This window comes from Bifidobacterium vansinderenii (assembly GCF_002234915.1).
Taxonomy (GTDB): Bacteria; Actinomycetota; Actinomycetes; order Actinomycetales; family Bifidobacteriaceae; genus Galliscardovia; species Galliscardovia vansinderenii.
Window position 1 is genome coordinate 1 of the sequence record NZ_NEWD01000028.1, and the last position, 115,343, is coordinate 115,343.

Consider the following 115,343-nt stretch of genomic DNA (forward strand, 5'->3'; position numbering starts at 1 on the left):
ACAGCGTAAGTTGGGGGACCTGTATGAGAATAGGGACGAGCGAGGCAGCGATGATCTGCAAATCTTGTCAGTCTCGATCTACGGTGGCGTTTCCGACGGTTCACTGAACTCCGATGAACTCGGCAAGAATGTCAGAAGAAGTGAGGATAAATCTCTCTATAAGAGAGTAGAAATTGGCGATGCAGTACTCAATATGATGCGAGCATGGCAGGGAGCCGTTGGGACTTCGTCGGCACAAGGTATGGTCAGTCCTGCTTATATTGTTGCTAAGCCTCTTGTTGAGCAGGATCGAAGCTTCTTTAACGTGCTGTTGAGACGTTTTGCCACAGTAAATCAGATGAATGATTTGTCTTATGGCGTTACTGATTTTCGCAAACGTCTCTATTGGGATTCATTTATTCGCGTGACCGTTGATTGTCCATCGTTGCCTGAGCAACAGGATATCGGCCGGTTCTTCTCTCGCTTGGATTCCCTCATCACCCTTCATCAGCGTAAGCAATCACGATTGGTATTGTGTTAGATGAGCGTCGAAAGGGCGCGCATCACGATATCAACGTCCTTGTTCTCTAGTTCGCGGATGACATGTAGATAGGTATCCTGCGTTGTGTTCATGCTGGCATGCCCGAGTCTTTTTGAGACGCTGGCAATGGATACGCCGGCGAAGAGCAATAATGACGCATGCGTGTGTCTCAGCCCATGGATCGAGATCACTGGTACCTCAGCGTGCTCGCAATGGCGCGCCAGAACATTGTTAGCAGTTGAGTTGTAAACTTTCCCGTTTACAAAAATGGGTTCGTTCTCGGGAAGATCCTTTAATAAGGCCGACAGCTGCATGATGAGTTGCCAATCAAGCTGTACCTTACGTACAGAAGACGCATTCTTCGTCGGGACAAATCCGCCACCATTCTTGTAATCCCAGGTTTTGCTGACGGACAAGGTTTGATGAACGAAGTCAAAGTCGGCAGGTGTGAGTCCCAGAGCCTCTGAGAAGCGTAGGCCTGTCTTAGCTACAAGCAGTATCAGCCAATCCCAGCTTGGCTTTGTCCCCAAATCCAGATCAGCAAGCACGGCATGTAACTCAAATTGGTTAAGGTACTTTGTTTTCTTCTCTCGAGGAGGCCTACCTTTGATAATCGCTTTACGCGTGGGGTCGCGTTGAATCAGCCCTTCATCAACAGCGTCAAGAATGGCTCCTTTCAGCTGATGGTGAAAATCCATTGTCGTTTGCCGTTCGTGATATTCCGCATATCCGTTAATCAGCTTCTGGTAGTTCACGCGATCCATGTCGGCAAGCCGGAGATCGGGAATGAGTTTACTGAGCCACGCCTCAGTGAGCTTATACTTTTTCATCGTCACATCACGGATTGCTCCTTCCTTATAGACGTCAACCCATTGCGTGTAATAATCACAGAACAAGGTCTCTTTGTCTGTAGTGTTTCCAGTCATTTTCAGGTTCTCTTTTCTGCATAGAGGTGCTTACGCTGATGCTGGATGCACAGAACAGACAACCAAGTAGAGCAGACCCACGCTGAAACTATCGTGATTGCTTACGCTGATGAAGGGTGATGAGGGAATCCAAGCGAGAGAAGAACCGGCCGATATCCTGTTGCTCAGGCAACGATGGACAATCAACGGTCACGCGAATAAATGAATCCCAATAGAGACGTTTGCGAAAATCAGTAACGCCATAAGACAAATCATTCATCTGATTTACTGTGGCAAAACGTCTCAACAGCACGTTAAAGAAGCTTCGATCCTGCTCAACAAGAGGCTTAGCAACAATATAAGCAGGACTGACCATACCTTGTGCCGACGAAGTCCCAACGGCTCCCTGCCATGCTCGCATCATATTGAGTACTGCATCGCCAATTTCTACTCTCTTATAGAGAGATTTATCCTCACTTCTTCTGACATTCTTGCCGAGTTCATCGGAGTTCAGTGAACCGTCGGAAACGCCACCGTAGATCGAGACTGACAAGATTTGCAGATCATCGCTGCCTCGCTCGTCCCTATTCTCATACAGGTCCCCCAACTTACGCTGTTCCCAAGCAGACGTGGTCGGCCTGATCGTTCTTGCCTACCACCGTGTGCGCGAGCATGCCGACATACGGGAAGAGCCCCGCGCGCGATCCAAAATGATCACGCGCGGGGCTCTACACGAAGACGGCTAATCGCCGAAATTACTCCACGGCGTTCTCGGGCACTTCGATGCCGTTGCCGAACTTGACGTCGCGGGCGGCGGCCACGCGGCTCGGCAGGCCGTAGATGTCGATGAAGCCGTTGGAGGACTTCGAGTCGAAGCTGTCGCCGGAGTCGTAGGTGGCCAGGTTGTAGTCGTACAGCGAGGTGTCGGAGCGACGACCGGTCACCACAGCACGGCCGCCGTGCAGGGTCATGCGGATCTCGCCGGAGACGTACTTCTGGGTGTCCTCGATGAACGCGTTGAGCGACTGGGTGGCGGGGCTGAACCACTGTGCATCGTAGACCAGCTCGGCCCAGCGCTTGTCGATGTCGCGCTTGATGCGGTGCTGCTCACGCTCGAGGCAGCAGTTCTCCAGCTCCTGGTGGGCGGTGATCAGGGCCACGGCGCCCGGGGCCTCGTACAGCTCGCGGGACTTGATGCCGACCAGACGGTCCTCGATGAGGTCGATGCGGCCGATGCCCTGGGCGCCGGCGCGACGGTTCATCTCCTCGATGGCCTGCAGCGGGGTGACGTCGCGGCCGTCGATCTTGACCGGGATGCCCTGCTTGAACTCGATGATCACCTCGTCCTCGACCGGCGGGAAGGCCGGATCGTCGGTGTAGGAGTAGCAGTCCTTGGTCGGACCGTTCCACGGATCCTCGAGGAAGCCGGTCTCGATGGCGCGGCCCCACACGTTCTGGTCGATGGAGTACGGGCTCTTCTCGGTCTGGGTGATCGGCAGCTTGTGCTCCTTGGCGAACGCGATCTCCACGTCGCGGGTCAGGGCCAGATCGCGGATCGGGCTGATAGCCTTGAGCGTCGGGTCGATGGAGGCGATGGACACCTCGAAGCGCACCTGGTCGTTGCCCTTGCCGGTGCAGCCGTGGGAGATGGTGTCGGCGCCGAACTGGTGGGCGGCACGCACCAGATGCTTGGAGATCAGCGGGCGGGAGATGGCGGAGACCAGCGGGTACACGCCTTCGTACATGGCGTTGGCCTTGAGGGCCTTCATGCAGTATTCCTCGGCGAACTCGTTGCGCGCGTCCACCACGTAGGCTTCGACGGCGCCGCAGGCGAGGGCGCGCTGCTTGATGGTCTCGAGGCTTTCGCCGCCCTGACCGACGTCGAGGGACATGGCCACGACATCCTTGCCGGTGCGCTCCTTGAGGTACGAGATAGCCACGGAGGTATCAAGACCTCCGGAATACGCCAGGACAAGACGCTTGTTGTCTGCCATTGGTTGCCTTTCTTATGGTTTACATCCTGATGCATCGATTATATGCAATGGTCTGTATATTTATGCATTCCGGTGAGTCGCACAATGAAATCATGCGGTCAACGCGTGCCGTCACCCGGCTCCCGATCGTTCTTGTCGCGATTCTGGGAGGCCAGCGACAACAGCCATTCGGAACGCCGTACGGCCATGTCATCGTCGGTGCAGATCATTAATACCGTATCATCACCGGCGATGGTGCCGAGTATGCCCTCGAGGGGGTGCCTGTCGATCACGCTCGCCACATACTGCGCGGCGCCGGACGGGGTGTGCACCACCACGAGGTTGCGGGCGGCGGCCACCGAGGTGACCAGTCCCGAAAGCACCCGGGACATCTGCTGCTCGTTCTTCGCCCCGAGTTCGACATGGGCCCGGTCCTCGCCATGATGGCCGGACGAGCCACCGATGGCGTATGCCATGGCCCCGCCGGCCACGCGCACCTTGACGGCGTTCATCTCGTCGAGGTCTCGGCTCAGCGTGGCCTGGGTGACCGCGATGCCCTGAGCCGCGAGGATCTCGGACAGCTGCGACTGCGAGGTGACGGTGTGCGAGCGCAGCGCCTGTTCGATGGCGCTCAGGCGTGCGGCTCGCGTGGCCGGCCGCTGCAGCGACGGCGTATCGTCGTCGATCGTCTTGGTCATGTCAGGCGAGCTCGCCGAGCAGGGAGGGGTCCTCGCGCTGCCATGCGATGAGCCAGGTGAGCAGCGCCTTCTGCGCGTGCAGGCGGTTCTCGGCCTCGTCCCAGACCACCGACTGCGGTCCGTCGATCACCGAGGAGGTGACCTCCTTGCCGCGGTAGGCGGGCAGGCAGTGCTGGAACAGTGCGTCGGGCTTGGCGTACGACATGAGCTCGTCGTTGACCTGGTAGTTCCAGAACGGCTTGGAGCGGATGGCGTATTCGGCCTCCTCGCCCATGGAGACCCACGTGTCGGTGAACACGCAGTCGGCGTCGGCCACGGCCTCCTTGGGATCGGTGGTGACGAGCACGGAGCCGCCGTTGGCCTCGGCGATGCGCGTGGCGTCGGCCACGATCTGCGGATCCGGCAGGTAGCCCTGCGGGCCGGAGACGCGCACGTTCATGCCGGCGGTGGCGCCGCCGAGCAGGTAGGAGTTGGCCATATTGTTGGCCGCGTCGCCCACGTAGGCGATGGTCTGGCCGGCGAGGGCGTCCACGCCGCCGCGGTGCATGGCGATGGTCTGCAGGTCGGCGAGCACCTGGCAGGGGTGGAACTGGTCGGTCAGTGCGTTGACGACCGGGCAGGTGGCGTACTTGGCCATCTCCTCCACGCGGTCCTGACCGAAGGTGCGCCAGACGATGCCGTAGGCCATGCGGGTGAGCACGCGGGCGGTGTCGGCCACCGGCTCGCCACGGCCGAGCTGCGAGGAGGACTTGTCGATCACGAGCGGGTAGCCGCCGAGTTCGGCCACGCCGATCGAGAAGCTGGAGCGGGTGCGCGTGCTGGGCTTGTCGAAGAGCACCGCAACGGCCTGCGGACCTTCGAACGGACGGGCGTAGAAGCGGTTGAGGCGGAACTTCTCCGCCAGCTTGAGGATCTGCTTCTGCTCCTCATGGTTCACATCGTCGTCGCGCAGCATGTGCCGCAGTTCGTGGGCCATTGCGTTCTCCTTCGTCTGGTTGTTGGACAGTGATGAGTAGTTGTGTGGTGATGATCGGGATGATCATGCGCCGACCGGTTCGATCCGGCCGGCAACGGACGGGTGATGAAAACAGATGTCTGCCGGATCCGTCCGAGGTTCCGGCAGACATGACGAATGAAAGTCCGATCCGACCGTCGACCGAACGGTCATGCGGTCGGCGGCGATCAGTCGTTGGGCAGGTCGGTGGGCACCTTGGCCAGTACTGCCAGGCATTCGTCCACGTCCTGTTCGCTGACGATCAGCGGCGGGGCGAAGCGCAGGGCGTTCGGGGCCACGGCGTTGACGATCAGGCCGTGCTCGAGGGCCCAGCCGGCGACCGCGTGGGCGCACGGATGGCTCAGTTCCACGGCGTCGAGCAGACCGCGGCCACGCACCTCGCCGTACAGCGGGTTGTCGAGCGCGGCGAGTCCGTCACGCAGCTGCTTGCCGCGGGCCTCGGCGTTGGCGAGCAGGTCGTCGTCCTCGATGGTCTTGAGTGTGGCCAGCGCGGCGGCGGCACCCAGCGGGTTGCCGGCGAAGGTGGAGCCGTGCGAGCCCGGGGTGAACAGAGAGGAGAGCTTCTCGCCGAAGGCGATCAGACCGCCCATCGGGAAGCCGCCGGCGACGCCCTTGGCGAAGGTGATCGCATCCGGGATCACACCACCGCTCAGGTCCTCGCGCTGGAAGGCAAACCATTCGCCGGTGCGGCCGATGCCGGTCTGCACCTCGTCGATGATCAGCAGCGCGTTGTTGCGGTCGCACAGCTCGCGGGCGGCCTTGACGTAGTCGGCGCCCAGCGGCACGACTCCGGCCTCGCCCTGGATGAGCTCCATGATCACGGCGGCGACCGGGCCCTTGCCGTAGCGGCCCAGACCGGTCTCGTTGAAGGCGCGCTGCAGCGATTCGACGTTGCCGGCCTCCACGAACTCGATGGCCGGGACAAGCGGCTCGAACGGCTTGCGGATCACAGGCTTCCAGGTGGCGCTCAGCGCGCCGAGCGTACGACCGTGGAAGCCGTGGGTCATGGACAGGATGCGGGCCGGCTTGCCGCCGATGTCGGGCAGCGCGCCGTCCAGCGTACGACCGTAAAGCTTGGCCAGCTTGAGCGCCGCCTCATTGCCCTCGGCGCCGGAGTTGCCGAAGTACACGTGCGAACCTTCAGGAGCGCCGGCAAGCTCGATCAGCTTGGACGCCAGCTCGATCTGCGGCTCGGTGGCGAAGTAGTTGCTGGTGTGGCCCACCTTGGCCGCCTGGTCGGCGATGGCCTTCACCCAGGCGGGGTGCGCATAACCGAGGGCGTTCACGGCGATGCCGCCGAGGAAGTCCAGATACTCGTTGCCGTCGACGTCCCAGATGCGGGTGCCCTGACCGTGGTCCATCACGCGCAGCGGCGTGCCGAACACGTTCATATGCACGTTCTTGTAGGAGTCCAGCCACTTGGCGTCGTTGGTGCCCAGGATTTCCTTGTCAGACATAGTTGTAAGAGCTCCTCATCTCGATGCCATCCGCGGGGATCACCATGGTGCCGATACCCTGGGTGGTGAAAATCTCGTTCAGAATGGAATGCGGCTTGCGACCGTCAATGATGTGGGCCTCCTCCACACCGCTGTCGAGCGCTCGCACGCACGCCTCCATTTTCGGACGCATGCCGGACTCGAGCTCGGGAAGCATGTCACGCAGGTTCTCCACGCCGATGCGGCCGATCAGGGAGTCCTTGTCGGGCCAGTCGGCGTACAGGCCGTCGACGTCGGTGAGGATGACGAGCTTGCGGGCGCCGAGCGCGCCGGCCAGTGCGGCCGCGGCGGAATCGGCGTTCACGTTGAGCACCTCGGTCGGATCGTCCTCGTTCGGCGCCACGGACGACACCACAGGGATGCGGCCGGCGGAGATCAGATCCTCCACGGCGGAGGCGTCCACACTCACCACGTCGCCCACCAGGCCGATGTCGGTGGGCTTGCCGTCGATGATCGGCTTGCGCTGCATGGCGGAGAACAGACCGCCATCCTCGCCGGACAGACCCACGGCCATCGGACCGTGTGAGTTGATCAGGCCCACCAGCTCCCTGGAGACCTTGCCGGTGAGCACCATGCGCACCACGTCCATGGCCTCGGGCGTGGTGACGCGCAGACCGCCCTTGAACTCGGACTTGATACCCAGGGCCTTGAGCATGTTCGAGATCTGGGGACCGCCGCCGTGCACCACCACCGGGTGAAGTCCCACCTGACGGAGGAACACCATGTCCTCGGCGAAGTTCTGCTTGAGCTTCTCGTCCACCATGGCGTTGCCGCCGTACTTGATGACGATGCGCTGGCCGTAGAATTCCTCGAGCCACGGCAACGCCTCGATCAGCACCTCGGCCTTCTGGTCGGCGCGCAGATCGGTGTGTACATCGAAGTGGAATCCGGGTCCAACCACCGTTTTCGTCTCTGCCTTAACCACAGTTCAGTCCTTGTTCGATCGTGTTGTGATTGTGTTGTATGCCGACCGTCACGATTCGTAGTCGGCGTTGATATGCACGTATTCGTGCGTCAGATCATCGGTCCACACGGTGGCCTGGCTGTCGCCTTCGCCCAGATCGATGTCGAAGTGCACCTCGCGCGGGGTCATGTCGACCTCGGAACGCGGACGTCCGGGCTTGCCGCCGTCGCACACGCGCACGCCGTTGACGTCGACGGTCACGTTGTTCGGATCGTACGGCGCCACGTCGGCGGGCACGGTGCCGAGCGAGGAGACCACACGACCCCAGTTCGGATCGTTGCCGCACACGGCGCACTTGAGCAGGTTGGAGGCGGCCACGGCGCGGGCACAGGCCAGTGCGGCGTCCTCGCTGGTGGCGCCGGTCACGGTCACGCGGATGTCGTGGGACGCGCCCTCGCCGTCGCCGATGATCTGGCGGGACAGGGAGGCGCAGGCCTTGGCGACCATGGCGTCGAACTCGTCCTCGTCGGGCTCCACGCCCGAGGCGCCGGACGCGAGCAGCAGCACGGTGTCGTTGGTGGACATGCATCCGTCCACGTCGATGCGGTTGAACGAGGTCTCCACGCCGGCCGACAGCGCCTTGCGCGCCTGCGCGGCGCTCACCTTGGCGTCGGTGGTGATCACGCACAGCATGGTGGCCAGCTGCGGGGCGATCATGCCGGAGCCCTTGACCATGCCGCCGATGCGATAGCCGGCGCCTTCGAGGGCGACGGTCTTCTTCTTGGTGTCGGTGGTCAGGATGGCCTCGGCGGCCAGTTCGCCGGCCTCGGCGGAAGAAGACAACGCGTTGTTCGCCAGTTCAACACCGGACAACACGTTGTCGAGCGGCAGCAGGTCGCCGATCATACCGGTGGAGCACACCGCGATGTCGCTGTCGACCACGTTCAGCAGTCCGGCGAGCTTGGCGGCGGTGTCCGCCGACTGGCGGTATCCGGCCTCGCCGGTGCAGGCGTTGGCACAGCCGGAGTTGAGCACCACGGCCTTGATATGACCGTCGGCCACGGCCTTGCAGGACCACTGCACGGGGGCCGCGCAGAAGCGGTTCGCGGTAAACACGCCGGCCGCCACGTCGAGCGGGCCGTCGTTGACCACGACGGCCATGTCCTTCTTGCCTTCCACGGCCGAGATGCCGGCCACAACTCCGCTTGCGGAGAATCCCTTCGCGAACGTCACACTCACGGTGCCACTCCAATCGTCGTCAGTCCAGTGCTTTCATCAAGTCCAAGTGCAATGTTCAGCGACTGCACGGCCTGTCCCGCGGTACCGCGGTTGAGGTTGTCGATGGCGCTGAACGCCAGAAGACGGCCGGCCTTGCGGTCCACCGCCACCTGAATGTGAGCGGCGTTCGAGCCGATGATGTTGCCGGTCGCAGGCAGCACGCCCTCCGGCAGCAGGTTCATGAAGTGCTCGCCCTCGTAGGCCTTCTGCCATACCGAACGAATCTCGGCGTCGCTCATGGCGGCGGCCTTGTCGGTCAGCGGGGCGGAGACGGTGGACAGAATGCCACGGGCCATGGGTGCCAGAATCGGCGTGAAGCCGAGCTTGAAGCGTCCGGCCTGATCGGCCGTCAGACCGGCGGCATGGGCGAAGTTCTGCAGGATCTCGGGGATGTGGCGATGCGTGCCGCCCACACCGTACGGGACCGCGGAGCCGAACGCCTCGGCGGCCAGCAGGTTGATGCGCTTGAGGTTCTTGCCGGCACCGGAGTAGCCGACCACCAGATCGGCCACCAGGCCGCTGGGATCCACCAGCCCCTCGGCGATGCCGGGCTGCATGGCCAGCGTGGTGCCGGTCACATTGCAGCCGGGGCCGGCGATACGCTTGACGCCCTTGAGGTTGTCGCGCTGACGCAGGTAGGAGCCGTCGGCCGCCTTGCCGAGGATCAGCTCGGGCATGCCGTAGGCCCAGTGTTCGTAGAAGTCGCCGCCGTAGTAGTCGTCCCACGCGGACCTCTCTTCAAGACGATGGTCGGCACCGAGGTCGACCACCACGCTGTTGGGATCGAGCTGCGCGGCCAGCGCGCCCGACGCGCCGTGCGGCAGCGCCAGGATGATCACGTCGTGACCGTTAAGCACCTCGGGCGTGGTGTCCTCGACGGTCAGATCGGCCAGCTGCGGAATATGCGGCATGTGCTTGCCGAGCTTGTCCCCCACAGACGAGTGGCCGGCCACGCAGGTGACCCGCATATTCGGGTGCGCCGCGAGGATGCGCAACGCCTCCCCTCCCGCATATCCGGTGGCGCCTGCCACCGCGACCGTGTATTGAGTCATGGTTGATACCCTCTTTGACTTGCGTTGTTCTGCAATAGCGCCGATTATACACACTATGCAGACCAATGCATAATTATGCATTATCGTGCGAAAGCGCGTCCATCATTACACCGAAGTGCCGGTGTCCGTGCCACCCGTTCCACCATACGAATCCAAACCATACAGCTGCAGTATGAACTGCTGGGCATCCATGCCGGTCACCATCAGATAGATGTCCAGTGCGGTGACGAGCACGCCGATCACCACGGCGGCGATGGCCAACCCCCGGCCTTTCATATGGAACAGGCCTGTGCGCCAGATGGCGAACGCACCGAGAATCACCGGCAGCACCGGAATGCTGAGCAACGCGCTGCCGAACGCGATGATGGCCGCCGGATCCCACCTGCCGTACAGGGGGTTCTGGTACGGATCGTCGAGATTGATGCCGTTGCGGTAGCGCGGCTGCCGGTTCGGCTGATTGTAGGGTTGCGGTCCGCCGTTGTATCCGGACCAATTGGGATCCGGCGTCTGCGGCGTCGGGTTCTGCGGCGGACGCCCATCCTGCCCGATATAGCCGCCGCCCATCCCGGCGTTGCTCACGCCGGCATTCTGCGATCCGTCCGGCTTGTCCGGTTCGGGAGTGCCGTATACGTAAGGGTTCCAGCCCGGGTACTGATTGGCCATCTGACCGTACTCGGGCTGGGCATACTGGCCGTACTCGGGCTGATCGACACGCCCGGAGCCGTTCTCCTGATTCCCGTTGGAATCGGCGTTCTGGGGGTTCTGGGTATTCATGACTTCCTTACTAACAACGGATACGAGACGTTCCCTGACCGTTTCGTAAAAACCAAACAAAAGAAAAAGACCCCCGGACGCAAGCCGGGGGTCCTGAAGGCGACTAGGCGCGCAGCTGTGCACCCAGCGCCGCAGCCTTGTCCACGATCGCCTGACGGATCGCCTCACTGTCGGAGGAATCCAGCGTCTTGGACGGCGAGCGGAACGTGACGGCGAAGGCGAGGGACTTCGCGTCCTTGCCCACCTGTTCGCCCGTGAACACGTCGAACAGCTCGATGGACTCGAGGTTCTCGCCGGCGGCCTCGCGGATCGCATCCTCAAGCTCGCGTGCGGTCACCGAAGTCGGCACGGTAAACGCCAGATCCTGATGGACCGGCGGGAACGTGGCGATCGGCTTGGCCTGCACGGGCTTGTCGTCGAGTGCGGGCAGCAGCGCGGTGAGGTTGAGCTCCATGGCTGCGGAATGCTCCGGGAAGCCCAGCGCCTCGTTGACGTGCGGGTGGAACTCGCCCACCTCGCCCACCTTGGTGCCGTCGGGCAGGGTCACCTCGGCGTAGCGGCCGGGGTGCCACGATGCCGGCACCTGATCGGCGGCGGGCTGGTTCAGACGCAGATCGGCGCCAAGACGCTCGGAGATGCGGGTGACGACCTCCACGGCGTCGGACCAGTCCACGTCACGGGAATCGCCGAGCCAGCCGGCGTCCACGGCCTTGCCGGTGAGGATCGCGGCCGTGTGCAGCGGCTGTTCGGGCAGACCGGCATCAAGCGCGGCGAGCTGCTCATCGGTCGGCTTCACACCGCCGGGCAGCGCCGGAATGGCGGGGGCGTCCGGGTTCCACAGGAACACGTGACCAGTCTCGAACAGGCTCACGTTCTGCAGGCCGCGGCGGATGTTGCGCTGCACGGTCATGGCCAGCGTGAGCAGCAGCGAACGACGCAGGAACGGACGGTCACCGGCAAGCGGGTTGGTGATCTCCACGCTGACCGGCTTGATGGCCTTGGCGTCCAGAGCGAAGGCCTTGTAGTCGACGTCGCCCACGAACGGGTAGCTCAGCGTCTCCACGAGGCCGTACTGGGCGAGCGTGTTGGAGATCCAGCGCTGACGCTGCTGTTCGAGCGTCAGACCGGTGCGGCCGGAGGCCGGAACCGGAGGCACGCGCACCGGAATCTCGTCGTAGCCGACAAGACGGGCCACTTCCTCGACCAGATCGCACGGCTCGGTGAGGTCCGGTCGCCAGGTCGGGGGCTGCACGGAGAACTCGCCGTTGCCGCCGCCACCGACGTGGCAGCCGATGTCGGTGAGGATGTCGGAGATCGTGTTGGTGTCGAGCTCCAGACCAGAGACGCGCGCCACCTCGCTCACCTTGAAGCGAATGTCGTGCGGGCGCGTGGTGACGTTGTAGTCCACCGGGGTACGGGAGCCTTCGCCGGCGCCATAGCGGGTGAGCAGCTCGACGGCCATCTCCACGGCTGCGGGCTGCAGCTGCGTGTCCACACCGCGCTCGAAACGACGGGACGCCTCGGACGGGGTCTTGTGGCGGCGGGCGGAACGGGCGATCGACACCTGATCGAAGTGTGCGGCCTCGACGAAGATGTCGGTGGTCTCGCTGGTGATCTCGCCGTACAGACCGCCCATCACACCGGCCAGTCCCAGAATGCGGGAGGCGTGCTCGCCGTTGGGCGAATCGGTGATCAGCAGGTCCTCGGGGCTCAGATCGTGCGTCTTCTCGTCGAGCGTGGTGAGCTTCTCACCCTCGTTGGCGCGACGCACCACGATCGGGCCTTCGATCTTGCTCAGATCGTAGGCGTGCAGCGGCTGACCGAGGTCAAGCATCACGTAGTTGGTGACATCCACGGCCAGCGAGATCGAACGCATGCCGGCACGGATCAGACGACGACGCATCCAGTTGGGGGTGGGGGCGCTCGGGTTGAAGCCACGCACGATACGGCCGTAGTAGCGGTCGCATCCGGCCACGCCATGGATCGGGTTGTTGTCCTCGACCAGCACCTCCATGTCCTTGACCGGGGCGGAGCCGTCGACGGACTTGGCCTCGTGCGGAGCCTTCTCGCTGAGCTCGATCACCGGATCGGTGAACACGGCCTTGGTGGAGTGGTGGTATTCGCGGGCCACGCCACGGTAGGAGAACGCATAGCCGCGGTCCGGGGTGATGTTGATCTCAAGCACCGGGTTGTTCAGGTGCAGCAGCTCCATGGCGTCGTCACCGGGCTGCAGCGCGTCGTACTCCTGCTTGGAGAAGCCGTATTCGCGCAGCAGGATGATGCCGTCGTGGCTGTCGCCCAGACCCAGCTCGCGCTCGGACGCACACATGCCGTTGGAAATGTGGCCGTAGGTCTTGCGCGGCTCGATCTTGAAATCGCCGGGCAGCACGGCGCCGGGCAGCGTAACGACCACCTTTTCGCCGGCGGCCATGTTCGGAGCACCGCAGATGATACCGCGGGGCACCTTGTTGCCGTTCTCGTCGGTCTCGTTGAACTCGTCACCGACGTCCACATGGCACCAGTTGATGATCTTGCCGTTCTTCTGCGGTTCGGGAGTGGCGTCCACCACGTAGCCGACCACGATCGGGCCGGTCACCTGGGACTGATGGATCTCCTCCTCCTCGAGACCGACGCGCACCAGATCCTTGGCGAGCTGCTCGTAGGTGAGGCCTTCGGGAATCTCGACGTGGTCCTTGAGCCAGTCGATATCGATCATCGGCATTTGAAAATCACTCCCCCATCGCGAACTGTTCGGAGAAACGCACGTCGCCTTCCACGAGGTCGTGCATGTCGTTGATGTCATGACGCAGCAGCAGCGTGCGCTCGATGCCCACGCCGAACGCGAAGCCCGAGTACACGGTCGGGTCCAGGCCGGCGGACTTGAGCACGTTCGGGTTCACCATGCCGCATCCACCCCATTCGATCCAGCCGGGGCCGCCCTTCTTATCGGGGAACCACAGATCCAGCTCTGCGCTGGGTTCGGTGAACGGGAAGTAGCTCGGACGCAGACGGCTCTTGGCCTCGGGACCGAACATGGCCACGGCCAGCTTGTCGAGCACGCCCTTGAGGTCGGCCATGGTCAGGTGCTTGTCCACGGCAAGCGCCTCGCACTGGTGGAAGACCGGCGTGTGGGTGGCGTCGAGCTCATCGGTGCGGAACACGCGGCCGGTGCATGCGATATACAGCGGCACACCGCGGGTGATGAGGGCGCGGACCTGATCGGAGGAGGTCTGGGTACGCATCACCATGTTGGATCCCACGAATCCGGCGGCATCCTTGGCCTGATTGCCCTTGATGTAGAAGGTGTCCTGCATCTGGCGGGCGGGGTGGTCGGGGCCGAAGTTCAGCGCGTCGAAGTCGTACCATTCGGTCTCCACCTCGGGGCCGTCGGCAACCTGCCATCCCATGGAGATGAAGAAGTCCTGCACATCCTCCATGAGCTTGGGCAGCGGGTGACGGGCACCAAGCGGATGACGGCGCACCGGCTGGGTCATGTCCACGGCTTCGGCGGCGAGCTTGGCGGCTTCCTCGGCTGCCTTGACCTCCTGCTCCTTGGTGCCGAAGGCGCGGCCGAAGTCGGCACGCAGCTTGCCCATCAGCTTGCCCGCGTCCTTCTTCTGGTCCTTCGGCAGGGCGCCGATGGCCTTGCTGGCCTTGGTCATCGCCGAGTCGGCACCGGCGTACTGGGTCTTGATCGCCTTGAGTTCCTCCATGGTGGAGGCGTTCTTGATCTTCTCGATGCCTTCGGCGACAGCTTCCGTCACCGCTTGGGCATCAAAGGTTGCAACATCTGCCACAGGGACACCTTTCCGTTGGCAAAATTTCGCTTACACAACAACTGTCCCATGCGCTTTTGCCCGCACGAGACACCAAATTCACATTGTTCTCATATGACTAGACATAGCCAGCGAGTACAGCAGTACGGCCGCACTGGTCGCCAGGTTCAGCGATTCCGCCTTGCCATATATAGGGATGGAGACGATGCCGTCGCAGTCCTCGAGAATGGCCTCGTCGAGTCCGCGGGCCTCGTTTCCGAACAGAATCGAACGCAGGGTGTTCGTTTTCCCGGCATCGGCGGCCAGCAGCTGCGGCAGCGGCACGGGGGTCAGCTCGTCGGTGCCTCGCACGTCGGCGGCCAGCACCTCTCCGTCGTGGTCGCCGTTCCATGCAAGCAGTTCGCTGACCGATGCGCGCAGCACCGGAATGTGGAACAGCGAACCGGCGGTGGAGCGGATCACCTTGGGGCTGAGCGGATCCACGCAGTCGTCCACGAATACCACCGCCGACGCACCGGCGGCGTCGGCGGTGCGGATCACCGTACCGGCATTGCCCGGGTCGCGAACCTGCCAGAAGGCCGCAATGGTCAGCGGCGCGTCGGACCCGGCGGCGAGCGCTCGCGGATCCGTGCCGGAAAGCCGTCCGATGAGGCCTTCGGACGAGGCCACGGCGGCGATGCCCTGAGCGTCGCCGCTGATCGCGGACATCACGCGTTCGGTCACATAGTGCACGTAGATGCGGCTGCGGTCGCCGGATTTGTCGGAGAACACGGTCGACGCGATCTCGGCCGCCCTGGCGCTGGCGGTGTTGCCGTCCTCGTCGATCTCGATGTAGAGGTCCTGTACGATCTCGGGGCGCAGATCGATCGCCTCGCGAACGGCCTGCGGTGCCTCGATCAGAAATCGGCCGGTCTTGCGGCGGGCCTTGGATTTGGCGAGTTCGGCCACGCGTCGGATGCGTTCGGCGTTCGGATTATCCAGAATTCCCTTGGTCAATGGCATAGGCATCACTTTAGCCCATCCTCGACCCCCGAGAATCCAGCGAGCATTCAGGTTTCTCCCGGAGAACACGTATGACGTTGCCGGAACCCTCCGAGACATTCGACAGCGAGCGTCACGGCTGCTCGGGCACCCTGAACCATAGGCACGGACGATCGGTTCCGCGCGCATCCATACCCATGAACCAAGGGATTCATCATGTTCATTGTCAAGAACGCCTGGCGATCGGTAGTCCGAAACAAGGGGCGCAACATTCTCATCGTGGTGATCGTGGCGATCATCGCGGCGGCCGCCACGATCAGCCTGTCCATTCGCGACGCGGCCCAGACCGCGCGCGACGAGGGTCTGGCGAACACCGAGGTGACGGCCACGATCAGCCTTGACCGCGACAAGCTCATCAGCGAGGCGAAGCAGAACAGCGATTCGTCGTCGGGCTCCGACTCCGACGGCCAGCCCGACTTCGACGCCATGCGTTCGGCGCTTGATCAGAGCTCGCTGAGCCTCGCCGACTATCAGAAGTACGCCAAGGCGTCCAGTGTGAACGTCACCACCTACTATTCCGAGGAGACCGGCGTCAGCGCCACCGACGGATTCCAGCCCGTGGAGACGTCCACGTCGTCGTCGAACTCGTCGGATTCCTCGTTGTCCGACACGTCCTCCAACTCCGGAGACTCCAACGGCGATCAGAACCAGCCCGGCGGTCAGGGAGGTCAGGGCGGACCCGGCGGATCCATGACGCAGGGCGACTTCACCCTCACCGGCTTCTCGTCCGACAAGGCCATCGCCAACGCCCGCAACGGCTCGTTCACCATGGTCGACGGAAAGGTGTTCGGCTATGACTCCAGCAGCGACGGTCAGGCCATCATCTCCAAGTCGCTCGCCGAATTCAACAATCTGAGCGTGGGCGACACCATCACCGTGGCCGACCCGTCCGACTCGTCGAAGACGTACACGCTAACCATCGTGGGCATCTACAAGAACTCGTCGAGCGAGAACACCACGGCCTCCGGACCGATGGGCGGCACCAGCCAGGACGCGGCCAACGCGATCTACACGTCGGTCTCCACGCTCAAGTCGCTCGGCCTCGACTCCGATTCCACGTCCTCGTCCGACTCATCCAACTCCACCCAGCTCAACTTCACCTACGTGCTCGGCAGCAAGGACGACTACGAGACCTTCAGCCAGGACGTGAAGAACGCCGGCCTCGACGACACGTACACCGTCTCGTCCACCGACGTGGAGCAGTACGAGTCCAGCCTCGTGCCGCTGGACAACCTGGCGAAGTTCGCGCTCACCCTGCTCGTCATCGTGCTCGCCGTGGGAGCCGTGGTGCTCATCGTGATCAACCTGTTCAATATCCGCGAACGCAAGTACGAGGTGGGCGTGCTCACCGCCATCGGCGTGAAGAAGGCCAAGGTGGCCGCCCAGTTCGCGATCGAACTGCTGATCGTCACCATGATCGGCATCGCGCTGGGCGTGACCGGCGGTGCCGTGGCCTCGGTGCCCGTGTCGAACGAACTGCTCGCCCAGCAGATCTCCTCCCAGCAGTCCGAGGCGCAGAGCCAGCAGGAACAGTTCGGACGCAGCGCCGACATGGGCGGCCCCAACGGCGGCGGGCAGGCCCCGGCTCGAACGGCTCCGGCAGCTCCGATGATTCCGATTCGTCCAACGATTCGTCGAGCAACGGGTCCTCCGCCAACGGCAGCGAGGGCAATGCCCCCGGACAGCCCGGCGGACTGACACAGGCCACGAACTACATCACCACGGTGAACGCCACGGTGAACTTCAAGGTGGTGGCGCAGATGATCCTCATCGGACTGGCGCTCACCCTGTTCTCCGCCCTGGTCGGCATCATCTCCGTGATCCGATACGAGCCGCTGCAGATTCTCGCCGACCGGTCCTGACATCGGCGCGAAGTCAACGGCATCATCAGCAACATCATCACGCGTGAAGCAAAGGAAGCAATCATGACAGACACGACAGAACATCAGGCAACCGCAACGGCCATCGCCAACAACACGAACGACGACGCGGACCGCTCCCCCATTCTGGCGCTCGACAACGTCTCCTACTCATACGTCAAGGGCGGCAAGAAGGTGATCCACGATCTGAGCTACGCGTTCGAGGCGGGCAAGGTGTACGCGATCACCGGTCCGTCCGGCGCCGGCAAGACCACCGTGCTCTCGCTGTTGTCGGGACTCACCTCCCCCACCGAGGGACGCATCCTGTACCGCGGCCAGGATCTGGCGAAGACCGACCGCTACCGGTTCCGCAGCCACGACATCGGCGTGATCTTCCAGAGCTTCAATCTGCTGCCGTCGCTGAGCGTGGAGGAGAACATCATCCTGTCCATGGACGCCAGCGGCAAGCAGTTCGACCGGCCCAAGCACGACATCGCGATCGGACTGCTCGCCAAGGTGAGGCTCGCGCAGGAATATGCGAACGAGCGCATCCTGCACCTGTCCGGCGGCGAACAGCAGCGCGTGGCCATCGCCCGTGCGCTGAGCTACGACCCGGACATCATCATCGCCGACGAGCCCACCGGCAACCTCGACATGAGCACGCAGGACGACATCATGGCCATCTTCAAGGATCTGGCCCATGCAGAGGGCAAGTGCGTGATCATCGTGACGCACAGCCCCGATGTGGCGCAGCAGTCCGACGAGGTGTTCCAGCTCGCCGCGCTGCGCAAGCGCTGACGGCGCGCGACATCCTGAACGATTCGCCGTAGCGACCATGCAGTCCAAGGCCCCGCGACCATTATTTGGCCGCGGGGCCGCACTCGTTCACCAACAGTTCACCCCACGTCCAGTTTGGCACCGTCACGCGGATAGATTGCACGGCTATGCTGTCCGCAGGTGAATCAGCGAAACACGGCCGGGCGGGCCGAGACAAGGAAGCGGAAGTGGGCGCTTTGATGGACATACGACAGCGGATCAGCAACATCTACACCACGTTGCGCCCCGCGGAGAAGTCCGTGGCGACGTTCATCCACGACCACTACGACGATGTGGGCTCTCTGACGGTGGCCCAGCTCGCCGAGGCTGCCGAGGTGAGCCAGCCCACCGTGATCCGGTTCGCCCGCAAGCTTGGATTCAACGGCTACCGCGAGATGCGATACGTGCTCAACCATCCGATGGAGGATCCCCAGGCGTTCGAACCGCTGGAAGGATACGACCTGCATCCGTGGGACAACATCGACGACGTGCCGTCACGTGCCGTATCCGGCGCCAAGGCCATGCTCGACGACATGCTGCAGTCCCTGTCCGTCAAGGAATTCCACAAGGCCGTCTCCATGCTCACGCGTGCGCGCATCATCGACATCTACAGCGTGGAGGATTCCATCACGCCTGCCGAGGACCTGCTCACCAAACTCACGTACCTCGGCCTGCAGTGCCGACTGCACACCGATGTCTATCTGCAGCAGATCTCCGCCGGCCATCTCACCGACGCCGATGTGGCCGTGGCGTTCTCCTACTCCGGCAGTTCCGAGGACACGGTCAAGGCACTGCGATTGGCGCGCAATCAGGGTGCCGGCACGATTGCCGTGACGAATTCGACGGGCACGCCGATCGTCAACTGGGCCGACGTGTGCCTGCGCGCCGGACACGGCGAACGCACCATCTACGGCAACGCCATCTTCTCGCGCGTCTCACACACCGCCATTGTCGACATGCTCTACATGGGCGTGATCCTCAGCGACTACACCCGCTACTCGTCCGCCCTGGACGACTCCGGCCGCTACATCCGAGACAAGGTCTTCCGCGGCTAGCGGTCCGTTCAACGCATTTGGTAGTCCGAACGCGACATTGGATGATGCTAGTGAGCGATCACACTGTCGCGTTCGGACTACCAAATCCGGCAATGTCGAAAGATCAGGCGATTTGATCGAGCAGCGTGGGCAGCTCGGCCATCGTGTTGATCACCGCATCGGCGCCGGCAGCCACGAATGCCTCACGCGCCTTGTCGCGGGCGGCGTCCTTGTCGGAATCGGACAGCGCCTCGAACTCGGTCTGGCTCATGGCCAGCTGCGAGCTGCCCTCGACCACGCCGACCGTGAACACGCCGGCGTTCTTGCCCTCGCGGATGTCGGACAGGGTATCGCCCACCTTCGCGGCGGCATGCACGGAGGAGACGCCCAGCTTCTCCAGATTGCGGAAGATCATGTACGGATAGGGACGACCGAAGCCGTTCGTACCGTCCGGGCTGATCCAGAAGTCGGGATCGTAACCGTTCTCCTTGGCCTTCGGCACCACAATCTCCATCATCTTGTCCGTGTAACCGGTGGTTGAACCGATCTTCAGACCACGATCGCGCAGCGCGGCCACAGCATCCAGCACGCCTGGCTTCGGATCGGCGTAGCCATCCAGAATTGACAGCAGCTTCGGCTCGAAGTGCGCATATACGTCATCCACGTCCTTGTCGGTCGGGGCGGCGCCATGCTCGTCCTCCCATGCGCGGGCGATGCGATCCATGTGCAGCATCGTGTTGATATGGTCGTGCTTGAGCATGCCCATCGGCTTGCGGGTCTCGTCCATCGTCGGATCGATGCCGAACTCGCGGAACGCCTCCTGGAAGGCACGGACGGGGGCGAAGCAGCCGTAGTCCACGGTGGTGCCGGCCCAATCGAAGATGACGGCCTCAAAACGCTTGGTCATAGTTGGTTCCTTTGGTTTGTTGGATGAATTTAGAGGGCGGTCAGGCGGCGAGCTTGACGCCGAGGGGGGCGTTGGCCTTGATCGGCTCGCCGGCCTTGTCCATCGCGGCGATGGCCGCGGGGACGGAGTCGGAACCGGTGGCGGCCTCGAGCAGGCCGCGCTCCCCCATGTACAGGGCCAGCAGCTCGGTCACCTTCTCGATGTCGTCGGCGTAGATCTCGCCGATGTTGCCCAGACGGAACGTCTCCTCATCGGTCAGCTTGCCCGGGTAGATCGCGTAGCCGCGCTCCTTGATGAACTCATACATGTCGTGGAAGTCGAAGCTCGTGCCCTTCGGGTACAGGAACGTCGTGATGATCGGGCCCTGGTGATCGGCGAGGAACGTGCTGAAGCCGAGCGCCTTCATGCGGGCGATCAGCAGATCGTTGTTCAGCTGGTAGCGGGCCGAGCGCACCGGAATGCCGCCCTCCTCGAACATCTCGTCGAGCGCCTTGGAGAACGCGAGCACCACGTGGGTGGGCGAGGTGTAGCGCCACTTGCCGTTCGCCTTCTCCAGCGTGTTCCACTGATCCCACAGGTCCAGCGACAGGCTGCGGGCCTTGCCCTTCGAGGCCTCCAGCTTGGCCTTGTTGCAAATGATGAAGCTGAAGCCGGGCACGCCCTGGATGCACTTGTTCGCCGAGGAGACCAGGAAGTCGATGCCCCAGTCGGCCACCGGGATGTCCACGCCACCGAAGGAGCTCATCGCGTCCACCATGAACGTCTTGCCGTGTTCCTTGGCCACCTTGGCCACGGCCTGGATGTCGTTGAGCAGACCGGACGTGGTCTCGGAGTGGATCATCGACACATGCGTGATGGCAGGGTCGGCGTCCAGGTACTCGGCAACCTTCGCGGCGTCCGGGATGTGGTTGTACGGCTCGGCGTACTGGGTGTACGCGATGCCGGCGTGCTCGCAGATCTTCACCTGACGGTCGCCGTACGCGCCGTTCGTGCACAGCAGCACCTTCTCGTCCTTGCCGATCACCGAGGTGAGCACGCTCTCCACGCCGAACGTGCCGGAACCCTGCATAAGCACGGCCGTGTACTCCTCCGGATCGCAGTGAGCGAGCGTAAGCAGCTGACGGCGGATCTTCTGCGTGATCTTCTGGTAGTCCTCATCCCACGTGCAGTGGTCGAAGAGCATTTCCTCCTTGACGGAGCGGGTCGTGGTCAGCGGTCCAGGGGTAAGCAGCTTGTATTCGTTCATGGTGATTGTCCTTCTCTTGGATTGGTTGGATTGTTGTCAAAAATCAGGGCCTCCCCTTGAGGGGAAGCTGTCGGCGTAGCCGACTGATGAGGTGATCGTCAAGCGGCCGATCCGGCATGTGAGGACGGCCGGTCGAAAACCGCCCTCACTCTCGCGGTCACCTCATCCGACCGGCTTCGCCGGCCACCTTCCCCTCACAGGGGAAGGCAAGGGCAGGTCGGTGTGACGCGGCTTGCGGCCGGCCACCTTCCCCTCACAGGGGAAGGCAAGGGGATTGTCAGGCGGTCAGCCCTCCTGGGCGGCGCGCTTGCAGGATTCGGAGAAGTCCTGATGTTCCTGCAGCAGATCCACGGTCAGCGGCTTGTCGAAGGTCTTGGGGTGCTTCGAACCGTTGGCCGGAGCCTTCTCGCCCTGGTAGAGCGGCGTCGGATAGGTCTTGAGCAGCTCCGCGCGACCCTTGTCGATGATCACGCCGGCCATCTGCTGGGCCATCGGGTTCGTCTTGTTGCCCTTGTCGATCACGGCCACCGATTCGGTCAGGGAGTAGTTGCCCTCCTCCGGATCCACGTAGTCGATCGGCAGGCCCTTGGCCTTGTCCGCGGCGGCCTGATGACGCAGGCCGAAGCCGACCGCCACCTCGCCCGAGCGCACGGACTTGAGCGGACCGGAACCGGACTGTTCCAGATGCGGGCCGGCGTTCTTGTAGATGTCGGTCAGGATCTGCCTGCCCTCGTCGCCGGTGCCGTAGGCGCCCACGATCGCCTGGACCATCAGCCAGCCCGTGGAGGAGCCTTCCATGTCGGGCACGGAGATAAGGCCCTTGTACTTCGGGTCGGCGAGATCCTTGAAGCTCTGGGGAACCGGTACGCCGGCCTCCTTGATCGCCTCGGTGTTGTAGAAGATCGCGCCCTCCTGGGCGGTGGTGGGGCTGCGGTAGTTCGGGGCCTTGGTGTTCTCCGAGTCGCCGAGCAGCTTGGACTTGACGTCGGTGAGCGGCTGGAACATCTGGTTGCGTTCCTGCGCGGAGTCCACGTAGTAGGAGCTCATGGTGATCATGTCGGCCTCGAGGCTCTTGCCCTCGGCCAGCATCTTGCCGCCGAGCTCGGAGGTGCCGAAGCTCTGCATGATGTACTTGTCCTTGAATCCGTTGGCGTCGAGCGCATGCTCGAACGCGGCCACGGCCTCGTCGTCGGCGTTGGTGTAGATCACCACCTGCTGGCTGGCGGCGGCGGTGCCGGAGAACGCTCCGAATCCGAAGGCCACGAGGATCGCGACCACCACGCCGGAGGCGATTCCGGTCACCACGTTGCGGTTGCGCGAACGCGGGTTGAGCGGCGGAAGCTGGAAGCTGCCGGCGGCCACCTGTTCGGCGCTCTTGCGGGCGCCCTGGCGCACGGTCGCCGCCACGGCCTCGGTGGCCTTGACCTTGACCGGCTTCTTGCGGGTGGCGAGAGCGATCAGTCCCTTGACCGCAAGGTTGGTCACCAGGATCAGCAGCGACAGCGCGAAGATGTCGTCGAACTTGGCGAGGTGCTGCAACGCGGAGATCTTGGTGGTGATCACCTGGGTCTTGGCGCCGGTGAGGAACACCACGGCGGAGATGGTGACCATCGCGTTGACGAAATAGTAGCCGAACACCTGCAGCACGGTGGGCATCGCGTTCGGCGTCACCACGCGAACGATGGTCTTGAACCAGCTGTCGCCCATGAGCTTGGCCGTGGTCTCCCACGACGCGTTCATCTTCGAGAGCGAGTCCTTCATCATCTGGTACGGGGTGGCGAAGTAGTGCACCACGTTGGCCACGATCAGGATCCAGAACGTGTTCTGCATGGGCGTGCCGGAGAACGCGAACAGGAATGCGATACCGAGCACCATGCCGGGCACGGTGTTGATGATCGAGCTGATCGAGTCCACGAAGCGCTTGGCCGGCGCGGGCAGCTTGCTGCGGGAGGTGACCAGACCGGCCGCGTAGGCGAACAGGCATCCGATGATGGCGGTCATCACGGCCACGTACACCGAGTTGGTGAACACCTGCATGAGCTCGCTGGTGGTGAACAGCGCGGCGATGTGCGCCATGGTGAAGTTGAGCTTGAACGGCCACATCTCCACGAACGGGATGAGCAGGATCACGGCGAACACGGACAGCACGCACACCAGCGCGACCACGGAGGCGATGGCGCAGAACGTGTCGCGCTTCCTGCCTTCGGGCAGGTCGATCTGGGAGACCTTGGAGTAGCGGATCGAGAAGCGTTCGAGCACGGTCATCAGGATGATCGAGATGATCGACGGGATGAGCATGAACACTGCGATCACGGCGCCGCGGTTGAAGTTCGGGATGCTGCCGAGCATCTGGTTGAACAGCGTCATGGCGAGCACGTCGTAGGTGCCGCCCACGGAGGTCGGGATACCGTAGTCGGTGAAGCTCAGGAAGAAGCTCTGGATGAACGCCACGCACATGGTGCCGATCAGCGGTCGGACGACGGTCATGAGGAACGTCTTGAGCGGCTTGTCGCCCATGATGTGCGAGACGATGATGAACTTCTTGTCCACGAACTGGAAGCTGTTGTTGATCAGCAGGAAGCAGGTGGGCATGGTGTAGATCACATAGCCGATGAGCAGGCCGTTGAATCCGTAGATGTCGAACAGCTGATGGCCGAACAGCTTGGTGATCAGGCCCTCCTTGCCGAAGGAGTAGATGATCGCGAAGCCGTACGTGATGGTCGGCAGCAGCATCGGCACCTGGGTGAGCAGGGCGAGCGCCTTCTTGAACTTCGGCGGCAGGTTGGTGCAGTTCACCGTGTAGGCCAGCAGGAAGGCGAGCAGCACGGCCACGAGCGCGGATGCGGACGCCACCTTGAGGCTGTTGAACACGGAGGTGAGGAATTCGGGGCGGGCCAGGATAGCGGAGTAGTTGGCCATGGTGGCCGCGCCGGAACCGGTCTGGAAGGACTTCATGATCACGAGGATCATGGGGATGATGAGGAAGCCGATGAAGGACAGCGCAACCACGACGAGCAGCGCAGTGAGCTCCGGCTGGCGGTTGCGGCGAGCCAGCTGCTCGTGGTACGGCAGGGGCTCGGGGAGAATGGTGTTCCTCTGCGCGCCCGCCTGGATGGATTCGACCGACATGTCAGGCCTCCCGACCGGCACCGGCCAGCGCGGGCTGCGCGGCATCGGCACCTTCGGCGTCATCCTCGAACAGCGAGTAGATGTTGTTGCGCTTCACCTCGAGCTGGTGGAGGATGAACTTGCGCACGAACTCGCTGGCCGGGTGGTGGATGATGTCGTCGGGAGAAGCGAACTGGGCGATCTTGCCCTGGTTGAGGATCAGCACCTTGTCGCTCATCGTGCACGCCTCCTCGGGGTCGTGCGTCACCATGATGGTGGTGAGGTTGTACTGTTCCACGATCTGCTTGATCTTCTGCTTGATCGATTCCTTGATCACGCCGTCGAGGGCGGAGAGCGGCTCGTCGAGCAGGAGCAGCTTCGGCTTCATCACCAGGGTGCGGGCGAGCGCCACGCGCTGCTTCTGGCCGCCGGACAGCTCGTCGATCTTCTTGCCCAGGTGCTCCTCGAGGCCGAGCAGGCTGATCATCTCCTTGATCTCCTTCTCGGTGGAGATGCCGGGGTTGTTCTTCAGACCGTAGGTGATGTTCTCGTAGGCGTTGAGGTTCGGGAAGAGCGCGTAGTCCTGGAACACGATGTTGAATCCACGCTTCTCCATCGGCACGTTCGTCAGGTCCTCGCCGTTGTAGAGAATCTGTCCGCTGGTGGGCTGGCTGATGCCGAGGATGATGTTGAGCAGCGTGGTCTTGCCACCGCCGGAAGGACCAAGAATCGACATGATCTGACCGTCCCCGATGGTCAGTGAAATGCCGTTGAGGACGTGGGTGTCCCCGAAGGACTTGGTGATGTCTTTCAGTTCCAACATGATGTTGTCGCCTTTCGCGTCGGATGGCGGCCGACGCACCGTTGTGTGTTCTATGTCTTTACTGCTACTGCTTGTTCTTCTCTTGGGGGCGGGCCGGTCTGCCCGGTCACATCTACGATTCTTCCATCGGCGACGGCGACGATGGGGTTACAGCGCTGAAGCTTTGAGGAAACCAAAGTGAACAGCAATCGAACTTACATGCGTTTCATGTAGTTTTTTGTGTTTTTCATGGTCCGCATGAGGGATCCGCGCTCGGTACGCGCACCGTAACGACGGCCGAGGGATAAATGAAAAGGACTTCTCCGGTCGTCCGTTCGACGACTGGGGAAGTCCTTTGGTCTACGTCCCGTCAGAGGGGACGTTCACACGACGACGGCCGATCAGGCCAGATCGTATGCGTCTTCGAAGAAGCGACGCTCCAGATGCACGATCCTGCGGAACACGTCGGCCTCGGAGCCGTCCACGCTCGCGTACTCGTTGACCAGCGCGATCAGGCGACCGGTCCACGCGCGGAACAGCTCGCCCTCGTGCAGATCCACCCAGCCCTTGTGCGCGGGCACCTGCTGGACGATGCCGGCGTCGACGGTGCGCTTGGCCCACGCCAGGTACAGCCACTCCATGCAGCACAGCGCGGTGATGAGCTCCTCCCACGTGCCGTTGACGATCTCGGACAGGTAGTCGCAGTACTCCTTGTTGGCCGGGGTCTGCGGTGCGTTCTCGTACTGCTCGTCGGTCACGTGGTACACCTTGAGGAAGTTGGTGAAGTAGGGGGCCTCCTCGTCGGCGAAGAACTGCGACTGCTTGCGCAGCATCTCCTTGGTCTCCTCGCGCGGGGCGAGCGCGATGGCATGCTCCATGATGCCCTGGTTGAAGAACTTGAAGTCCTGGATGAGGTACGAGACGAGCACGTGGTCGGGCAGCGTGTCGTCGAGCAGTTCGTTGACGAAGCGGGAGTTGATGGCCTTGTTCCAGTCGTCGGCGGCCGACATGTACAGCTGGTCGGCAATGCTTCCGGCTTCGGCGCCGAGGAACGCCCATTCGCCGCTGACGGAGGCGGCGGCTTCGGGCACATGCTTGGTGGATTCGCTCATGATGAGCTCCTTCTCATAGTGATGGAGATGTTCGTATTGAACGGGATTCGATCAGTTGGAGGTGAGGGGCAGGTTCCAGTAGCCGGTGACCACGGCCGTGCCCACGGCGATGGCCGGGATGATCAGTGCGATCGCATAGGAGACCCAGTCGATGGCGTGCAGTTTCGACACGCGTGCGATGGTTCGTGTATCGGAGGCGCCGAATCCACGCGCCTCCATGGCGGTGGCGAGCTTGGTGGCGCGGCGGATCGACAGCACCAGCAGCGCGAACGCCTGCGAGCAGACGCGACGGATCGGATTGCCGTCGCCAAGTCCGCGCGAGCGTCGGGACAGACCGAGCGCACGCCAGTCCTCCTGCAGTAGGGTGAACATGCGGATGCCGGCGAGCGCGCCGTACACGAATCGCGACGGCAGATGCAGGATCTGCACGAGGCCGTCGGCCAGATCGGTGGGATCGAGTCCGAGCACGAAGATCACGCTGGGCACGGCGATTGCGGCCACACGCAGGAAGGTGGCCACCGCGAGGTACAGCGACCCGTCGCTGATCACGATGGCCGCCCATGCGAAGTGCACGGTTCCGCTGGTTCGTCCGTACAGGGCGATGGTGACGAAGCTGCCGACCGCCGCGATCCAGACGGGCCATGTGCGGCGCAGCACGACGAGCGGGTTGATGCCGCCGATCCACAGCAGGATCACGGACAGCACGAACTGGATGGACGCGGACACCACGTCGAGCGTGGTGAACAGCGGCAGGCTCATGATTAGCGGGCAGATGAAGCGGCTGACCGGGTTGAGCCGGGCGATGAACCACGACTGGGAGGCGGGCCTGACGCGCTCATGCCGCTGTTCGGGCGGCGTGACGGTGACGGTCATGGATGACGATTCGCTCATCGTGCACTCCCCTCGTCCGCGTTGCCCGCGGCTGTCTCGGATACGCCGAAATGGATGGGCGTGGCGCCCAGCGACTGCACCAGCGGTTCGTCGTGGGTCACCATGATCACCGTGCAGCCCTGATCGCGGATGCCGGCGATGAGTTCGACCATCTGGCTCCATGTGCGGAAGTCCTGTCCGAAGGTGGGTTCGTCCATGACGAGCACGCGCGGCGCGGCCGCCAGCATGGACGCAACGGAAAGACGACGCTTTTCGCCGCCGGACAGCGTGTACGGATTGCCTGCGGCGAAGCGAGACAGGCGCAGCCGCTCCAACAGACGGTCGGCGATCCCGTACGCCTCGTCGTCGCTCTTGCCCATGGACTTCGGGCCGATGGCCACCTCGTCGCGCACGGTGTTGGCGGCGAACTGGTGCTCCGGCTCCTGGAAGACCATGCCGATGCGGCCGAGCAGCTCCCGGCTCTTCCAATGGAACGGCTCGCGCGAATCCGGCTTGGGCGCCAGTTCGGGCGCGATGAGCACCTTGCCGGCCACGGGCTCGAGCAGGCCGGCCAGCGTGAGCGCGAGCGTGGATTTGCCGGCTCCGTTGGGACCCATCAGCGCATAGATGCGACCGCGTTCGAAATCAAGATTCACATGCTCGCCCAATGCAATGCCGTTGCGGCCGAACGCCAGATTGCGGGTGGACAGCACGACGTCGGATTCCTCGGCGTCGCCGTTCGCGCCCTTGGCCTCGCTCTCGGACTTCGGCGGGAAGCTCGGAATCGCACGACCCGGCACCCATGAGCCGCCCTCGGCGAGCACGTCGCCCATCGTGGAGAACACCTCGTCGGGGGTGCCGTCGGCGAGCACGCCGCCCTCGTGGCTGTCGCCGGCCGCGCCGAGCACGACCACGCGATCCACCAGATCAAGCCAGACGTCGATATGATGCTCCACCACAACCATGGTCTGCCCGGTGGATTCGACGACATGCTTGACGGCGTCGTGCACCTCACGCACGCCCGGAGGATCGAGATTGGCGGTCGGCTCGTCGAGCAGCAGCAGACCCGGACGCATGGCCAGCACGCCGGCCAGCGCCAGACGCTGACGCTGGCCGCCGGACAGGTGACGCGTGGAATGGGTGAGCTCGAGCGATTCGAGCCCCACGATGTCGAGCGCCGCACGCACACGCTGCCAGGTCTCGTCCTTGGGTACGCCAAGGTTCTCGCAGGCGAAGGCCACGTCGTCGCCGGCACGCTCGAGAATGATCTGCGCATCCGGATCCTGCAGCACCAGGCCGGCCTTGCCACGCGCCTCGTTGGCGTCCACTCCCCCGATCGTCAGCGTGCCCTCGCGCACGCCTTCGTCGTCACTGCCGAGCACGCCGGCCATGGCGGCCATGAACGTGCTCTTGCCGGCGCCCGAAGCGCCCAGCAGCAGCACGCGCTCGCCGGGTCGGATCGTCAGATCCACGTGGCGCAGCGCGAAGTCCTTGCGGGTGGAATGACGCCAGCCCCAGTCGTGCGCCTCAACGCCGACCGGGGCTGACTTACGGAATTCAGCGGAATCGTTCACCGATCAGACCAGCGCCTTCGCCCTGCCGGACTCGAAGCGGTCAAGCACGCCGGTGGCGGCGATGGCACGCTGCACGTACCACATGAGCAGACCGGCGATCACGGCGCCGGAGATCAGCGTGGTGACCAGGTAGCACAGGCCGTAGGTGCTGAAGAAGCCGATGCCGACGCGGCTGCCGAACGGGGAGAACTCGAACAGGTAGTTGCCGAAGCCGGACAGCAGACCGGACAGGGTGGCGGTGAGCACGTTCCACTTGCGGTAGCGCACGACGAAGAAGATGATCTCGGCGAACACGCCCTGCACCAGGCCGATGATGATCGAGCCGCTGATACCGAACACGCCGCCGGCACCGATGATGTACTCGATGCAGGCCGCGATCAGCTCGGCGTAGATGGCCGCGCCGGGCTTGCGCACGATGATCGCCGCCAAGGGGCCGGCGAACAGCCAGAAAGCGCAGACCAGACCGTTGAAGCCGGGCAGAATGGCGTCCAGAGCGGTGGTGGGGATCTTGTAGATCAGATCCCAGCCGGCGAAGATCACGCCGGACGCGACCGCGATGATGGATGCGACGACGATATCGACCACGCGCCAGCGCAGATTCGCCTTGGAAATGGTTTCAGACATGTGATTGTGCCTTTCCTCTCTGTGCGGGCCGCTGGATGCGCCCCGTCAAAAGGCACGGGAAAAGAGAGACATCCGTGCGCCGGCATTACCCGGTATACGTTCATACGGTCGAAGCGGTGCTTCCTCTCAGCCTTCGCCTCGCTGGAGTGTGTGTCTCCCCGAAGTATGCGAAAGCCCCCGTGTCCGAAGCCGATACTACACGGGGGCTTTCCCAAGCGCAATGGTCAATGCGGCGGAACCATGCGGATTCCACCCGCCCGACTACATATTTCGCCTGTTTTCTACAGTATTTTCTACTTGGCGAGCTTGGTGAGGATCAGGGCCTCGGCGAGGATGTTCTTCTTCAGGCTCGGCAGGTCGATGGATTCGTTCGGGCTGTGCGCGTTGGCCTTGGGATCCTCGGGTCCGGTGACCAGCACCTGGGCGTCGGGGAAGATGCGCTGCAGCTCGGGGATGAACGGAATGGAGCCGCCCTCGCCCTTGTTCGCCGGCGCCACGTCGAACGCCTCGGCCAGAGCCTCCTCCGCGTCCTTGACGGCCGCGCAGTCGGGATCCATGGCCCAGCCCTTGCCGTTCTCCAGCGGCTCGACGCTCACTTCGGCACCGAACGGCGCGTTCTTCTCAAGGAATTCGGCGAGCGCCTGCTGCGCCTCCTCGGGCTTCTGGTTGGGCGAGGTGCGCATGGACAGGCGGAAGCGTGCGGAGTCGGCGATCACGTTGAAGGAGCCGTCCACGGGGTGGGCGTCGAAGCCGATCACGGTGACGCTGGGCTTGGTCCACAGGCGGGAGGCGAGCGAATCGGTGCCGGCGAGACGGTAGCCGGGCACCACGGCCGCGTCGGCGCGCAGGGAGGTCTCGTCCAGGTCGCGCTGCAGGCCGCCGATCGGCTCCTCGGCAAGCAGACCCGGCACCACCAGGTTGCCGTCCTTGTCGTACATGGAGGCGATGAGCATGGACGCCAGCGTGTTCGCGTCGAGGATGGGGCCGCCGAACTGGCCGGAGTGCACGGGGTGGCCGAGCACGCGCACGGTCACGTCCACGCAGGTGTTGCCGCGCAGCGAGGTGGTCAGGCTGGGGATCTCGGCGGACCAGTTGCCGGAGTCGGCCACGATGATCACGTCGGATTCAAATTCGGAGGCGTGCTCCTCGATGAACGGGATGAAGCTGGGAGAGCCCATCTCCTCCTCGCCCTCGATGAACACCTTCACGTTCACGCCCAGATCGTCGCCCAGGGCGTGCAGCGCGCCGGAGTGGATGGCGATGCCGCCGCCGTCGTCGGCCGCGCCGCGACCGTAGAGCCGGCCGTCGTCCTTGGCGGTGGCGACGAACGGATCGGTGTCCCATTCCTTGGGGTCCGGGACCGGCTGCACGTCGTGGTGCGCGTACAGCAGCACGGTGGGCGCCTGCGGGTCGACGATGCGCGAGCCGACGACCTCCCACGCGCCGGGCGTGCCGTCGGGGTTGCTCGACTGGACCACGCGGGCGTCCACGCCCTCCTCGCGCAGCACCTCGGCCACGAATTCGGCGGAGCGCTTCATGTGATCGGCGGTGATGCCCAGCGCCGAAACGGAACCCAGCGCGATCTTCTTCGACAGCACGTCCACGACCCGCTGCCAGTCCTGCTCCACGCGGGATCGCAGTTCGTCGGAACCGACCTGTGCCATAATCATCCTCCTTGGCGATTGGTGTACTCGGTGTATAAGGAGCGCCGAAACTTCCGAGGAAACCCCGGCATCCCGGCAAACCCTATGAGTCTAGGCGTCACCGTAACCTGCTCGTATGACATGGAACCCCTTCAAACGCTCTGAAGATAAGGAAAAGACCGAGCAGGCGCCGGCGCAGCAGCCGGAGAACAGCAACGGCAAGAAGAACCGTCCCACCCCGAAGATGAAGGACGCGCAGGCCGCCAAGATCCGTCCGCTGGTCCCCAAGGACCGCAAGGCGAGCAACAGGGCCGCACGCCAGAAGATGCGTGCGAAGCAGGACGCCGAATACGATGCCATGAAGACCGGCGATCTGAATCACATGCCCAAGTCGGAGCGCATCGACTACCGCATCTACATTCGCGACTACGTGGATGCCCGTTGGAATCTGGCCGAGTTCATGATGCCGTTCGTCATCATCATGCTGTTCGCCTCGATCTTCGTGACCTCCATGTACCCACAGCTGACGCTGTGGCTGATGATCATCATGTACGCGTACTTCATCGTCGCGATCATCGACATCGCCGTCATGTGGCGCGGACTCAAGAAGAAGCTCATCGCCAAGTACGGCGAGAAGTCCGTGGCCAAGGGCACCCGTTCGGGCAGCTACGCATGGTCTCGCGCCATGCAGATGCGCCGTTGGCGTCTGCCCCGTCCGCGCACGCAGAAGCGCGGCGAATGGCCGGAATGATCCCGGTCCATATTGATCTCCATATGATCTGAGCCACGCGCGAAACCCGCACGTCGCAGACACGCACGTCGGCCTCCGGCTTCTATGCTGGAGGCCGACGTGTTTTTGTTTGTCCCGTGGCGATCGCAGATTCCATGGCAATCGCAGATCACCGATACAAAGGAGCTGACGTGACCGTAACAACCGAATTCGATATCGTCGTCATCGGCGCCGGGCCGGGAGGCTATTCCACCGCCCTGCGTGCGGCCGAACTGGGTATGTCCGTGGCGCTGGTGGAACGCGATGACCGGCCGGGAGGCACCTGCCTGAACCGTGGGTGCATTCCCACCAAGGCGCTGATCACCGCGGCCCGCGCCGTGGATCAGGCGCGCGCGGCCGAACGGTACGGCATCACCATGTCGGTGGAGGACATAGACTTCGGACGGCTGGCCGGCTACCGGGACCAGACCGTGCGCACCATGACCGAGGGGCTTGCCGGCCTGCTGCGTTTCCGCAAGATCACCACGATTCAAGGCACCGCGGCGGTCGAGCCCGACGAGCCTTCCGGCAACGACGTACGAACCGTGTTCGTGACGCTTCCCGACGGATCGATGCGCAGCATCACCGCCCGGCACATCGTGCTGGCCACTGGTTCACGCCCGCGCCCGCTGCCGGGCGTGCCGTTCTCGCAGACCGTGCTCGACTCCGACGCGGCGCTCGCCCGCAACGCGTTCCCCAGTTCGGCGATCATCATCGGCTCGGGTGCCATCGCCCTGGAGTTCGCAAGCCTGTGGAACGCGGCCGGCACGCAGGTCACGCTGCTGGCCCGGCGTGGCGGAGTGCTGTCGCACTGGGACCGCCGCGTAAGCGCCACGCTCACCCGTGAACTCAAGCGTCACGGCATCACCGTGGTCACCAACGCCGGCGTCGATGCGATCGAGACCGGCGTGAACCTGGGCGCAACGGTACGATACACACGCACCATAGGCGGCAAGGAGCAGCATGAGGTCGCAGCGGCCGAGGTCGTGCTCGCCGCCATCGGACGCGATCCCAACACCGACGCCGACTGGTTCGCCAAGTCCGGCATCACGCTCGATGATGCCGGTTTCGTCCGTACCGACGAACTGGGCCGCACCGAAGTCGACGGCATCTGGGCGGTGGGAGACGTCACCGCCGGGCACCAGCTCGCTCACCGCGCCTTCGAACAGGGCATCGTCGTGGCGGAGGTCATCGCCGGGCTGAACCCCCACCCCGTCGACGAGAACACCATCCCGAGCGTCGTCTTCTCCTCCCCCGAGGCAGCGGCCGTGGGACTGACCAAGGCCGAAGCCCAATCCCACGATGGCTATACGGACGTAACGGAGACGATCTACCCGATGATGGGCAACTCCCGAACCATGATGATCGGCGAGAACGGTTCGATCACCGTGGTCAGCGCACTCGACACGGCGAACGACGAACGCGTGGTGGTCGGCATCCACATGGTGGGACCGGAGGTTTCCGAAATCGTGGCCGAAGCCGAGCAGATCGTCGGCGGACGGATGCCGCTGCATGCGGCGGCACGGCTGATCCACCCGCATCCCACGTTCTCCGAGGCGTTGGGAGAGGCGTTGCTCAAGGCCGACGGCCGGCCGCTGCACATGCGGTAGGCGCACGTCACGCGGCCCGGCAACACGGCGTTTTCACCAACCGTCAGGTCACTTGGCAGAAAGTCAAGTACACTGTTTTCCAGCAAACCCCAAATACGACAACCCTCCGCAGGCGTTGTCGCAAGGCCAAAACCATCCGAAGGACATCATGGCAGATAACGAGAAGACCGAGAAGAAGGCAAAGAAGCAAGGCACGATCAGCCAGATCATCCAGATCTACAAGTTCACGAGCGCGGACGACAAGCAGCTGCCGTTCCTGATCGCGGGCGGCATCATCCTGCCGATCATCGTGGCGGCGGCCGCATGCGCCATCCTCCACGTCCACTGGATCACGTGGATCTTCACCATGATCCTGGGCGTCATGGTGGGTCTGCTGTTCGGCACCATGATCCTCACCCGCCGCGCCGACAAGGTGGGGTACCGTCAGATGGAGGGCAAGCCCGGCGCCACCGGAGCCATCCTCAACAGCATCACCAAGGCCGGCTTCTCCTTCCCGCAGGAGCCGATCTGGGTGGATCCGCGCACCAAGGACGCCATCTGGCGCGGCACCGGCCGCACCGGCGTGTATCTGGTCGGCGAAGGCGACTACGGCCGCGTGATGAAGGCCATGAGCCGTGAGGAAGCCAAGATCAAGCGCGTCACGCGCGGCTCCGACATCCCGATCATCAAGCTGTCCGTGGGCGACGGCGAGAAGCAGGTGCCGCTGAGCAAACTGCAGAAGACCGTGATGCGCCAGAAGGTCAAGCTCACCAAGTACGAGCTCGACGAGCTCAACGGCCGTCTGCGCACCCTGCAGGCCAAGAACACGATGGGCGTGCCGAAGGGCGTGGACCCCACCAAGATGCACATCAGCCGCAGGGCCATGCGCGGCAAGTAAACCGCAGAACGTCATGCTCATATCCGCCCGCGGGCGCATCGGGGCATGACGGAAACATCTACAACCGAAAGGGTCGGTCGCCATCTCACATGGTGACCGACCCTTTTCCGTACCCGGCACATCGCCGTTGCCGCATAACGGCGCGCTTCATAGGCCGTTGATTTCTCCCTACGAAACATTCTCGTAACTCAACGGCCCCCTACGGGAAATATCGGAGAGTATCTTTCAACTACGTAAGTTCTCATTGATAAAGGAGCGACTGTGGCAGAGAATAAGATTTTCGCCCACACGCCTGAAGAAGTCGAAGCGCTGATCAACAAGGAAGGCATCGAGTATGTCTCCGTGCGCTTCACCGATCTCATCGGCGTCCAGCAGCATTTCACCGTGCCGGCCAGCGAATTCACCGACAATGCCTTCACCGACGGCATGCCGTTCGATGGTTCTTCGGTTCAGGGCTTCCAGGCCATCAACGAATCCGATATGAAGCTGATCCCGGACGTGACCACGGCTTACGTCGATCCGTTCCGCAAGCACAAGACCCTGAACGTCGCGTTCTCCATCGTCGACCCGCTGACCGACGAGCCGTACTCGCGCGATCCGCGTCAGGTTGCCGCCAAGGCCGAAGCCTACCTGAAGTCCACCGGCATCGCCGACACCGCCTCCTTCGCTCCTGAGGCCGAGTTCTTCATCTTCGACAAGGTGCGCTTCGAGAACACGATGCAGCGCTCCTTCTACGAGGTGGACTCCATCGAGGCTCCGTGGAACTCCGGTGTGGACACCGAAGAGGACGGCACCCCGAACATCGGTTTCAAGAACCGCGTGAAGCGCGGCTACTTCCCGGTCCCGCCGATCGATCACTACCAGGATCTGCGCGACGACATGGTCGCCGCCCTGCAGCAGGTTGGTCTGCAGCTCGAGCGCTCCCACCACGAGGTCGGCGGCGCTGGCCAGCAGGAGATCAACTACCGCTTCAACACCCTGCAGCACGCGGGTGACGACCTGATGAAGTACAAGTACGTGGTCCACGAGGTTGCCGCCCTGAACGGCAAGTCCGTGACCTTCATGCCGAAGCCGATCGCCGGCGACAACGGCACCGGCATGCACTGCCACCAGTCCCTGTGGAAGGACGGCAAGCCGCTGTTCTACGACGAGAAGGGCTACGGCGGTCTGTCCGACCTCGCCCGCTGGTACATCGGCGGTCTGATCAAGCACTCCTCCTCCGTGCTTGCCTTCACCAACCCGTCGCTGAACTCCTACCACCGTCTGGTCCCGGGCTTCGAGGCTCCTGTCAACCTGGTGTACTCCGCCCGTAACCGCTCCGCCGCCATCCGTATCCCGCTGGCCGGCACCTCCCCGGCTTCGAAGCGCATCGAGTTCCGCGCTCCGGATCCGTCCTGCAACCCGTTCCTGGCCTTCTCCGCCCAGCTCATGGCCGGTCTCGATGGCATCCTGAACCACATCGAGCCCCCGGAGCCGGTCGACAAGGACCTCTACGAGCTGCCGCCGGAAGAGCACGCCGGCATCAAGCAGGTCCCGAGCTCCCTCGCCGAAGCCATGGACGCCCTGGAAGAGGATCACGACTTCCTCTCCGCCGGCGACGTCTTCACCGAGGACCTCATCGAGACCTGGATCGACCTCAAGCGCGGCGAAATCGACCAGGCTCGCCTGGCCCCGACCCCGCTCGAGTACGAGCTCTACTACCACATCTGATCGGCGTTTCGCCCGATCCGGTAATCGGTAGATAAGGGTGGTTGGCATCATCACGATGCCAACCACCCTTTGTGTTTACCCGCAATCGCAATCGGGGTTCCGTATCGCCCAGTGGCAACGGGGCGGCGAGTTTTGTGGTTTTCTTCCATCTCACCGGTCCTGAATCATGGTGACGACGGTTAAAATTCCGGCTCAAGATCCTTCAAGCGCTCGATGGAAACCACAAAACTCAGCTGATCGAGATCTCGTAATCGCTTGCGTCGCCGGATAAGAGCCCGAAGTCCTCGGACCAGCTCCGTACGAGCAGTCTCCGAAGCCAGATCATCAATGGTGATCGGTAACACACAACAATTCGACTGCTGCAACGTCAGGCTTTTTCTGCTGTCGCGTCTTCCCTGATCCGGGGTCCAATGACCAGCTCCCTGATACTCGAGGATGATTCCCAGCTCCGGTTCGACCAAATCACCAAACCACACCTCACCATTGGGATGCGTTATCCGACAATTGACCTCGAAGCCCCTGATTCCTCCCTGTTCGATGGTCAGTCGTAATCTGGTCTCCATGGGCGAATCCGTATTCATCCGTGCGTGGGCACAGGCCCATCTGGACTTAGTTTTACCGGCGAACAGGCCAGTATCAGCCAGATACCGGTGAATCTCCCTGTACCGCATGTGCTTTTGCACATCGCATCGAGTCATCAGCGCGTCAAACAGCACAGTCAGCTCCTCGCGGGGCACCCATCTGGACATCTGCATGCAGGCGACGACGGGATCCACAATTCTGCCGACCACCTCACCGTCCACCACGATATCGTTGCATGGCATGGGTGCCGACCAATAATGGTATCGGAGTGAAGCGCAACTCGTCCGCTTTCGCTGATCTGCCACACAGACGTCGACGCGCTGCGCATCCAATCCGCAGTTTCGCGGAACAGGAAGATCGTATAGTTTCACCGCCGTAAGATACCCGAAAACCAGTGCCCGTCGTGATCTTTTCGATGCATCGATGCACTGCTTCAGCATCCGCCGGCATTCCACCGAGCCCGCGACCAATATGTCGATATCCTGCAATGTTCCATCTCGAATCTCTATCATTGCTCGATGGTATGTGGGAAATCCGCCCATGTGCCAGCTCTTCAGGCAATGTGGACAAACGTGATCTTTCCTCTGGCTGAACATGAGACCGTGAGTTTTGTGGTTTTCTCGCATCATTCGGCCCCCGAAAACCAACGATTCCATACCTGGCATTGGGAATATAGCGGGTATTGTCCTCACGTAAAACCACAAAACTCGCGTTCACGTCATAGACATCGGCATCTGGACCTTCGACGTCGGGAATTTGCCTGATCTGCGCAGGCTCGCTATGATCGTCCCCGGTACAACCGATACATCGGAATCCCGATATGCCAGGGATCCGTATCACAAGGAGAGTTCGCAAGTTGATTTCTCGATAGGCAGCGGATTGACACGGGAATGGTCATCGTCGTCGATGAACCGTACCGTCATGCCGACTGGCTATCCAGCGAATCATACGACAGCTTGAAATCACGCAAACACCTGAATCACGCAACATCGATCGTGTGTATTCTCGTTCGCGCTTTCCAATCAGACGTGTCGTCTCATAACCATGCATGACCGTTCCTCCGTGTTCGCCGCAATACATCGCCGTATTCACCACCGAGGAAAGGATCATAATCATGGCAATATCAACGCTGACGCTCGCTCATATCACGTACACGGTTCCCGGCAACGCCGAACCGCTGTTCTCGGACATCTCCGCAACGTTTCCCCAAGGATGGACGGCCATGCTGGGGGACAACGGCATCGGCAAAACCACGCTCATGCACATCGCCATGGGCCTCTTGCACGCCGACGCCGGGACGGCAGTCCCCTCCCCCGGATCGATGATCGTCGGATTCTGTCCGCAGAACACCGACGAAAAGCCGGCCGGACTTGAGGATTTCGCCGCCGACTGGTCTGCCGAAACGATGGTGATACGCCGCGCTCTCGGCATCGACGACGACTGGCCGTGGCGGTACGGGGAGCTGTCCGGCGGCGAGGCCAAATGCCTGCAGATCGCCTGCGCGCTGGCACGGCGACCCGATATGTTGATCCTCGACGAGCCGACGAATCATTTGGACGAAGGCACACGCAAAGACATCGTCGCCGTGCTGCGGAATTTCCGCGGCATCGGCATTGCGGTCTCACATGACGTGGACTTCATCGACGCGCTGGCCACACGCTGCGTGTTCTTTGAACGTGATCACGTACAGGGGCGCAATGTCACCGTGGTAAGAACCCGCCCCGGCAATTACAGTCAGGCGGCAGCCGACGCGGAGCACGATCGCCGGGCGGCGGATGACGCGCTGCGAACGGCCCGACGCGAGGCCGTACGTCTGGAGAGGACGGCCGCCCGGCGCAGACATGATGCGACGTTGGCGGCAACCCGTGCGCAATCGCAGACCGCCCACGCAACCGTCGACAGGAAGGATCACGATGCACGCAATCTGCTGAAACTACACAAGTCGCTGAGCACCGACGGCAGTGCGGGCGCGGCGAGCGCGCGCATCGCGGCACGAACCGCCGCCGCTCGTCATCGAGCGAATGATATCGTCACCGCCGCGAAACGGTATGACGGCGATATCTGGATGGATGCCGAAGCCAGCCATCGGTCGGAGTTGGTCCGTCTTGAGCCGCAGCTGATTCGATATGACGGTGAGCATAATGGCGCGGATTCGACGAGGTCCGTTGACGAGCAGGGATTGGAGGTTCCCCTGTTGAGTGTGGGACCTCATGACCGCATCGGCATAGTCGGGAGGAACGGCACCGGAAAGACGACGGTATTCCGCGCCATGCTAGGGCAAACGACGCGCATGCAACCGCCGATTCCGGTGCTGTCGATGGCACAGAACACGACGGATCATGATGCGAGCGATGCCATGAGTCGGCTTCTTGGACTGTCTGCCGTTGACCGGACCGCGACGCTGAGTGCCTATGCTCAACTCAACGCGGATCCCGACCGGCTGCTTGCCGGCGAGCAGCCATCTCCCGGAGAGCTACGCAAACTACTGCTGTGTCTTGGTGCGCGGCGGCATCCGCATCTCATCATGCTTGACGAACCGACGAATCATCTTGATCTGCATTCCAAGCAGGCTTTAGCAAAGACACTGGCCGCATTCCCCGGCACGGTGATCGTCATCTCGCACGACCGCGCGTTTCTACGCGACGCCGGCATTACCACGCTGTGGGAATGCCGGCGGAACACCGTCGAGGCCGAGCATCAGCACGGGTCGTATCTAACGATCCGGCACTTTGTCCGATCAGCGCGGCCCTAATCGAGCGTCATGGATGTGATGTGGCGAGTTTTGTGGTTTTGCCTCGTCTGATTCAGCGCATATTCCCCCTTTTCGGACCGATTCGGAGCCAATACGCGCTGAGATACTCTCAGGAAAGCCACAAAACTCGCAGGTGTATGCCCGTCAGGCGTTGCGACGACGGGAGACGAGCGTCTTGACTCCGTACACCGCGTAGCAGATCGCGATGATGATGAGCATGTAGATGAGCGACGGGCGCATGGATTCGTAGACCGCGCTCAGCACGATGGTGCCCACGCTGAGGAACAGCGCCATGATCGGCACGATCGGCCATGCGGGGGTGTGGAACGACAGTTCGCTCACGGAGCGTCCCTCGCGCTTCATCTCCAGTCGGAAGCGGATCTCGCACACGGCCAGCACCACCCATACGATCACGATGGCCAGGCCCGCGCTGGACACCAGCGCCAGATAGATGACCGATGCGGCGGTGACCGAAGAGAGCAGGGCGAGCAGGCCGCCGATCATGGCGGTGCACAGGGCGATCAGCGGCACGCCGTGCTTGGTGGTGCGGACGAAGATGCGCGGGATCATGCGCTCGTTCGACAGCGACCATAGCATGCGTGTGGACGCGTACAGTCCGGAGTTGGCCGCGGACAGGATGGCGGTGAGCACGACGAAGTTCATGATGTCGCCGGCGAACGGCAGACCGATCGCGTCGAACACGAGCACGAACGGGCTCTTGTCCACGCCGGCGTCCTGCCACGGGATGAGCGCCGACATCACCACGATGGATCCGATGAAGAAGATCGCCAGGCGCCAGAACGTGGTGTGGATGGCCTTAGGGATGTTCTCGCCCGGATCCTTGGTCTCACCGGCGGTCACGCCCAGCAGCTCGGTGCCGGAGAATGCGAACGCGACGGTGGACATGGTGGAGAACACGGGCGCGAATCCGTTGGGGAACACGCCGTCCTTGACGAGGTTGGTCAGGCCCGGCGCATGCGAGTAGCCGACGATCGGGATCACGCCGATGATGGCGAGCAGGCCGATGGCGATGAACGCGATGATCGAGACCACCTTGATGCCGGCGAACCAGAATTCGGCTTCGGCGAACGAACGCACCGACAGCGCGTTGAGCGTGAAGATCAGCACGATGAACAGGGCGCTCCACGCCCATGCGGGCGTGCCGGGGAACCATTTCTGCATGATCAGGCCGGACGCGGTGAATTCGGAGCCGAGCGCGCCCATCCATGCGAGGAAGTAGATGATCGCCACGGTGAAGCCGGTGCCCGGGCCGATGAACCGACCGGCGTACACGTGGAACGATCCGGTCTGCGGCATGGCGGTGGCGAGTTCGCCGAGGCAGAGCATGACCATATAGACGTTGAGCGCGCCGACGGCGTAGGCGAGGATCGTACCGATCGGGCCGGCCTGATGGATGGTGTATCCGGAGCTGAGGAACAGTCCGGTGCCGATCACGCCGCCAAGTGCGATCATCATCAGGTGACGGGTTTCCATCTTGCGCTGCAGTCCGGCGTGTTCACCGCCGTCCGCATGCGCGGGTTGCGCGGATTGCGTCTCGGTCTTAGATGCCGAGGTCATGGTCGTATCCCTTCCTCATTTGGGTAAAGTCCGTTTAACTGTATGTCAAAGCGACACGCCCAGTGCCGCGTCGGCCATTGCGATTTCCTATATCAGGTCATAGGTTTTCCCATAGTGTGATTCATGCCACATCGTGTGATTCGTGACGCCGCGCTGCCACATTGTTTCCAGCCATCGCCACGGTTCTAAGACGTGAACGGTCATGATATGACACGCAACGTCATGTAATCGATGACATCACGCGTAAGATGACTGATATCCCGCATCGCGGGAAATCACGTAATTTCTTTCGGGTCAAGGAGGTCGCCCATGATCACGCTCAAGGATGTCGCCAAGGAAGCCGGGGTCACCGCTACCACGGCCTCCCGCGCCCTGCGCGGACTGAGCTCGGTGACACCCAAGACCACGCAGAAGGTGCTCGCCGCTGCCGAGAAGCTCGGCTACCGCATGAACATCTCCGCGCAGTCGCTGCGCACCGGCAAGAGCGGCACCATCACCTTCCTGACCGCCGGCATCGACGGAGCGTACTTCTCCAGTCTCGCCATGCGGTTCGCCGCCGAGCTCAACAAGCAGGGACGGCATATGCTCATCGAATCGTCTCGATATCTGGTGGACGAGCATGGCAACGATCAGGACATGTCGTACCTGTTCTCCGACGGCATCATCGCCATCAACGCCAAGCATGGGTCCAAGGCCTTGGAGTCGCATCCCTCGGTAATGCTGGAGGACTACGCGATGAACAGCACCTACGATCAGGTGAACGCGCCAAGCGTGGCGGGAACGCGCGCGGCGATCCGGCATCTGTACGACAAGGGATGCCGCCGCATCGGCGTGGTGGGCGCCGGGATTCCCCCGGAGTCGAATCCGGGCGCCTCACAGGAGGTGCGACTGCTCGCGGCCAAGCACGAGTGTCAGGAGCTCGGACTCGAATTCGACGACGAACGATCGCTGATCAGAGTGTCGTGGTCTCGCAACGGCGGCGTGGAGGCCGGACACAAATGGGCCGACGAGCAGCTGCCGTTTGACGGACTGTTCTGCCCGAGCGACGGACTGGCGTTGGGACTGCTGCGCGGCCTCGCCGACCGCGGCGTCCGCGTGCCTCAGGATGTGGCGGTGATCGGATTCGACGGCGTGCCCGACGGCGAGTACAGCGTGCCCACGCTGAGCACGATCGCCGTGGACTTCACCGGCATGGCGCAGGCGGCGGTGTCGCTGCTCACACGCCGCATCGATCACCCGGAGGAGGACCATTACCCGCAGACGGTCACCGTGGGGTACAAGCTCATCGAACGCGAATCCACCGCACGATAAGTCCACATACGACAAGGACACACAAAACCGGCTCCCCTCATTGGGGGAAGCCGGTTTTCGCTTTTTGCGTCGCCTCAGACGAGTCGCACGGTGTAGAGGCGCTTGGTCACGCCGTTCTCGGCGACGACCTCCACCTGAACCGTATCGGAGTCCCCGGTCGGGGGAACCACGGTGACGGCCGCGTTGTCACCAGCGGGCACCGGCCTGACGTCGAGCGGCGCATCGGACTCATGCTTCGCCACGTAGGCGTCTGCGCTCGGATCGAACGCAGAGCCGTCCGCACCCGTCACGGACACGCCGTCCACGAGCAGGTCGGCGAGCGCGCAGTCCTCGTTCACCACGGCAATCTGCGCATCGCCGCGGATCTCGGTGATGGCGACGCACTCCCCCGGCCGGCTGGTGAAGTCGATACGGATACGCGAGGTCTTCACCATGTCGAACGAGTAGGTGCGTTCCAGACCGCGGTCGATCTTGGTCGACTTGGTCTTGTCTCCGAAGGATCCGTAGATCCATCCGGCGCTTCCCTGCTGTTCCACCGGGTTGTCGTGGGTCGTGAGGCCGCTGACCGGAACCCAGCGTTCGCCGTCCCATGCGCTCACCGTCACCGATTCGGGCAGGGCCACGCCTTCGCCCTCCAGGCAGTAGTAGATCGTGAACGCGTTGAGCATGAACGGGGTTTCGGTGCCATAGCCGAACCGGTATTCCAGCCATGCGGTGTTCTCGGTGTTGCCGAAGGTGGACCAGCGGTTCTTGAGGTTGTATCCGGCGCGGGCGGTGTACGACACCGTGCCGTCCATCAGGTTCGACACGTCCTCCATCACCTTGGGGTCGGTGTTGGTGTACGACGCCTCGACCGTGGGGTACACGTCGTTGCGGAACGAGAAGAGGTCGCGGTTTTTTGTGTACCGGTCGGTCACGCGCACCGTGGCCTCGGCTTTCTCGTCGATGCCGTCGACGTCGCCGCTCACCGTGAATTCTCCCGGCTTGGCGTAGGAGGCGGCATCCGGCTCGTGCCAGGTGACGTTGCGTTCCTCGACCAGTCCGTCGCTCCACCACACGCGCACGGTCGTCCGTTCCGCCAGGTCCGGAGCGATGCCCGCCACGGTTGCCGTGGAGACGTGCTCGACCGCCGCGACCTCCACCACGGTAACTGTGGCGATGGCGTGCACGGCGGAACCGTCCGCGTTCCGTACGCCGCTGACGCTGCCGCTCACCTCATGACTGCCGGCCGTATGCCACAGGTCGTCGGGAACCTGCCATGTCACGGGGAGCACGGCGTCGAAGCCGTGATCGAAGTGTACGCGCACGGTCTGCGGCAGTCGTCCCGTTTCGCCGATTTCGGTGCGCAGCTCAGTCGCATCCACATCGGTCACGTGTTTGTCGTGATCGCCCTTGGCGACGTCGATCGTTAACGGGGCGGATTCGACCGACTGTCCAGAGTATTCGGCGCGGACCCGGATCGTGGTCCGGCCGGTCAGGCTCGCCTCGAACGCTTCGCCGTTCACCGAGCCCACTGCGGGATCGGACACCGTGTAGGTCAGTTCGTCGGCGTCGATCGGCTCGCCGAGCGCGTCGACGGCTTGCACCGTAAGCGTCGCGGATTCGTCCTCGACGAGCGCGACCCGGTCGGCGTGCAGCTCCACCGAGGCGATCGGCGCCGGTGGGATGGTCACGTCCACGCGCACGGTGGCGCCACGGGTGCCGTCCTCGGAGGCGATGTCGATCAGGTATTCGCCTGCCGTTGCGCCGACGGGCGGAATGACCGCGATGGAGGCGTTGTCGGCGGATTCGGCGTCGATGACCGGAGCCTTGGCGTCGTATGGCAGGGTCAGTGCGTACCGGCGGACGTCGGGACCGAATCCGTCGATCGTTGCGCCATTGATGCGCAGATCGGAGAGCGTCACGGACGATGATGCCTTTTCTGCCGTGTTCCCGTCTTCGTCAAGCGTGCGGATACGCGCCACGGCGTGCAATGGTTCGGCGGCGCCCGGGGCGTTGAGTGCACCCCGAACGACCGTCACCGGAGAGTCGGAACGGTCGACATCGTTCGGCTTCTGCCAGGTGACGGGTTCGGAGCGTCGACTGCCGTCGTCGTAGATGACCGTAATCGTGTCGGGCAGGAGCGGTTCGGCGTCCGCGGCGGCGGCAGTGGTATAGGGGACGACGGCGACCGGTGCGGTGACCGTGACCGTCGCGTGTACGGCGAGACCGTCCGCGGTCACGCCTTCGATGCGGAGGGTGCCGGATCGGTCGTAGTCGGCGGGTTCGATGCCGCGCCATTCCACGGAGACCGGTGCGGTGGCGTTGCCGGCGAGTTCCGCGGTGACGGTCGTGGGCAGGGACGGCGCCGTACCGACGGTGGTGCGCACGTGGACCGGGCGCACTGCGAGCGGGGTCTGGCCGGCGACCGGGTTTTCACTCTCCGGTTTTCCACTCTCGACGTCGTTGCCGTTTTCGATGAACACGGTGGTCTCCCCTGTTTCGAGTCCAGCGGCCTTGGCGTGCACGTGGATCGGTTTGCCGGAGCCGTCCGGCGCCACGATGACCAGCGCCTTGCCGTGGTAGGCCTTGCGCACGGGCAGCTGGAACGCCTCGGTGCTGGCCTGATAGCCGTTGTCGGTGCCGAGGATCGTGCCGTTCTCCACGGTGAAGACGATCTGGTTGTCCGCATCGGGGCAGATCACGTCGGCCGAATCGATCACGTCGGCGGTGATGAAGCTCAGGTCACGGTCGTCATCGGAAAGCACGTGGCGGTCGGCGGTGAGTCGGATCGCGGCAGGAGAGCCGGCGGTGGTCACCACGTCTCGCGCCACTTCCCTGCCATCGGCGGCGTAGGCCACGGCCTCCACCACGCCCGGCTCGAAGTCCACGTTCCAGTGCAGGTAGATGGAATCACGCGGATCGTCCTTGGCGAACCGGTATTCGAACGGCTTGTCGGGATGGGCGGTGTCGATGTGGAATCCGGTCTGGTGCGGGGTGAACTCGCGCACACCGAGCGAGCGGCCGTTGAGGAACAGCTCCACCTTGGCGGCGTTGGAGTACGCCCAGATCTGCACGGGTTCGCCTTCGCGCCAGTTCCAGTGCGGCAGCAGATGCACCATGGGCGCCTCGTCGGGGTCGGACCATAGGCTCTGATAGAGGTACCACTCGTCCTTGGGGAAGCCGGCGGAGTCGACGATGCCGTAGTAGGCGGTCTTCGGGGCGAGCACGGTGCCGTCGGATTCGGTCTGACTCGGGTCGTTCCAGTAGAAGTTGCCGATGTAGGGCGCCGGTTCGCCGATGTAGTCGAAGCCGGTCCACGTGAACTCGCCCATGTGGAAGTCAAGGTCCATGGAGCGCATGAAGTCCTTGCGGATGGGCGTGCCGCGGTTGGCGGTGATGTCGTACGACGTGATCTCGTAGGTGTCGGGATCCCACGGCTGGCGGCCGGGTTCGAACGGGAACTCGGTGCCGCGCACGCCGTCGGGCACGTCGGTCGGGTACACGTAGTATCCGCGGGAGCCAAGGCTGCATCCGCTTTCGGAGTTGATGATCAGGTCGTTCGGATGCTTGGCGTGGATGGCGACGAGATGGTCCTCGGAGGCGTAGGAGTAACCGCGCACGTCCATGCGCTTGTGGATCTCGTTGCCGATGCCGTCGATGCCCTTGCTCAGGTACGAGGAGTCGTTGACGCAGACCGGGCGCGTCGGATCCGCGGCGTGCGCGACGGACACGAGTTTTTCGGCGAGCGGCAGTTCGCTTTCCTGCCAGGCGACCTCGTTGCCCAGGCTCCACATGAACACGCTCGGTTCGTTACGGTCGCGGCCGATCATGGCCTTGAGGTCGGTGGCGGAGTCGGCGAGGAAGTAGTTGCTGTAGTCGTTGCGGTCCTTGGGGGCGGTCCACATGTCGGCGAGCTCCTCGAGCACGAGGAAGCCCATGCGGCTGGCCTCCTCGATCTGCACCTTGGAACCGATGTTGTGCGCGGTGCGGATGGCGTTGACGCCGGCCGCCTTGAGGATCTCGAGCTGACGGACCACGGCCCTGCGGTTCACGGCGGCGCCGAGCGCGCCGAGATCGTGGTGCATGCACATGCCGGCGATCTTCATGCGCACGCCGTTGAGCGACAGGCCGGTCTCGCTCGACATGCCGATCCAGCGCAGACCGAACGGGGTCTCCACCTGGTCTATCGGGGAGCCGTCGACGATGATGCTGGTGCGCAGCGTGTAACGGTAGGGGTCGTCCGTGCTCCACAGATGGGGATGGTTCAGCATGATCAGCTGCCGCACCGGCGATTCGTCATCGGAGCCCTTGTGCCCCGCGGCGATGGTGACGGAGCATTCGTTCGACGCGACCGTCGTGCCGCCGTCGATCACTTCGGTCAGCAGTGTCGCCGTGACGTCGGCATCGGTATGGTTGGTGGTCCAGGTCTCCACGTGGATCTCGGCGAGGTCGCGCCTGACGTCCTGTTCGAGCGTGGGTGTGCTGATGCGGATGCCGTCGTGCGCCACGTGGACGGGATCGGTGATCACGAGTTTCACGTCGCGGTACAGGCCGGCGCCAGGGTACCAGCGGGAGCACGGCTCGGGAGTATTGGTATGGATGGCCAGCACATTGGCCTCGCCGGACGGGTTCAGCGCGTCGGTGATATCCACCTGGAAGGGTGCGTATCCGTTGTGGTGCTCGGCGATCTTGGTGCCGTTGACCCAGATCTCGGACAGTTCCATCACGCCGTCGAAGTTCAGCGACACGCGGCGGCCGTCCCACTCCGATCGGGTGTTGAAGGTCTTGCGGTACCAGCCTTCGCCGGTACGCAGGAATCCGACGGTGGAACGGGCCAGACGGCTGAACGGACCCTCCACGCCGAAGTCGTGCGGCAGACAGACGACACGCCATGTCGAATCGTCGAAGGATGGGCTCTGCGCTCCGGACGACACGCCACGAAGGAATTTCCAGCCATCGTTAAAATCCGACACGCGGGCGATACTATACGTATTTTTGACGCTGCGAACAGACTTCGGAGGCGCAGCAGATACATCGTTAACATTCATGGGCAGAAACTCCTTTGTTATCGCGTCATCCGCGCTACCTCGCGCGGAATTCCAACAGTCACGAGCCGTAGCTCCTTGCTTTCGACAAGTCGGAAAGTGACCTTTATCACTGAATCTCGTGTGTGGATGACTCCCAGCATAGCACCGATTTTGACATCGATAAAATTGGTGTTATAGTACTAACCAACAAGCTAAACAACCTCTCGATTGCAGCTTGAAGTTATATCGATAACTTTTTAGACGATCGCGTACAGATAGCCAATGAGGTCATTTGTACATAGTCTTACAGCAATAACTGCCAGTGTTGAATCTGTCGGTTCTTATTTGTTATCGATATAACTGAAGTTAGCAGGGTTCCAAGCGGTCCCCTCTATCTCGATGAAGAGAAAGGACGACAATAATGTCGGGCAATAACACAATGAACTACGATCTGACGGGCAAGGTACCGCTGCTCGCCAAGTTCGGCTTCTCCATGCTTCCTCTTGCATGGGTCACCCAGACCATGGTCGTCACCTGGCAGATGTTCTACTTCACGACGTTCGTGAAGATGTCGGTGATGATGGTCACGCTCATGCTCACCGTCGGCAAGGTGGTCGGCGCATTCGCAACCCCGTTCTGGGGATACCTCTCCGATCGTCTGTACCGCACCGCATTCGGCCGCAAGTTCGGCCGTCGTCGCGCCGTGCTGCTGCTGTGCATCCCGCTGAACTTCATCTTCTACATGGGCCTGTGGATCATGGGCATGCCGACCTGGTTCTACTTCCTGGTCAACATCCTCTACTGGGCTGCATGGGCCGGCGTCACCACCGTGCAGTACGCGCTGCCGGCAGAGATGACCGAGAACACCACGCAGCGCGCCCAGATCGTGGGCATCAACCAGATCGCCGGTGCTATCGGCGGCACCTCGCTGTCCATGCTCAACATCTGGCTGTTCACCCTGTGGGGTAAGGACAACTGGACCGCCTACTTCTACATCGCCCTGCTGTGGGGCATCGTCGGCACCATCGCCCTGTTCATCGGCTTCCTGACCGTTCAGGAACGTCCGTACGACGCCTCCACCGACGTGGCTTCCTCCGACTCCTCCAACGGCGAAGCCTCCGGCCTCAAGCGCTTCGTGGGCGTGTTCTGGAACTTCCTTTCCGCCATGCGCGTCAAGTCCTACCGCGTCTACCTGGGCATGTACATCTGCGAGCAGACCTTCCGTGCCATCCGCGGTACCATCAACACCTACTTCGTGATGTTCGTGCTGCTGCTTGACCCGCAGACCGTGTCCCTCGGCACCGGCGTCGGCTTCATCTTCGGCATGGCGTTCGTAGCCATGTGGATCTGGCTGACCGCCAAGCTCGACGGCATGCGCACCTTCCGCCTCGGCGGCTACGCCTGCATCCTCGCCTTCGCCTGCATGCTCGGCCTGGGCATCTTCCACGCCAGCGTCTCCACCGGCGTGCGCGCCACCCTGTTCGTCGTGTTCCTGATCCTCATGAACTTCGGTATCTCCGGTGTGGTGAACGCCACCCAGTTCGTGTTCACCCTGGTTCCGGACGTGGACGAGATCGTGACCGCCAAGCGTCGTGAGGGCCAGTACGCCGGCATCAACTCCACCCTGGACGTCATCTTCACCGCTCTCGAGACCCTGCTCATCGGCGCCGTCCTGAGCTGGACCGGCTTCGTTGAGGGTGCCACCACCCAGCCGGCCGCCACCGTCGACTGGATCATGATCCTCTACACCGTCGTCCCGGTCGTCCTGGTCATCCTCGGCAACATCGTCTCCCGCCTGCTCAAGATGACCAGCGCCAACCACAAGAAGGTGCTCGCCGAGGTCACCCGTCTGCGCAACGGCGGCGACATGAAGGACGTCGATGCCGAGACCAAGAAGGTCGTCGAGGAGCTGTCCGGCTTCAAGTACGAGCAGTGCTGGGGCCACAACAACGTCATCGACGCCACCAACAAGGCCTGACACCTTCCGGAGTCTTCCCGCAACGCCGTCCTTTCCGGGCAACCGGGGAGGGCGGGAAGGCCCCGCTTCTTCAACCACAATTCAATATTTCCGGATCGGATTCCACGGAATCGACAGGGGGTGCGGCCAGATGGCTGCACCCAAACTCGTCTCTCAGCAAACCGCACATCATCCGTCGTGCACCACGCAGCAACCATGCACGACGACCACACGAAAGGAGCAGCCTATACGCCAATGAACTACTAGTTTCGGTTTTTTCTTCCTTGATCCCCCGCAGCGGAACCTTCCGACCGCCGCGGGGGATTTTTGTATGCGCATACGGCCAGTAGCGGTCCAGCGACCGTGGACGGGCCCAAGGCCCGGCAAAGCCTCTGCTCGCCTGCCGGCGCGGCCCTCCCTCAGTCGCGCTTCGCGCGCCAGCTCCCTCCATGGGAGGGAGCACCCGCCTCGTCCCTTCGTTCTCCCTCCCCGGGAGGGAGATGTCACGACGCATGTCGTGACAGAGGGAGGGCTCCGGCACCTCTACACGGCATTCTTTAAGCAGTCAGCAAAGAGAACAACCAGCCCCACACAAAATGCCTTTACCATGGATCATGGCTCAACGACGAACATTCAACACCAGCAACCGCCGACGATCACAGCACATGAGGAAAAATATGACCCCATGGGAACGCAGACTCTGGTTTGAGTTTCTCAATACATATCCGGTTCGTTTCCGACGTCAGCATCTCATCGGTAATTACATCGTCGACTTCTACTGTGCCAAAGCCGAACTGGTGATCGAATTGGATGGCGGAGGACACTTCCGCAATGGCGCCAGAGAGCAGGACAACAATCGCACCCACATGCTTGAGGCACGTGGACTTCGTGTCCTTCGTTTCGCAAATAACGATGTCGATCGCAAATTTGAAGGGGTATGCGCCGTAATCGACACTTCGGTTCAACAACGGATACGATCACGAGAAGGATTTCCGGAATCTGCTTGAGTCTGGAGCCCTCCCTCAGTCCGGCCTGCGGCCGGACAGCTCCCTCCCCGGGAGGGAGCACCCGCCTCGTCCCTTCGTTCTCCCTCCCGAGGAGGGAGATGTCACGACGCATGTCGTGACAGAGGGAGGGCTTGACACAAGCTCTGCCCCTCAACCATCGCCTAGCCCTCCAGGCACGAAAAAGGCTCCCTGCACGGTAGAGCGCAGGGAGCCTAAGGAAAGGGCTGATCCGACGGCCTGGCATGCGAAACGATGGCCTCCAAGCCCGTTTACGCACCGTCGGATCACGATTCAGTTATCTTGCTGCGGAAGCGTCGCGCAGCTGCTGCCGGCCGCGCGACGGGGAGTCTACAGCGTGCGCACCCAGTCGGCGGCGAGCTTGGGCCAGCATTCGGCGAGCGGCTGGTTGTAGGCGTCCTCCCCCACCGTGGTGGTCTCCGGGTTGGCGAGCGCCAGGCCGTGCGGACCGTAGGGGAAGATGTGCATTTCGAAGTGCACGCCGGCGCGACGCAGAGCCGTGGCGAACAGCAGGCTGTTTTCCACGGGCACGAGCTGATCCTCGAACGTATGCCACAGGAACGTAGGCACGGTGTCGGCGGTCACGCGCTTCTCCAGGGACAGTCGCTCGACGAGTTCGGGGTCGTCGGTGCCGACGAGGTTGTCGAACGAGCCGCGGTGGGCGAATTCGCCGGAGGTGATCACCGGGTAGCCGAGGATCATGCCGTTGGGCTTGAATCGGTTGGCCGGCATGCCGGTCTTGTCGACGAGCCACTGCTCGTTCCACATGGTGCCGAGGCTGGCGCACAGGTGTCCGCCGGCGGAGAATCCGCACAGGATGATCCGATCGGGGTCGATGTTGAATTCCTCGGCGTGGAATCGCAGGTAGGCGACCGCGCTGATGAGTTCGAGCAGCGACTGCGGGAACTTGGCCGGCGCCACGCTGTAGTCCAGCACGCAGGCCTGGAAGCCTTCGGCGACCATGCGCAGGGCGATGGGTTCGGCCTCGCGTTCGGAGCAGAAGTGATAGCCTCCGCCGGGCACGACGAGGATCACCGGACGCTTGCGGTCCGGGTCGATCGTCTCCCAGTTTTCAAGGAAGAACGTGCGCAGCGTGGCACTCGATCCATTGACGGACAGGGAGACCTTTTCGTTGATCATCGTGCTTCGCCTCCAAGCGCGGTCTTGAGCGCCTTGGTGATGATCGGCGCGTAGTACTTGTCGATGGCGGCGAAGTTCGGGTGCGTGCCGGACGGGTGCACGTCGGGGTCGGGGTAGGTGGCGGTCTCCGGGGTTCCGGGCAGTCCGTCAGTGCCGAGCATGTCGAACGAGTAGGTGACGCGCATGTCCTCGTTGCGCGCGTCGAGGTCGGTCTCGCCGAACACGTCGGCCACGGTGACGCCCCACTTCTTGCAGGCGGCGAGCTGTACCTGACGCAGGTAGTTCTGCACGGCCCAGTCGCGGCCGATCTTGGCTACGGCGAGATACACGATCGGCGTGTCCGGCCAGTGGCGACGGAACGCGAGGATCGTCGCCTCGAAGCATCCGGCGTAGGTGGTGAGGTCCAGTTCGGCCGGGTCCTTCGATTCGCTCACGGCGCCGAGGTATGCGGGGATGAGGTCGGGCCATGCGTCGTTGGCGCCGCCGTTGAACAGGATCACGTCCGGCTTGGGCTGATCGATGCCGACGAACTCGGCCTGCTGCAGGATCTGCCCTTCGAGGCCGTTGCGGATCGTGCTGAAACGGATGGTGGCACCGTTGCGGGCGCGCTTGACGAGGGTCATGCCCTCGTTGTCGGCCACGACGTTCACGCAGGAACGCTTGGTGTAGTAGTGTCCGTCGACGATGCTGTCGCCGAACGCGTAGAGGACCTTGCCCTTGAGGATGGAATCGGTCATGATGTTGCTCCTTTGCGATGTTGAGATTCGGTTCAGCCGAGATCGGCGCAGATGTCGTCGGATGCGGGGATGGTGACGGCGATGCGGCGCGGTTCGGTGACAACGGCGTCACGCCATGCGGTGACCGTGTAGACCACGTGGCGGCTCTGTCCTGGCAGCGGCAGGTCGTGGTACTCGGGCTTGATGATCACCTCTCGGTTGTAGACGCGTCCTTCGGCGTTGGTCTTTTCCACCACGTAGTAGTTGGCGTGCGGGGAGGCGGTCCAACTCAGGTTCACTTCGGCGCCGATGATGCCGGTGACGCCGTCGGCGGTCAGGTTCTCCACCGGTTCGGGCGAGCCCTGCTCCTCGTCGTGGAAGGCGAACTCCGGGTAGAGCGCGCCCAGTTCGCGGGCGACGATGCGGGCGTATGCCTTGGCGCCGGTGGTGCCGATATGCACACGGTCCCGAATGCCGTCGAGGTGGCGCGGGTACTGCAGGGCGGAGGCGCGCAGGAACACGGCGTCCACGTTCTCCTCGGGCAGCGCGGCGAGGTACTCCCCCGCAAGCTTGCGCAGATCGATGAGGGGCACGTCGTATTCGGCGGCATACGTGCGGGTGACGTCGGCGTATGGGTCGAGCGCCTCGCCCACGGCCACGCCGTCGCCCAACGGATACTGCGGGATGGCGGTGACGAGCACCGGGCGGGCGCCGCGGTCGGCCACGCTGATCACGTAGCGGTCGAGCCATGCGGCGTATTCGTCGAGCGGAATGTAGCGCATCGGACGGGTCTTCGATTCGTCGTTGATGCCGAACTGGATGAGCACCACGTCGTTCGGCGCGAGCGAGCCGAGCAGCTTGTGGAAGCGGTGTTCGTCGAGGTAGCTGCGCAGGCCGCGGCCGCCGAGAGCGCGATTATGGATGGTCGGGCCGTCGCCGGTGAACACGCGGGCCTGCGGCACGGTGGATGCGACGTCGTGCTCGTAGGAGAACCGGTGGTCGTTCATCAGGAACCAGGCCAGCCATTCGCCCCAGCCGGCCTGCGGAGCCTCCTCGGCGAAGTAGGTCTGCACAGTGGAGTCGGCGGCGATGAAGATGTGCGGGCGGTCGGTGCGGTTCTGTGCGATCGGCTCGTAGGAGAGCTGCGCCAGCGTGAGCTCGCCCCAGCCTGTGGTGGCGTCGTCGCGGCCTTCGACGGGCACGAAGGTCAGCTCGATGTCGCGGCGGGTCAGCTGCACGTCGAAGGCGATCTCGCGGCGCTGGTCGGGCAGCAGCGTGAACTGGGCGACGTCCTGTCCGTTGACGATGGCGCGGAACGCGCGTCCGATCTCATCGGTGCCGACCACTTCCGCGGTGATGCGATAGCCCTTGGACTGTGCGGGCACGGTGATTGCCGTACCGATGAAGTACGAGGTGCGGGCGATGGTGTTGGGATCGCCGTTAAGCGTATCGGATTCCTCGACGAGACGACGGGTCGCGAAGGCGAGACCATCGGAGCCGTATGCCTCTTCCGGTACCGGAGAGAGTTCGGGGACGCGGCGCTCGTATACGCCGTCGACCCAGCCGGCCGCCTCGTTCGGGTAGTCGCGCACGAATGCGTGCTCGTACGGCTGGGTAAAGATGATGGTGGTCATGATGGTTCCTTTGATAAGTAGGCATTCATGGGCTTCCCCTCGAGGGGAAGCCGTCGGCAACGCCGACTGATGAGGTGGCGCGACGGAGTCGCAGGAATACGCGGTATGAACGCGTGCCGCCCGTCACCTCATCCGACCGACTTCGCCGGCCACCTTCCCCTCAAGGGGAAGGAAATGGGTTTTAACGGTGGTTATGCCGGCGTGGATCAGGACTTGCGCTGGGTGTCGGGGCCAAGGCCGTCGGTCAGCTCGTCGGCTTCGGCAAGGGTCTTGGGAGCGTCATCGCGGATGAAGTCGAGAGTGACGATGGCGTTGAGGCACCACTGGGCCACGAAGTTGGTCTTGACCCACGGGTTCTCCCACGGGATCTCCTCGAGCTCGGCCTGGTTGCCCACGTTGTGCAGGGTCACGGTGTCGAATCCGGTGTGCTTGCCATCCATGAGCGCGTGGATCAGGTACTTCCACACCTTGCGTGCAATGGTCTTGTCTCCGTAGTATTCGGCGGCGTACGCGCCGATCGCGGAGGCGAAGAACGGGAACGGGTAGGCTCGGTCGGCCAGCGCGCCGTTCGATTCCTTGACCACTTCCTCATGCGGCAGGAAGTAGAAGCGTCCGAAGTCGGCCACCATCTTCGGCCAATCGGGGTCGTCGACGAGGTCCTTCATCTCGATCCACACCTCGGGGGCGCCCTGGCAGATGGCCAGGTGCACGCCGCCGGTGGACTCGTTGTTGATGAACCGCAGATGGCAGGTGTTCGGGTCGAACTCCATGTCCACGCCGGAGTTGAGCTGCAGGTCCATGGCCTTGATGTCGTCGATGCCGGTCTGGATCTTGTTGAGGAACTCCGGGGAGTTGGTGCGCTCGAGCTGGGTCATCCAGTCGGAGCACAGGCTCGACCAGTCCGGGCCGGAGCGGGCGTGGGCCGGGTAGACCATGGACTCCTTGTCGTACCAGTCGCCAAGCGGATCCTTCTCGAGGAAGGTCTTCTCCACATCGCCGAGCTCGTCGAACAGGTCCTCGAAGCGGCGGTCGCCGGTCAGGTAGTAGTACACACGGTGGTGGCCGGCCATGGAGATGCGGGCCTCCTTGCACGGGCAGCCCCAGTGACGCACGTTGTGGCGGGAGCCGAGTCCCTTGTACTTGCCCAGATGGTAGACGTCGACCTCGGAGACGTGGCGGCACAGCTTGCTGGCGATGTCGAAAATGTCCTCGCGGCCGGAGCGCAGGAACGCGTACCACAGCCAGTAGGTGGGCACCAGTTCGGCGTTGTCCCATGCGAAGCCGCCCATGTCGTAGCGCCACTGGTGGCGGGCGGAATCGTAGGAGTGCATGATGTCGCCGTAGTCGAACATGCCGTACCAGTTGCGCAGGTCGATCTCCTTCTTGTAGAAGGCGACGGCCTTGTCGAGCTGGTCCTCGAGCCAGTTCTCCATCTCGGTGTCGCGGCTCGGCAGCGACCAGCGGCCGAACGCGCCGAGCTCATGGTAGAACTCCGGGGATGCGAGGTACTGTTCGGGCTTGTCCACGGCCAGCGAGAAGTCGAGCAGCGTCTTGTCGTCGGGGATCGGCGTGGGACCGGCGGCGATGGAGAACTCGTTGGTGCAGGCGATGCCGTCCGGGTCGGCGCCCTTGTAGTCGTATCCCTCGTAGTACGCCCACTGGTAGCCGTCCTGTGCATAGTGGCGGAAGTCCATGGACGGGGCGTCCGGGCTCCACAGCCATACGGTCGCCGTGGCGGTGTCGGTCGTCAGTCCGGAGAACGTGTAGCCGGTGGGGTACTTCTGCCAGAAGTCCTTCACCGCCACCATCACGGAACCGGCTTCGGAGCCGAAGGACGCGCCGCCGCGGGTGCGCCTGCCATGCAGCGTGGTGATGCGGCACACCTGCTCGTCGGAGGTCTTCTTGGAGATGACGAAGTGCGTCGGGGAGTCCTGCACGACGTGGTATTCGTCCCACCACGGCATGTCCTTGAGCACCGTTTCGACCTTTTCGTTGTCGGAATCGGAGTTGGCGGTCTGGTTGAGCACGCCGGACGCGTCGATGGTCTCTCCGGTCTCGTCGCTCGGGTGGATGAGCTTGCCGGCCTGCTGGTCCTCGTACAGGTGGCTCGGGATCACCGGCTTCCAGGTGAGCAGCTGGGCGAGGCATTCGTGGATGGTGCCGTGATCGCCTTCGAAGCGCACGTGACGGTTGTACGGCTTGCCGGCCATGGGAGACTCGAAGCGCACGCCGAGGCCCTTCAAAAAGTCGTGGTTCTCGTCACCGTCGTAGACGAACGTGTGCTGGAAGTCGAGTCGTTCGGCGTCGTAGCCGACGGTCATGCGGATGATGAACGGCAGACGCTCGGTGCCGTCGGCCGACACGTGGGTGCCGGTGTAGCGAATCACGGTGACGAGCGGACCGGACGCCTCGAGCGTGATCTCGTCGACACGGCCCGTGAACGCGGTACGGCGGACCAGGTCGCCCTCATGTTCGCCCGCATTCGGGTCCTCGAGCTCCAGCACCGGCACGGCGTTGGAGGCGACGACGCGACCGTCGACGACGAACGATTCGAACAGTCGCTTGGTGGAGCGCCTGATCGTCACCGTCGCCCTGCCGGCGTCGATCGTGATGGCGTCGCCGTCGTCCTGGATGCGCTCGGCGTGGGCCGAGACTGTGGTCTTGCCGTCGGCGTCGTAGGTCAGTTCGGCGGAGGCACCCATCAGTCCGGCGTCGGCGGTGTGCGCCGCCCACTTGACCGATCCGTCCGGCCAGTACGCGGTGATGCGCGACTGCACCGGAATCGCCTTGCCCTGTTCATTGGTGAGCGCGAAATGGTTGTTGGCCGCGGCATCGGCCGACACGTCGCCACGCTTCCACATCGATCCGAACGTGGTGTAGCCGCTACTGCCGTTTCCTCGCATTGCGTGCAACTTCATTCGAGATTCATCTCCTTCCGACGCCCCCACACCGCATACGTCGTTGTGAATGAAGGCGAAGGCCGTCGTAACATCGTCGTTTTGGTCGGACCTCCGCCGCATACGCGGCGGAGGTCGTTTACTGCTGAATTTATCAGCGTCGTCTTAAAAATGCAGATCAACAAATATCAAATATTGCCAGATATCTGCTATTTCTTGATTCTGCTATTTTATCGATAACATTAATGATAGCAAAGGCATTACTCTTTGTAAAACACGAATAGACTTATCGATGTCATGACATTGACAACGTCCCTCGCAGTGTGCGTTCATGACGGTTACGATGGACCATGACGGTCCGGCGGGATGGCAGCAACTTCCCCGACTCGGTAGATAAGGAAGACGATGACGAACGATTCACAACGTCCCAGACCGACGATGGAGGATATCGCCCGCGCGGCGCACGTATCGGTGTCCACGGTGAGCCGCGCATTGGCCGATCACGGTGGTACCGCGGCCAGCACCAAGAGGCTCGTGCATCAGGTCGCCGCACAACTGGGCTACACCCCCAGCGACAAGGGACGAGCCAAGACCTGGCACTCCGGCATGGTGGGACTCGTCACCACGGACCTTGAAGGCCGACCGTCGCTGCCGGTGCTTATCGGGGCCGAAGACGCGCTGGGCCCGATGAAGCATTCCATCCTGCTGGCCAACTCGCGCGGCGACGCCAGATTGGAGACCAGCCGCATCGAACAGCTCATGTCCCGCAACGTCGACGGACTGCTCGTCGTCAACAAGTCCGTGGACCTGCGTTCCCCTATCCCCCGCTCGCTGACGGGGAACACGCCCGTCGTGTATGTGTACGGCCCGTCACGCGATCCCAACGATTGCTCCGTAACGGCGGATTTCGTTCAGGGCGCCCGATTGGCGATCGATCATCTGATCGACTGCGGACGCACACGGATCGCGGTGATCGGCGGGCTTGAACATGCACGCGCCACGGCCGAACGCATGATCGGCGTGGAGCACGCGTTCGCCATGCATGGACTCCGCCCGGCGGCCCCGCCACGATTCGGCAACTGGGACGTCTCGTGGGGACGCAAGGCCGCCGAACTGCTGCTGCGCGACGGCATACCGTTCGACGGACTGTACTGCTTCAACGATCGCATCGCCCGTGGCGCATTGGAGACGCTTATGGGACACGGCCTGCACGTGCCCGACGACGTGGCGGTGATCGGACACGACAACTGGGAGCAGCAGATCGTCGATGCCGCCGTGCCGCTCACCACCGTGGACGGCAACTGCGAGCGCATCGGCCGAGTGGCGGCGATGGTGCTGCTCGACGCCATCCAAGGCAATCCCCATCACGGCATGATCACGGTTCCGGGCAACCTGATCCAGCGCGCCTCCACGCCTTCCCCCGCTCCCCCGAAGAAGTGACATCCTAAGGGCAGCCCGGAGACAGTCCTCTCGGCGGACCGATGGAGAACGCCGACCGGGGCGGCCTCAGAACGCCACGAACCGAAGCAACTCCGCGGCAATGCGCCGGGACAACCGGTCATACCCGACGATGCTGTAATGCAGACCATCCGGCAGATACTCCGGCTGATGCTCCGGCATCAGCGCCGACATACCGGATTCGTTGAACATGTCGATGACGGGAATGCCATACCATGCGCACACCCGCTTCATGGCGTCGGCATAGTCAGCCTGTTGCAGACCGGCGGCATTGCGGTCGAAGAACGCGGGGAAATGCCCGTGATCCACCCCTCCGGTCTTCGCCGATGTCATGAACACGATGTCGGCGGCCGGATACCGGTGAACGAGTCCGCGAACCAGCGTATCGACCGCGCCGAAGAAGCATCGCACGTCGGTATCGCCCATATCGCCGAGCGGCAATCCATAGTTGAAATCGTTGACGCCGCCGAACACGAGGACGATGTCGGCGTCGGGATCCATGGTCTCATAGCGTTCGATGAAACTGTCGGTGCGGTCGGGATGCTTGGCAACGCTACACCCCTTGATGCCGTAGTTGCGCAACGTTCCAGCTCCAAGCAGCCGCTGCAAATGGGCCGGCCAGGAGATCGTCGGACCGCCGCCACGAGTACCATCGTCGCCCCATGTGGTGGAATCGCCGAGACAGTTGATGGAGACCCGTGAGAAATCGCGCGTCATCATGATTCTTCTCCCCGGCTCGACGATCGTCCGAAATCGAACAGTGTGTCGATGACGAGGAAGTCGGAGCCGTTCGCCTCGGGAAAATGATTGAAATGCGATGCCGGGTCGACGGCGATCCACTCCTCGATTTCCCTCGACGGACCATCGGCGCCGCTGATGCTTTGCCGTCCGCGATCGCGCGGCGTCTCGAAATAGCTGAACAGCATATTGTCGTGGATCGAGATGAACTGGTAGCGGTCGCCCACGAACGTGCCCTCGCGCACGATGGCCTGATGATGGCACACGTATTCCATGAGCTTGTCCGGATACAGCACGGCGATGCGACCGCACCGGGCGTCAGGGGCCGGCCTGCGCGTGTAATAGTCCACGCTTTTCGGCTCGTCGAACCAGAACACCGGATGCATGTACGCCCATTCGACGTCCTCCACGTCGCGACCGCGCATGGCGGGGAACGGGCGGAGCAGGCCATGCAGCCATCCCCACGTGTCCGGGGCGACGCGGATCGATTCAAGATCGGGGCGATCGCCCTCGTAGATATGCTCGGTGTAGAGGAACAGCTGCTCCCCGTGCCGGTAGAGGCCCGCGGTGAGCAGCGTGCCGTCGTCCACCATCGTCTGCGCTCGGTCGGAAGCCTCTCGCAGCGCCCTGTCCAAAGCCGCTGAATCGATTCCGGGTTTCAGCACCGCCCTGTACGACGCCCGTTCCACATTCGCCATGATCATGCTCCTTCCATGTCACCGCTCACGCAGGTCCACATCCACGCGCTCGCTCGATTCGGTCTCCACGAGCGGGAATCCGAGGAACTCCCCCTCGCGCCGCACCACGCCGGACACGGTGATGTCACGGCCATGCCGCACGTATACGGTGGGGATGTCGTGCTCGTAGACGTCACGCACGCTCGGCTGCTCGTCGAACACGTCGGGCTTCTGCGTGCCCTGCACACGCTGGGTGAGATGCAGGTCGGAGATGTCGACGTTCTCGATTACGGCGTTCTCCTCGCCGGCGATGAATACGCCCGACTCGCAGGTCATGTAAATATGGTCGAACGTGATGTCGCGGATCACGCCCGGCAGCGGCGACGACGGGGTGACGCGCGGCGTCGCGGAGATGAAGATCGGCTCGCCCTTGCCCCACCAGCGCGGCGCGAACTCGCGCTGCGGGCAGTCGGCGTAATGCCGGGTGTTGCCGGAGACGTGATGCACATGGATGTCCTCGACGGTCGCACCGTCTCGCACCCAGATGCCCACGCCGCGCGAGCAGTCGCGGAACACGCAGTCGGAGAGCACCACGTGGCGGATCGCGTTCGCGGTCTCGGTGCCGATCTTCAGCGCGGAGTCGTGCGAATACAGCACGCAGTTGGAGATCACAACGTTTTCGCATGCGCCGTATTTGGCGGCCATGGGCGGGGTGTTCTTCACAACGATCGCGTCGTCGCCGCCCTTGACGATGCAGTTGGTGATCGTCACGTCCTGGCAGGTGTCGGGGTCGATGCCGTCGTTGTTGGCGCCGCGCACGTCGTTGAGGATGCGCACGCCGTCGACGATCACATGCCGGCAGCCGGCCATGTGCAGGGTCCAGAACGCGGCGTCGCGGAAGGTGACGTCGCGCACGGTGAGGTTCTCCACGTCCTCGAAGAACGTGGTGCGCGGGCGCTCCCACGCGGGGGTGCGCACGTTCTTGGGACATTCGTGCAGGCCGCCGTCCGCGTCGTCGTCATAGAACACCTTGTCGCCCTGGCCGTAGATGGTGCCGTGGCCCTCGATGGTGATGTTCTCGGCGTGGCGGGCGAACAGGAAGCAGCCACCGGTCCAGCCGGCGTTCTCAGTGTCGTCGTCGAATTCGGCCGCGAAGTCGATGCCGTCGGCGAGGTCGAGGCTGCCGATCAGCCATGCGCCGGTGGCCAGATGCAGGGTGACGTTGCTTTTGAGTACCAGTGCGCCGGTGAGGAACCGGCCGGTCGGGACGATCACGCGGCCGCCGCCGGCCTCATGCGCGGCATCGATCGCCTTCTGGATAGCTTCGCGGTTGTTGGTTTCGCCATCGGCGATGGCGCCGTAGTCGGTGATCAGATAGGTCATGTCGTGTTCTCCTTTGAAGTAATGACATCGTTGACAATCAGTGATTGCGATCATACCGACCGAAGTTCCTGCATACCGCGCATCCGACGGTTTTTGCAATTTTGCAATGCCTAGGGACCACCACCCGCCATGCCCGCTCCCGCATGGCCGGTCTCGGGAACACGGTGGAGGAAATGGTTCGAGATGACATGGGACCGGTAAAAAGGCATAAAAAAATCCCGCCGCTGTGGCGAGACCTCGATAGGCGTTTGGTTTGCGGCTCATCGCCGCGGGGAAGGTGGAGTACGGACGCCTTTGGCCGTATTACCTTGTTCGTGCTGATCTACTCAGCGGATCACTTGTCCTGATCGGCAAGGATCTCGTGGCCGAGCTCGGTCATGGTCTTGGCCATGGAGTCGTTCATGTAGGCCATGTCAGCGAAACCAGCCATGGCGAGACCGCGCATCATGTTCTTCTTGAAGGACATCGTAATTACCTCTTTCTTTGCTTGGCATCGGCGTTGCCGTCGATGTTGTTGTTGATCATCATCTCGTGATGACACTCAACAATATAGAGCTATTCAGTGGTAACTGCGTAAAAAGTATCCATCATTTGCCCAAGTCGGCAATAATCGGCAGACGCTTGTGCTTCCGCGCGCAAGAAATGGTAGAAAATGTGACCTTTTAGAGAGCACTCAGAACTCGGAGATTGCTAAATCCGAACCCTGAAATTCCGCGGCTCCGTTTTTGCAATCTTCAAGTTCTGACGTGCCTCCCAAGTAGCCCACGCCCAATACGCACATATCCTCACACATTTCAGGCGAAATGCACCATCATGGCACAAACGAAGCGGTGGCCCGTCGACGATTGTCATCAGGCCACCGCTCGGATCCCCGAGACGCAAGCGTCAGGTGCGCCTGCGCCGCCTATCGGAGAAAATCCGCCGTATCGCCGTCAGGCCTCGAGCTTGGCGCGATCCTCGGCGAGGATACGCTCGGTCTCGGCAATCTCCTTCTTGCCCAGCGGGTACCAGAAGGCCAGAATCAGGGCCGCGATGCCGAGGCACACCACCGGCAGCAGCGTGGCCAGAGCGTACACACCCTGCACGGTGCCGGCGGACTGGACCACCGCATGGCCTGCGGTGCTGGACTGGTAGCCGATGAGTCCCAGCAGGATGCCGCTGATGCCGTTCGACGCCGCCTGGCCCATCTTGCGCGCCCAGGAGTTCAGACCGTAGATCGTACCGTCCTCACGGATCTTCGTGATGGCCTGATGATGGTCGATGACATCGGTGATGAACGCCCACACCATCAGGTTGAAGTAGCCCGCGCCGATCGCACCGAAGAACATGAGCACCAGGTACACACGCCAGTCGGTCAGATGCACGAAGTACATGATGCCGTAGATCACCACGGCGAACACGAGCGTGACGACGGCGGATTCGCGCTTGCCGAACTTCTTGGCGATGCCGGTGGCGAACGGCGCGAGCACAAGCACGGTGATGTAGTTGAACATGACCGCGATGGCCATGCCGGTCTTGTTGTGGAAGTAGGTGTCGAACAGGTAGGTCTGGTTGATCGAGGCGAGCTGCTGGTTGATCACCACGAAGAAGTCGGTCACGATCAGGGCAAGCAGGGCGCGATCCTTGAACATGGAGGTGACCATCTTCTTGGCGTCGAGCTTGCGGCCGGCCTGCACGTTGGTGCGCTCGGTGGTGCAGCGGACGGTGATCTCGTAGGAGATCCACGCCAGGATGCCGCACACAATGGCGATGATGAAGAATCGCGTACCGGAGAGCACCTGCTCGCCCGCGGCGTTGGTCTCGTACATGAACAGCGGGATCGTGTAGCCGGTCAGGGCGCCCGCGATGGCGGAACCGGTGGAGCGGAACGTGGAGAGCGATGCGCGCTCGTCGGACTTGGCGCTCAGCGCGGAGGCGAGCGCGCCGTACGGGATGTTCACGGTCGACAGGAACACGTTGAACAGCACGTAGGTCACGGCGATGTACGCCACCTTGGCCGGCAGCGCCCATCCGGCCACCACGGGCAGGAACAGCATGATCGCCACGATGATGAACGGGTAGCGGAAGCGGCGAATCCACGGACGGAAGCGGCCCTCGCCCGGCTTCGCGACGCTTTCGTCTGCCTTGTTGCCCACATACACGTCAACGAACGCGTCGAAGATCTTCGTCAGCATCATGGTGATGCCCACGATGGCGGCCGGCACGCCCAGGCCGTCCGTGTAGAACTTGAGCACAAAGCCGTTGACAAGGCCAAGAATGAAGCAGTTGCCAACATCGCCGAACATGTAGCCGATCTTGTCCTTGAGACCAAATGGCGGCAATGACTGTACCTTGTCCGTTGCAGACATGATTCCTCCCGATACGTCCTTGTATACGCATGCGCTTCCGTGCACATCGCATAATCGGATAGTTTTCTATGAGTTTCGGTTCTTCCGTGAGCCGGTACGCAACAATCTAACAGTGACGAAATTCACACATGTGGCAAAGATTATCAAAATTTGGTAAGAAACTATCCGGTTTTGACACCGCCTACGTCAGGGGAACTGCCCAAAACGCCAAACGGGTCCCATCCGGGGAAACGGATGGGACCCGAAGGAAATCCAAACCGTCAGGCCTCGGTCTTCTCGGCTTCGAGCTTGGCGCGATCCTCGGCGAGGATGCGCTCGGTCTCGGCGATCTCCTTCTTGCCCAGCGGGTACCAGAAGGCCAGAATCAAGGCAGCCACACCCAAGCACACCACCGGCAGCAGCGTGGCCAGAGCGTACACGCCGTGGACCGTGCCGGCGGACTGCGCGACGGCATGGCCGGCGCTGGACTGGTAGCCGATCACGCCGAGCAGAATGCCGCTGATGCCGTTGGATGCGGCCTGACCCATCTTGCGCGCCCAGGAGTTCAGACCGTAGATCGTACCGTCCTCACGCAGCTTGGTGATGGCCTGATGATGGTCGATGACATCGGTGATGAACGCCCACACCATCAGGTTGAAGTAGCCCGCGCCAATGGCGCCGAAGAACATCATGACCAGATAGATGCGCCAGTCGGTGATCTGCATGAAGTACATGGCGCCGTAGATCACCACGGCGAACAGCATGGTGGCGATGGACGTCTCGCGCTTGCCGAAGCGGCGGGCGAACCTGGTGGCGAACGGCGCGAGCACGAGCACGGTGATGTAGTTGAACATCACGGCGATGGCCATGCCCTCCTTGCTGTGGAAGTAGGTGTCGAACAGGTAGGTCTGGTTAATCGAGGCGAGCTGCTGGTTGATCACCACGAAGAAGTCGGCGACGATCAGGGCAAGCAGCGCACGGTCCTGGAACAGCGAGGTGACCATCTTCTTGGCGTCGAGCTTGCGACCGGCCTGCACGTTGGTGCGCTCGGTGGTCAGGCGCACGGTGACCTCATAGGAGCAGAATGCCAGCGTGGAGCACACGACGGCGATGAAGAAGAAGTTCCACGCGGAGATGGACTGCGTGCCGTCTGCCGCCGTGGAGTACATGAAGATCGGGATCATGTAGCCGGTGATCACGTTCGGGATGGCGGCGCCCACGGAACGGTAGGTGGACAGCGACGCGCGCTCGTCGGACTTGGCGCTCAGCGCGGAGGCGAGCGCGCCGTACGGGATGTTCACGGTCGACAGGAACACGTTGAACAGAATGTAGGTCACGGCGATGTAGGCGATCTTGGCGTTGAGCGACCAGTCCGCCACCACGGGCAGGAACAGGAGCACGACGACGATCACGAACGGGTATCGGAATCGGCGGATCCACGGGCGGAAGCGGCCTTCGCCCGGCTTGACGGTGCTTTCGTCGGCCTTGTTGCCCACGTACACGTCGATGAAGGCGTCAAGGAATTTGGTGAGCATCATCGTGACGCCCACGATGGCCGCGGGCACGCCCAGACCATCCGTGTAGAACTTGAGTACGAAGCCGTTGACCAGGCTCAGGATGAAGCAGTTGCCGACGTCGCCGAACGCGTAGCCGATCTTGTCCCTGATACCGAATGGCGGCACCGTCTTTGGTGTACTCGTTGCCATTGTTCCTCCCACTGCTGTCGTCATTCGCACACACTTCGTACGGACGACGTGTTGATTGATTTGCGGCCCCTCTCCGGGTCGATAGTGAATCTATCAGCGAGAAAACAGACAGAATGAACAAAATCTATCCAATAATGATTAGAACATGACATCTTTTGAAAGAATCTGTGAATTTTCAACGATAACATTGCCTTGTTAGATAGCTCACAATTCACAGCTATGCGATATTGCAAAGCAATGATCTAATTTCGATAGTTTTACGTCAAGAACTGTCAATATTCTGCCTTATTCACCCCGGTCATCCTCGTAGACTGAAAACCGCAAACGTACCACAGGCATCAACGTAGATACCGGAAAAGAGGAACACACGATGACCGACGTCACCACCGACAAGCCAACACGGGAGCTCATCCAGAGCAAGATCGATCTGATGATCGACAACCTCACCACCATCAACGACACCGACGGCAAGTTCCTGCTCCGCTTCGGCGACGTGGTGGTCGATGACAAGAGCTGGAAGGTCTGGAACTGGCCGCAGGGCGTTGGCCTCTACGGCATCTACAAGAACTACAAGCTCACCGGCAACCCCAAGGCCCTCAAGGTCGTCACCGACTGGTTCAACAACGCCCTGGCCGAGGGATCCCCCTCCAAGAACGTGAACACCATGGCCCCGCTGCTCGCCATGGGATGCCTCTACGAGGACACCGGCGACACTCGCTTCTACCCCTACCTCGACCAGTGGGCCAAGTGGGCCATGGAGGACATGCCCCGCACCACCGGCCGCGGCATGGCGCACATCACCTACGAGGACCCCCACTACGAGCAGCTGTGGGACGACACCCTGATGATGACGGTGATGCCGCTCGCCAAGATCGGTCGACTGCTCGACCACCCCGACTACGTGGAGGAGGCCAAGTACCAGTTCCTCATCCACGCCGAGTACCTGATGGACAAGAAGACCGGCCTGTGGTTCCACGGCTGGAACTTCAACCGTCGCGACAACTACGCCGGCGCCCTGTGGGCACGCGGCAACTGCTGGATCACCATCGGCATCCCCGAGTTCATCGAGATCGCGGGACTCAAGAAGGGTGATCTGATGCGCGAATGGCTCATCACCATCCTCAACCGTCAGGTCGAGGCGCTCGCCAAGCTCCAGGACGAGTCCGGCATGTGGCACACCCTGCTCGACGATCCGAACTCCTACGTGGAGTCCTCGGCCACCGCAGGCATCGCGTACGGCATCCTCAAGGCGGTGCACCGCCGCTACATCGACCCGAAGTACGCGGCCGTCGCCGAAAAGGCGATCAAGGCGCTGCTCGGCCAGATCGACGAGCACGGCGAAGTGCAGAACGTCTCCGTGGGCACCGGTCTGGAAGACAGCCTCGACTACTACCGTAATATCGATAAAACGGCAATGCCGTACGGTCAGTCGCTCACCGTGCTCGCCTTCACCGAATACCTCGTCTCGTTCTGCTAGCTAGTCTGCGCACTACTTGCCCGAAGTTGCATCATCGAGTTTTGTTGCGTAATATTCTGCAACAAAACTCGGCAACAGAATATTTGCCAATCAGTAGTATTGTTTATTCTGTAAGACAAGTATCAACGACGAACCAACAGACATCATCCAAAAACAACAACAGAACCACCAACCACCACTACAGAAAGAAGGAAACATGGCAGAAGGATTCTCCATGGACAGCTTCTCCCTCAAGGGCAAGCTCGCCCTGGTGACCGGCGCCACCTACGGCATCGGCTTCGCCATCGCATCCGCCTACGGCCAGGCCGGAGCCGAAATCGTGTTTAACGATCGCGACGAATCCAAGATCGAACAGGCCGAAAAGGACTACGCCGCCCTCGGCATCACCGCCCACGGCTACAAGTGCGACGTCACCGACGAAGACGCCGTCAACGCCATGGTCAAGGACATCAACGACAAGTACGGCGTCATCGACATCCTCGTCAACAACGCCGGCATCATCAAGCGCATCCCGATGACCGAAATGAGCGCCGCCGACTTCCGCCAGGTCGTCGACATCGACCTCAACGGCCCGTTCATCGTCTCCAAGGCCGTCATCCCCGGCATGATCGAAAAGGGCCACGGCAAGATCATCAACATCTGCTCCATGATGAGCGAGCTCGGCCGCGAGACCGTCTCCGCCTACGCCGCCGCCAAGGGCGGACTCAAGATGCTCACCCGCAACATCTGCTCCGAGTACGGCGAAGCCAACATCCAGTGCAACGGCATCGGCCCCGGCTACATCGCCACCCCGCAGACCGCCCCGCTGCGCGAGCGCCAGGCCGACGGCTCCCGCCACCCCTTCGACCAGTTCATCATCGCCAAGACCCCCGCCGCCCGCTGGGGCACCCCCGACGACCTCAAGGGACCGGCCGTCTTCCTCGCCTCCGACGCCTCCGACTTCGTCAACGGCCACATTCTCTACGTCGACGGTGGCATCCTCGCTTACATCGGCAAGCAGCCGTGAAAATAACGACGGAGTGTTTTCGGCCTTACGGCGGGCTCGACGTACCATCCGTACGCCTTCGCCCGGCGATGGCCGAAACCACACACGTCGTTATTTTCACTCCGGATGATCCGAAATACAACTAAAAATCCCCACCCCCATCATGCTCCCTCCTTGGGAGGGAGCTGTTCGGCCGAAAGGGCGGACTGAGGGAGGGAACGGCACCCAGACACTTCAATTCACCATCCAATCATCAAAGGAAACCACACATCATGCGCATCGCACTCATCAACGAGAACTCGCAGGCCGCCAAGAACGGCCTGATCTACGACGCCCTGAAGAAGGTCGCCGACGAGAAGGGCTTCGAGGTCGACAACTACGGCATGTACGCCGCCGATGACGACGCCCAGCTCACCTACGTGCAGAACGGCATCCTCGCCGCTGCCATCCTCAACTCCGGCGCCGCCGACTTCGTCGTCACCGGCTGCGGCACCGGCGAGGGCGCCATGCTCGCCCTCAACAGCTTCCCCGGCGTCATCTGCGGCCACGTCGAGGACCCGCTCGACGCCTACACCTTCGCCCAGATCAACGACGGCAACGCCATGGCCATCCCGTTCGCCCTGAAGAACGGTTGGGGCCAGGAGCTCCAGCTCAAGTACATCTTCGAGCAGATGTGGCTCGAGGAGCCGGGCAGCGGCTACCCCAAGGAGCGCGTCGTTCCGGAGCAGGCCAACAAGAAGATCCTCGACGGCGTGCGCGCCGCGGCCTACAAGCCGCTCGTCGAGATCTACAAGGCCCTCGACCCGGAGCTCGTGAAGGGCGCCTTCGCCGGCGAGCACTTCAAGGAGCTCTTCGAGGCCAACGCCAAGGACGGCGAGGTCAAGGACTACGTCCTCGGCCTGCTCGCCTGATTTACTGATCCGCATGGACCGCGGTCGCACAGCATAGTCTTAAGTCCCATCGCAAGGAGGCGGCCATAGCACTCATCTCTTTCTTCTGAACTCTCCAAAGATCGGTTTTGGACCGTCACGCACCGCCATCGCGCAGCGCGTGACGGTCTTTTTTGCCTTCTTCGGCAAACATTGGCAACAAAAATTTTGTTTTGCGCAACAGAAGCATATCCTGATGCCATCAATGGTGATGCATCACCATGCAACACTTTTTGCGAGTTCAATGCGACGATGCTGGACACAGGGAAAGGGACACGACAATGCAACTCAATGTCGTCTGGAAATGCGCGCGCGCAGCGGTCGTGGAAGTCACGGAAAACAGTATCTACCACACCGAAAAGCCTTGGAATATCTATCTTAACGACGAGTTCTACGGCACCACCGACACCGTGGAGACCTACATCGACGGACTTGAACCGCAGACGACGTACTCCATTCGCTACGAACGTCGCCACAAAGAAAACAATGACAACATTACTGGCGAATCAGGCAACAAAAAATCTCATCAGTGCAATTCTTTTGCCGATGCCACTGAAACCATCAGCGGCATTCTGGTGACCGACGATGAGACGTTCACGCTCGATGTCCGTGATTTCGGCGCAGCCGGCGACGGCGAGCGCGATGACACGATCAGCATCCAGGCGGCCATCATGAGCTGTCCCCCGCAGGGCCGCGTGCTCGTGCCGGCCGGCGACTACCGCATCAAGAACCTGTTCCTCAAGAGCGACATCGCGCTCGAGCTGGCCGAGGGCGCCACGCTTCGCGCACGTCACGACCGCGAGAACCTCGCCTACCTGCCCGGCAACATCGAAGGCAAGGCGGGCGCCGGCTACGCCGGTACGAACCTGCTGCCCATGGGCCGCTGGGAGGGTGAGAGCATGCCGATGTTCTGCGGCATTCTCTCCGGCATGGCCGTGAGCAATGTCACCGTGTACGGCCGCGGCGCGATCGACGGTGGCGCGAACGCCGACGAGGACAACTGGTGGCATGACCCCAAGCGCATCCGCATCGCCGCGCGCCCGCGCATGATCTACCTGAGCGACTGCGAACGCATGGACTTCGCCGGCATCACCGTGCGCAACTCCCCCAGCTGGAACATCCATCCGGTGCTGTCGCGCGATCTCGGCTTCTGGTGCCTGAGCATCGAAGGCCCCAAGATCTCCCCCAACACCGACGGCCTGGATCCGGAGTCCTGCACGAACGTGACGATCAAGGGCTGCCATTTCTCGGTGGGCGACGACTGCATCGCCGTCAAGAGCGGCAAGATCGACATGCCGCGCGAGCTGCGTCCGGCCTGCCGCAATCTGCTGATCGACCAGTGCTACATGCACGACGGCCACGGTTCGGTGGTGCTCGGCAGCGAGGCCGCCGGCGGCATCCGTGGTCTGATCGCACGCAACTGCCTGTTCGAGCGCACCGATCGCGGCCTGCGCATCAAGACCCGTCGCGGCCGTGGCAGGGACAGCGTCTACGAGGCGATCACGTTCGACCATATTCGCATGGACGGCGTGCTCACGCCGTTCGTGGTCAACTCGTTCTACTTCTGCGACAAGGACGGCAAGACGGACTACGTGCAGAACCGTGAGGCGCTGCCGGTGGACGAGCGCACGCCGAAGGTGGCGTCGCTGATCTTCAACGACATTCAGGCGACGAACTGTCATGCAGCCGCCACGTACATCACCGGCCTGCCGGAGAGCAAGGTGGGGCGCGCGGAGTTCCACAACGTGCACGTCTCGTATGCCGACGACGCGAAACCGGCCAAGCCCGCGATGGCGTGCGGCGTGGAACCGATGGCCCGTCAGGGCATCATCGCGCAGAACGTGGAGCGTCTGGTGCTCGACGATGTGACGATCGACGGGCAGGACGGCGACGAGCTTCAGCTGACCAACGTGGACCGCGTGGAGCGGTAGGAACAAAGGGAGGACGCGAAAAAACATCACATCATACCAGCCATAGCATCGCGTGACTGGACGGCCGCACACCGTCCGGCCACGCGGCACCGGGCCCAAAGACGAATCCGGTGCCATGCGATCATGAACGATCGCCCCTCGGCGTTCGGCCTGCATTGTGGCAGGCGCTGCGCCGGCACACACATCGATCAATCGATTAACCAACCAATCAGAGCACATCGCTCGGAACACATCTACAGAGGAACAACGATATGTTCAGCAAAATCGGCAAGAAGCGGAAGATCACGCTGTGGACGCGCATCGGATTCGGCATGGGAGGCCTACTGAATTCCGGCGCGTTGACCTTCACCCATACATATTTGGTGATGTTCGTTTCCACCGAAGCCGGCCTGTCCGCAGGCGAGGCCGCCATCATCGCGTCAGCTGCGATCTATCTCGACGCCGTGCTGGCGCCGCTGATGGGATTCTTCTCCGACAACTTCTATGCCACCCGCATTGGTCGCAAGTTTGGACGCCGTCGCTTCTGGATTCTGGCCGCCATCCCGATGATGATCGCCGAACCGCTGATCTTCCTGGTCACGCCATTCGGCTTCGGATACTATCTGGCCTGCTATCTGGTCTATAACGTCGGCTATTCGTTCGCATCCACATCTCTGGTGCCGCTCGCTATCGAAATGACCGATGATTTCAAGGAACGCGGTTATCTGACCGGCATGAAGCGCATCTTCGGAAATGTCACAGGCTTCCTGATGGCCGCGTTGACCGCGTTCGGCTTTGGCGTGTTCGGTGAAAACAATCCGCATTCCTACTTCATCATCGCCTGCATCAACGCCGCGATCATGATCTTCGGTCTGGTGACCTTGTACCTGAGCACATGGGAGAAGAGCCCGTCCGAAGTTGCCGAAGAAAAGATTGTCAGCGTGTGGGAAGGCGTCAAGAAGCTTGTCATCGATGTTCTGTCCACGTTCCGCAATAAGGCATTCCGTCGTCTGTTGTATGCGTGGATGCCTTCTCAGGTCGCCGCATCCGTCTGGTCTGCCTCCTACAGCTATTTCATCGTATTCACCCTCGGCATCACCAAAGCGTGGGCTTCGGGTTCCGAAATGCCCGGCAAGATCGTCGCCATCGTCTGCATGGCTGTCTGGGTGCCGATTCTGGTGAAGAAGGGCTTCCACAAGCCGTACTACTTCGCCGTGCTGGGTGCCGCCGTCTCAATGGCCGTATTTGTAACGTTCGGCGTGCTGCAGTTTACTGATGCCATCCCCGTTGCCACAGTAATGATCGCCTATCCGATCGTGTTCTGTGTCTGGAAGTTCTTCTACGCTGGCTTCCAGTATCTGCCCGACGCCATGCTCAACTACGTACCCGATGTGGATGAGCTCATTACACTGCGCCGCCGCGAGGGCATCTACTCATCCGCTCAGCGTCTGGTCCAGCAGCTGCTGCAGGCCATCGTGACCACTGTATTCGGTTTCATCCTGCTGTCCTCCGGCTTTATCAGCACCAAGGCTGGCGAAACGGTTGAACAGCCGATCTCCGTACCGATCACAGTATCCGTCACCCTGCTCGTGGGCTGCTGCCTGATGTTCATTCTCTCCGCCTGCCTTGCCCCTATGCTCAAGCTGGACAAAGACACCTGTGCAGTTGTCACCGGCGAGGTGGAGCGAGTGAAGGCCGGCGGCCTGATGAAGGACGTAGACCCCGAGGTCAAGAAGGTGTGCGAGGAGCTTTCCGGCCTGCCATATGAGAAGTGCTTCGCGCACAACACCATCGGCTATCAGGAGGAGGAGATCAAGCCCGCCGCCTGATACCGGCCCTGCACCTTCCGGCTCCCCTCCTTGAGGGGAGCTGTCCGCGTCAGCGGACTGAGGGGAGTTTCGGCCCGAGCACCGTTCACCACCCGGCTCCCCTCAGTCGCCTACGGCGACAGCTCCCCTCTCCGAGGGGAACCAACGGGATGGAACGTCGTCCGGCATTGCAATCGTTGCAGAATCGTCGCTTTACCAGGCGTCGGAAACCCCGGTCCACTATCATCGGCCTCACAGAGATCAAGCCGCATCGTCGTCGGAGGCATCATATGAATCCGCATTCCCATCACATCGAACGTGTCACCACTCAAGCAACGAACATTCTCACCCGTCCGGTTTTGGATGCCGGAGCGACGATGACCACGTACTTCCTCCCCGCTGTCAGCGACACAGCCGACGGCGCAACCGCCGACACAGCCACCGTCTCCTCCATCACCCGGCCTTTGGTCGTCATCACGCCCGGCGGCGGATACGATCATCTGTCCACGCGCGAGGCGGAACCCATCGCGCGACGCATGAACCGCGAGGGATTCCATGCGTGCGTGCTGCGCTACAGCGTGGCGCCGGCGGTCTGGCCGCAGCCGCTGCTCGAGCTTGCCGCCACGGTAGCCTGGTGCCGGTCCAACGCCACCCGGTATGGCATCGACCCCGATCGCATCGTGCTGTGCGGCTTCTCGGCGGGCGCCCATCTGGCCGGTTGTCTGGGCACGATGTGGAACGAGCCATGGATCGTTCAGCGACTGAACGAATCATCGAATGCGTCTGAGCCGCTTGCCACCGACGACATCCGTCCCAACGCGCAGATCCTGTCATATCCGGTCATCACGTCCGGTCAGTTCGCCCACCGCGGATCGTTCATTCATCTCACCGGCGGCGATGCCACGCTCGAACCCGAACTCTCGTTGGAGAACCACGTCGGCGCAACCACTCCCCCGACCTTCCTGTGGCACACCGCCACCGATCGAACCGTTCCCATGGAGAACAGCCTGCTGTTCGCCGCCGCACTGCACCGCAACGGCATTCCCATGGAGATGCACATCTTCCCGAAGGGCGATCACGGCATCGCGCTCGGCACCGAGGAAACGGCCAAGCCCGACCACGACTACGTGGAACCGCAGGTGCAGTACTGGCCCGAACTCGCCGCCAACTGGATACGAGAACTATGAACACCACGACTTATCATGATCCGGCCGGCACACCGTCGGCCGGCACGACTTCGGCTGACGCCACGATCTGGACGGTCGGCGACTCCACCGTCTCCGCCTTCAACGATGTCTTCTACATTCCCCGCATCGGCTACGGCGAGGCGCTCGGCCGATACTTCGACGCGGAGGTGATCAACCTCGCCCGGTCCGGTTCGTCCAGCACGAGCTTCACCACGCTGGACGCCTACTGCACCCTGCTCGACGGCGATCCGGACACGTCGACCCCGGCGTTGGGTACACGCACCGATCGTGCGCAGTTCCTGCTCATCGCATTCGGCCACAACGACGAGAAAGCCGACCCCGAACGCCATACCGACCCGCGCGGGAACCGGCATACGCCGGGATCATTCTCATGGAGTCTGACCGAACACTACATCTTCCCCGCACTGCAGCGCGGCGTAAGGCCGGTGCTGTGCACGCCGATCGCCCGACTCAACGCAAACGACAATACGGCGAACGGCTATCGCAGCGCATGCGGGCACGTCACCGACGACGGCGACTACGCGCAGGCCATCCGAAATCTCGCCGCGGAACTGAACGAGGACGGCATTCCCGTCGACCTGCTCGACATGACACAGGCAACCATCGGACTCAACATCGGCATGGGACCGGACGCCCAGTGGCTGCACGCCTTCGGCAGCGCACGGCCCGAATCGATCGGAGATGCTTCCGGAGATTCGGCCGACTCCACCGACACGCATTCCGGCATACTCGACGGCATGCGGCCCATCGGTCTCGACCCGACGCACACCAACCTGTTCGGTGCCCGCATGCATGCGTGGCTCGTGGCGCAGCTGGCACGGCAACAAGGCATTACCCTGGCCGACTTCGCGCGTCCGGGCATGGAACAACCCACCTACGAACAGGACTTCCCCGTATCGGTTAATCCGGCATACACCGTTCCCGAATACACGCCGCCGCAGACGCCCAGCACACGATGGCCGCTGTTCCGCGACGCCCATGGAACGGTGTGGCAGGGGTCGGTGTTCGGCAATCTCGGCGTGGACCCAAAGACAAGCACGGATTTCGACGCCACGGCCTCCGGCACCGCGAACACGGCGGACTCCCCCGCATTGACGTTGAAGGTTGCCGGCAACCACGGCAAGATCGCCGGCAACGACGACGGCATGCTCATGTACTTCGTCCAGCTGCCCGCCAATGCCGAATTCACCCTGACCGCCACCGCCACGATCGAAGCCATCGACTCCGCCAACGAGCAGGTCTCCTACGGGCTGATGGTGCGTGACGACATGCTCATCGACCGCGACACACCGGCCATGATGGGAGACTACGCGGCCGTGGGCTACCGGTTCCACGCCGTAACCGGATTCGGTCGACGCGGCGGCACGCTGATCTCCGGCCCGGAGGCGGCACTGCGATACGGCGACGTCGGCGAGCGCGTGCGACTGGAGGTCACCGGCACCGCGGACGGCTACACGCTGCGGTTCGGAGACAATCCGGCGGCATCCCAGGGATTCGATTACCGGCTGACGACGGTGGACCCCGAGCATGTGTATGTGGGGTTCTTCGTGGCGCGGAATGCCACGGTGACGTTCCGTGACGTGCGGCTGCAAGTGACGGGAAACGGTCAGGCAATGGCGAAACCCGCGAATACCACGGAACAGGAGGAGCAATGACGGTTCCGACTCTTGTTGAACAGGCGAACCGTTCCACGGGAACGGCTACGATCACCGTCTCCCAGAATGGTCATGGCGATTGCCTGACCGTGGGCGAGGCGCTGACGCTGGCAGAGGAAACGCGTCGTCTGCGGCGCGATGCCCGTCTGCCGATCACGATTCTCATTCATCCCGGCACCTATCGCGAACGGGTGACGATCACTCTGCCGTATGTCACGCTTGAGGGCGTAGACGCGGAGAGCACGGTGATCGCGCTCGGCCTGGGTGCTCGTATGCCGGCGGACGATGGTATGCCGCTGGGCACGTTCCGCACGTATACGATGCTGGTGGATGCCGATCATGTGACGCTGCGCGACCTGAGCATCGTCAATGACGCCGGCGATGGGCGCGAGGTCGGTCAGGCGGTCGCCCTGTATGCGGACGGCGACGCGCTGCTGGTGGAGGATTGCCGCCTGCTGGGGCATCAGGACACGCTGTTCACCGGACCGTTGCCGCCCAAGGAGTTGCAGCCGGGAGGGTTCATCGGCCCCAAGCAGTTCGCGCCGCGCAGAGTGGGGAGGCAACGGTATCGCCGCTGCCTGATCGCGGGTGACGTGGACTTCATCTTCGGCGGGGCCACCGCACTGTTCGAGGATTGCGAGATTCGTTCGCTGGATCGCGGCGAAGAGGTGAATGGCTATGTCACGGCCGCGTCGACGCCCGAGGGACGGACATACGGGTATGTGTTCCGCGGCTGCCGGTTCACATCGGACGGCTGCGCGCCGGGGTCGGTGTATCTGGGGCGGCCGTGGCGTGACTTCGCGCGTGTGGCGCTGGTGGATTGTGAATTGGGTGAACATATTCGGCCCGAGGGCTGGTGGGACTGGAACAAGCCTCATGCCCGCGTGGAGTCGCGGTTCTCCGGCATGGAACTGCATGGTCCGGGATTCCATCCCGGAAGCTGGCCCGACTGGACGCTGCCGGATGATCCGGCCGGACCGTCGTGGTATTCGTCACGGCACGTGCTGGGAGTGTCGGAGGAGGAGTCGGAGAGTCGAGAAGACGAAGCCGGGAAAACGGAGAGCGGTCATGGTCTTGCATAATGACGACATCACGCTTTCGGGCAACGGCCGAACATTGCATATCGACCACTATTACGATGCACTTCCCGGCATGCTCCGCCGCTATGATCGAGCCTCCCGGCAGGCGGCTTTCCCCGGCGGCGACGCACGGGACTGGAGAATATGGCAGACGGGACTGCGTGAACGGCTGAGGACGCTGCTTGGTTTTGATCTCATGGAGTCCGCGGGACAGTGTCCGCTGAATCCACGGGTGACGCAGCGGGTACGTGTGCACGACGATGCCGACGACGACTCCCCCGGCATCGTCCGCGAGCGCATCCTGATCCAGGTCGAGCCCGATGTGTGGATGCCCTGCTATGCGCTGATTCCCAACCGTCCTCGCACGGGGGCCGACGGCAGACCGCTCTGCTGGTTGTGTCCGCATGGCCATCAGGGAGGCGGCAAGTACAGCGTGGCCGGCGTGCACGGCATACCGGCGATCGATAACGCCATACGCAAGTTCAACTACGACTATGGGCTGCAGCTTGCCCGCCGAGGATATGTGGCGCTATGCCCGGACGCGCGCGGATTCGGCGAGCGCCGCGACGTCCGGTTGCAGAAGGACGACGAACGCCCCTTCCTGCGGGGCACCTGCGCGCAGCTGGCGCATATGGCCGAGCCGTTGGGGCTCACGGTGGCGGGCCTGCTTGTCTGGGATCTGATGCGACTGGTGGATTATGTCCAGGAGCGCGGCGAATGGAGCATGGGGACGCTCGGCTGTTTCGGCTTCTCCGGCGGCGGCATGCAGACCCTGTGGCTGGCCGCATTGGACGATCGCATCCGGCGGGCGTTCATCAGCGGATACATGTATGGCGTGCGCGATTCGCTGCTGACGATGAACGGCAACTGCAGCTGCAACTATGTGCCCGGCCTTTGGAATCTTGTGGACATGGGCGATGTCGGGTCGTTGATCGCACCAAGACCGCTGGTCGTGCAGTCCTGCGTCGACGATCATCTCAATGGGCCGCGTGGCGTGGTCAACGCCGACGAGCAGGTGGCAATCATCCGGTCGGCGTACCGGCTGTTGGGCTCGGAGGAGCATTTGACGCATCTGCATGCATCCGGAGAGCATCACTTCGACGAGTCCGGCGTGTGGGATGCCGTCTCGGCGTCGGACCGGTGCCTATGATGCCCGGTAAGACGAACAAGCGCAATGGAAGGAAAAGTCATGACCCTGCAGGAGAACAGTCCGATCATGCGCGACTGGGCGCACACTATCATCAACTGTCTTGGAGATTCCACCACCTGGGGTGACGTGGGCACCGGCGACGGAGGCCCCACGATCTCATGGCCGGCGCACCTGCAACGGCTGCTGGGCGCAGGCACCGTGCGTAACTACGGCATCAAGGGATCACGCATCGGGGTCAAGGCCGATCGCGACGACAGCTTCATCGAACGGTATGAGCGGATGGACCGGAACGCCGACATCGTGCTGGTGCTCGGCGGCGTGAACGACTTCAACCGCGAGGTTCCGCTGGGAGTCTTCGGCGACACCGATGTGCATACCTTCCATGGCGCCGCGAATACGCTGCTGCGCGGACTGGTGCGCATGTACCCTCATGGCGAGATCGTGGTCATGACCCCGTGCAAGACCGGTGGCGTGCCGGCGAAGGACCTGCCGGCCTTTGACACGCCGAATGGACTGGGCCTGATCGAAGCCGACTATGTCAAGGCCTTGCTTGACGAGTGCAACCGGTACAGCATCCCCGTGATCGACCTGTTCAACGGCAGCGGCATCAGCCCCCTGCTGCCCGAGCACAAGCCCTATTACATGCCGGACGGTCTGCACTACTCCCCCGCCGGCTATGAGAGGCTCGCCCGCCGCATCGCCGCCCAGCTCCTGGCCCTTACGGCTTTCTAGCTGGTTCACGATTTTTAGGGCCTTGTAAATCGTGAACTGGATGATAGCTCCCATCTTTATGCAGATCACTGCGGAATAAGGGATTCCCCACCATCCAACTCCAAGAGGCTGGTTCACGATTTACATCCCCCTTAAAATCGTGAACCAGACTTCCACTCAAAGCACGCCGGCAAGCCTCCGAAACGCCAATTGCCTCTCCATCATGGTCCTGATCACCTTCACAATGGCCCGGCGGGAAGCATCCGTGCGTAGATCATCAGCAGTCACGAACACAATCTCCCATCCAAGGACACGCAATTGATTCCAACGCCGAGCATCCTCCCTCATTTGCGCTGGCGACGCGTGATATGCCCCTTGATACTCGATCGCAAGCTTCAACTCCGGATATGCGATATCCGCGAAGCGAAAGCCTCCGGATGGCAGATCGATTCTGAAATTCGCCTCCGGACGCCCCAGCCCGCCCCTCATCACCAAGACAACAAGCACCGACTCCGGAGGCGAATCGGAGTTCTCCATGAGATACGGCATGATATCAAGGCACCGGCGCCGACCGGCAAAGCCTCGATTTTCCTCTACGTAGCGTTCCAGATCGTCCAATGTGATCAGCTTCCTCTTCGAATCTCGACAAGCTAAAGACCCCGCGATGACGGCAAGACTTTCCACACTGACATAGGCGGATAACTGAGACCACGTCATAGCGGGATTGGTGACATAGAATTCCCCGCCTCCATCCATCGTCACTTCAAAGCTTCCGCTCCAATAGTGTTCGATCACTCCTTTGAATCTGCGCCTGGCGCCTCGGCTATCAAACGATATGTGCAGCCTGTCCGTTCGCAGGGTACAGCTTTCCGGAACCTCTATCCCCTGATACCGCAAGGCGGTTATGTGAGAAAATGTCGGGACTATATCCATTGCGGCCGCTGCCTGCTCACACAGCAAAGCCTGTTCCCTACTACGTCGATACGCTTCTTCAGCCATGAATGATGCCATATCGGCACCGTATTCCGACAAATTCAGCAAAAGCCAACCCACTGGGCAATGTGGTCGAATGTGGTCCCCTACACAGTTCACGATTTACGGGACCTTGGAAATCGTGAACTAGATCCAGAGATTAGATAGGCCATTCCTCGTTGAAAATAAAGCCTTAGAACATGCGACAAGCGCCAATAGCCAGTTCACGATTTGTAGTGCCCCGAAAATCGTGAACTGGCTCTCGCTTATAGGTCCCCGTAGCGGTCCACGGTGCGGGCGATGGCCTCGTCCTTGGTTTCCTCGAGGATCACGGGGATCCACGGGCGGGCCTGGGCGATGAGCTCGAGGATACCACGCACGTCCATGCCGCCCTCGTCCACATTGCAGCGGTGGATTCCGGCCTCATCGACGGTGAAGTCGTCGATGTGCACGGCCACGATGCGATCGCCGAAGCGTTCGAGTGCCTGTCGGGTGAGATCCACCTGATCAAGCCCCTCCACGGTGCGTCCGTTCGGCGTGGTGTAGGCGGTGGGGTCGAACACGATGCCCAGATACGGCGAGTCCACATCGGCCAGCAGTCGTTCGGTGGAGGCAAGATCGTGGATCGGGTGGTTGGCGCCGGGCTCCACGCCGACGATCGTGCCGAATCGCTCGCCCACGCGCACCAGCCGACGGATCACGCCCAGCGACTCCTGATACATGTCCTCGGTGAAGTTCTCCTCGGTGAAGCGCCCGGGGTTGGCATCCACGGAGCCGGTCTCGCTGGCCACCACGGGTGCGCCGAAGAACCGGGCGTTGGCAAGGTACGCCTCGAATTTCCGCAATAGCGCCTCTCGGGTCTCCGGATCGGGGTGGGTCATGTTGATGTAGCAGCCGAGCACGGCGATATCCACGCCGTGGTCGCCCAGCACACGGCGGAAGCGCAATCCCATGCCCGGATTGATCTTGGATGCATCGGCAAGGTCGGGGAACTGCCGGGGCAGGGCGAGCTGCACGTTATGCACGCCGTAGCGCTCGAGCCCGACGGCAAGCTTCTCCACGGTATCGGCATCGGTCACGTCATGGCCACGGGCGCCGAAATTGATCATTGGAACCTCCATGTTGGATTGTGTGGGGCTGCGTCACCCGCGACGCCCGCACCCGATGCTCCGATCGTAGGCATGCCCGAGATTCCTCAACTATGTAATGATGTGCAGATATTGCCGAATTATTATCTATTCTTGCGTCTTCCTGTATAATTCAAGATAGTTTTTATGCTACTTCTAACCAGTTGGGATGGGGCTGCGATGACGCAACAAGAACGACAGCAACGTGTGGTGATCGTCAATTCAATGATCTCGGATCGTTTTGAGATCTATCACGTGGATTCACAGGTGGTGGAGCATGCGCAACTGCACTACCACGACTTCCACGAGATCAACTGCGTGCTGCAGGGCACCGGCGTATTCCATCTGGGCGGCAGCGAATACACCACCGAGCCCGGCACCGTCACCTTCGCGCACAGCAACGACCTGCACAACATCGTGCGCCAGTCGAGCGACTACTACGAGCGCGCGTACATCTACGTGCGCGACGAGTTCCTCGCCTCCCGCTCCACCGCGAACACGGACCTGACCGCCTGCTTCACCGACAACGGCAAGCCGGCCAGCCGCGTGATCCGTATGGATCCGGAGGAGCTACGCCGGCAGATCGCCAAGCTCGACCAGCAGCCCGACGGATCCTACGGCTCGGACCTGTCCTACGAGCAGCGGTTCCTCGAGTTCATGGTGGTGCTCAACAAGGCGGTCGCCAACTCCGCCAACGACGTGACGCCGAGCAGCAAGCCCGTGTCGTCGCTCATCACCAACGTGATGGAGTACGTGAACGAGAACCTTGCCGGCGACTGCTCGCTCGACGCGATCGCCGACCGGTTCTTCATCAACAAGTACTATCTGTCGCGCCAGTTCAAGAAGAGCACCGGTCTGAACCTGCACGAGTTCATTCTGAAGAAGCGTCTGCTGCGCAGCAAGGAGCTGCTGCGCGAATCCGGCAGCGCGCAGAACGTGTACAAGCAGTGCGGTTTCGCGTCGTACACGCATTTCCTTCGCTGCTTCAAGCAGGAGTTCCATATGACCACGAAGGAGTTCCTCAGCCGCAACGACAGCATCGACGTGGTGCACTTCGCCGCGCACGAGTAGCGCGGTCCGCGCCGTCAACGCGGCCGGCGGCGCGGTTCACGCGAACCGGTCCAGCGCCCGCCGCATCGCATCGTTCTCCGTATGCTCGAAGATGGTGGTGAGGTAGGGCTTGTACGCTTCGGCGATGGCCAGGATCTCCCGCACGGGCATGCGACCGGTTCCGGCGGCCACGCGCCTGATCGAGGGCGTCGCGACGCCACTGCCATGCACATCACCGCTTCCTTCGAGCCGCCAGTCGGCGATGTGCATGGCGCAGATGTGCCCGCCGAACCGCAGGAACGCCTGCCGTGTCAGCTCAAGCTGCCATTCCGGGCTCGCCTGCCATGCCGGGGTGAGTGCGGTCGCGTCGAACACGATGCCCAGATACGGCGAATCCACGTCGGCGATCAGCCGTTCCACGGTGTCGAGGTCGTGGATGGGATGATTGACGCCCGGTTCGATGCCCACGATCGTGTCATGCCGCTCCCCCGCGGCCACCAGTCGACGGATCACGCCGAGCGCGTCCCGGTAGGTGTCCTCGGTGAAGTTGCGTTCGGTGTATCGGCCGAGGTTGGGGATCACGGAACCGGTCTCGCTGGCCACGATGGGCGCGCCGAAGAACCGGGCGTTAGCCACGTGCGCCTCGAATCGACGCAGCAGCCTCTCACGAACCGCCAGATCCGGGTGAATCATATTGATGTAGCAGCCGAGCACGGCGATCTCCACGCCTCGCGCGGCCAGCATCCGCCGGATCGCCGACCCCATGCCCGGGCTGATGGCCCCGGCCTCGCTGCACATGTCCGGGAACGATTTGGCGAGGGCGAGCTGCACGTTGCGCGCCCCTTGTTCCGCCAGTCCGTCGGCGAGCGCCTCGGGGGTTCGCGCTTCGGTGATGTCGTGGCCGCGGAATCCGAAGTTGAGCCTTGTCATCGTTCCGTCTCCCTCGCCTTCATCTCATGCCGCGTCTCGTTCGGCCGTATCCCGTTCGGCCGCGGCCTTCTCGTGGCGCAGCACCTCGATGTACGCGAGCACGAGCGGCGCCACGCCCTTGGCGTCGTTGCGCACCTTGGGTTCACGCATGTAGTAGTCGAAGGTGCCTTCGCGATGGTTCTTGTTGCCCAGTCCGGCCACCAGGCAGATGTTGTCGAGCGTGAGCCTGCCGTCTTCCTCGTTGAGGCAGGTGTCGCAGATGCCCTTGAACGCCTTGTACCCGTAGTCGAAGTAGCGTTCGTCGAGCACGCCGAGGCGGGCGCCCTTCATGATGGCGTTGGCGAAGATGGCGGAGCCGGACGTTTCGAGATAGTTCGGCGCGATGCGGCCCATGTTGATCACCTGATGCCACATGCCGGTGGCCGGATCCTGATATGGCAGCATGGCGTCGATCAGGTCGGCGAACATGCGGCGCAGCGCGTCCTTTTCGGCGCTCATGTTGGCGGGCATGAGCTCCCATGTGTCGATGAGCGCCATGGCGAACCAGCCTTCGGCGCGCAGCCAGAAGTTGGCGGAGAGTCCGGTCACCGGGTCGCACCAGAATTCCCTGCGTGAGGAGTCGTAGGCGTGGTAGTACAGGCCGTTGCGTTCGTTGCGCATGAGCTCGTGCACCACCTGGAACTGGTGGAAGCTGTCGGAGCAGGCTCGTCCGTCGCGGTAGCTCAGCTCGTACTGCATGTAGAACGGCTGGGCCATGTACAGGCCGTCGAGCCAGATCTGGTTCGGGTAGATCAGCTTGTGCCAGAAGCTGCCCTCCTTGGTGCGCGGCTGGTGTTCAAGCTGCCCGTAGATGGTGTCCATGGCCTTGCGGTACTTGGTCTTGCCGGTGATTTCGTGCAGCTGGTAGAGGGTTTTGCCGGCGTTGACGTTGTCGAGGTTGTATTCCTTGGGATCGTAGTATTTGATGGTGCCGTCGTCCTGCACGAAGTAGTCGATGAACCGGTCGGCGAAGTCGAGGTAGACGCCCCTGTCGGTGATCTCGTGCAGTTCGATCAGCGCCTTGATCATGCAGCCGTCGATGTAGTTCCACGTGTTGGGTTTGCCGGCTCGGATCTTTTCGATGTTCCATGCCGGCGCCTGCGGAGTGCTGGTTTCGATCAGCTGCTGAATGTACGTGTTGAGGATGCGTGAGCTGCCCATGCCGGTTCCTTTCCGCGAGGCGATTGACGAAGCCATGGAAAAACGACCGGCGGAAAGGTGAAAAAGGAAGGAGACCGCCGGTCGTTTGGTATTTGGTTATGGTGTTCGGTTATGAGTGTAGGTCTGGTTTTGTGGAGGGGATGGCGGGCCGGGCAGGAGACTCCGGCCCGCCACGATCATCGGTGCTGTGAGGCCGGGCCTGTTCAGGCCGCCTTGACCTCGGCGGGCTTCCTGCCGAAGTTCATCTTGCGACGTTCGGGCAGTTCGGCCTTGATGCGCTCAAGTTCTTCGGGCGTGTGGTAGCCGATGGTGTTGTGTCCGAAGCAGATCTCGTACTGCACGCCGGTGAGCTCCTCGCAGATGCGCTTGACCTCGGGGTCGACGTCCTCCATGCGGCCGCCGTTGGCGATGCGGGCGCATTCGGCGATGGCGATCTCGTCGTTCTTCTTGTCCATGCGCATCAGCTTGGCGGAGAGCATGCCGAGCAGGCTCAGGCCACCCACGCCGAAGATGAGCACGAGGATGATGGTGGTGTGCACGGCGGCCGGCTGGTCGGCGGCGGCCACCTGCTTGTCGGCGGTGGATTCGATGAATCCGGCGGCGGACAGCGAGATGCCGAGGATGGCCACGACGGCGGAGTTCATGAGCTTGCCGCACAGGTGCATGGCGGCGGAGAAGGTGCCTTCGCGGCGGCGGCCGGTCACGATCTCGTCGGCGTCGGCCACGAACAGGTAGGTCTGCCATGGGATGTAGTAGACGGCGCCGGTGCCGAGTCCGAAGACCACCACGATGGAGGTGACGGCCACCATGCCGGCGGCGGATGCGGCGTCGAGATGGAAGATGCCGCAGCAGGCGTAGGCGATGGCGCAGGTGATGATTACGCATTCGGCGATGATGTAGGGCTTGCGGAAGCCGATCTTGGCGACCAGGGCCATGGCGGCCACGGTGGACACGACCTGCAGGATCGGGCTGAGCGACTGCCACCAGGAGGCGTTGGACTTCTGCAGCATGAGCACGTAGACCACGTAGTAGGAGAACGTGGAGTTGAACAGCCATTCGGCACCGAAACCGAACAGGTACATGCCGAGCAGGTGGCGGAAGGTGCGGATGCGCAGCGTGGAGAAGATGTCGACGAACAGCTTCTTGATGGCCTCGACCGGGTTCTCCACCTTCTCCATGGTGGTGGCGTCGACCGGGCGCTCCCAGGTGGTCAGGTACACGGAGAGCATGGCGAGCGCCATGATGACGCCGAACGCCAGACCCATGTAGAAGAAGGCCATGGGGTTCTTCTCGCCGAAGGTGACGAAGAAGATGCCGGGCAGGGATGCGGTGAGGAAGTTGGCGCCCTTGCCGAAGATGGAGCGCAGACCGGACATGTAGGTGCGTTCCTTGAAGTCGGAGGTCATTTCGGCGGGGATGGCGTCGTACGGGATCATGACCATCGTGTAGACGAGGTTGTAGCACAGGTAGATCACGAAGTAGTACCAGAATGCGCCCGGGATGACGATCCACATGAGCGGGTTGAGCACGCCGAGTACCGGCACAGCGAGCAGGATGAAGAAGCGGCGGCGGCCGAACTTGCGTCCGAGCCAGGTGTTGTTGAACGCGTCGGAGAGGAAGCCGGCGATGGGGTTCATGGCCACGTCGGCGATCAGCGCGAACGAGTAGATGAAGGTGGCCTGCGCCATGGTCAGGCCACAGTAGGTGGTGTAGAAGATCGTCAGCCATGAGGCGCTGATCGCCAGCGCTCCGGAGCCTACGAGATTGCCCGCGCCGTAGCCGAGGCGCGTGACCAGAGTGATTCTGCGCTTTCCGCCGGTGTTCTCTGCCATGTTCATTCTCCTTTGAAGTCCTGTACGGGCGGTCATGTCGTCGTTGCCTGACGATCGTCGTTGAGCATCAACCGCGTCGTTGTTGCTTGCAATCCTATGGCCGGCATTACAAATCCATATGATTTGTTGCCAATGTTTTCATTGTTTTTGTTGCAGGATACTTAAGCTATGTTGCATACGCAATCGTTGTAATATCAACGATATTTCAACACATACAACTGATTGACATGCACGACGATGATATTTGTTGTCATATTTAGCGACGTTTCCCAGCAAGCATTGCCATACCCTGTTGCAGATTTTCAACAGCACGATGGCAACAAAAAACGGTGGGAGCGGATTGAGAAGTCGTCAACGACGACGCGATTGCGCCAGCGGCTTCGCCGCGCCACCTCATCCGTCGGCTACGCCGACACCTTCCCCTCAAGGGGAAGGCGGCAACAACCGGATACGGCAAAAAGGCAAAGAGCCGGCTTCCCCTTGAGGGGAAGCTGTCGCGCGGCAGCGTGACTGATGAGGTGACGTGACGCAGTCACAGCACAACGGCGTCGTCAACGACGCCACCGCGACTCGAAGCGTCACCGCCGCCGCCCGCACACTCCCCTACCGCGTGGACTGGCGCAGGAGGATCGGGGATTCGCGCTGGAAACACAGCGGCTCGCCGGCCGGATCATGCATGCGGCGGGCGAGCAGATCCACGGCGGTGCCGGTGATCCATTCCAGATTCGCGTCCACCGTGGTGAGCGACGGCACCATGTGCGCGGCATCATAGATGTTGTCGAATCCGACCACCTGCACATCGTCCGGAATGGATCGCCCCAGCTCCTTGAGCGCGAACACCGCACCGATGGCCAGCGGATCGTCCATGCAGATCACGCCGTCGAACTCCACGCCGGAGGCGGCCACCCGCTTCATGGCGCTGTATCCGGCACCGATCGTCCACTCATAGCCGGTCACGCCGATCAGCCGCGGATCGAGCTCAATACCATGCTCGCGGCACGCCTCAAGCACACCACGCACACGATCCCAGCCGCGGGAGCGAACGGACTCGTCCAACGACCGCCCGTCGAATTCACGCTGCGCGCCAAGCAGCACCAACCGACGACTCCCCTTGCGAATCACCAGATCAGTGATGTTACGCGCGTCCGCCACATTGTCGGCCAGCACCTGATCCACGTTGCCCGACGTCGGGCACAATCCCAGGCACACGATGGGGAACGGCTGACGGAACGCACTGGCATTCACCTCGTCGCCGCCGACCAGATACAGCAGCATGCCATCGCACGCGCCACGCCGGGTCTCCAGATAATCGTTCGCGGACAGACCGTAGTCATCCTGATAGGCCACCACGTTGACCCGGTATCCGCTCGTACGCGCGGTCGAGATCACCGCCGACGCCAGTCGGGCGCGGTACGGTCTGGTCACCGTGGGAATGGCGAGCTCGATCACGCCCTCGCAATCCGAGAGAGGATCGAACGCCTCGGACATGACGGCCGACGACTGCTTTTCCATATCGCTGCCCTTTCCGTTCACACGCGGCATGTCATCCACGCCGCCCTACCGCTATTCCTTCGGATTGCCGCGGAATCCGCCAAGACTGTCACGCACCGCCAGCGACGACGGCACGGCCGCGTACGAGGCGAAGTCCTCGGTCACGCCGCCGGCCATGCGACGCAGCAGCAGACGCGTGGCGTTCACGCCGAGCGCGTTCGCCGACATGCGGATCGACGACAGCGGCGGCGTGCTCGTCTGCGCGGTCACGTCGTCGTTGAAACCGACGATCAGATAGTCGCGGGGGCATTCGAATCCGCGCTCGCGCATGCGGGCCATGAATCCCAGCGCCATCGCATCGTTGTAGGCGAGCACGGCACCGGTCGGATCCTCCAGATACTTGTCCACGTATGCGGCACCGCCTTCGAACGTGGGTTCGCCGGGCCACAGCTGCACCACGTCGAGCCCCTTGCGCTCGCACGCCGTCTGCAGTTCGCGCAATCGCGCCCCGGACGCCCAGACGGAATTTGGCCCGGACAGGTAGGTTACACGCGTGCGCCCACGCACGGCGAACAGGTCGGCCACCTGGCCGATGCCGGTGGAAATGTCGACCACGATGCTCGTCACGTTGCGCACGTTGCGGTTGGTGACCACCAGCGGGTGACGGTCGGCGTAGTCGCGCAGCACGGGATTCGGCATTCGGGGCGCCACCATGATCACGCCGTCGACCAGGCTCATCGTCTTCTCGAGCACCATGCGCTCCCATGCCACGCTGTCGCGCGATTCGGCGATCACCAGACCGTAGCCGTGGCCGAAGCACTCGTTTTCCACGCTGTGCACGATGGCGGCGGCGTACTGGTCGGTCACGTCGGGCACGACGATGCCGATCAGATGGCTCGACGATTCCGCCGGCGCGCCCGCCGCGGGCTCCTCGACCGACGGAAGCCGGTATCCCAGCCGTTCGGCGACGCCGATGATGCGCCGGGTGGTTTCCGAGCTCACGCGGTCCGTAGTGCTCAACGCGCGGGAGACGGTGGACGGGGACACCCCCGCGGCCTTCGCCACATCACGAATCGTGACCTTCTTCATCACACATCCTTTTGCATACCTACGCGCACCGGCGTACGGCATCGTTCCGCGCCTCACGCGCGAACCGTTCATACGAAACTTCTTCGCAAAAGTCTACCGCCTGACTGCGGGCGATCCGGCATACGTATCAGCCGACGCCGATACCGCAAGAAACGATAGTCATCAGCCAATTCATGATATTCCATTACCCGGTGCGCGCCGACATCTCCTGCCTACGATGCGAGTGACGCCAATCGTTTTCGTCCAAAGGAGGACCGATGATCCGCAAGACGTTCAAGATGCACCTGTACCCGGGCATGGTGGAGGAGTACGCCAAGCGCCACAACGAGCTGTGGCCGGAGATGAAGGAGATGATCCACGAGTACGGCGGCCACAACTACACGATCTCGTTCGACGCGGAGACGAACACGCTGTTCGGCTACATCGAGGTGGAGGACGAGGAACGCTGGGCGCAGTCCGCGGATACGCCGATCAACCGCAAGTGGTGGGACTTCATGGCTCCGGTGATGGAGACGAACCCCGACAACTCCCCCGTCTGCGAGGATCTGCGCGAGGTCTTCCACCTCGACTAGCCGAACAGAGATCGGCTCACCGCCAGCACCGCTCGTACGGTACGCCGGTGAGCTTTTCCACGGTTTCGCGCACATGCGGCTCCACGTCGGCCTTGGAGCCGCCCGCCTTGAGCCGTTCGATCTCCTGCAGCACGATGAGGTCGCTGCGCTGATCGAGCGTGAACCTGCGCGACACGATGAACGCGGCGATGAATCCGATCGCCAGCCATCCAAGACACACGAACGCCACCGCGTTCACCGCCATCGGGGTCTGCGCGCCCGACTTGTCCGGCTCGAATCCGGAGAATGCGAGGAACGCGCCCACGGCCATCGACGCGAGTCCGGAGAAGACGAATCGCAGGAACGTGGTGATGCCGGAGAAGATCGACGCACGGTTGCGTCGGGTCACGATCATGTCCACGTCCGGAATGAACGGGAACACCAGCCACGGCACGGCGCCGGCGAGCGAGCGGAACACGAACCAGACGATCGACGACGCGATCACGAACACAGTCCACACGCCGTCCGGCAGCACCGGTTCGAGCCGCCACGAGACGAACAGCAGACCGAGTCCGGCGAGCGCCCCCGTGTAGTCGAGCGCGTACAGGTTGCGCGGACCGATGTGCACGAACAGCCATCCCCACAATGGTTTGAGGAATTCGGCGATCACGGCGAACGACAGCAGCATGGAGGCGAACGCGGCCGTCTTGCCGAGGTCGAACACCACGAAGTACACGAAGCTCTGCGTGAAGATGTCCATGAGGGTCAGGCAGATCAGGTACAGCGTGATGTGCACGCGGAACGTGGCGATGTGGAACGTGGACGTGTATTCTCCGATCACGCGGCCGAACGCCTGCATGACCTCACGCGGGCTGCGACGGTGCCGGGCGGCGCGGCGGCGGGCGAGCTCGGCCTCGCCGAAGCCGGCCTCCTCAGGAGTGAGCTCCCAGGTGAGGCGGGAAGAGGCGAATGTGACGATCGAGAACACCACGGTGATGATGGTCACGAACGCCTGATACGAGTAGGCGTGCCACTCCCCCAGCCAGGTGAGCATGGCGGTGGCGAGGATCGGGATGAGCACGCCGGACATGCCGGAGACGAACATGCGCACGGTAGACAGCAGCGATCGGCCGGCGAAGTCTCGGGTCATCTCGCCGGGCAGCGACGAGTAGCACACGCCGAACATCTGCTGCAGCGTGACGTACAGCACGTAGACGAGGAAGTACAGGGCCTTGGGCATGCCGGGGATCCACATGAGCAGCGTGACCAATACGAGCGGCGAGAGGATCATGACGAAGAATCGGCGTCGGCCGAAGCGTCGGCCGAGACGGAACAGGTAGAAGCGTTCCGACAGCACGCCGAAGATGATGGCCGAGCAGGCGCTGAGCATGGCCGCCGCGCCGATCATGCTCTGCGCGGTGCCGATGTCGAAGCCGCAGAAGCGCGTCCAGAACACCGACAGGTAGGTGCCGGTGAGGATGCCGCTGCCGCCGCCGAACATGTCGCCGATGGCGAAGCCGAGCGCATCGCCGAACGTGATCTTGGAATGGGCCTTACGTCGTGAGCCGGTGCGGACGCTATCGGCTTCTTGGCTGGTGTTCGATTGTCGGTCAGACGATCCGCCGGATGCGGATTGGTTGCGTGGTGACTGGAATTTCACCGGTCACTCCTTCTCTACCTCTCGTGTGATTCCCTGCGCGTATGCGCGAATTACGGGCGACCATGCTACTCCGCAGCACCAACGACGCAACCCGTTCGCCACTTCTTTCCAAAACCGGATCGGAGGGCAAGGAGGGGGAAGCCGGCATTATCCGAATACCTCGCATAGGCATATGCTGCCTTCCCCTTGAGGGGAAGGTGTCCGGCGCAGCCGGACGGATGAGGTGATCCTCCACGCACAAGCGTGGAGATAACACAGCATCGCCGGAGGCGATCCATCTTCCACCGCCCCGCAACTACCCGCATCGCACATCGCGGATCTCCAGTCCCTCGCAGCGGTTCGCCACGATGTCGTACGCGCCGGGCTCCGCGTCTCCGACGCCCGTCGCCACGCCAAGCGCCACGTCATGGAATGCCACGCCACGGATCGGCGGCGCCGGCTCGGGCAAGCCCTGAATGTATATGGCCTCGCGCGGCGCCCCCTCGTCCGCGTCGGCCGGTACTCCGCCAAGCAATTGCACGCGTTCGAACCGGAAATCCTCGAGCACCGGTGGCACGCCTGCGGCCACACCGTCGTCGTTGTAGGGTACCGCGCGGATGATCACATGCCGCATCACGGTGTCTCGCACGTGCAGTCCGCGCACCCATCCGCCGCGCTTGGGAGTGGTCTTCACCTCCACGCCATACCACAGGCCGCTCAGATCGCAGTCCCAGATCCTCACATCCTCCACGCCGCCGCTCATCTCACTGCCGATGGCGAGACCGTGTCCGCCGCGCGTAGCCCGGCAGTCGAAGATCCGCACGCGGCGTGTGGGCCGATTGATGACGTTGCCCTCCGGGTTCTTGCCGGATTTGATGGCAATGATGTCGTCACCTGTGTCGAAGTCGCAGTCGAAGATCACGCAGTCCTCGGACGAGTCGGGGTCCCAGCCGTCGCCGTTCCATACGTCGTGCGACTCGAACGTGCAGCCGTGGGTGACGATATGGTCGGAGTAGATCATGTGCACGTTCCAGCTGGCGCCGTCCTTCAACGTCACGTCGGCGATTTCCACGTGCGATGCGTTCGACATGTTGATCAGTCGGGGTCGTACGCGTCCGGGAATGGTCTCCGGTTTCTCGTAATCGTCGAGCGATTGTCCGGTGGCGGCGAGTTCGGCCTCCACACGCCCTCGTTCCCGTTCGATCACCGCTTCGGCGAGCGCGCGGCCGCCACTGGCGATTGTGCCGCCGCCGCGGATGGTCACGTTGCGGCAGTTCGGCCCGGCGGTGTGATCGAGATGACCGATGTTGATGAGACTGGAATAGCAGTCGAGTTCAGTGCCTTCGAACCGGCTGGGAAGCATCGGCAGATAGTCGTGTGGATCGGCGGTGCCCTGCAGCGCTGCGCCCGACGACACCACGAGCTCGCTGTCGGAGTGCATGCGCAGGGCCCCGGTGAGAAATGTGCCGGCGGGGATGAGTACGGCGTCATGCGGCCCGCAGTCGTCGAGCGCCCGTTGGATGGCCGCGGTGTTGAGCGTCGTACCGTCGCCGATGGCTTGATAGGGTTCGGCGGTCACGTCGATCATGCGTTTGCGTTCGGCGGTATGGAAGACGCGTGAGCCGATCATGACGGCGTCGTCATCGGCAGCATCGCCGACGGCGCTTTCACCATTGACGCCGTCATCATGACCACCGTCATCGACCATGGACACGGTCACCCGGTAATCGCGGCCGGCCGCCAGTCCGTCGATCCGGCAGCGCGTACGGTCGACCGTCGCCACTGCCGTATCGTTCAGCATGACGTCATATCGTTGGCCGGCTGTCGCCGTGGCGGGCTTGTCCCAGTACACGGTCAGCGTGTCATCCCGCACGCACGCGTCGAGCATCACGAATCCCTTCTCAATCACAGTTCAAAGAAAAAAGCCACGACCGTTCGCCGCATGAAGGAAGAAAACTGCGGGGAACGGTCGTGGCCCGTGTGGTGACCGCGCAATCACCACGGAATTGCTGCGCGGCCGCCAAGCGATCACCTCGATGTCAGTCCTGCCAGGTGGCCTTCATCGCGGCGAAGATCTCCTGATCGGTCTCATGGTTCTCCATGTTCATGATCACCATGACGTCCTTCTCCCAGGCCGGGTAGAGGAAGTCTCGCTTCCACTGGTAGTAGTGCGGCCCGTCGCCGATCGCACGCAGGTAGCCCATGAGCGATTCGAGCACCAGCGCCGTCTGCTTCACGTCGGTGAGGCAGTCGTTGCGCCAGAAGCCGCGCCACTTGCCGTGTTCGCGCGAACGCATGGCATGGTCGGCGGCCAGGTACTCCTCGCGGGCGAGTCCCGCATGGTAGAAGGCGTGCCGCCAGTGGCCGTCGAACGCGTCCTGCAGCGACTGGCACAGCAGCAGGGCTCCCTGCACGCAGTGGCGGTATATCTGGGCCTGCAGCAGCAGCGAGTCGCGCATGAGCTGTGCGGCGTGCGGGTTCTCCCCTTCGACCTGCAGCACGGCGATCTCGTCCCTGCGCTCCAGTTCCCGGTATCGGGCGGCTCCCGGCTCGCACAGCGACCGGTAGTAGACCACCTGGTCGGCGAGGCTGCGGGCCACGATGCCGCCGTTGTCGCACATCCACTTCAGGTCCGGGTCCGCAACGCCGCGGTCCCGCATGAACTGCACGGCGAGCATGCGCGGCACGTGGTTGAAGAACTGCTCGCCGGCCTTGTCGTCCCAGTTGGGACCGTACGGCACGGCGGCCTGCCAGTAGCCTTCCAGGCAGTCGACAACGGACCGCATCACGTTTACGTCGGGCTCGTCCACGTCGCCGTGGTAGGTCTCCTCGGGCTCCTTGCGGCCCTCGGTGACGATGGCGCCGCCGAAGTATCGCGCCGCATACTCGTATTCGACGGCGTCCACGTCGGCATGGCCCTCCCGCCAGAGTCGGGCGATCAGGTCGAGCATGAACACATGCGGCTTGATGTTCGACGAGTTGATGATCCAGAGATCATCGCCGCCGTTGGCGAGCACCCGTTCGAGTTCGGCGGCCACGTTGCGGGGGTCCACGCACAGCTGGGTGATGTGGTTGGCGGCCTGCAGATCGTAGAAGGAGGCGTGGTAGTAGATGCCGTTGCGGCCGGTGTCCGCCGCGCCGGGCATGGCGTCGATGCGCGGGTTGTCATTGTGCTGGCGGCGGCTGACCATGCGGCCGAATCCGTTGTCGGACCAGATCTTGATCACGTCGTCGGGGAATCGCAGCACTCCCTTGCGGTACAGGTCCATGGATTCGCCGTACAGGTACACGCTGCAGGGGGCGTTCGGATCAAGTTCACGCACCATGTCGTACTGGTGCTGGATGACCTCGCTCATGACCTTGCCGCGTGCCTCGTCGGTGGTGTATCTGGGATCGGCCGACCAGAATGGAGAGTCGCCCTGACCGCGGAATCCGAGCGTCCAGATGGTCCGGCCGCCGAGGTTGTCCTCGATGCCCTGCCGCCAGAGCGCCTCGAAGCGCTCGCGGTCCTCGGGCCACTTCGGGCTGACGCCCGGGTACGCTTCGGAGAACAGCTTGGCGCCGAGCGGTGTGGCGTGATGCTGGTTGATGTACAGGCCCATGCGTCGGGCGAGCGGCAGATGGGGTTCGCCGCGCTGGCCGGATCCGGGGATCGCCGTGTTGCCGCCGAGACGCAGGATGGTTTCGAACGCACGCCGCCACGGCAGTTCGGGATCGTTGTCCACCGACCAGTCCTCGAGCAGCACCTCGTCGTTGATGAAGAATCCCTTGTATCGCACGGCGTCGCGCGTGGACTCGAGATGGAAGTCGTCGTCGAGATCAATGCCGTCCACCGGTTCGATGCGCTGGTCGTTCCAGAACCACAGGTCGGTCACGCCGAGCACGGAACGACTGATGGCGTAGAGGCCGTAGATGAACCCGAGATCGTCGCCGGCCTCGAGCAGCAGGTCGCCGCCATCCACGCGCACCGCATACTGTTCGTCGGCAAGATCGGCGAGGCGCAGACGGATGTCGCCATGATCGCCGTGCGTGTTGGCGGTGAACGCCTTGCCGAGGTCGCGGGTCACGTCGTCGATGGCGTAGCTCACGGATTCGGGCAGATCTGGGGCGATGATTCGGGTATCGCCGTTGAGTTGAATGGACATCGTACGTCCTTGTCTTACGTGGGTGGTCATGCACGGCGGATGCCCGCCGGGCATGCGAAAGGGTGCTGGCCAGAGCCGTATGGCACGGACCGGCACCCTTGCTGAAAGGAAGAGGAAACGAAGTGCGGGGTCCGGGCGGAAGGTCCGCCCGGTTCGGGTTTCTACTTGAGGCCGGAGGTCACCGAGCCTTCGATCAGGTAGCGCTGACCGAACAGGAAGACGATGAACACCGGGACCAGGGAGAGCGTGGACATGGCAAACAGCGGTCCCCAGCTGGTGCCGGAGGTGGCGTCGGCGAAGTTGCGCAGCGCCACGGCCACGGTGAGGTTCTGCGGCTTGGTCAGGTACAGCAGCTGGCTGAAGAAGTCGTTCCATGTCCAGATGAAGGAGAAGATGCCGCAGGTGGCCAGCGAGGGCAGCGCGTTCGGCATGAGGATCTGCCAGTAGATGCGGAACGGACCGGCGCCGTCCACCTTGGCGGCCTCGTCAAGCGACTTGGGGATGCCGCGGAAGAACTGCACCATGAGGAACACGAAGAACGGTTCGGTGGCGAGGAACTTCGGCAGGATCAGCGGCACGAAGGTGTTGAGGAAGCCGAGCTTGGACCACATGATGTATTGCGGGATGATCATCACGTAGATCGGCATCATCAGGGTCATGAGCATGTAGCCGAAGGCGATGCCCTGGCCACGCCACTTGAGTCGGGTGAAGCCGTAGGCGGCCATGGAGCAGCTGATCATGTTGCCGACGATCGCGCCGATGGTGATGATCAGCGAGTTGAGCAGATACTTGCCGAACGGGTAGGACTGGGCGTTCCAGCCCTCCTTGTAGTTGGCCCAGTCCCAGTCGGTGGGAATGAGGCTGATGTTGCGGAAGATGTCGGCGTCGTCCTTGAGGGAGCTGGAGACCATCCACAGCAGCGGGAAGATCATCGCAAAGCCCACGATCAGGAGGATGGCGTGCTTGACAACGGCCTCGATGCGGCGCTTGAGCACCGGATCCATGCCATGGCGTTCGGCGACGGGAATCACGTCCTCGTTCGGGGAGACGGTAGCGGTATTAGTCGGCATAATGCACCCACTTCTTGGAGAACAGGAAATTCAGTCCGGTCAGCACACCCACGATGAGCACGAGCAGCCAGCCGAGGGCGGCGGCGTAGCCCATGTTGCGCGTGGAGCCGAAGGCCTGCTGGTACACGTACAGCGCGTAGACGAGCGTGGAGTCGGTCGGGCCACCGGTGCCGCCGGAGACGACGAACGCCTGGGCGAAGTTCTGGAAGCTGTTGATGATGCCCATCACGAGGTTGAAGAAGATGATCGGGGTGAGCACGGGAACGGTGACGTGGCAGAACTGCTGCCACTTGTTGGCGCCGTCGAGCGCGGAGGCCTCGTAGAGTTCCTGCGGCACCTGGCGCAGGCCGGCGAGGAAGATGATCATGGACGATCCGAAGGTCCATACGTGCAGCAGGATCAGCGTCCAGATGGCGGTCTTCGGATCACCGACCCAGGAGTGTCCCATGGAGTCGATGCCGAACCAGCCGGCGATGGTGTTGACGATGCCTTCGGCGCCGAAGACCTGGCGCCATAGCACGCCGATGGCGACGGAGCCGGCGAACAGGGAGGGAAGGTAGTAGACGGAACGGTAGAACGACAGTCCGCGCACGCCCTTGTTGAGCACCACGGCCAGCAGCAGGGCGAGGGCCAGGGCCAGCGGCACGCCGACGATCACGTACAGGAAGGTGACCTTGAGCGACTGCATGAGGCGGGCGTCGGAGAACATCTTCACGTAGTTGTCGAGTCCGATGAAGCGGGGCTTGCCGACGAGTCGGTACTTGGTCAGGGACAGGCCGATGGAGACGATCATCGGGCCCAGGGTGATGAAGATCACGCCGAGGAACCAGGGCAGCATGAAGATGTGGGCCGCCCGCTCCTCGCGTCGCACCGCGATCGGCGCACGTTTGAACACTGACATGGGAATCCTTTGGAAATGCACGGATCGCATTGGATCCGAATACTGAAGAGAAGGCACCGAGCCCGTCATGTACGGAACGGAATGAATGCGGGATGACGGGTCGGGCGAAAAGAGGGGGATGACGACGGGCGGAGCGGATGGAAAGGTTGGCGTACCCTCCGCCCGTCATAAGGGTGGTGTTTCGGTGATCCGCGGGTCCACCGCTCGCGGATCACCGGGGATGGATCACTGGGTGACGGCCTGCTGAAGTTCGGACTTGAACGACTTGGCGGCGTCCAGCGGGGTGGCCTTGCCGAACATCACGGACTCGTGGGCACGGCCGTAGGCCTCGGTGATCACGGTGGCGGCGCCGGCGTTCATGTTGGTGTACTCCTGCGTGTTCACCTTCTGCAGCTTGGTGACCCAGTCGGCGAAGCGCTTGTCGGAGTCGGACAGCTGGCTCTCGATGGCCTTGGCCATGTCGGGGTTGGCCGGCACACCGCGGTCGAGGCCCATGATCTTGGCGGACTCCTCGTTGTTCACCAGGAAGTTGACCAGCTTGGCGGCGGCGGCCTTGTGCTTGGTGTTGGCGTTGATGGACACGAAGGTACCCTGCTTGGTCCAGCCGCCACGCTCCTTGGCCTGGGTCTCGCCCGGCCACATCACGGGCTTGAGCTCGTGACCGGCGGCCTGCTCGAACTGGCCGATCTGGTTCATGGAGATCAGGGCGATGCCGGCCTTGTCCTGGCTGATGAGCTGCTGCTCGGGGGCGTTGCCCGCGGCGAACAGCTCCTGGGCCTGGTCGGCGGTGTTGGTGGCACCCTCGTCGATCATCTTCTTCTCAAGAGTGTAGAACTTGGCCAGGGTCTCGGGCTTGAAGCCGACCTGCTCCTTGCCCTTGATGCCGTAGTCCTCGCCGTTCTGACGCAGCCACAGGCGGCCGAGCTGCTCGGTCATGTCGATGCTGTAGCCCACGGCCTCGCCGCCGGACTTCTCGGAGATCTGCTTGGCGGCGTTCTCGAAGTCGTCCCAGCTCCAGGTGTCGTCGTTCGGCACCTCGACGCCGTACTTCTCGAACACCTTGGTGTTGATGACCAGACCATGGGAGGAGACGCCCATGGAGACGCCGTACTTCTCGCCGTCCGCGCCGGTGGCACCGGAGAAGGTGTCCTTGCTGAACTTGGACAGGTCGAGGTTGTCGGAAACCTCGTTGAGGTCGAGCAGGGAACCATTATCCATGTAGTCGGCCATGAACGGATCGATCATGGTCATCACGTCGGGCAGATCGTCGGCCGCGGCGGAGGTGGACAGCTTGGTGATGTAATCGTCGTAGTTGGAGGTCTCGGTCTCTACCTTGATATTCGGGTTGGCCTTCTCGAAGGCGTCGATGACCTTCTCCTGGGCCTTGGCGCGGGTGTCGGAACCCCACCAGGCGAAGCGGATGGTCACCGGACCGGATTCGTCGTCGGAAGAGGCGGAGTCCCCACCGCAGGCGGCCAGCGAGAACAGCATGGCTCCGGCCGCACCGGCGGCGAGAAGCTTCTTGATTGACGTCCTCATGATTGATCGTTCTCCTTTGAATATCTTTCCTTCTTCGGCACGGACGAAACATCCACGTTCCGATCCGTCCCTGACCAGGTAAGGACTTGACGTTCTTTCCTTGTCTTGCTGACCACAATACACACGTATTTCATTTTTTGCAAATCGTGTCATTTTCTTTCATTCGCAAATCTCAAAAATTGCAATATTTGATATACTGAATCGCAATGGCACCGTTGCGGAAAAGCCCCTCAAGCCCTTTCCCCCAACGATTCTTCACACTCCCAGAACGCAACGAAGGATATTCATGACACTCAGCCATTCTCCATACACCGGATATCTATTCACCTACTTCACCGGAATGGAACAGACCGACGATGACGAACAGGTCTACTTTGCCATCAGTCCCGACGCGCACCATTGGCACGACCTTCGTTCCTACGGCGACCCCGTGCTTCGCAGTTGCGTCGGAACCCGCGGGATCCGGGACCCCTATGTGGTGCGAGACCACAACGGAGGGTTCTACCTCCTTGCCACGGATCTCAACGTCCATGCCATTCTGCGCCATGGCCCATGGACGATGGACAGCAAGAGAAACGGCAGCCACAGCATCGTCGTCTGGCACAGCGACGACCTCGTTCACTGGGGCGAGCCATGGATGCTCGACGTGGCCTCCGCGATTCCCGGAGGCGGATACGCCTGGGCCCCAGAAGCCATATGGGACCCCGAACGGAAACTGTACCTGCTGTACTGGGCGACCATCAGCGACGAAGACAACGAGTTCGGCGATCCGCAGAACATGTATCTCGCCACCACCAAGGATTTCCATTCGATCAGCACCCCTCGAAAATGGATCGACCGCCAGGACTGCTGCATCGACGCCACGATGCTGCGCGTCGGGGACTGGTACTACCGAGCCACGGCCAACGAAGGAAGGATCTGTCTTGACCGCACGAAAAACCCCTATGCCGCATCCATCGTTCCGGATTTTGAAGATACGCGTGACGCCGGGGAACGGGAATGGGCATTCATCGGCAGTCTCGACGACATATTCGGGCAAGAGCTGAATGCACTCTGCGGAGGGAGGTCCCGATCCCACGACATGGAGGGGCCGGAGCTCTTCCTTCTCAACGACAAGGACGTTCACTCGCACGAAAAAGCCATGCCCTTCGCCCTGATCGCCGATCGCTACGCCGCCCATACCGGATACACGGCCTTTTTCAGCGCCGACCTGCACAGCACCGCCCCCTCGGCATGGTCACACATCGACATGGATCTGGGGCAGCTCCGCAAGCGTCACGGTTCGGTGCTTCCCATCACCGACGGGGAATACCAGGCTCTCGCCGCCGGCATACCACGCTGAAGTCCGATGAACGGCATGCAGATGGCCGCACGGATGCATCCCAAACCGTCGCAGGAACGATTTTGCATAGCAGAATGAAAGAAAATGAAATTTTTTGCAAAATATGACCGCCGTTGATACCATAAGGGCATGTTCGTTAGAATTGCCCAAGGCTTCAACGCGATATCAAGGTCGATCATCGCGTTCCTCATACTCGATGTCATCCTCGTCACCACCATGCTGCCGTGGAACGTGGTGATCATGTTCACCGACTCGTTCTCGGGACTGTCCATCCCGCTGCTCGCACTCGTCGCGGTGGTGGCCTATACGATCTCCACGCCGGCGCTGGCCGCGGCGTTCGCCGCCTACCGCGACGCACCCACCATGCGCTACGGCGAGGACGAGAACGTACGGTTCCGCCGCAATCGAACGATCGAATCCATCGATGCCGTAGCAAGCCCCTACTGGAACGCTGAAGACGAGAACCGCATGGCCCGGCCGTATCTGCGCGCATATGTCGGGCTGTTCAAACGCTCGCTGGTCACGTCGCTGATGTTCGGCGCCATACTCGCCGTGCTTGCGGAGGCCGCGTGCCTTGCGGTCTCGACGACCGGCGGCACCGTGGCCACGGCCGTACTGCTCGCGCTGTGCGCCTTCACGATCGTGGCGCACATGACCGCTCTGAATCTTGTAGTGGAGTTCCCCCGTGCGCACTACCCCGCCGTTCTGCGCAACGGGTTCACGCTGTCGGCGGCCAAATGGCCATTCACCCTGCTTGCCATCGCGGTGCTGGGCGTCTACATCGGCGTCATGCTGACCTGGCCGTGGTTCATGCTGCTCTTCGGCACGGGACTGGTGTTCTTCTTCCTCTACCACTGCGTGGAGCACATCACCCGTCACGTGGTGGAGCAGATGATCGCCGAGGAAAGCTAACTACTCCTTGGGAGCCGGGCCGGTGGACTCGCGCACGATCAGCGACTCCGTGGCGCTGGCGGTCTCCGGCTCGAACACGTAGTCGTCGGAGCCGTTGCGCTCCAGCATGGCCATCAGCATCTGCAGCGCGGTACGGGAATCGTTCTGGCGCATGGCCACCGATGTCATCTTCGGTCGGGAGACCTGGGCGAGCATGGAGTTGTCGAAGCCGACGAGACTCACCTGCTCCGGCACCTTCACCCCACGTTCCAGCAGCCGGTTGAGCACGCCAGAGGCCATAAGGTCGTTGTACGCGATCACGGCGGTGACGTCGTCCTCCATCATCAGCGCGTCCGCGGCGTTCACACCGCCCTCGAACGACGGCTCGAACGGGCCGAGCACCAGGGATTCCATGCCGAGCTTTTCCGTGGCGTCCTCGAATCCCTGCCGGCGGCGGGCGTCGGCACGCGAACGGTCGTCGCCGCCGAGGTAAGCCACACGGCCGTGCCCCAGGGATGCGAGATGACGCACCGCTTGGAACATGCCGGAGGAGTCGTCCATCGCCACGGAGGAGAAGCCGTCGACGCGGCGGCTCACCAGCACGGTGGTCTTCGGATCGAACAGCCGGCGGATGTCATCGTCGCCGATGCGGGGGGCGGCCACCAGCACGCCGTCGGAGGAGTCGAGAATGCCGCGGATCAGCTGATCGCGCCCCAGGGTGATGTTGATGTCGGCGAGGAACACGCGGTATCCCACGGCCTGCGCCTCAAGCACAACGCTGCGGAACAGGTCGACGGTGTAGAAGTTCTGGATGTCGGTCGCCAGCAGTGCGATGTTCCCGGTACGGCCCGGCGTTGGCAGATCGTCGTCCAGATCCGTCTTATAGCCGATCTGCCGGGCGACCTCGAGCACCACGCGCTTGGTCGCGGCCTTCACCTTGCCGCCGCTCAACGCCCTTGAGGCGGTGGACACCGAAACTCCAGCCTCCGCCGCAACATCCTGCAAAGTTGGACCAACCACGTGCATCTCCATCGACTCGGCGCCGCCAACATGAACCGCGTGACGCATCTGCATCCATGGTCCGTGGCGACGTATCGCATATACCGTAAACTATGGCCATTCTTTCATTTTTTTTCATTTTTTGCAAGCCGCAAAACCCTTCTTACGACTCATATTCTCATCATTTCCTATACATCTACCGATGCAACTGCATTGTTATCGATAAAATTTTTTGCAAACTGTTTCAGCAATTTCATCAATCTTGCTATATTGGACCCCATGAGCCAATCTCTCATCCTCAACGGCGTGCCATGGTTCGACGACGAAGACCACGCCGTGAACGCGCACGGCGCCTGCATCGTCGAGAGCGCCGGCACATACTATCTGTTCGGCGAGTACAAGACCGACGACGAGAACCGGTTCGCCGGATTCGCCTGCTACTCCTCCCCCGATCTTGCGCACTGGCGCTTCGAGCGTCTGGCGCTGCCGCCGCAGCCCGACGGCCCACTGGGGCCGAACCGCATCGGCGAGCGCGTGAAGGCGATGCGCTGCCCCAATACCGGCCGGTATGTGATGTTCGCGCATGCCGACGATCTCGGATATCACGATCCGCTGATCGTCGTCGCCGTGTCCGACACCGTCGATGGCGAATACCGGATGGTCGGGCCGTTGCACCATCACGGCGAGCCCATTCGACGCTGGGACATGGGCACGTTTCAGGACACCGACGGCACCGGATATCTGATGACGCACGAGGGCGACATCTACCGTCTGTCCGCCGACTATCTGAGCGCCGCGGAACTGGTGGCGAGCAAGATCGCGCCCGGCGGCGAGTCCCCCGCGATGACGCGCATCGGCGACACGTATGTCATCATGTTCTCGAACAAGACGAGCTGGGACCGTAACGACAACTACTATCTGTCGGCACCCTCCCCCGCCGGTCCGTGGACACATCGGGGCCTGTTCGCACCGCAGGGATCATGCACGTGGAACTCGCAGTGTTCGTTCATCTTTCCGCTGACGCTGGCGGACGGCCGGACGGTGCCGATGTACATGGGCGATCGATGGTCGTTCCCTCGTCAGGTGTCGTGCGCAAGCCAGGTGTGGCTGCCGCTGCGCCATGATCCGGCCGACGATTCGATCAGCCTGCCGGACTACTGGCCGGCGTGGAACCCGCGTACCGGCGAGTGCGAGGATCTGCTGGCCGGACGGGAGACGAGGGCGGAACTGGATTCGTCCGTTCCCGGCGAGGAGATCCGACTGCCGTTCTTCTGCGGGGAGCATGAACGTCTCGCCGTCATCGGCACGACGGACGTTGACGGCGGCTATGCCATGCTGACCATCGCACGACCGGATGGAACGACGGCGTTCGAGTCGTTCGTCGACTGCTATTCGCCCACGCCGTATACGGGCATGATGTTCGTCTGCCCCGAATTGCCGTCCGGCGACTACGAGCTGCGTCTGCGCGTGACCGGTGAGGCGTCCGTGTTCTACAAGAAGGACGGCACACGGCTCGGCAGCACCGGCACGCGGGTGCGCACGACCGCGATCCGACTGATCTGACCGCGCATATCAGTCCGTTTCACGATTTGGTAGTCGAAACGCGACACCGTGAGCCCTCACACGAGCGGTTTCATGTCGCGTTTCGACTACCAAATTCGCACAAGTCGTCATGATGACACGCCGACTTGTGCGATATGCAATCGTATGCCATGATGTTCAGGTTGCCTGACGCGGTCAGGGAACACCTTGGCTGATATTCAAGCGGTTCAACCGCCGTCCGCCTGCCTCGATAGCTCAGTGGTAGAGCACTTCCTTGGTAAGGAAGAGGTCGTGAGTCCGATTCTCACTCGAGGCTCTCTGTTTTGAAACTCTCATGACGACCTGTCTGGTCGCTTCCTTTCACTTTGTATACCCCACAGATCACAGACGAACCGGCAATCGTATTTCATCGTCCCCGCGCCAGAAACTCCCGGATACGAAAAAGACCCGGTCGTCGTACAGCCGGGTCGTATCGCATGAATCTTGCGAGTCAGAATCGTTTCCGGAGTTTCGGATTCTCGCTTTAGTACGGCTGGTTGCCGTGGATGATGATGCCGCGCTCGTGCTTGAGGAAGTTGCGGGCGGATTCGCGGTCGATGTCGTGACCGCGCTCGAGGCTGCGGTAGACGACGGCGGTCTGCGCGCCCCAGCTCAGCGCCTTGAACGCCTCGTGGGAGTCCCAGCCGTCCTGCGCGATGCCAAGCGTGGGCTCCTGCACGTAGCCGTATCCGGCGGCGTTGGCGTAGCCGTTGAACGGCAGTCCCCAGGCGTGGTGCTTGTCGAGCAGTGCACAGTATTCGTCGGCCTGCGGGAAGTCCTCCTCGCGGGTGCCGGCCTTGCGGGCCAGATCGTCGGCGGTGGAGCGTTCGTAGCCGGAATCCTCCGGCGGTGTGGGCAGCGGCATGTCGTCCCCTCTCGTCTTATCTATCGTTTCCGTCGTTGTGCATACGGGTGCATACGATCGCGGACGCCCGCATACGAATCGCATGAATGGACCGCATGGATGGCCGGACGCCCGGTTCCAGACATAGTTTTACACCCACTGTCCGTCAAGTCGGCATCGTCGTATCATGCGGTTGGACGTTGCCGATCCGAGATCGTCAGACGCTACGCGGACCGGTGCTTTCGCGGATGACCAGTTTGGTGGGCGTGCTCTGCACCGGAGTGCCGACGTCGCCCTTGGTGAAGCGCGCCAGCAGCGTGCGTGCGGCCTGCGAGCCGAGCAGTCTGGTGGACCGATGGATCGACGTCAGCGCCGGCCATGCCAGACGCCCCACGATGTCGTCGTCGATACCGATGATCGAATAGTCGCGTGGGCACTCGTAGCCGTTCTTGCGCATGGCGGCGATGAATCCGAGCGCCATCATGTCGTTGTAGGCCACCACGGCGCCGGTCGGGTTCTTCAGGTATTCGCGTGCCATCTGGAAGCCGCCCTCGTACGTGGGCATGCCCGGCCAGAATCGCTTGATCTTCAGCCCCTCCTCGCCGCACGCCTGGGTCAGTTCGTTCCAGCACATGCCGGCAGACCATGAGTGCGCCGGACCGTCGAGATAGGTCAGGCGGTCGAATCCGAGTCCCTTGAGATGGGCCGCGGCCTGCTTCATGCCCTGCGACACGTCGGTGATCACGCTGGACACGCCGCGGATCACGCGGTTGGTCACCACCACCGGCTTGACCTGCGCGCATTTGCGGATCATCGAGTCGGGCATGCGGCTGGACGCCAGGATCACGCCGTCGGCATAGTACACGGCACGGTCGAACGCCACACGTTCCATGGACGCCGATTCGCATGACTCGCTCACCAGCAGTCCCATGTCCGAACGGGCGCACTCCTGCTGCACACTGCGCACGATGTCGGTGAAGAACTGGTTGGTCATGTCGGGCACGACGATGGCCACCAGTCCCTTGTGCCCGCTGGACGGGCGTGATTCGACGGGGATCTCATGGTATCCGAGCTCGTCGGCGACCTGGAAGATGCGCTTGGTGGTGGCGGGGCTGACTCGTCCCGGCATGGAAAACGCACGGGATACGGTAGACGGGGATACACCGGCGGCTTTCGCAATATCGCGAATCGTGACCTTGTTCATTTCCACTCCATAACAACATAGTGTGCGAACACCGCAAACGATAGCAGTGCTTTTTGGTTCGAGGCACGTCCTTGTGCCAAGTGTAAGCGCATACCGCACGATATGCGCGTTTTGGCACGACGCGTTCATCGTGTCGTGTCACACGGATGATTCAGACATCGGCTCCGTCGGATATGCGAAATCGCACCCCGGGGTACACAGGCCGGGGTGCGATCAACCGATCAAAGGAAAACAATCGAATCCGCTATGGCGGCTCCTTTCGGAAAACTGGTGACGGGCGGTCGGACGACTATTCGGTGATGCCGTCCTTGAAGATGGCGATCTCGTGCATGCCGTACTCCTCGTTGCGCGTGATCTCCTCGCCGTTGACGGTGGCCATCACGTCCTTGATGAAGTCGGGCAGCACGTCCTCCATGTGCTCGCTGAGCAGACGGCCGGCGTTGAAGTCGATCCAGCGCGAATGCTTGGTGGCGAGCGGCACGTTGGTGGCGACCTTGTACGTGGGCACATAGGTGCCGTACGGGTTGCCACGGCCGGTGGTGAACAGCACGATGTTGCAGCCGGCGCTGGCGAGCGCGGACGAGGCGACCAGATCGTTGCCCGGCGCCTGCAGCAGAGTCAGGCCGGGTTCGGTGGCCTGATGGCCGTAGGCGATCACGTCGGTGACCTGGCACTTGCCGCCCTTGCGGATGCAACCGAGGGACTTGTCCTCCAGCGTGGTGATGCCGCCGGCCTTGTTGCCCGGGGACGGGTTCTCACCGATCGGCTGGTTGTACTTACGGAAGTAGTCCTTGAAGTTCTTGATCAGGTGGACGACGTCCTCGAAGGTCTTCTCGTCCTTGGCCTGGCTCATGAGCACCTGCTCGGCGCCGAACATCTCGGGCACCTCGGTGAGCACGACCTTGCCGCCCTGTTCGGCGAGCCATTCGGCGAACTTGCCGACCAGCGGGTTGGCGGTCACGCCGGACAAGCCGTCGGATCCGCCGCACTTGACGCCCACGGTCAGCTCGTTGATCGGGATCGGCTCGCGATGGTCCTTGAGCGCCACCTCGTTGATCTGCTCGAGCAGCTTGGCGGCGGTCTCGTACTCGTCGTCCTCGAGCTGGCAGATCATGAACTTCACGCGGTCGGGATCGTAGACGAGTCCGTCCTGCAGGTCCTTCACCACTTCGTCGCTCGGCTCGGAGTCCACGCCGCAGCAGCCCATGAGCGGCGTCATTTCGGACTTGAACTGCGGGATCTGGTTGTTCTCGCAGCCGAGGCCCACCACGAGCACGCCGCCGGCGTTCGGATGCATGGCGATGTCCTGCAGGATGCGCTTGGTCATCTCGTGGTCGCCGCCCAGCTGGGAGCAGCCGTACGGGTGGTGCGCGATGATGATCGAGTCGAACGCGCCTTTGTCCGGGTGCAGGGCCTCGAACTGCTTGGCGATGTTGTCGCACAGCGAGTTGATGCAGCCGACGGCGGGCACGATGTACAGGTCGTTGCGGATGCCGACCTTGCCGGTGGCGCGGCGGTATCCCTGAAACGTCAGGTCGCTGGGCTTGCTGCCCGGCTTGACCACGTCGGGGACGGGATCGTAGGTGTACTGCAGGTCGGGGCCGAGGTTCGACTTGGTGTTGTGCGTGTGCACCCAGGAGCCCTTGGCGATGTCGCACTTGGCGTGGCCGATCGAATAGCCGTACTTGATGATCTGCTCGCCCTCGGGAATGTCCTCGATGGCGACCTTGTGACCGCGGCCGACGTCCTCGAGCAGAACGACCGGTTCGGCAAGGCCCTCCACCACGACGCTTTCGCCCTTCTTCAGGTCGCGGGCGGCGACGGCAACCTTGTCATGCGGATCGAGATGGATGGTATCCATTGCTTCAAACCTTCCTTGAAAAACGTGAACGTAGGTACGCGGTCTCTCCCGGCGTGACGGAGGGAGAGACCGCGACGGGCGGGCAGCTCAGGCGAGGGCCTTGATCAGCGGGCGCATGCCCTCGGCCTTGATGGCGTCGAGGTTGGCCTGCACGGCCTCGGCCAGGCCTTCGACCTCGGTGAGGTCCTGACCCCACACGGAGGCGTCGGCGAGGATCGTCTCGGCGTAGTTGTCGTTCTTGGCGGCGGCCTCGAACTTGGCGACCACGGCCGGGTCGTCGGAGATGTTGACCTTGCCTTCGGCCAGACCGCCGTAGGTGTAGATCAGACCGGACAGGGCCAGCACCAGACGCTTGGGCAGACCGTTGCCGGCCTTCACGTTGTTGAGCAGCACCGGCAGGCAGCGGGTCACGTACTTGGCGGCGGAGTTCAGGCCGATGGCGTCAAGCGCGTGCTTGACGAACGGGTTGGCGTAGCGCTCCAACACGGCCTCGGCGAACTTGTTCAGCTCGTCCTCGGGCAGAGACAGCACCGGGATGATCTCCTCGTGCATCTCCTTCTCGATGAACGGACGCACATCGGGATCGTTCATGGCCTCGCCCACGGTGGCCACGCCGGCCAGACGGGCCACGGAGGCGAGCGTGGTGTGCGGGCAGTTCAGCAGGAACACCTTGCGCTCGCGGTACGGCTTGACGGATTCGGGGGTGACCAGGTCGATGCCGAGCTTCTTGGCCGGCAGCGCCTCGTCGATGGCCTCGGCGTCGCCGGAGATGACCCACAGCAGGAACGGCTCGGCCTTGACCATGTTGTTGTCCACGTAGCCCAGCTCGTTCCACAGCTCCTCGGCACGGTCCTTCGGGTAGCCGGGGACGATGCGGTCGACCAGCGTGTTGAAGAACTTGTTGTCGTTCTCCAGCCAGGTCTTGAAGCCTTCGCCGTAGCCGAACTTGTCGGCCAGTTCGAGCAGGTACTTCTTCAGGGTGTCGCCGTTGTCGGCGATCAGCTCGCACGGGATGATCAGGAAGCCGGGCAGGCCGTTGTCGTAGCGGCGCTTGAGCAGGTGGATCAACTTGGCCGGGTAGCTCTTCGGCGGCACGGTCTCGGCGGTGTCGGTCTCGTCGAGCGCGATGCCGGCCTCGGTGGTGTTGGAGATGATGATCTTGGCTTCCGGCTCGTCGGCCAGGGCCAGGTACTCCTCCCAGTCGTCGACGGCGGACAGGGACTTGCCGATGGAGTCGATCAGCTCACGGGACTGCACCTGCTCGCCGTTCTTCAGACCTTCGAGGACCACGGTGTACAGGTTGTCCTGGGCGGCGATCTCCTTGGCACGGCCGAAGCCGATCGGTTGCACGATGGCCACGTTGCCACCGAACAGGTCGTTGTTGTTGAGCTGCTGGATCGTCCAGTCGACGAATGCGCGCAGGAAGTTGCCTTCACCGAACTGGATGACCTTGATCGGACGCTTGGCGGCGTCCGCGGTGGTCAGACCCTTCTCGATGGCGACCTCGGCGTTGAGGACAGGAAGATTGTTGTCAGTCATGGTGTGTTCTCCTGCTTTCTGCTTGGTGAAATGCGGGGATGACTCTGCTGCGTTGCGGGGTATTGCGGATTCACGAAACACCGTTACAGCTTCGTATTCCAGCACTTCGTCTTGCTGATTCCCAGCGTATGACCGACGTTGCCATCACTATGAAATTGTTGCCAATCGTTGCCCTGTTTTGTCCAAAAGTCCACGTCAAGTCTTGACAAAACAAAAGACGCCGGCTATGCGCCGACGTCTTCGTCACGGTTTCCTCCGGTCTGCCGCTCCTATCGTTCCATCAGCTGCTTGGCGATGGAGACGAACTCGGCGGCGAGCGGGGTGTCGGCGAGCGTGCCGTCCTCGTTGAGCACCACCGGACGGCCGGCCTCGCCGTCGATGCGCACCTCGGGCTCGAGCGGCAGGGTGCCCAGCAGCGGCACGTCATGCTTGAGCGATGCGGTGAGCTGCTCGGAGACGCGCCGGCCACCGCCCTCGCCGAAGATGCGCAGCTTCTCGCCGTTGTGCTCGTAGTAGCTCATGTTCTCGATCACGCCACGCACCGTCATGGGCACCTGCAGGGCCACGAGTCCGGCGCGCACGGCCACGTCGGAGGCGCTGGGCTGCGGGGTGGTCACCACCACGAGCTCCGCGTTCGGCAGCGCCTGCGCCACGGAGATCGCCATGTCGCCGGTGCCCGGCGCCAGATCGAGCAGCAGCACGTCGGGCTCGCCCCACCACACGTCGGACAGGAACTGTTCCAGCGAGCGCTGCAGTCGCGGGCCGCGCCACAGGATCGCCCGGTCGGCGCCGGCGAACATGCCGATGGAGATGAGCTTGACGCCCCACGCGGTCACGGGCATGAGCATGCCCTTGAGGTTCGTGGGGTGATCGTGCGTGCCGAACAGCGCGGGCAGCGAGAATCCGTAGATGTCGGCGTCGATGGCCGCGGTGTTGTAGCCGAGCGCCGCGAACGTGGCCGCCAGGTTCGCGGTGACCGACGACTTGCCCACGCCGCCCTTGCCGGACGCGATGGCGAAGATGCGGGTCTTGGAACCCGGCTTGGTGAACGGGTTCTCCTTGCGCTGCGCCTTGAGATCGTTGACCAGACCGGTGAGCTTCTCCTGACTCATGGAGCCGACGTCGATGTGCGGGATGAGCGTGGCCGCCGGATAGGAGGTCACGGCCTCGTTGATCTTGTCGATGATGGTCTGCGTGAGCGGGCATCCCTCCACGGTGAGCTCCACCTTCACCGTCACGTCCACGATGCTGCGGCCGGAGTCGATCACGTCGCGCGGCACCACGTCAATGCCGGTGACCATGCCGAGATCGGTGATGGACTTGCCCAGCTCCGGGTCGATGACCCGGCTCAGCCGCGTACGTACGTTGCGTTCGATGACATCGTTCATTCCCACCTGATTCGCGGCCATATCGTCCTCCTCGCAGATCCTCGTCAATCGGGAACCATCGCAAATAATCCATGTGCCACACTAGCGTGAACCATCGTTCTGTGCCAGATATTCGCACAGGATATCCATACCCACGTCCGCGTGATCTTCGGCCGTCCGATTCCCATGTCCGTCATCAGTCGTCCCCGGCCGTCAACCATTTTGTTGCGCCGATCATGGAACACGCGGCTGCGGGACAAGTAAATACGCCCGACCATATGATAAACGTGGATTTTCGATCACCGTCAACCATCAATCACGCATTGGGCGGACCGTCACGGCCGCCCGGAAACGAGGTAATGATGCCGAAGTTCTCCCCCATTCCCGCCAGTCCGGTCGTCGAACGCGCCGAGGGCGTCGCGGCCGACGGCACGCGCATCCGCATCGTATACATGGAGCAGACGGTCGCGAACGTGGCGTTCGCCCTGACGATTCCCGGCGACGGCATGCCGCGCATCGTGCACTGGGGCCGGCCGATGCCCGCCGCCGGACGCGACACCGCACTGCTGCACGCCTACGATGCGTTGAAGCCGCAGCGCGTGTCCGGCGCGCTCGACGAGACCGCATGGCCGAGCGTACTGCCCACGCAGGCGGAATCCTGGATCGGCGAGCCGCGGTTCGTGGTGCGCCGCGGCGGCGTGGAACTGTTCTGCGGGTTCACGGTGACCGACGTGACCGCCGATGTGATCGGCGACGTGCCGACCGTGACGGTGAGCGCCGAGGACGCCGAACAGGGCGTGCGCGTGCTGTGGACCGCCGAACTCGAACAGGGCGGTCTGATCCGCCAGCACGTCACGGTACGCAATCTCTTCGGCGCCGACGCCGCGCCACTGGAGATCGGCAGGGTGGAGCTCGGCTTCGCGCTGCCGGCGAGCGCCACGGAGATCCTGACGGCCACCGGCCACCATCTGCGCGAACGCTCCCCGCAGCGTCAGCCGCTGACGGTCGGCAGGTTCGAGAAGAACTCGCTGACCGGCCGCCCCGATTTCGATGCGTCGCTGCTGCTGACGGCCGGCGTGCCCGGTTTCGGCTTCGAGCATGGAGAGGCGTACGCGGTGCACGTGGGCTGGAGCGGCAACTCCTGCCTGTCCGCCGAACGACTGCCGTACACGACCGGTCTGATCGGCGGCGGCGAACTGCTGTTCGGCGGCGAGATCGAACTGGACGGCGCCGACGGCGAGGCCGCATACACCACGCCGTGGGTGTACGGTTCGTTCGGCGACGGCCTCAACGAGATCGCCGCACGCTTCCACGACCATCTACGCCGACTGCACCCGAACCTGAGCGCCAAGCCGCGTCCGGTGATCCTCAACACGTGGGAGGCCGTGTACTTCAACCATGACTTCGACACGTTGAAGGCACTCGCCGACAAGGCCGTCGAGGTGGGTGTGGAGCGCTTCGTGGTGGACGACGGCTGGTTCGGATCCCGCCGCGACGACACGTCCGGTCTGGGCGACTGGCAGATCGCGCAGGAGGTGTGGCCGGACGGGCCGAAGAGCCTCAAGGCGCTCGCCGACTATGTGCATGGCGTGGGCCTGGAGTTCGGCCTGTGGTTCGAGCCGGAGATGGTGAACCCGGATTCGGATGTGGCGCGCGCCCACCCGGAGTGGATTCTCTCCCCCACGGCCGGACGTCTGCCGATGCAGGGCCGCAGCCAGCAGGTGCTGGATCTGACCAACCCGGATGCCGCCGCGTACATCTTCGACTGCATCGATTCGCTGGTGGGCGAGCTGGGCATCGACTACATCAAGTGGGATCACAACAAGCTGGTCACCGAGCCGGGCAGCCGGTTCAGCGGGCGTCCGGCAGTGCACGCGCAGACCGAGGCCGTGTATGGCATCTGGCGCAGGCTCAAGGAGAATCATCCGGGTCTGGAGATCGAAAGCTGCTCGTCGGGCGGCGGCCGCGTGGATCTGGGCATTCTCGAATACGCGGATCGCATCTGGGCGTCGGACTGCGTGGATCCGGTGGAGCGTGCCGACATTCAGCGCTACACGTCGCTGCTGGTGCCGCCGGAGATGATCGGCGAACATGTGGGCGATTCGCCCGCGCATTCCACGCGCCGCGCCACGAGTCAGGAGATGCGCATGGCCATGGCGTTCTTCGGTCATCTGGGTGTGGAGTGGAATCTGCTGAAGCAGCCGCAGGAGAATCTTGATCTGCTGGCCGAGTGGATCGCCGAATTCAAGAAGCATCGTGAATGGTTCGCGATCGACGCGATGGTGCATACGGATTCGCCGGATCCGGCGGTGCGCGTGGACGGCGTGGTCAAGCCGGACCGTTCGGCGGCGATCTACCGGTTCACACAGCTGACCACGTCGGCCACGTATCCGGCGGCGCCGGTGCGTCTGCCGGGGCTGAAGCCGGATGCGAACTATCTGATCCAGCCGGTTCCGGTGAGTCTGGACATTGAGGGCGCCACGTCGCCGGCACGCGAGGCGATCGGCAACGGCCAGTCAGCGCTCGGCTGGTGGACGGCCGACGGCACGGTGATGAACGGCGCGCAGCTGGCCTCCTACGGTCTGCGCATGCCGAGCCTGCACCCGGCCAACGCCGTCCTCTTCTGGGCCATCGAGGTCTGAGTCCCTGCGTACCCCTTCCTAGGGAGGGGGATGTCACCCGGCCACCCCGCGCCTGAAACAGTTCTGCAAAATTCCCCCTCCTAGGGAGGGGGATGTCACACACCGTGTGACAGAGGGAGGGATCCCAGAGCAGCCAGCCCCGGCATCCCTGCAAACCTCCTACTCCCCCAGCACATACCGCCGAATGGCGCAGGCGGCCGCCCCCTGCGCCCACCGTTCCCAGTCGGAGCCGAGAATCTCGAACGGCACTGCCGCCGCCCGGCTGGGACGATATTCGGCTATGCCTTGCCGCACCGATTCGATCTCCATACCAGCCACATACGCGGACTCGCCGGCCACGAACACCTTGAGCGGCATGGTCAGGTTGGCCACAAGTCCGATCATCACACCAAGCCGGTAGCATTCGCGCATGAGCAGCCGCTTGGCCTGCGGCACGCCGCGTCGCGCATCCCGCACGTATTCGTCAAATGATTTCACCGTGCCCATGATCTGCGAGTATTCGTCGGCGAGCGAATCGTTGGTCAGGCACTGCGCGCAGCCGCGGTGACCGCACCCGCGGAAGCAGCGCGGACCGTCGGGGTCGATGAGCAGGTGTCCGGCCAGACCGAACGTCTTGTCGGCGTGATCTACCACACTGCCGTCCTCCACCAGCCCGTAGCCGATGCCCGTGCCGATGGTGAGCAGTGCGAAACGAGGCAGGCCCACGCCGGCGCCGAACCAGTGCTCGTACATGAGCAGCGCGTCCAGATCGTTGTTCGTCACCGTGTCGAGCCCGGTGGCGTTGCGCACCATGGCGGACAGGTCGCACGGTTCGATCCATGAGAGGAACGTCGTCTCATCCACCACGCCGTCGGTGATATGTGCGCCGATGCCCAGACCGACCATGCACGGTTCGGGCAGGCCGAGCCCGCGCGCATCGGCGCGGCATTCCTCGACCAGTCGCGTAACGACGTCAGCCACACCGGCCGGCGTGCGATCGGCGAACTCCGTCACATGCGATCCGGCACCGTCGGGCAGCCGGCATTGCGCGTCGACCAGTACCGCCGTGGCGCCGTCTCCGCGGATCTTCACGCCCACGAAGGTGCGCGCGTCGGCATTCGCCACCAGTGCGGACTGCGGACGACCGCGCTCGCCGGTGCGCTTCCGCGGCTCGAACCCGTACGGCAGGTGTCCGGTCGACGTGTCGTCGTCGCCGGTCTCCCGCACCACGCCGAGATACATGAGGTCGGCGATGATGCGCGAAACGGTACCGGCCGACAGGTCGTGCATCTGCGCGAGCGTGGTGCGGGCGATCGGCCCGTATTCGAGAATGTCCGCGGCGATCCTGCGCATGGCCGGCGAACCGTCGAACCATTGTGCGGCACAGTCACCGCGCGTCATCCCGTCGTCATGGTCGGTCATGCGTCGCTCCCTTTATGGTGTTCTCGCCGGGTCGCTCGTCCTCGATCGTGGTCTCAGTCGGCCGTGTCCGCAGGTTCCTTCTCGGCGGTACCCTCGGGAGCCTCGCCGGTCTCCAGCAGGTGACGGAATCCGGCTTCGTCGAGCATGGGGATGCCCAGCGCCTCGGCCTTGTCGGCCTTGGATCCGGCGTTCGCGCCCACCACCACGTATGTGGTCTTCTTGCTCACCGAACCCGCCGCCTTGCCGCCGCGGGAGACGATCGCCTCCTTGGCGGAGTCTCGGGAGAATCCCTCCAGCGATCCGGTGACCACCACGGTCATGCCGGCCAGCGTCTGCGGCTCGGTGTTCTCCTCCACGTGCGTGCCCACGCCTGCGGCCGTCCATGCGGCGAGGATGCGACCACGCCAGTCCTCGGGGTCGCGCGCGGCGGTGAACCAGCGCACGATGGATTCGGCGATCTCCGGTCCGATGCCGTCGATCTCCGACAACTCCTCCACGCTCGCCTTGCCGATCGCCTCCAAGGAGCCGAGCTGCGATGCCACGAGCCTAGCTGTGGGCGGGCCGAGCCGGCGGATGGACAGCGCCACGAGCACGCGCCACAGGTCCGCCTGCTTCGCCTTGTCGATCTCGTCGAGCATCTTGCGCGTGTTCTCGCCGGGGCGGATGATCACCGGCACCTCGACCATGCCACCACGCGTTCTGCGCGTGTGATGGTCCACGACCACGGCGTCCTCCGGCACCGCGTAGTCGGGATAGTCGGGGCGGATCTGCGCCTCCGGCGTCTTGTCGTTGGCCTTGCGGGCGTCGGTGGGCGCGGTCCAGAACGCCGGCGTCCGATACCACAGTCCGGAGCCGCCCAACCGCCTGCGCGTCTTGCCCTTCCTTCCGGTCTTCGGATTCACGGTCTCGCGCACCTCGATGATCGGCACCTCGCGCCATACGGCCACGTCACGCAGACGATCCAGGTCGAGCGAGAACACGTCCGCCTCGCTGGTGAGCACCGGCGTCTGCGGTTCGGGCAGACGCAACCCCTCCACCGGCTCGTACGGCTCCGGCTCCTCGCCCGGTCCGATCAGGATCTCACGCAGGTCGGGCGCATACGTGTCGACCGAATCGGGGCGGTTCTCCTCCGGATTGGTCAGGGCGATGGCGCTCTGGTCGCCCAGATGCTCGATGTCGAACGCCTTGCGCGAGGCCAGGTTGATGATGCGTTCGGTCAGCTGCGCCGGGCAGCTTTCCACGTTGGGGCAGCGGATGTCCTTGTCGCCCTCCTTGGCAGGGGCAAGTCTGGTGCCGCAGCTCGGACAGTATTCCGGCATCACGAACTCGCGCAGCTCGCTCTCACGGCCCTTGCGGCGTTCGAGCACGGGACCCACGAGTTCGGGGATCACGTCGCCGGCCTTGCGCACCACCACGGTGTCTCCGATGAGCACGCCCTTGCGTTTGACCTCGAAGGGGTTGTGCAGCGTGGTGCGCGCCACGGTAGAACCGGCCACATACACCGGCTTGAGCACGGCCACCGGGGTCACGCGGCCGGTACGCCCCACCTGCACGGTGATGTCGAGCAGTTCGGTGTTGACTTCCTCGGGCGGATACTTGTAGGCGATCGCCCAGCGCGGCGCACGCGACGTGGCGCCGAGACGGCGCTGCAGGCCAAGGTCGTCGACCTTCACGACGATGCCGTCGAGCGCATGCTCGATGTCGTTGCGATGCTCGCCGTAGTAGTCGATCATGTCAAGCACCTCGGCGAACGACGAGACGGTGCGGTTGTGCGGCGAAACCGGAACGCCCCACTTCTCGTACAGCGCATACGCCTCGGACTGATTGTGCACCACGTCGTGCGTGCCACGCGGATGGTCGGCGCCCCAATCGAGCGTGCCGATGCCGTGCGCGTAGAACGTGAGGTTGCGCGTAGCGGTGATGCGCGGATCCTTCTGCCGCAGGGAGCCCGCTGCCGCGTTGCGCGGATTGGCGAACGGGGGACGTCCCTGCTCCTCCTGACGTTCGTTGAGCGCCCTGAAGTCGTCGAAGCGCATGAACACCTCGCCACGCACCTCCACCATGTCGGGGATGTCGCCGGACGGGCCGCCGAGATTCTGCGGAATGTTGGAGATCGTGCGCGCATTCATGGTGATGTCCTCGCCGGTCACACCGTCACCACGCGTCAATCCCTGCTCAAGCACGCCATTGCGATAGATCAGATTCAACGCCAGTCCGTCGATCTTCACCTCGCAGCTCATCGGCAGCGGCTTGCCGTCGGGCCAGTCAAGGTCACGGATCACGGAATCGTACCAGTCGCGCAGCTCCTCGATGCTGAACACGTCGTCAAGGCTCATCATGC

Annotated in this window: 86 protein-coding genes and 1 tRNA gene (1 of these 87 running past the window's edge); 31 read left to right on the forward strand and 56 right to left on the reverse strand. The window is 62.7% G+C overall.

Annotated elements, in window-relative coordinates:
• Positions 1 to 520: restriction endonuclease subunit S (locus Tam10B_RS09485; RefSeq protein ID WP_198947576.1), on the forward strand; the 520-nt coding region annotated here is incomplete at its 5' end.
• On the opposite strand, the gene Tam10B_RS09490 is transcribed toward Tam10B_RS09485, so the two are convergent.
• The 13 genes from Tam10B_RS09490 to Tam10B_RS09550 all read right to left on the reverse strand — a co-directional run bounded on the left by Tam10B_RS09490 (position 517) and on the right by Tam10B_RS09550 (position 15,393).
• Positions 517 to 1,446 carry a site-specific integrase gene (locus Tam10B_RS09490; RefSeq protein ID WP_093961009.1) on the reverse strand — a complete coding sequence of 310 codons (930 nt, stop codon included), beginning with the start codon at positions 1,444 to 1,446 and terminating at the stop codon, positions 517 to 519. The two genes, Tam10B_RS09485 and Tam10B_RS09490, sit on opposite strands and share 4 nt — an antisense overlap.
• A gap of 88 nt (positions 1,447 to 1,534) precedes the next feature.
• Positions 1,535 to 2,068: a restriction endonuclease subunit S gene (locus tag Tam10B_RS09495; RefSeq protein WP_093961010.1), complete on the reverse strand. Its 534-nt coding sequence runs from the start codon at positions 2,066 to 2,068 to the stop codon at positions 1,535 to 1,537.
• Between the two features lie 112 nt (positions 2,069 to 2,180).
• Positions 2,181 to 3,419, reverse strand: coding sequence for an argininosuccinate synthase (locus Tam10B_RS09500; RefSeq protein ID WP_093961011.1), 1,239 nt, complete (start codon positions 3,417 to 3,419; stop codon positions 2,181 to 2,183).
• Positions 3,420 to 3,517: 98 nt separating this feature from the next.
• Entirely contained in the window at positions 3,518 to 4,084 is a 567-nt protein-coding gene (locus Tam10B_RS09505; RefSeq protein WP_093961082.1) for an arginine repressor, read from the reverse strand.
• Positions 4,085 to 4,097: 13 nt separating this feature from the next.
• Positions 4,098 to 5,072: an ornithine carbamoyltransferase gene (argF, locus tag Tam10B_RS09510; protein WP_093961012.1), complete on the reverse strand. Its 975-nt coding sequence runs from the start codon at positions 5,070 to 5,072 to the stop codon at positions 4,098 to 4,100.
• A 206-nt stretch (positions 5,073 to 5,278) separates the two neighbouring features.
• Positions 5,279 to 6,568, reverse strand: coding sequence for an acetylornithine transaminase (locus Tam10B_RS09515; protein ID WP_093961013.1), 1,290 nt, complete (start codon positions 6,566 to 6,568; stop codon positions 5,279 to 5,281).
• Entirely contained in the window at positions 6,561 to 7,508 is a 948-nt protein-coding gene (argB, locus tag Tam10B_RS09520) for an acetylglutamate kinase (RefSeq protein ID WP_093961014.1), read from the reverse strand. The genes Tam10B_RS09515 and argB overlap by 8 nt, the downstream gene beginning before the upstream one ends.
• 72 nt (positions 7,509 to 7,580) lie before the next feature.
• Positions 7,581 to 8,750, reverse strand: a complete 1,170-nt coding sequence (gene argJ, locus Tam10B_RS09525) for a bifunctional glutamate N-acetyltransferase/amino-acid acetyltransferase ArgJ (protein WP_093961015.1) — start codon at positions 8,748 to 8,750, stop codon at positions 7,581 to 7,583.
• Positions 8,747 to 9,841 (reverse strand): N-acetyl-gamma-glutamyl-phosphate reductase, encoded by a 1,095-nt coding sequence (gene argC, locus Tam10B_RS09530; RefSeq protein ID WP_093961016.1) that lies wholly within the window; start codon positions 9,839 to 9,841, stop codon positions 8,747 to 8,749. The genes argJ and argC overlap by 4 nt, the downstream gene beginning before the upstream one ends.
• A 105-nt stretch (positions 9,842 to 9,946) precedes the next feature.
• A complete protein-coding gene (locus Tam10B_RS09535) occupies positions 9,947 to 10,615 on the reverse strand; it encodes a DUF4190 domain-containing protein (protein WP_093961017.1) in 669 nt (222 codons plus the stop codon).
• Positions 10,616 to 10,718: 103 nt separating this feature from the next.
• Complete coding sequence (gene pheT, locus Tam10B_RS09540) at positions 10,719 to 13,337, reverse strand: phenylalanine--tRNA ligase subunit beta (RefSeq protein WP_093961018.1); 2,619 nt, start codon at positions 13,335 to 13,337, stop codon at positions 10,719 to 10,721.
• 7 nt (positions 13,338 to 13,344) lie between these two features.
• On the reverse strand, positions 13,345 to 14,412 hold the full coding sequence (gene pheS, locus Tam10B_RS09545) for a phenylalanine--tRNA ligase subunit alpha (protein WP_093961019.1): 1,068 nt from the start codon (positions 14,410 to 14,412) through the stop codon (positions 13,345 to 13,347).
• A 78-nt stretch (positions 14,413 to 14,490) separates the two neighbouring features.
• A complete protein-coding gene (locus tag Tam10B_RS09550; protein WP_093961020.1) occupies positions 14,491 to 15,393 on the reverse strand; it encodes a TrmH family RNA methyltransferase in 903 nt (300 codons plus the stop codon).
• Positions 15,394 to 15,588: 195 nt separating this feature from the next.
• Between Tam10B_RS09550 and Tam10B_RS09555 the strand changes: the two genes are divergently transcribed.
• The 4 genes from Tam10B_RS09555 to Tam10B_RS09565 all read left to right on the forward strand — a co-directional run bounded on the left by Tam10B_RS09555 (position 15,589) and on the right by Tam10B_RS09565 (position 19,162).
• On the forward strand, positions 15,589 to 17,130 hold the full coding sequence (locus Tam10B_RS09555; protein WP_233133683.1) for an ABC transporter permease: 1,542 nt from the start codon (positions 15,589 to 15,591) through the stop codon (positions 17,128 to 17,130).
• Positions 17,131 to 17,156: 26 nt separating this feature from the next.
• A complete protein-coding gene (locus tag Tam10B_RS13610; RefSeq protein ID WP_233133684.1) occupies positions 17,157 to 17,294 on the forward strand; it encodes a hypothetical protein in 138 nt (45 codons plus the stop codon).
• Positions 17,295 to 17,357: 63 nt separating this feature from the next.
• Positions 17,358 to 18,089, forward strand: a complete 732-nt coding sequence (locus tag Tam10B_RS09560; protein ID WP_093961021.1) for an ABC transporter ATP-binding protein — start codon at positions 17,358 to 17,360, stop codon at positions 18,087 to 18,089.
• A gap of 206 nt (positions 18,090 to 18,295) precedes the next feature.
• Positions 18,296 to 19,162 (forward strand): MurR/RpiR family transcriptional regulator, encoded by an 867-nt coding sequence (locus Tam10B_RS09565; RefSeq protein ID WP_198947577.1) that lies wholly within the window; start codon positions 18,296 to 18,298, stop codon positions 19,160 to 19,162.
• Between the two features lie 103 nt (positions 19,163 to 19,265).
• Here Tam10B_RS09565 and phnX read toward each other — a convergent pair whose 3' ends face one another.
• The 9 genes from phnX to Tam10B_RS09610 form a co-directional block, all read right to left on the reverse strand.
• Positions 19,266 to 20,048 carry a phosphonoacetaldehyde hydrolase gene (phnX, locus tag Tam10B_RS09570; protein ID WP_093961023.1) on the reverse strand — a complete coding sequence of 261 codons (783 nt, stop codon included), beginning with the start codon at positions 20,046 to 20,048 and terminating at the stop codon, positions 19,266 to 19,268.
• A 40-nt stretch (positions 20,049 to 20,088) separates the two neighbouring features.
• Positions 20,089 to 21,294: a 2-aminoethylphosphonate--pyruvate transaminase gene (gene phnW / locus Tam10B_RS09575; RefSeq protein WP_093961024.1), complete on the reverse strand. Its 1,206-nt coding sequence runs from the start codon at positions 21,292 to 21,294 to the stop codon at positions 20,089 to 20,091.
• A 285-nt stretch (positions 21,295 to 21,579) separates the two neighbouring features.
• Positions 21,580 to 24,423 carry an extracellular solute-binding protein gene (locus Tam10B_RS09580; protein WP_198947578.1) on the reverse strand — a complete coding sequence of 948 codons (2,844 nt, stop codon included), beginning with the start codon at positions 24,421 to 24,423 and terminating at the stop codon, positions 21,580 to 21,582.
• 1 nt (position 24,424) lies between these two features.
• Positions 24,425 to 25,225 carry an ABC transporter ATP-binding protein gene (locus tag Tam10B_RS09585; protein WP_093961025.1) on the reverse strand — a complete coding sequence of 267 codons (801 nt, stop codon included), beginning with the start codon at positions 25,223 to 25,225 and terminating at the stop codon, positions 24,425 to 24,427.
• Between the two features lie 380 nt (positions 25,226 to 25,605).
• The gene (locus tag Tam10B_RS09590) at positions 25,606 to 26,316 is read right to left on the reverse strand and encodes a TenA family protein (RefSeq protein WP_093961026.1); all 711 of its coding nucleotides are present in this window, start codon (positions 26,314 to 26,316) and stop codon (positions 25,606 to 25,608) included.
• Between the two features lie 51 nt (positions 26,317 to 26,367).
• On the reverse strand, positions 26,368 to 27,207 hold the full coding sequence (locus Tam10B_RS09595; protein WP_233133685.1) for an energy-coupling factor transporter transmembrane component T family protein: 840 nt from the start codon (positions 27,205 to 27,207) through the stop codon (positions 26,368 to 26,370).
• Positions 27,204 to 28,760: an ABC transporter ATP-binding protein gene (locus tag Tam10B_RS09600; RefSeq protein ID WP_233133686.1), complete on the reverse strand. Its 1,557-nt coding sequence runs from the start codon at positions 28,758 to 28,760 to the stop codon at positions 27,204 to 27,206. The genes Tam10B_RS09595 and Tam10B_RS09600 overlap by 4 nt, the downstream gene beginning before the upstream one ends.
• Positions 28,761 to 28,763: 3 nt before the next feature.
• Positions 28,764 to 29,384, reverse strand: a complete 621-nt coding sequence (locus Tam10B_RS09605; RefSeq protein ID WP_093961027.1) for an ECF transporter S component — start codon at positions 29,382 to 29,384, stop codon at positions 28,764 to 28,766.
• Positions 29,385 to 29,677: 293 nt separating this feature from the next.
• The gene (locus tag Tam10B_RS09610; RefSeq protein ID WP_093961028.1) at positions 29,678 to 31,048 is read right to left on the reverse strand and encodes a dipeptidase; all 1,371 of its coding nucleotides are present in this window, start codon (positions 31,046 to 31,048) and stop codon (positions 29,678 to 29,680) included.
• Positions 31,049 to 31,163: 115 nt separating this feature from the next.
• Between Tam10B_RS09610 and Tam10B_RS09615 the strand changes: the two genes are divergently transcribed.
• The 4 genes from Tam10B_RS09615 (at position 31,164) to glnA (ending at position 35,993) form a co-directional block, all read left to right on the forward strand.
• Positions 31,164 to 31,778: a DUF3043 domain-containing protein gene (locus tag Tam10B_RS09615; protein WP_093961029.1), complete on the forward strand. Its 615-nt coding sequence runs from the start codon at positions 31,164 to 31,166 to the stop codon at positions 31,776 to 31,778.
• Positions 31,779 to 31,912: 134 nt separating this feature from the next.
• Positions 31,913 to 33,406 (forward strand): dihydrolipoyl dehydrogenase, encoded by a 1,494-nt coding sequence (gene lpdA, locus Tam10B_RS09620; RefSeq protein WP_093961030.1) that lies wholly within the window; start codon positions 31,913 to 31,915, stop codon positions 33,404 to 33,406.
• A 148-nt stretch (positions 33,407 to 33,554) separates the two neighbouring features.
• Positions 33,555 to 34,283 (forward strand): DUF4191 domain-containing protein, encoded by a 729-nt coding sequence (locus Tam10B_RS09625; protein ID WP_093961031.1) that lies wholly within the window; start codon positions 33,555 to 33,557, stop codon positions 34,281 to 34,283.
• Positions 34,284 to 34,544: 261 nt separating this feature from the next.
• Positions 34,545 to 35,993 (forward strand): type I glutamate--ammonia ligase, encoded by a 1,449-nt coding sequence (gene glnA / locus Tam10B_RS09630; RefSeq protein ID WP_093961032.1) that lies wholly within the window; start codon positions 34,545 to 34,547, stop codon positions 35,991 to 35,993.
• A 179-nt stretch (positions 35,994 to 36,172) separates the two neighbouring features.
• Here glnA and Tam10B_RS09635 read toward each other — a convergent pair whose 3' ends face one another.
• Complete coding sequence (locus Tam10B_RS09635) at positions 36,173 to 37,087, reverse strand: hypothetical protein (protein WP_093961033.1); 915 nt, start codon at positions 37,085 to 37,087, stop codon at positions 36,173 to 36,175.
• Positions 37,088 to 37,689: 602 nt separating this feature from the next.
• Here Tam10B_RS09635 and Tam10B_RS09640 point away from each other — a divergent pair.
• On the forward strand, positions 37,690 to 39,327 hold the full coding sequence (locus Tam10B_RS09640; protein WP_093961034.1) for an ATP-binding cassette domain-containing protein: 1,638 nt from the start codon (positions 37,690 to 37,692) through the stop codon (positions 39,325 to 39,327).
• Positions 39,328 to 39,471: 144 nt separating this feature from the next.
• Here the strand turns inward: Tam10B_RS09640 and Tam10B_RS09645 are convergent, their stop codons facing one another.
• Complete coding sequence (locus tag Tam10B_RS09645) at positions 39,472 to 40,905, reverse strand: amino acid permease (RefSeq protein ID WP_093961035.1); 1,434 nt, start codon at positions 40,903 to 40,905, stop codon at positions 39,472 to 39,474.
• A gap of 309 nt (positions 40,906 to 41,214) precedes the next feature.
• Between Tam10B_RS09645 and Tam10B_RS09650 the strand changes: the two genes are divergently transcribed.
• Positions 41,215 to 42,216: a LacI family DNA-binding transcriptional regulator gene (locus Tam10B_RS09650; RefSeq protein ID WP_093961036.1), complete on the forward strand. Its 1,002-nt coding sequence runs from the start codon at positions 41,215 to 41,217 to the stop codon at positions 42,214 to 42,216.
• 74 nt (positions 42,217 to 42,290) lie between these two features.
• On the opposite strand, the gene Tam10B_RS09655 is transcribed toward Tam10B_RS09650, so the two are convergent.
• Positions 42,291 to 47,171, reverse strand: a complete 4,881-nt coding sequence (locus Tam10B_RS09655) for an Ig-like domain-containing protein (protein ID WP_158214193.1) — start codon at positions 47,169 to 47,171, stop codon at positions 42,291 to 42,293.
• Positions 47,172 to 47,646: 475 nt separating this feature from the next.
• Here Tam10B_RS09655 and Tam10B_RS09660 point away from each other — a divergent pair, with 475 nt between their 5' ends.
• Both Tam10B_RS09660 and Tam10B_RS09665 read left to right on the forward strand, forming a co-directional pair.
• Positions 47,647 to 49,203 (forward strand): MFS transporter, encoded by a 1,557-nt coding sequence (locus tag Tam10B_RS09660; RefSeq protein ID WP_093961038.1) that lies wholly within the window; start codon positions 47,647 to 47,649, stop codon positions 49,201 to 49,203.
• Between the two features lie 593 nt (positions 49,204 to 49,796).
• Positions 49,797 to 50,189: an endonuclease domain-containing protein gene (locus Tam10B_RS09665; protein WP_093961039.1), complete on the forward strand. Its 393-nt coding sequence runs from the start codon at positions 49,797 to 49,799 to the stop codon at positions 50,187 to 50,189.
• A gap of 348 nt (positions 50,190 to 50,537) precedes the next feature.
• Here the strand turns inward: Tam10B_RS09665 and Tam10B_RS09670 are convergent, their stop codons facing one another.
• The 4 genes from Tam10B_RS09670 to Tam10B_RS09685 form a co-directional block, all read right to left on the reverse strand.
• Positions 50,538 to 51,347: an alpha/beta hydrolase gene (locus Tam10B_RS09670; protein ID WP_093961040.1), complete on the reverse strand. Its 810-nt coding sequence runs from the start codon at positions 51,345 to 51,347 to the stop codon at positions 50,538 to 50,540.
• Complete coding sequence (locus Tam10B_RS09675) at positions 51,344 to 52,084, reverse strand: SGNH/GDSL hydrolase family protein (RefSeq protein WP_093961041.1); 741 nt, start codon at positions 52,082 to 52,084, stop codon at positions 51,344 to 51,346. Before Tam10B_RS09675 ends, Tam10B_RS09670 begins: the two co-directional genes overlap by 4 nt.
• Before the next feature lie 32 nt (positions 52,085 to 52,116).
• Complete coding sequence (locus tag Tam10B_RS09680; protein WP_093961042.1) at positions 52,117 to 53,697, reverse strand: GDSL-type esterase/lipase family protein; 1,581 nt, start codon at positions 53,695 to 53,697, stop codon at positions 52,117 to 52,119.
• Between the two features lie 206 nt (positions 53,698 to 53,903).
• Positions 53,904 to 56,615 (reverse strand): exo-rhamnogalacturonan lyase family protein, encoded by a 2,712-nt coding sequence (locus Tam10B_RS09685; protein ID WP_093961043.1) that lies wholly within the window; start codon positions 56,613 to 56,615, stop codon positions 53,904 to 53,906.
• Between the two features lie 384 nt (positions 56,616 to 56,999).
• Between Tam10B_RS09685 and Tam10B_RS09690 the strand changes: the two genes are divergently transcribed.
• Positions 57,000 to 58,034 carry a LacI family DNA-binding transcriptional regulator gene (locus Tam10B_RS09690; RefSeq protein ID WP_093961044.1) on the forward strand — a complete coding sequence of 345 codons (1,035 nt, stop codon included), beginning with the start codon at positions 57,000 to 57,002 and terminating at the stop codon, positions 58,032 to 58,034.
• Positions 58,035 to 58,100: 66 nt separating this feature from the next.
• Here Tam10B_RS09690 and Tam10B_RS09695 read toward each other — a convergent pair whose 3' ends face one another.
• The 6 genes from Tam10B_RS09695 to Tam10B_RS09715 form a co-directional block, all read right to left on the reverse strand.
• Complete coding sequence (locus tag Tam10B_RS09695; protein WP_093961045.1) at positions 58,101 to 58,772, reverse strand: SGNH/GDSL hydrolase family protein; 672 nt, start codon at positions 58,770 to 58,772, stop codon at positions 58,101 to 58,103.
• Positions 58,769 to 59,488 (reverse strand): hypothetical protein, encoded by a 720-nt coding sequence (locus Tam10B_RS09700; protein ID WP_143248628.1) that lies wholly within the window; start codon positions 59,486 to 59,488, stop codon positions 58,769 to 58,771. The genes Tam10B_RS09695 and Tam10B_RS09700 overlap by 4 nt, the downstream gene beginning before the upstream one ends.
• Before the next feature lie 18 nt (positions 59,489 to 59,506).
• A complete protein-coding gene (locus tag Tam10B_RS09705; RefSeq protein ID WP_093961047.1) occupies positions 59,507 to 60,850 on the reverse strand; it encodes a glycoside hydrolase family 28 protein in 1,344 nt (447 codons plus the stop codon).
• 334 nt (positions 60,851 to 61,184) lie between these two features.
• Entirely contained in the window at positions 61,185 to 61,316 is a 132-nt protein-coding gene (locus Tam10B_RS13745) for a hypothetical protein (protein ID WP_269843599.1), read from the reverse strand.
• A 466-nt stretch (positions 61,317 to 61,782) separates the two neighbouring features.
• Positions 61,783 to 63,198 (reverse strand): MFS transporter, encoded by a 1,416-nt coding sequence (locus Tam10B_RS09710; protein WP_198947580.1) that lies wholly within the window; start codon positions 63,196 to 63,198, stop codon positions 61,783 to 61,785.
• A gap of 260 nt (positions 63,199 to 63,458) precedes the next feature.
• Positions 63,459 to 64,883: an MFS transporter gene (locus tag Tam10B_RS09715; RefSeq protein WP_093961048.1), complete on the reverse strand. Its 1,425-nt coding sequence runs from the start codon at positions 64,881 to 64,883 to the stop codon at positions 63,459 to 63,461.
• Between the two features lie 370 nt (positions 64,884 to 65,253).
• Here Tam10B_RS09715 and bglB point away from each other — a divergent pair, with 370 nt between their 5' ends.
• From bglB to Tam10B_RS09765, 10 genes are all read left to right on the forward strand, one after another.
• Positions 65,254 to 66,360, forward strand: coding sequence for a beta-galactosidase BglB (bglB, locus tag Tam10B_RS09720; RefSeq protein ID WP_093961049.1), 1,107 nt, complete (start codon positions 65,254 to 65,256; stop codon positions 66,358 to 66,360).
• Positions 66,361 to 66,556: 196 nt separating this feature from the next.
• Complete coding sequence (locus Tam10B_RS09725) at positions 66,557 to 67,366, forward strand: gluconate 5-dehydrogenase (RefSeq protein ID WP_198947581.1); 810 nt, start codon at positions 66,557 to 66,559, stop codon at positions 67,364 to 67,366.
• Between the two features lie 251 nt (positions 67,367 to 67,617).
• Positions 67,618 to 68,256, forward strand: a complete 639-nt coding sequence (locus tag Tam10B_RS09730) for an RpiB/LacA/LacB family sugar-phosphate isomerase (RefSeq protein WP_093961050.1) — start codon at positions 67,618 to 67,620, stop codon at positions 68,254 to 68,256.
• Positions 68,257 to 68,555: 299 nt separating this feature from the next.
• Positions 68,556 to 70,205 (forward strand): glycoside hydrolase family 28 protein, encoded by a 1,650-nt coding sequence (locus Tam10B_RS09735; RefSeq protein WP_093961051.1) that lies wholly within the window; start codon positions 68,556 to 68,558, stop codon positions 70,203 to 70,205.
• Between the two features lie 251 nt (positions 70,206 to 70,456).
• On the forward strand, positions 70,457 to 72,013 hold the full coding sequence (locus Tam10B_RS09740) for an MFS transporter (RefSeq protein WP_093961052.1): 1,557 nt from the start codon (positions 70,457 to 70,459) through the stop codon (positions 72,011 to 72,013).
• A gap of 269 nt (positions 72,014 to 72,282) precedes the next feature.
• The gene (locus Tam10B_RS09745; RefSeq protein ID WP_158214194.1) at positions 72,283 to 73,179 is read left to right on the forward strand and encodes an alpha/beta hydrolase; all 897 of its coding nucleotides are present in this window, start codon (positions 72,283 to 72,285) and stop codon (positions 73,177 to 73,179) included.
• Entirely contained in the window at positions 73,176 to 74,855 is a 1,680-nt protein-coding gene (locus tag Tam10B_RS09750) for an SGNH/GDSL hydrolase family protein (RefSeq protein WP_093961054.1), read from the forward strand. Before Tam10B_RS09745 ends, Tam10B_RS09750 begins: the two co-directional genes overlap by 4 nt.
• Positions 74,852 to 75,937 carry a pectinesterase family protein gene (locus Tam10B_RS09755; protein WP_093961055.1) on the forward strand — a complete coding sequence of 362 codons (1,086 nt, stop codon included), beginning with the start codon at positions 74,852 to 74,854 and terminating at the stop codon, positions 75,935 to 75,937. Before Tam10B_RS09750 ends, Tam10B_RS09755 begins: the two co-directional genes overlap by 4 nt.
• Entirely contained in the window at positions 75,924 to 77,084 is a 1,161-nt protein-coding gene (locus tag Tam10B_RS09760; RefSeq protein ID WP_198947582.1) for an alpha/beta hydrolase family protein, read from the forward strand. Before Tam10B_RS09755 ends, Tam10B_RS09760 begins: the two co-directional genes overlap by 14 nt.
• A 39-nt stretch (positions 77,085 to 77,123) precedes the next feature.
• Entirely contained in the window at positions 77,124 to 77,816 is a 693-nt protein-coding gene (locus tag Tam10B_RS09765; protein WP_233133688.1) for an SGNH/GDSL hydrolase family protein, read from the forward strand.
• A gap of 156 nt (positions 77,817 to 77,972) precedes the next feature.
• Here Tam10B_RS09765 and Tam10B_RS09770 read toward each other — a convergent pair whose 3' ends face one another.
• The gene (locus Tam10B_RS09770) at positions 77,973 to 78,794 is read right to left on the reverse strand and encodes a PDDEXK family nuclease (RefSeq protein ID WP_093961058.1); all 822 of its coding nucleotides are present in this window, start codon (positions 78,792 to 78,794) and stop codon (positions 77,973 to 77,975) included.
• Positions 78,795 to 79,033: 239 nt separating this feature from the next.
• Complete coding sequence (locus Tam10B_RS09775) at positions 79,034 to 79,876, reverse strand: sugar phosphate isomerase/epimerase family protein (protein WP_093961059.1); 843 nt, start codon at positions 79,874 to 79,876, stop codon at positions 79,034 to 79,036.
• A gap of 198 nt (positions 79,877 to 80,074) precedes the next feature.
• Here Tam10B_RS09775 and Tam10B_RS09780 point away from each other — a divergent pair, with 198 nt between their 5' ends.
• On the forward strand, positions 80,075 to 80,965 hold the full coding sequence (locus Tam10B_RS09780; RefSeq protein WP_158214195.1) for a helix-turn-helix domain-containing protein: 891 nt from the start codon (positions 80,075 to 80,077) through the stop codon (positions 80,963 to 80,965).
• A 36-nt stretch (positions 80,966 to 81,001) separates the two neighbouring features.
• On the opposite strand, the gene Tam10B_RS09785 is transcribed toward Tam10B_RS09780, so the two are convergent.
• The 5 genes from Tam10B_RS09785 to Tam10B_RS09805 all read right to left on the reverse strand — a co-directional run bounded on the left by Tam10B_RS09785 (position 81,002) and on the right by Tam10B_RS09805 (position 87,486).
• Entirely contained in the window at positions 81,002 to 81,874 is an 873-nt protein-coding gene (locus Tam10B_RS09785; RefSeq protein ID WP_093961061.1) for a sugar phosphate isomerase/epimerase family protein, read from the reverse strand.
• A gap of 24 nt (positions 81,875 to 81,898) precedes the next feature.
• Positions 81,899 to 83,074, reverse strand: a complete 1,176-nt coding sequence (locus tag Tam10B_RS09790; RefSeq protein WP_093961062.1) for a glycoside hydrolase family 88/105 protein — start codon at positions 83,072 to 83,074, stop codon at positions 81,899 to 81,901.
• Between the two features lie 203 nt (positions 83,075 to 83,277).
• Positions 83,278 to 84,906: an MFS transporter gene (locus Tam10B_RS09795; protein WP_198947583.1), complete on the reverse strand. Its 1,629-nt coding sequence runs from the start codon at positions 84,904 to 84,906 to the stop codon at positions 83,278 to 83,280.
• Between the two features lie 603 nt (positions 84,907 to 85,509).
• Positions 85,510 to 86,418 carry a substrate-binding domain-containing protein gene (locus tag Tam10B_RS09800; protein WP_158214196.1) on the reverse strand — a complete coding sequence of 303 codons (909 nt, stop codon included), beginning with the start codon at positions 86,416 to 86,418 and terminating at the stop codon, positions 85,510 to 85,512.
• Between the two features lie 51 nt (positions 86,419 to 86,469).
• Positions 86,470 to 87,486: a LacI family DNA-binding transcriptional regulator gene (locus Tam10B_RS09805; RefSeq protein ID WP_158214197.1), complete on the reverse strand. Its 1,017-nt coding sequence runs from the start codon at positions 87,484 to 87,486 to the stop codon at positions 86,470 to 86,472.
• Between the two features lie 257 nt (positions 87,487 to 87,743).
• Between Tam10B_RS09805 and rhaM the strand changes: the two genes are divergently transcribed.
• Positions 87,744 to 88,058, forward strand: a complete 315-nt coding sequence (gene rhaM / locus Tam10B_RS09810; RefSeq protein WP_093961066.1) for an L-rhamnose mutarotase — start codon at positions 87,744 to 87,746, stop codon at positions 88,056 to 88,058.
• A gap of 16 nt (positions 88,059 to 88,074) precedes the next feature.
• Here rhaM and Tam10B_RS09815 read toward each other — a convergent pair whose 3' ends face one another.
• The 6 genes from Tam10B_RS09815 to Tam10B_RS09840 all read right to left on the reverse strand — a co-directional run bounded on the left by Tam10B_RS09815 (position 88,075) and on the right by Tam10B_RS09840 (position 97,331).
• The gene (locus Tam10B_RS09815; protein WP_093961067.1) at positions 88,075 to 89,697 is read right to left on the reverse strand and encodes an MFS transporter; all 1,623 of its coding nucleotides are present in this window, start codon (positions 89,695 to 89,697) and stop codon (positions 88,075 to 88,077) included.
• Between the two features lie 295 nt (positions 89,698 to 89,992).
• Positions 89,993 to 91,564 (reverse strand): glycosyl hydrolase family 28 protein, encoded by a 1,572-nt coding sequence (locus tag Tam10B_RS09820; RefSeq protein WP_093961068.1) that lies wholly within the window; start codon positions 91,562 to 91,564, stop codon positions 89,993 to 89,995.
• Between the two features lie 151 nt (positions 91,565 to 91,715).
• Positions 91,716 to 93,821 carry a glycosyl hydrolase 115 family protein gene (locus tag Tam10B_RS09825; protein ID WP_158214198.1) on the reverse strand — a complete coding sequence of 702 codons (2,106 nt, stop codon included), beginning with the start codon at positions 93,819 to 93,821 and terminating at the stop codon, positions 91,716 to 91,718.
• 161 nt (positions 93,822 to 93,982) lie between these two features.
• Positions 93,983 to 94,891, reverse strand: a complete 909-nt coding sequence (locus Tam10B_RS09830) for a carbohydrate ABC transporter permease (RefSeq protein ID WP_093961070.1) — start codon at positions 94,889 to 94,891, stop codon at positions 93,983 to 93,985.
• Positions 94,881 to 95,792 (reverse strand): carbohydrate ABC transporter permease, encoded by a 912-nt coding sequence (locus Tam10B_RS09835; RefSeq protein WP_198947584.1) that lies wholly within the window; start codon positions 95,790 to 95,792, stop codon positions 94,881 to 94,883. The genes Tam10B_RS09830 and Tam10B_RS09835 overlap by 11 nt, the downstream gene beginning before the upstream one ends.
• A gap of 225 nt (positions 95,793 to 96,017) precedes the next feature.
• On the reverse strand, positions 96,018 to 97,331 hold the full coding sequence (locus Tam10B_RS09840) for an ABC transporter substrate-binding protein (protein WP_158214199.1): 1,314 nt from the start codon (positions 97,329 to 97,331) through the stop codon (positions 96,018 to 96,020).
• A 286-nt stretch (positions 97,332 to 97,617) separates the two neighbouring features.
• Here Tam10B_RS09840 and Tam10B_RS09845 point away from each other — a divergent pair, with 286 nt between their 5' ends.
• Both Tam10B_RS09845 and Tam10B_RS09850 read left to right on the forward strand, forming a co-directional pair.
• Entirely contained in the window at positions 97,618 to 98,673 is a 1,056-nt protein-coding gene (locus Tam10B_RS09845) for a glycoside hydrolase family 43 protein (protein WP_093961073.1), read from the forward strand.
• A gap of 129 nt (positions 98,674 to 98,802) precedes the next feature.
• Positions 98,803 to 99,585 (forward strand): hypothetical protein, encoded by a 783-nt coding sequence (locus Tam10B_RS09850; protein ID WP_093961074.1) that lies wholly within the window; start codon positions 98,803 to 98,805, stop codon positions 99,583 to 99,585.
• On the opposite strand, the gene Tam10B_RS09855 is transcribed toward Tam10B_RS09850, so the two are convergent.
• Positions 99,586 to 100,584: a LacI family DNA-binding transcriptional regulator gene (locus tag Tam10B_RS09855; protein WP_158214200.1), complete on the reverse strand. Its 999-nt coding sequence runs from the start codon at positions 100,582 to 100,584 to the stop codon at positions 99,586 to 99,588. It abuts the gene before it with no gap.
• Between the two features lie 258 nt (positions 100,585 to 100,842).
• On the opposite strand from Tam10B_RS09855, the gene Tam10B_RS09860 reads away from it, so the two are divergent.
• Together Tam10B_RS09860 and Tam10B_RS09865 are read left to right on the forward strand one after the other, a co-directional pair.
• Positions 100,843 to 102,126, forward strand: coding sequence for a glycoside hydrolase family protein (locus Tam10B_RS09860; RefSeq protein ID WP_093961076.1), 1,284 nt, complete (start codon positions 100,843 to 100,845; stop codon positions 102,124 to 102,126).
• A gap of 223 nt (positions 102,127 to 102,349) precedes the next feature.
• Positions 102,350 to 102,421 (forward strand) — tRNA-Thr (locus Tam10B_RS09865).
• A 207-nt stretch (positions 102,422 to 102,628) separates the two neighbouring features.
• Here Tam10B_RS09865 and Tam10B_RS09870 read toward each other — a convergent pair.
• From Tam10B_RS09870 to Tam10B_RS09890, 5 genes are all read right to left on the reverse strand, one after another.
• A complete protein-coding gene (locus Tam10B_RS09870) occupies positions 102,629 to 103,009 on the reverse strand; it encodes a hypothetical protein (RefSeq protein WP_093961077.1) in 381 nt (126 codons plus the stop codon).
• Between the two features lie 196 nt (positions 103,010 to 103,205).
• The gene (locus tag Tam10B_RS09875) at positions 103,206 to 104,192 is read right to left on the reverse strand and encodes a LacI family DNA-binding transcriptional regulator (RefSeq protein ID WP_093961078.1); all 987 of its coding nucleotides are present in this window, start codon (positions 104,190 to 104,192) and stop codon (positions 103,206 to 103,208) included.
• Between the two features lie 289 nt (positions 104,193 to 104,481).
• Complete coding sequence (locus Tam10B_RS09880) at positions 104,482 to 106,053, reverse strand: UxaA family hydrolase (RefSeq protein WP_093961079.1); 1,572 nt, start codon at positions 106,051 to 106,053, stop codon at positions 104,482 to 104,484.
• Positions 106,054 to 106,140: 87 nt separating this feature from the next.
• The gene (locus Tam10B_RS09885; protein WP_093961080.1) at positions 106,141 to 107,592 is read right to left on the reverse strand and encodes a tagaturonate reductase; all 1,452 of its coding nucleotides are present in this window, start codon (positions 107,590 to 107,592) and stop codon (positions 106,141 to 106,143) included.
• A 269-nt stretch (positions 107,593 to 107,861) separates the two neighbouring features.
• Positions 107,862 to 108,980, reverse strand: a complete 1,119-nt coding sequence (locus Tam10B_RS09890) for an Mrp/NBP35 family ATP-binding protein (RefSeq protein WP_093961088.1) — start codon at positions 108,978 to 108,980, stop codon at positions 107,862 to 107,864.
• Between the two features lie 341 nt (positions 108,981 to 109,321).
• On the opposite strand from Tam10B_RS09890, the gene Tam10B_RS09895 reads away from it, so the two are divergent.
• On the forward strand, positions 109,322 to 111,601 hold the full coding sequence (locus Tam10B_RS09895) for an alpha-galactosidase (protein ID WP_093961089.1): 2,280 nt from the start codon (positions 109,322 to 109,324) through the stop codon (positions 111,599 to 111,601).
• Positions 111,602 to 111,760: 159 nt separating this feature from the next.
• On the opposite strand, the gene Tam10B_RS09900 is transcribed toward Tam10B_RS09895, so the two are convergent.
• Together Tam10B_RS09900 and ligA are read right to left on the reverse strand one after the other, a co-directional pair.
• Entirely contained in the window at positions 111,761 to 113,002 is a 1,242-nt protein-coding gene (locus Tam10B_RS09900; protein WP_093961081.1) for an ROK family protein, read from the reverse strand.
• A 53-nt stretch (positions 113,003 to 113,055) separates the two neighbouring features.
• Positions 113,056 to 115,343: part of an NAD-dependent DNA ligase LigA coding region (gene ligA / locus Tam10B_RS09905; protein ID WP_093961090.1), annotated on the reverse strand (this coding region is incomplete at its 5' end). Its footprint extends 12 nt past the window's final position; the window shows 2,288 of its 2,300 annotated nt.

Excerpts from the sequence above, each read along its gene's own strand:
- Tam10B_RS09535 (WP_093961017.1), bottom strand. The coding sequence starts at position 10,615 with ATGAATACCCAGAACCCCCAGAACGCCGATTCCAACGGGAATCAGGAG.
- Tam10B_RS09775 (WP_093961059.1), bottom strand. The coding sequence starts at position 79,876 with ATGATCAATTTCGGCGCCCGTGGCCATGACGTGACCGATGCCGATACC.
- pheT (WP_093961018.1), bottom strand. The coding sequence starts at position 13,337 with ATGCCGATGATCGATATCGACTGGCTCAAGGACCACGTCGAGATTCCC.
- Tam10B_RS09640 (WP_093961034.1), top strand. The coding sequence starts at position 37,690 with ATGGCAATATCAACGCTGACGCTCGCTCATATCACGTACACGGTTCCC.
- Tam10B_RS09900 (WP_093961081.1), bottom strand. The coding sequence starts at position 113,002 with ATGACCGACCATGACGACGGGATGACGCGCGGTGACTGTGCCGCACAA.
- Tam10B_RS09790 (WP_093961062.1), bottom strand. The coding sequence starts at position 83,074 with ATGGGCAGCTCACGCATCCTCAACACGTACATTCAGCAGCTGATCGAA.
- Tam10B_RS09745 (WP_158214194.1), top strand. The coding sequence starts at position 72,283 with ATGAATCCGCATTCCCATCACATCGAACGTGTCACCACTCAAGCAACG.
- Tam10B_RS09490 (WP_093961009.1), bottom strand. The coding sequence starts at position 1,446 with ATGACTGGAAACACTACAGACAAAGAGACCTTGTTCTGTGATTATTAC.
- Tam10B_RS09700 (WP_143248628.1), bottom strand. The coding sequence starts at position 59,488 with ATGGCGAATGTGGAACGGGCGTCGTACAGGGCGGTGCTGAAACCCGGA.
- Tam10B_RS09715 (WP_093961048.1), bottom strand. The coding sequence starts at position 64,883 with ATGGCAACGAGTACACCAAAGACGGTGCCGCCATTCGGTATCAGGGAC.
- Tam10B_RS09825 (WP_158214198.1), bottom strand. The coding sequence starts at position 93,821 with ATGTCCATTCAACTCAACGGCGATACCCGAATCATCGCCCCAGATCTG.
- Tam10B_RS09685 (WP_093961043.1), bottom strand. The coding sequence starts at position 56,615 with ATGAAGTTGCACGCAATGCGAGGAAACGGCAGTAGCGGCTACACCACG.
- Tam10B_RS09795 (WP_198947583.1), bottom strand. The coding sequence starts at position 84,906 with ATGGCAGAGAACACCGGCGGAAAGCGCAGAATCACTCTGGTCACGCGC.
- Tam10B_RS09580 (WP_198947578.1), bottom strand. The coding sequence starts at position 24,423 with ATGTCGGTCGAATCCATCCAGGCGGGCGCGCAGAGGAACACCATTCTC.
- Tam10B_RS09740 (WP_093961052.1), top strand. The coding sequence starts at position 70,457 with ATGTTCAGCAAAATCGGCAAGAAGCGGAAGATCACGCTGTGGACGCGC.
- Tam10B_RS09725 (WP_198947581.1), top strand. The coding sequence starts at position 66,557 with ATGGCAGAAGGATTCTCCATGGACAGCTTCTCCCTCAAGGGCAAGCTC.
- Tam10B_RS09875 (WP_093961078.1), bottom strand. The coding sequence starts at position 104,192 with ATGAACAAGGTCACGATTCGCGATATTGCGAAAGCCGCCGGTGTATCC.
- Tam10B_RS09895 (WP_093961089.1), top strand. The coding sequence starts at position 109,322 with ATGCCGAAGTTCTCCCCCATTCCCGCCAGTCCGGTCGTCGAACGCGCC.
- lpdA (WP_093961030.1), top strand. The coding sequence starts at position 31,913 with ATGGCAATCGCAGATCACCGATACAAAGGAGCTGACGTGACCGTAACA.
- Tam10B_RS09670 (WP_093961040.1), bottom strand. The coding sequence starts at position 51,347 with ATGATCAACGAAAAGGTCTCCCTGTCCGTCAATGGATCGAGTGCCACG.
- Tam10B_RS09765 (WP_233133688.1), top strand. The coding sequence starts at position 77,124 with ATGACCCTGCAGGAGAACAGTCCGATCATGCGCGACTGGGCGCACACT.
- Tam10B_RS09585 (WP_093961025.1), bottom strand. The coding sequence starts at position 25,225 with ATGTTGGAACTGAAAGACATCACCAAGTCCTTCGGGGACACCCACGTC.
- Tam10B_RS09645 (WP_093961035.1), bottom strand. The coding sequence starts at position 40,905 with ATGACCTCGGCATCTAAGACCGAGACGCAATCCGCGCAACCCGCGCAT.
- Tam10B_RS09650 (WP_093961036.1), top strand. The coding sequence starts at position 41,215 with ATGATCACGCTCAAGGATGTCGCCAAGGAAGCCGGGGTCACCGCTACC.
- Tam10B_RS09680 (WP_093961042.1), bottom strand. The coding sequence starts at position 53,697 with ATGACCACCATCATCTTTACCCAGCCGTACGAGCACGCATTCGTGCGC.
- Tam10B_RS09515 (WP_093961013.1), bottom strand. The coding sequence starts at position 6,568 with ATGTCTGACAAGGAAATCCTGGGCACCAACGACGCCAAGTGGCTGGAC.
- phnX (WP_093961023.1), bottom strand. The coding sequence starts at position 20,048 with ATGACCAAGCGTTTTGAGGCCGTCATCTTCGATTGGGCCGGCACCACC.
- Tam10B_RS09710 (WP_198947580.1), bottom strand. The coding sequence starts at position 63,198 with ATGTCTGCAACGGACAAGGTACAGTCATTGCCGCCATTTGGTCTCAAG.
- Tam10B_RS09805 (WP_158214197.1), bottom strand. The coding sequence starts at position 87,486 with ATGAAGAAGGTCACGATTCGTGATGTGGCGAAGGCCGCGGGGGTGTCC.
- Tam10B_RS09830 (WP_093961070.1), bottom strand. The coding sequence starts at position 94,891 with ATGCCGACTAATACCGCTACCGTCTCCCCGAACGAGGACGTGATTCCC.
- Tam10B_RS09860 (WP_093961076.1), top strand. The coding sequence starts at position 100,843 with ATGAGCCAATCTCTCATCCTCAACGGCGTGCCATGGTTCGACGACGAA.
- Tam10B_RS09800 (WP_158214196.1), bottom strand. The coding sequence starts at position 86,418 with ATGGAAAAGCAGTCGTCGGCCGTCATGTCCGAGGCGTTCGATCCTCTC.
- Tam10B_RS09840 (WP_158214199.1), bottom strand. The coding sequence starts at position 97,331 with ATGAGGACGTCAATCAAGAAGCTTCTCGCCGCCGGTGCGGCCGGAGCC.
- Tam10B_RS09615 (WP_093961029.1), top strand. The coding sequence starts at position 31,164 with ATGACATGGAACCCCTTCAAACGCTCTGAAGATAAGGAAAAGACCGAG.
- Tam10B_RS09735 (WP_093961051.1), top strand. The coding sequence starts at position 68,556 with ATGCAACTCAATGTCGTCTGGAAATGCGCGCGCGCAGCGGTCGTGGAA.
- Tam10B_RS09820 (WP_093961068.1), bottom strand. The coding sequence starts at position 91,564 with ATGCTCGACGCGTGCGTGCGGGATGACACGCTGACCGTGTACTGGGAC.
- Tam10B_RS09605 (WP_093961027.1), bottom strand. The coding sequence starts at position 29,384 with ATGTCTGAAACCATTTCCAAGGCGAATCTGCGCTGGCGCGTGGTCGAT.
- Tam10B_RS09660 (WP_093961038.1), top strand. The coding sequence starts at position 47,647 with ATGTCGGGCAATAACACAATGAACTACGATCTGACGGGCAAGGTACCG.
- Tam10B_RS09500 (WP_093961011.1), bottom strand. The coding sequence starts at position 3,419 with ATGGCAGACAACAAGCGTCTTGTCCTGGCGTATTCCGGAGGTCTTGAT.
- Tam10B_RS09675 (WP_093961041.1), bottom strand. The coding sequence starts at position 52,084 with ATGACCGATTCCATCCTCAAGGGCAAGGTCCTCTACGCGTTCGGCGAC.
- Tam10B_RS09770 (WP_093961058.1), bottom strand. The coding sequence starts at position 78,794 with ATGGCTGAAGAAGCGTATCGACGTAGTAGGGAACAGGCTTTGCTGTGT.
- Tam10B_RS09635 (WP_093961033.1), bottom strand. The coding sequence starts at position 37,087 with ATGATAGAGATTCGAGATGGAACATTGCAGGATATCGACATATTGGTC.
- argC (WP_093961016.1), bottom strand. The coding sequence starts at position 9,841 with ATGACTCAATACACGGTCGCGGTGGCAGGCGCCACCGGATATGCGGGA.
- Tam10B_RS09755 (WP_093961055.1), top strand. The coding sequence starts at position 74,852 with ATGACGGTTCCGACTCTTGTTGAACAGGCGAACCGTTCCACGGGAACG.
- Tam10B_RS09760 (WP_198947582.1), top strand. The coding sequence starts at position 75,924 with ATGGTCTTGCATAATGACGACATCACGCTTTCGGGCAACGGCCGAACA.
- Tam10B_RS09610 (WP_093961028.1), bottom strand. The coding sequence starts at position 31,048 with ATGGCACAGGTCGGTTCCGACGAACTGCGATCCCGCGTGGAGCAGGAC.
- Tam10B_RS09590 (WP_093961026.1), bottom strand. The coding sequence starts at position 26,316 with ATGAGCGAATCCACCAAGCATGTGCCCGAAGCCGCCGCCTCCGTCAGC.
- argF (WP_093961012.1), bottom strand. The coding sequence starts at position 5,072 with ATGGCCCACGAACTGCGGCACATGCTGCGCGACGACGATGTGAACCAT.
- Tam10B_RS09595 (WP_233133685.1), bottom strand. The coding sequence starts at position 27,207 with ATGAGCGAATCGTCATCCATGACCGTCACCGTCACGCCGCCCGAACAG.
- Tam10B_RS13745 (WP_269843599.1), bottom strand. The coding sequence starts at position 61,316 with ATGTCCTTCAAGAAGAACATGATGCGCGGTCTCGCCATGGCTGGTTTC.
- Tam10B_RS09690 (WP_093961044.1), top strand. The coding sequence starts at position 57,000 with ATGACGAACGATTCACAACGTCCCAGACCGACGATGGAGGATATCGCC.
- Tam10B_RS09550 (WP_093961020.1), bottom strand. The coding sequence starts at position 15,393 with ATGCCATTGACCAAGGGAATTCTGGATAATCCGAACGCCGAACGCATC.
- Tam10B_RS09625 (WP_093961031.1), top strand. The coding sequence starts at position 33,555 with ATGGCAGATAACGAGAAGACCGAGAAGAAGGCAAAGAAGCAAGGCACG.
- rhaM (WP_093961066.1), top strand. The coding sequence starts at position 87,744 with ATGATCCGCAAGACGTTCAAGATGCACCTGTACCCGGGCATGGTGGAG.
- bglB (WP_093961049.1), top strand. The coding sequence starts at position 65,254 with ATGACCGACGTCACCACCGACAAGCCAACACGGGAGCTCATCCAGAGC.
- Tam10B_RS09705 (WP_093961047.1), bottom strand. The coding sequence starts at position 60,850 with ATGACCTATCTGATCACCGACTACGGCGCCATCGCCGATGGCGAAACC.
- Tam10B_RS09850 (WP_093961074.1), top strand. The coding sequence starts at position 98,803 with ATGTTCGTTAGAATTGCCCAAGGCTTCAACGCGATATCAAGGTCGATC.
- Tam10B_RS09555 (WP_233133683.1), top strand. The coding sequence starts at position 15,589 with ATGTTCATTGTCAAGAACGCCTGGCGATCGGTAGTCCGAAACAAGGGG.
- Tam10B_RS09880 (WP_093961079.1), bottom strand. The coding sequence starts at position 106,053 with ATGGATACCATCCATCTCGATCCGCATGACAAGGTTGCCGTCGCCGCC.
- Tam10B_RS09560 (WP_093961021.1), top strand. The coding sequence starts at position 17,358 with ATGACAGACACGACAGAACATCAGGCAACCGCAACGGCCATCGCCAAC.
- Tam10B_RS09890 (WP_093961088.1), bottom strand. The coding sequence starts at position 108,980 with ATGAACGATGTCATCGAACGCAACGTACGTACGCGGCTGAGCCGGGTC.
- Tam10B_RS09750 (WP_093961054.1), top strand. The coding sequence starts at position 73,176 with ATGAACACCACGACTTATCATGATCCGGCCGGCACACCGTCGGCCGGC.
- Tam10B_RS09695 (WP_093961045.1), bottom strand. The coding sequence starts at position 58,772 with ATGATGACGCGCGATTTCTCACGGGTCTCCATCAACTGTCTCGGCGAT.
- Tam10B_RS09835 (WP_198947584.1), bottom strand. The coding sequence starts at position 95,792 with ATGTCAGTGTTCAAACGTGCGCCGATCGCGGTGCGACGCGAGGAGCGG.
- phnW (WP_093961024.1), bottom strand. The coding sequence starts at position 21,294 with ATGAACGAATACAAGCTGCTTACCCCTGGACCGCTGACCACGACCCGC.
- Tam10B_RS09870 (WP_093961077.1), bottom strand. The coding sequence starts at position 103,009 with ATGCCGCTGCCCACACCGCCGGAGGATTCCGGCTACGAACGCTCCACC.
- Tam10B_RS09785 (WP_093961061.1), bottom strand. The coding sequence starts at position 81,874 with ATGACAAGGCTCAACTTCGGATTCCGCGGCCACGACATCACCGAAGCG.
- Tam10B_RS09665 (WP_093961039.1), top strand. The coding sequence starts at position 49,797 with ATGGCTCAACGACGAACATTCAACACCAGCAACCGCCGACGATCACAG.
- Tam10B_RS09845 (WP_093961073.1), top strand. The coding sequence starts at position 97,618 with ATGACACTCAGCCATTCTCCATACACCGGATATCTATTCACCTACTTC.
- Tam10B_RS09885 (WP_093961080.1), bottom strand. The coding sequence starts at position 107,592 with ATGACTGACAACAATCTTCCTGTCCTCAACGCCGAGGTCGCCATCGAG.
- Tam10B_RS09780 (WP_158214195.1), top strand. The coding sequence starts at position 80,075 with ATGACGCAACAAGAACGACAGCAACGTGTGGTGATCGTCAATTCAATG.
- Tam10B_RS09730 (WP_093961050.1), top strand. The coding sequence starts at position 67,618 with ATGCGCATCGCACTCATCAACGAGAACTCGCAGGCCGCCAAGAACGGC.